Below are 92,545 nucleotides of genomic sequence, written 5' to 3' on the forward strand. Positions count from 1 at the left end.
CCCCCCCCCCCCCCCCCGCCCCTCACCCACACCGCACAACGAAGGTCATCACGGGTTACGTTGGCTCAGGAACCGCAAGGAGCCGACCCGAACGGAGCCCGCGATGCCCTTCGCCCGACTGGCCGCAGCGACCACCCCCACCTGCCACATCGGCTTCGGTCTGGCCGCAGTCGCCCGCCCCGGCTACATCAACCTCGGCCGGGACGCCGACCTCGGTGAGAGCCGCACCGTCGAAGCCCTCCGCGCCCGCACCCACGAACTCCTCGACGCCGCCTACGCCCAGGGCGTCCGCTACTTCGACGCGGCCCGCTCCTACGGCCGCTCCGAGGAGTTCCTCGCCGACTGGCTCCGCACCCGGCCCGGCCTCGACGACGTGGTCGTCGGCAGCAAGTGGGGCTACACCTACACCGCCGACTGGACCATCGATGCCGAGCAGCACGAGGTCAAGGACCACAGCCTCCCGACGTACGAGCGGCAGCGCGCCGAGACCGCCGAGCTGCTCGGCGACCGGCTCGACCTCTATCAGATCCACTCGGTGACCCCGGACAGCCCGGCCCTCACCGACAAGGAACTCCACGCCAGGCTGGCGGAGGCGGCCGCCCAGGGCGTCACCGTCGGCTTCTCCACCAGCGGACCGGCCCAGGCGGACGCCATCCGCACCGCCCTCACCGTGACCGTCGACGGCGAACCCCTCTTCCGTACCGTCCAGTCGACGTACAACGCGCTGGAGACCTCCGCCGCCCCGGCCCTCGCCGAGGCGCACGACGCCGGTCTGACCGTGATCGTCAAGGAGGGCATGGCCAACGGCCGACTGGCGGGTCCACACGCTCCGGACGCGCTCAGGGACGTCGCCGAACGGACGGGCCTCGGCTGCGACGCGGTCGCCCTGGCGGTGGTCCTGCGGCAGCCCTGGGCCGGAGTCGTCCTCTCCGGCGCCGCCACCACCAACCAGCTCGCCTCCAACCTGCACGCGGCGGTCGTCGACCTCGACGACGACCAGCTGGCCCGCCTCGCGGACCTCGCCGAGGACCCGCGGACGTACTGGGAGAAGCGCGGCAGCCTGCCCTGGCACTGAGCGGAACGCGGCAGCCCGCGCCGCACCGAGCGAAGCCCTGTCCCGGCGCCTCAAAGCGCCGGGACAGGGCTACTGTCATGAGACACACATAGCCCGTGTGAGACAGGAATGTCTCACACGGGCTATGGTTGTCTCATGGCCGTCGATCGTGAACACGTGCTGCGCAGCGCAGCCGCCCTGCTGACCCGCAAGTCCACCGCGACCATGGACGAGGTCGCCAAGGCCGCCGGGATCAGCCGGGCCACGCTGCACCGCCACTTCGCCGGACGCGACGCGCTCGTACGGGCGCTGGAGGCGCTCGGCATCCAGGAGTGCGAGGCCGCGCTGGACGCGGCGCGCCCGGACGAGGGACCGGCGCGCGACGCCGTCCGCCGGCTCGTGCGCGAGATCGAACCCGCCGCGGGCCTGCTCGCCTTCCTCTACACCGAGAACCAGCTGTTCGAGGGGGAGGGGCAGCACGAGGGCTGGGCCCGGATCGACGACCGCGTCGCGGCCCTGTTCAAGCGCGGCCAGGCGGCCGGCGAGTTCCGCATCGACCTCACCCCGGCCTGGCTCACCGAGGCGCTCTACGGCCTGCTTGCCTCCGGCGCCTGGGCGGTCTCCGAAGGCCGTGTGGCAGCCAAGGACTTCACCTTCATGATCGTCGAGCTGCTGCTCGGCGGCGCCCTGCGTCATCCCGAACAACCGAGAGAGGAATCATGACCAGCACCCTGCGGCCGGCCCGCACCGTCGAGGCGGAGAAGAGGCCGGGCCGCTGGCTCGCGCTCGCCGTCCTGGTGCTCGCCGTGCTGCTGGTGGCCGTCGACGCGACCGTCCTCGGTCTCGCGACCCCCTACATCAGTGAGGACCTGAAGCCCTCGGGCACCCAGCTCCTGTGGATCGGCGACATCTACTCGTTCGTCATCGCGGGCCTGCTCGTCTCGGCCGGCAGCCTCGGCGACCGCATCGGCCGCAAGAAGCTGCTGCTGATCGGTGCCACGGCGTTCGGCGCGACCTCCGTGCTCAACGCCTACGCGACGACGCCCGAGATGATGATCGTCGCGCGAGCGCTGCTCGGTGTCGCGGGCGCGACCCTGATGCCCGCCACCCTCGCCCTGATCCGCAACCTCTTCCACGACCCGCGCGAGCGCAGCCTCGCCATCGGCGTCTGGGGCGCCACGGCCTCCGCCGGCACGGCCGTCGGACCGGTCGTCGGCGGTTTCCTGCTCGAACACTTCTGGTGGGGTTCGGTCTTCCTCATCAACCTGCCCGTGATGGCCGTCCTGGTCCTCGTCGGCATCAAGCTGCTCCCCGAGTCCCGCCACCCGAACCCGGGCCCGTGGGACATGCCCAGCGTCGGCCTGTCACTGGTCGGCATGATCGGGGTCGTGTACGCGGTGAAGGAGATCGCCACCCACGGCGTCGACGGCGACGCGCTCGCCGCCGGCCTCCTCGGCGTCGCCGGGCTGTTCTTCTTCGTACGCCGTCAGCTCACCCTGCCGCACCCGCTGCTGGACATGCGGCTGTTCCGCAACCGGGGCTTCTCCGGAGCCGTCCTCGCCGACCTGCTGACCATTCTCGGCCTGTCCGGTCTGGTCTTCTTCCTCTCCCAGTTCCTGCAACTGGTCCAGGACCGAGGCCCGTTGGAGGCGGGTCTCGCCGAGCTTCCGGCGGCGATCGGAGCGGTGGTCGCGGGCCTGCTCGCCGGAGCCGCGGCCCGCCGCTTCTCGGTCCGTTCCGTGGTGACGGGGGGTCTCGCGGCCATCGGCCTGGCCCTCGCCCTGCTCACCCTGGTCGACCGCTCCACCGGCTACCCCCTGATCGGCGTCGCCCTGCTGGTCGTCGGCGTCGGCGCCGGCTTCTCCTTCACCGTCACCGCCGACGTCATCCTCTCCAGCGTCCCCAAGGAGCAGGCGGGTTCGGCCTCGGCGGTCTCCGAAACGGCGTACGAGCTCGGCGCGGCCCTCGGCATCGCGGTCCTGGGCTCGATCGTGACAGGGGTCTACCGCGAGTTCACCGCCCCCGCGGGCACCCCGGCCGGGGCCCACGAGTCACTGGGCGGCGCGGTGGAGGCGGCGTCGGCCATGCCGGCCGACAGTGCCCGGGTGATGCTGTCGGCCGCGCGTGAGTCCTTCGTGGAGGGCCTCACGACCGCGGCGGGCGCGGGCGCGGTGGTCCTCCTGGCCACGGCGGCGGCGGCCTGGTTCATGCTGCGCGGGCAGCGCCTGGAGAGTGGCGCCTAGGGACAGACAGCACGGCACCCGCGGCGTAGTACGCGCCGCGGGTGCCGTCCGGCGGGTGCCGCGCCGCGAGGCTACGCCGCCTCTTTCGCCTTGGACGCGTACATGTCCACGTACTCCTGGCCCGACAACCGCATGACCTCGGCCATCACGGAGTCGGTCACCGCCCGCAGCACGTACCGGTCCCGATCCATCCCCTCGTACCGGGAGAACTCCATCGCCTCACCGAACCGCACGGTCACCCGATGCGGCCGCGGCAGCCCCGCGCCTCCCGGCTGGATCTTGTCCGTCCCGATCATCGCGAACGGCACGACCGGCGCCCCGGTCATCAGCGTCAGCCGGGCGATGCCGGTACGGCCCCGGTACAGCCGGCCGTCGGGCGACCGCGTGCCCTCGGGGTAGATGCCGAACACCTTGCCCTCGTCCAGGATCCGCCGGCCGGTCATCAGCGCCGCGACACCGCCCCGGCCGCCGTCGCGGTCGACGGGGATCATGCCGACGCCGGTGAAGAACCAGGCCATCAGACGGCCCTTGATCCCCTTGCCGGTGACGTACTCGTCCTTGCCGATGAAGAAGACCTGCCGGTCGCAGACCAGCGGCAGGATCATCGAGTCGATGAAGGTCAGATGGTTGCCGGCGAGGATCACCGGACCGTCGCCCGGAATGTGCTCCGCACCCTCCACCCGGGGGCGGAACATCAGGCGCATGATCGGTCCGAGCACTGCCTTGATGAGCGCGAAGCGGGACAACGGGCCCTCCCATGTCAAGCGTTCCGGTACAAGTCTGTGCAGGTGAGGACGATACTCCCGGCCCATGGGGCGGCGCACGTCGGGTTCACCGAGTGGATACCAACTGTTGACGCTGTTTTACCTGCGGTGACGCTGTGGTGGCGGGATGTCACCCGGGTGCGGCATGTGACGGACATCGCGTCACCGAACCGACACTCCGTCAAATTCCGCCTCTCGTGCGACACGAGGCGTCTTCCGCGTGTTCGGTCCCAGGTCTCCCGACGGTCACCTCGGGACACCTACGATCGTCCCGCTTTGACAGGTGCAGGGCATCACGGTGGAGGAGCCGGTCATGGGGACGCAGGAGTCGCGGCAGTCGCAGGACGCGAACGACCAGGGACGGGGAACGGGCCGACGGGCGCTGCTCGGTGCCGCGGTGCTCGGCGCGGGCGGAGCGGTCCTCGGACTGCCGGCCGCGGCGAGAGCCGACGAGGCGACGCCGGACGCCAAGGCGGCCGGCCACTCGGGCGGCGGCTACCGGAGCCTTCCGGTGCCGACGATCATCGCGCACCGAGGGGCCAGCGGCTACCGCCCGGAGCACACGCTCGGTTCGTACCAGCTCGCCCTCGACATGGGCGCGCACGTCATCGAGCAGGACCTCGTGCCCACCAAGGACGGCCATCTCGTATGCCGTCACGAGAACGACATCACCGGCACGACCGATGTCGCGGCACACCCCGAGTTCGCCGGCCGGAAGACCACGAAGGTCGTGGACGGCGTCACCTACACCGGCTGGTTCACCGAGGACTTCACCCTCGCCGAGCTGAAGACCCTGCGCGCCAAGGAGCGCATCCCGGGCAACCGCCAGGAGAACACCCTCTACGACGGCCGCTGGGAGATCCCCTCCTTCGAGGAGGTGCTGCGCTGGGCCGAGAAGGAGGGCCGGAAGCGGGGCAGGCGCGTCTGGCTGCACGTCGAGACCAAGCACCCCACCTACTTCCGCAAGCTGGGCCTCGGCCTGGAGGAGCCGCTCGCCAAGCTGCTGCGCAAGTACGACCGGCACCGGAAGAACTCGCCCGTCTTCCTGCAGTCCTTCGAGCCGAGCAGCATCCAGCGGCTGAACCGGCTGGTCGACAGCCCGCTCGTCGTCCTGCTCTCCGGAGCCGCCACCCGGCCCTGGGACTTCGTCGAGGCCGGCGACCCGCGCACCGTCGCCGACCTGGTCAAGCCGGCCGGACTCGCCTGGATCGCCTCGTTCGCGAACGGCGTCGGCCCCACGCTCGACCTGATCATCCCGCGCGACTCGGGCGGCAACCTGACCACGCCGACCACCCTCGTCGCCGACGCGCACGCCGAGGGGCTGATCCTGCACCCCTACACCCTGCGCAACGAGAACACCTTCCTGCCCGCGAACTTCCGCAAGGGCACGGACGCCAACGCCTACGGCGACTCCTTCGGCGCGCTCAAGGTGTACTTCGACACCGGCATCGACGGCATCTTCACCGACAACCCGGACACCGGTCTGCTGGCCCACGCGGACTTCGTCGGCGACTGAGCGAACGACACACGAGTTCGAACGTCAACGGCTGAGGCCCGGGCCCCGATTGGGGTGACGCGCGTCCGCCCCGGCAACCCGTGCCGGGGCGGCGGCGTCCCGGGGCGTATGACACACGACATGCTCGCCACCCTGCGCCCCCTGCTGGTCGCGGAGGTCTCGGCGGAGGCGTATGCGGCCGGGGCCGAGGCGGGAGACCTGGAACAGGCGGTCTGGCTGCGCCTGCTGGAACGGCTCGATGCCGACGGCCCGCCCGAGGACCCCGAGAGCTGGCTGCGCAGCGCCGTCCGCTTCGAGGCCCGACTCAGCCGTCGCGCGGCCCGATTCGAACGCCCCTACGCGGCCGAGCCCGCCGACGAGCACGCGCCTGGTCCCGAGCAGCAGGCGCTCACGGCGGCCCGTCGCCGCGCGCTGTACGCGGCCGTGCGCCGGCTCCCCGGGCGCTGCCCCCGGCTGCTCGCCGCCCTGCTCTCCCCGAAGGACCTCACCTACCGTGAGATCGCGGGCGAGTTGGGTATCTCACAGGGCAGCCTCGGCCCGGAACGTTCCCGATGTCTGGGATGTCTTCGGCGATTGCTGGCGGCGGAGGTTGCGGCACGCGAACCACGGGGATAGGAGTGAGGGACATCGGGTGAGCAGGTGAGCGGGAGGCGTGCACACATGGGCATGAGCGTGACCATCTCGGTGGCGACCGAGCAGGACGCCGAGCAGATCTTCAGGCTGCAGTACCTGTGCTTCCAGAGCGAGGCGGCACTGTACGGCAACTACCGCATCGATCCGCTCGTCCAGAGCCTCGACTCCGTCCGCGCGGAGGTCGCCACGGACTGCGTGTTCGTGGCCAGGCTGGGGGACGAGGTGGTCGGTTCCGTGCGCGGCGCCCTCGACGCCGACGGCACCGCCGCCATCGGCAAACTCTGCGTCCACCCGCGCCTCCAGGGGCACGGCATCGGCGCGAGGCTCCTGCGTGCCGCCGAGTCGGCCCTCGCCGAGGAGCGCGGCGCCACCAGGTTCCGCCTCAGCGCGGGCCACCGCAGCGAGGGCAACCTCCGGCTGTACCGCCGGGTGGGGTACGAGACGGTCGGCACCAGCCAGGGGCAGGACGGGGTCCCGATGGTGGTGCTGGAGAAGCCGGCGGAGGCGTACGCGGCGACGGCGTGAGGGAGCGAGCGTGAGGGTTTGCGCCCCTAACGGGGCGCCCGCGCACCCTTCTGCAGCCAGTACATCGCCGTGACCGGCAGGATCACGGGAATGAACAGATACCCGATCCCGTAGTCCGACCACACCGTCTTGTCCGGGAACGCCGACGGCTCCACCAGCGTCCACGTGCCCACGATCAGCACGCCGGCCAGTTCCACCGCACAGCAGATCCGCGCCGCCCTCCGGGCGAACTCCCCGCCCCGCACCAGCGAGTACGTGATGAACCCGTACACGACACCGGCGAGCGCGGACAGCGAGTAGGCGAGCGGCGCGTGCTCGAACTCCGTCGAGATCTGCACGACGGACCGCGAAACGGCCCCGACCACCATCACGCCGTACAGCCACACCAGCAGCATCCCCGGCCCACTGATGAGCCGCGCCCGCTTCTCCCGCTGCGGCACGTCGTCCGTGGCGGTCACGTCAGCCTCCCCAGATGTCGTAGAGCCGCACCTGCAGCACGGCGAGCACCACACCCCCGGCCGCGACGGTCACGCTGCCCCAGCGGGTGCGCTCCGCCAGCGACATGAATCCGGTGACGGGGACGCAGGCGAACGCCCCGAGAAGGTAGGAGACGAAGATCGTGGTCCCCTGCTCCGGCTTCTCCCCTCGCGCCAGCTGCACGATCCCGACGGCCAACTGGACGAGCGCCAGCACCGACACCACGGCCATGCCGATGAAGTGCCAGTCCTTGGTCGGCTGATCGCGGTACGCGGCCCAGCCGCACCACGCGGCGAGCAGAAGCGCGGCGACGGCGGTCGTCACCGTCAGGGCAACAAGCATGCCGCGACCCTATTACGGCCCAAAACTCCGCCGCGCCCGGCCCCGGGCCGGGGCACCCCCGGGGCGGGCAGCGTGGCCTTGGCCACAGCGCCGGATGACCACATGGTGAACCACCTGGTTCCTCACCTGCGGATATGCGCCTCAAGTCCGTCCGTTATACGGACAGCCCGCTCTCACCTGCTGCATACATCTGATTTACTGATCTCATGACCACGACGAGCTGCCGCACCCTTGCGACCGAGGCGACGATGACGCCCGGTGCTCGTTGTATGTGTCGAATGTGCGCCTTCTAGAAGGCCCCGCGCGCCGCAGCGCGTGACGGACGAAGCCTCCCCGCGCACAAGTTCTCCTCCGGTTCCATCGCCACCGCGAGAACCGTGTCGCGTCCCTGACCGCTTGCACCCGTGTCCGGGCACACCCACGCCCGCGCACTCGACAGTGACGGAAATCCAGTGATCACCACATCGGGCCTGACGAAGATCTATCGGGCCGACCGAGGTCGCGGCCGCGAGGTCACCGCCCTCGACGGCGTCGATCTCCACGTACGCGAGGGCGAGGTGTACGGCGTGATCGGCCAGTCCGGCGCCGGCAAGTCCTCGCTCATCCGCTGCGTCAACCTCCTCGAACGCCCCACCTCCGGAACGGTGACCGTCGCGGGCCGGGACCTGACCGCCCTGGCCGGCCGCGGCCCCCGCGCCGGTCGGCGACTGCGGCAGGCGCGCAGCGGGATCGGCATGGTCTTCCAGCACTTCAACCTGCTCTCCTCCCGCACGGTCCAGGACAACGTCGAGCTGCCCCTCGAGATCCTCGGCAGGTCCGGCCAGGAGCGCTCCCGCAAGGCCCTGGACCTGCTCGACCTCGTGGGCCTCGCCGACAAGGCCAAGGCCTACCCGGCCCAGCTCTCCGGCGGCCAGAAGCAGCGCGTCGGCATCGCCCGCGCACTGGCCGGCGAACCGAAGGTGCTCCTCTCCGACGAGGCCACCAGCGCCCTCGACCCGGAGACCACCCGATCGATCCTGACGCTGCTGCGCGACCTGAACCGGCAACTCGGCCTGACCGTCCTGCTCATCACGCACGAGATGGACGTCGTGAAGAGCGTCTGCGACTCCGCCGCCCTCATGGAGAAGGGGCGCATCGTCGAGTCCGGCACCGTCAGCGAACTGCTCGCCACCCCGGGCTCCGAACTGGCCGCCGCGCTCTTCCCGGTGGGTGGAGAGGCCACCGGGGACGACCGCACGGTCCTCGACGTCACCTTCCAGGGCGAGGCCGCGACCCAGCCGGTCGTCTCGCGGCTGTCCCGCACGTACAACATCGACATCTCGATCCTCGGCGCCGCCATCGACACCGTCGGCGGCCTCCAGATCGGCCGGATGCGCATCGAACTGCCCGGCCGCTACGAGGACAACGTGGTTCCCGTCGGCTTCCTGCGCGAACAGGGCCTGCAGATCGAGGTGGTCGGCCGGGACGTACCGACGCCCGCGCCCACGTCCACGCCGGTGAAGGAAGGTGCCAAGTGACCTGGGCCGATTTCTCGACGAGGCTGCCCCTGCTGGAGCAGGCCTGTTGGGACACCCTCTACATGGTGGGCTGGTCCACGGTCGTCGCCGTCGTCGGCGGACTTCCGCTCGGCATCGTGCTCGTCCTCACGGACCGGGGCGGCCTGCTGCAGAACGTCCTCGCCAACAGGATCGTCGGGCAGATCGTGAACGTCGCCCGCTCCATGCCCTTCATCATCCTGATGGTCGCGCTGATGGGCTTCACCCGCTGGGTCACCGGCTCGACCATCGGCCGTGAGGCCGCCATCGTGCCGCTCGCGGTCGGCGCCGTCCCGTTCTTCGCGCGCCTCGTCGAGACGGCCGTCCGCGAAGTGGACCACGGGCTGGTCGAGGCCGTACAGGCCATGGGCGGCAACACCTGGACCGTCGTCCGCAGCGTCCTCGTCCCCGAGTCCCTGCCGTCGCTGATCTCGTCCACCACGACGACCGTGGTCACCCTCATCGGCTACTCGGCCATGGCCGGCACCGTGGGCGCGGGCGGCCTCGGCGACATCGCCATCCGCTACGGCTACCAGCGCTTCGAGACCGAACTGATGTGGATCACCGTGGCGGTCCTGGCCGTCGCCATCTCCGCCATCCAGTTCGCCGGCGACTACGCGGCCCGCGCCCTGCACCGACGCGGCGGCCGGTCCGGCCCCGCACCCGCACTCCGGCTGCTGAGGGCCAGGTCCGAACCCACCGCGGCCGACGCCACCAAGGCCTGACCCCCTTCTCGGGCATCCACAGATCTCCCGTCCCACCCATGACGGGACCGCTCCACCCAAAAGGAAAGGCACTTTTCGTGCGTAACACCGCCAAGCTCACCACCGCCGTGCTCGCCGCCGGAGCCCTCACCCTCGGGCTCACCGCGTGCGGCGCGGGCGGCGACTCCGCCTCCGACACCAGCGGTCCGCTGGTCGTCGCAGCGAGCCCCACCCCGCACGCCGAGATCCTCGGCTTCGTCAAGGACAACCTGGCGAAGGACGCGGGCCTGGACCTGGAGGTCAAGGAGTTCACCGACTACGTCCTGCCGAACACGGCGACCGAGGACGGCTCCGTGGACGCCAACTACTTCCAGAACCAGCCCTACCTCGACTCCTTCAACAAGGAGCGGGGCACCCACATCGTGCCCGTCGTCACCGTGCACCTGGAGCCGCTCGGCCTCTACTCGAACAAGGTCAAGAGCAAGGACGACCTCAAGAGCGGCGCGACCGTCGCCGTCCCGAACGACACGGTCAACGAGGCGCGTGCCCTCAAGCTCCTCGACTCCGCCGGGATCATCACCCTCAAGGACGGCGTCGGCACCGACGCGACCCCCGCCGACATCACCGAGAACCCGAAGAAGCTCAAGTTCAAGGAGTTGGAGGCCGCCCAGACCCCCCGCTCCCTGGACGACGTCGACGCCGCGGTGATCAACGGGAACTACGCCCTGGAGGCCGACCTCTCGCCCGCCGACGACGCCCTCGCCGTCGAACCCGCCAAGGACAATCCGAACGGCAACTTCCTCGCCGTCAAGGAGGGCGGCGAGGACGACCCGCGCGTCAAGAAGCTCGCCGAGCTCCTCACCTCGGACGAGGTCAGGAAGTTCATCGAGGACGAGTGGAGCAACGGCTCCGTCCTCCCGTCCTTCTGACCGCACGTATACGGCGTATCACCACGCATGGGGTCCGCTCCCTCACGGGGAGTGGACCGTGTGGTGCGATTCAGTGCTTTCATGCTGCATGCTGGGCAGTTCAGCCAGGCCCTCAAAGTTTTCGAAGGTTACGGAGCGGCGCATGACGAGCACCTTTCCCGACATCTCCATCAGCACGGATCGGTTGGTTCTGCGCCCGTTCGACGAGGACGACACCCAGGCGTTCACCGAGATGATGAACGACGAGCAGGTGATGGCCTGGACCGACGTCCCGCAGCCCTTCACCGAACGTGAGGCGCGTACCTGGATCACCGAGTACGCGCCCACCGAACGCACCTCGGGACGCGGCCTCGACCTCGCGGTCACCGAGTTCCTCACCCAGCGGCTGGTCGGCGTCATCCAACTGACCAGGACCGACTGGCACGTGCGGGCCACGGAGCTGTCGTACGTCGTGGCCCCCTGGGCGCGCGGCGAGGGCTACGCCTCCGAAGCCGCCCTCGCGACCGCCCAATGGCTGTTCCGCGAGCAGAAGTTCGAACGCATCGAGCTGCGCACCGCCGCCGACAACACCGCCTCCCAGCAGGTCGCGCAGAAGATCGGCTGTATCAGCGAGGGAGTGCTGCGCAACGCCTGCATAGCGCGGGCCCGCACCGCCGAGGACGGCTGGACCGAGATCCGCACGGACTTCATCGTCTGGAGCCTGCTCCCCGAGGACATCGAGGGCGTCAGCGAGGAACTGGCCGACAGCGGTGGTTTCAGCTCCTACTCGGACTGGAACTGAACAACCCACGGGTACGCGCGAGGCCGCCGCCCGGCCGCCGGGGCCCACCCCGTCACCAGGTACTCTCACGGGACCCCGAGCGGGTAAACCGACGACCTGCGAAGACCCTCTGGAGACTGACGACGATGGCCGACCGGGTCACGGTGATCGGCTGGGACGGCTCCCCCCTGACCGCCGCGGCGCGCTCCGCCCTCGCCGCCGCCACCCTGGTGGCCGGCGCGGCCCACCACCTCGCCCTGCCCGAGGTGCCCCCGGCCGCCGAACGCATCCGCCTCGGCAGTGTCGCCCTCGCCGCCCGCCGCATCGCGGGCCACCGGGGCACCGCCGTGGTCCTCGCCGACGGCGACCCTGGCTTCTTCGGCGTCGTCCGCACCCTCAGGTCCCCCGAGTTCGGCCTGGAGGTCGAGGTCGTCCCCGGCGTCTCCTCCGTGGCCGCCGCCTTCGCCCGCGCGGGCATGCCCTGGGACGACGCCCAGGTGGTCGTCGCCCACCGCCGTACGCTGCGCCGCGCGGTCAACGTGTGCCGCGCCCACACCAAGGTCGCCGTCCTCACCTCACCCGGCGCCGGCCCCGCCGAACTCGGCCTCCTCCTCGAGGGAGTTCACCGCACCTTCGTGATCTGCGAGGAACTCGGCACCGCACGCGAACGCGTCACCGTCGTCACCTCCGACAAGGCCGTCGACCACACCTGGCGCGACCCCAACCTCGTCATCGTCATCGGCGGCCCCGCCACCGCGGCCGAGGGGGGCGGCTGGCTCGCCGGACGCGACCCCTCCACCGGGCCACGCGGCTGGGCGCTGCCCTCCGGTGTCTACGGCGCCGCCATGGGCGAGGGCGAGGGCGAACTGCTGCGCTCCGCCCAACTGGCCCGCCTGGGCCCGCGCGTGGGCGACCTCGTCTGGGACATCGGCTCCGGCAGCGGCGCCTTCGCCACCGAGGCCGCCCGCTGCGGCGCCGCCGTCATCGCCGTCGACCGCGACCCCGAGGCCTGCGGCCGTACGACCCTCGCCGCCCGCCGCTTCGGCGTGCAGCTCCAAGTGGTCCACGGCGCCGCCCCGCACGTCCTGGAGAACCTCTCCGAACCCGATGTCGTCCGCGTCGGCGGCGGGGGCGCGACGGTGGTCTCCGCCGTCGCCGACCGCCGTCCCCAGCGCATCGTCACCCACGCGCTCACCCGCCCCGCCGCGGAACGCATCGGACGCGACCTGACCGAGCACGGCTATGAGGTCCGCTGCGAGTTCGTCCAGTCCGTCGAACTCGATACAAGGGCCTGGACGGAGAGGGAACGGAGCGTCGCGTTCCTGCTCAGCGGGACCCTGTCCGAACGTTCCCAGTGATCCGGTTGTCGTACCGGCGCGGTAGGCTGGCCGATCGTCGTACCGCACTTCGACACCCGGCACTTCGTCGGTCAATGTCCTGAAAGCGCGCCCGTTTTGGGAGCGTGTGTGGTACGGCGGAACGGGGAGGACGCGCAACGTGGCGCAGTCCACAGCGGACCGTCGCGGATCAAGCTGTCGCGACGGGGGAACGACCGCGACAATGGCCATTCAATGGCTTTGTCGACATGCAGGCGGGTCGTCACGTGCCGCTGGGCACGCACGCTCGTTCTCCACATCAGTGGGGCGGTAGGTGCGCCGTTCCCGGGCCAGCTGGCATGGAGGCACTAACCGATGGGCGAGGGGTACGCATGACCGACACCGGCCAGGTCCCGGCCGAGGGACAGCCGGAGAGCGCAGGCATGGTGGAGCAGCCGGGCGTCCCCGCGCCGGGTGCGTACACCTACCTCTCCGAGACCGCCGCCGAGGACGAGGACCTTCTGCTGCCGGGCGCCCAGGGCGCGTGGGGCAACGAGATGCCCCCGCCCGCCCCCGAGCCCGTCGTCCAGGTCGTCCACGAACCGGGCCCGCACGAGATGTCCGGCCGCGACAGCGGCGCGCACGACCTCAGCGCCGTCCGCACTCCCGTCGCCACCCCCGTCCCGCAGCCGCCGGTGGCCCGACGCCCGCTGCACCTGGGCCCGCCGACCCCCGACGCCTCCGCCAGCCCGGTCCGCTCCCTCGCCGACCGGGGCCCGGCGGGCGCCCCCGTACCGCCCGGCGCGGTACGCCACCCCGGTCCGGCCACCACCGGTCCGGAGTACCTCGACGTGCCCCCGCAGCCCGTGTCCCAGTGGGTCGGTGCCCCCGCCCAGGCCGCTCCCGCGCCGGGAGTCGCCGCAGGGGGAGCGGCTGCAGAAACGGTCGCTCCGCAGGAGGCGCAGGTCTCCGTGGTCGTGGCCGAGGCGCCCCTGGCAGCCGAGGGCCAGGAGGAGATCCAGGACCCCGAGGCCCTCCATCAGGCGCAGGACGCCGCCTACGCCCTGGCACAGGAGGCCGCGGTCGCGCAGTTCCGCGCCCCGGAGGCGGTCGGGACGCCGGTCGCGGCGCATGTCCAGCCCCCGGAGGTCGTGGAAGCGCCCGATGTCGTCGAGGAGCGACTTCCTGCGGCCGCCCAGGCGTCGGCCGTCGTCGAGGCCGAGGCCCCGCAGCCGGTCGAGGCGCCTGTCGCCGTCGAGCCCGTCGAGCACGCTCAGATGCCGGAGGCCGCCGAGGCGCCCGTAGCCGATCGGATCCCGGCCCCCGCCGAGACCGCCGCGGAGCCCACGGCGCCGGAGACGGCCGAGCCCGAGACCGTGACCGTGACCGCCGAGGAGGCCGCGCAGGTCCCGCAGCCCGCGACGCCGCAGCCCGAACCGGCCGCGACGACTCCCTCGGCCCAGGCCACTGAAGCCCAGGCCCCCGTGGCTCCTGAAGCCCCGGCCCCTGAGCAGGCCCCGTCTCCCGCCGAGGCCGCGCAGGCACCGGACGCGACGCCCTTCCCCCCGGCCGCCCAGGATGCCGAGCCGATCGAGGCGCAGACCGTCGCCGCGGCGCAGGACGTCCCCCAGGTCGCGCAGGAGGCGGAGACCGTCGCCCCTGTCGAGGACGCCGCACCGGCCCGGCCCGCCGAGGCGGCCCCGCCGACGCAGCCCGAGGCCGCTACCGCCGCACCCGCGCAGGCCGACCCGGCGGTGCCGTCGGCCGCGGCAGAGGGCCCCGAACAGGCCCCCGCCGCTCCCGAGCAGCAGGCGCCGTCCACCGTGGCCGAGGAGCAGGCCGCCACCGACGTACCGGACCCGCAGCCCGCGACCGCCGCCCCGAACGAGGAGCCCACCGCCGCGTCCCCGGCCGAGCAGACCGCCGAGGTCTCCCCGGTCACCGCCCCCGACACCGAGCCCGCGCCAGGCGTCCCGCAGTCGGACACCTCGGCCGCCGAGGAGCCCCGGCCAACGGAAGCGGCAGCGGACGCGGCTGAGGCCCGGACTCCGGAAACCCTCGCGACGGAGACCGCTCAGCCCCGGCCCGAGGCCGTCGCCGAGAGCGTCCAGCCGACGGAGACCGACCAGGCGGGACAGCCGGAACCGCACCCCACGGTCGAGGACCCGCAGGCCACCGAGCCGGACGCATCCGTCGCGGACCCGGTGGATCAGGCGCGGGGCCAGGACCACCACCACCTTCAGGCCTCCGCCCTGGACCAGGTCGTGGCGGCGCAGGCCACCGTGACCACCCCGCAGCCGGAGCCCTCGCAGCCCCTCACCCCCGACGCCGTCGTCGAGCCGGGGACCACGGAGGTGGACGCGACAGTCCAGCCGACCGACGCCGTGAACGCCCCGGAGCCCGCTCCCGCGGACGAGCCGACCGAAGAGGCCCCGCCTGCCGCGGAACAGGCCGAGCCGGCGGCCGACCCGGCGACGGTGGACCCCGCGTCCGTGGACCCGGCGACCGCGGCTCCGACGGCCGCAGAGCCCCCCGCCGCAGACGCCCCGTCGGCCCCGGCCACCCAGGTCGACGCCCCTCAGGGCGCCGTCATCCAGACCCCGGCCCCGACCCAGCTCGAGGCCGACGCCCCGCCCGTCGCGGTGACCTCCTCGGAGCCCACGCCCGCGCCCGAGGCCGACACCGACCAGTCGGCGGGCAGCTTCGTGCCCGCCGACGGCTCCGTGCCGACCGCCGCGCAGCCGGCCCCGACCCCGCCCCAGGGGATGGTGGCCCCGCCGCTCGCCGAGGACGCCGCACCGACGCCCGCCCCCGCCGAGTTCCCGGCGGCCGAGGGACAGACCGACGCGACCGAAGGCCGGACGGAGGCGGAGCGCGCGGGCGAGCCCGTCGCCATGGTCCCCGCCCCCCGGGGCTCCGAGACCGAGACGCTCGTCGTACCGCAGCCGCTCGCGGCGGCCGACACCCACCCGGACGTCGTCCAGAACGCCGAGGACCTCGACACCAGGGCCGCCGACCAGGAGGACGGTGAGCCGGCGGTGCCGGAAACAGACGCAGTGGAATCAGCAGCCGAAGAGAGCACGGCCCCGGTGGACGAAACACCCGAAGACGTGAGGGACGAAGTGCGGCAGCCCACAGGCCCGGCCGCACCCCCCTACGACGACGCCGAGCGCGAGGCCGTCCTGAAGGTCATGCGGGAGCGCCGCGACATCCGCAACGGCTTCCGCGGCGACCCGATCCCGCACGACGTGCTGCTCCGTGTCCTGGAGGCCGCCCACACGGCACCCTCCGTCGGCCACTCGCAGCCCTGGGACTTCGTGGTCATCCGCTCGGCCGACACCCGCCGCACGATGCACGAACTCGCCCAACGCCAGCGCGAGGCGTACGCGAAGTCGCTGCCGAAGGGCCGGGCGAAGCAGTTCAAGGAACTGAAGATCGAGGCGATCCTCGACACCCCGGTCAACATCGTCGTCACCGCCGACCCGACCCGCGGCGGCCGCCACACCCTGGGCCGTCACACCCAGCCGCAGATGGCCCCGTACTCCTCCGCCCTCGCGGTCGAGAACCTGTGGCTCGCGGCCCGCGCCGAGGGCCTCGGCGTCGGCTGGGTCAGCTTCTTCGACGAGCGCGAGATGGTCCGCGCCCTCGGACTGCCCGAACACCTGGAGGTCGTGGCGTACCTGTGCGTGGGCTACGTCGACGAGTTCCCGGAGGAGCCCGAGCTGATGCAGGCGGGCTGGGCCAAGCGCCGCCCCCTGTCCTGGGTCGTCCACGAGGAGACGTACGGCCGCCGCGCCCTGCCCGGCGCCGAGCCGCACGACCTGCTCGCCGAGACCGTCGCCGGGATCCGCCCGCTGGACGCCAAGGCGCTCGGCGAGGCGTGGGAGCGCCAGAAGCGCATGACCAAGCCGGCGGGCGCCCTCGGCATGCTGGAGATCATCTCCGCCCAGCTGTCCGGCCTGTCCCGACAGTGCCCGCCGCCGATCCCGGAGCCCGCGGCCGTCGCGATCTTCGCCGGTGACCACGGTGTCCACGCCCAGGGCGTCACCCCGTGGCCGCAGGAGGTGACGGCCCAGATGGTCGCCAACTTCCTGGGCGGGGGAGCCGTCTGCAACGCCTTCGCCGCCCAGGTGGGCGCCGAGGTCTGCGTCGTCGACGTGGGCGTGGCGAGCGACCTCCCGGCGACCCCGGGACTGCTGCCCCGCAAGGTCCGTGCCGGCACGTCCGACATGACCACCGGGCCCGCGATGACCCGCGAGGAGGCCAAGCAGGCCATCGAGGTCGGCATCGAGACGGCCCGCGACCTGGTCGCGGCCGGCAACAAGGCCCTGCTCACGGGCGAGATGGGCATCGCCAACACCACGGCCTCCGCCGCCCTGATCGCCGTCTTCACCGGCGCCGACCCCGCCGAGGTCACCGGCCGGGGCACCGGCATCAACGACGAGACCCTCGCCCGCAAGACCGAGGTCGTGCGCCGGGCCATCGAACTCCACCAGCCGGACCCCGCCGACCCCATCGGCGTCCTCGCGGCCATCGGCGGCTTCGAGCACGCCGCCATCGTCGGCCTCCTCCTCGGCGGCGCCTCCCTGCGTACGCCGGTGATCCTCGACGGCGTCAGCGCCGGCGCCGCCGCCCTGGTGGCCCGCGCCATCGCCCCCGAGGTCCTCGCCGCGTGCATCGCGGGCCACCGCAGCGCCGAACCGGGCCACGTCGCCGCCCTCCAGAAGCTCGGCCTGCGCCCCTTGGTCGACCTCGACCTCCGCCTCGGCGAGGGCACCGGCGCCCTGCTCGCCCTCCCGGTCGTGCAGAGCGCGGCCAGAGCGATGCACGAGGTGGCGACTTTCGACTCGGCGGGGGTCACCGAGAAGTAGGAGCAGAAGGCAGGTGAGCGGAGGCCGGGCGTCCTTCCGACCCGGCTGAGCTGTGGGCGGTCGTTCGCAGGGCGGGGGAGTGGGCACAGCCCCACCCCCTCCCGCACCCGGCGGCGACGCCCAGCCCATGAGCCTGCTGAGCCGCCCACCCCACCCGCCCCTTAGAATCCGCACATCCGCACATCCGCACATCCGCACGTCAGGGCCCCTCCAAAGCCGCAGTGGCCCGCCTCGCACGCCGCCAGCCCGAGGAGCCGCACCCTCATGGCCGAACACCCCGCCTACCCCGTAGGCCTCCGCCTCGCCGGCCGCCGAGTGGTCGTCATCGGCGGCGGCCAGGTCGCCCAACGTCGTCTGCCCGCCCTCATCGCGGCCGGTGCCGACATCGTCCTCGTCTCGCCGAGCGCCACTCCCTCCGTGGAGGCGATGGTGGACGCGGGCGAGCTGACCTGGGAGAAGCGCCGCTACACGGAGGGCGACCTCGCCGAGGCCTGGTACGTCCTCATCGCCACCGGCGACCCGGAGGCGAACACCCGCGCGTCCGCCGAGGCGGAGCGCCACCGCATCTGGTGCGTACGCTCCGACAGCGCCGAGGAGGCCACCGCCTGGACCCCGGCGACCGGCCACAGTGAGGGCGTCACGGTCGCCGTCCTCACCGCCCGCGCCGAGGGGCGCGACCCCCGCCACACCGCCGCCATCCGCGACGCGGTCGTCGAGGGCCTGCGCGACGGCACCCTCGTCGCCCCTCACCACCGCACCCGCACCCCGGGCGTCTCCCTCGTCGGCGGCGGCCCCGGTGACCCGGACCTCATCACCGTGCGCGGCCGCCGCCTCCTCGCCGAGGCCGATGTGGTCATCGCCGACCGCCTCGGCCCCCGCGACCTCCTCGCCGAACTCCCGCCGCACGTCGAGGTGATCGACGCCGCGAAGATCCCGTACGGCCGCTTCATGGCGCAGGAGGCCATCAACAACGCGCTGATCGAGCACGCCAAGCAGGGCAAGTCGGTCGTCCGCCTCAAGGGCGGTGACCCGTACGTCTTCGGTCGCGGCATGGAGGAGCTCCAGGCCCTGGCCGAGGCCGGCATCCCCTGCACGGTCGTCCCCGGCATCTCCAGCTCGATCTCCGTCCCGAGCGCGGCCGGCATCCCGGTCACCCACCGGGGCGTCGCCCACGAGTTCACCGTCGTCAGCGGCCATGTGGCCCCCGACGACGAGCGGTCCCTGGTGGACTGGCCCGCCCTCGCCCGCCTCACCGGCACCCTCGTGATCCTCATGGGCGTCGACAAGATCGGGCGGATCGCCGAGACCCTGGTGGCGAACGGCAAGTCCCCGGACACCCCGGTCGCCCTAATCCAGGAGGGCACCACGGCCGCCCAGCGCCGGGTCGACGCGACCCTCGCCACCGTCGCCGAGACCGTGCTGACGAGGGAGGTCAAGCCGCCGGCGGTCATCGTCATCGGCGAGGTCGTCAAGGTGGGCCCCGAGCCGGACGCCTGATCACGGCGGTGGCCCCGGGGCGAACGCCCGACCGTGCGGGCGGGCCCGAAGTGAACGTCTGATTCCGGTGCGGCCCGGGGCCCCACACCGTAACCACGGGTAACCCAACCCGTCCCAAGCCGTTGGCACCACACCCAGGACAAGGCAGTATCACCCTGTGGCCGATCTCATCACCGTCGAGGACCCGAACGATCCGCGCCTGCGCGACTACACCGGCCTGACCGACGTGGAGCTGCGCCGCAGGCGCGAACCCGCCGAGGGCCTGTTCATCGCCGAGGGCGAGAAGGTCATCAGACGGGCCAAGGAAGCCGGCTACGAGATGCGCTCGATGCTGCTCTCCGCCAAGTGGGTCGACGTCATGCGCGACGTCATCGACGAACTCCCGGCCCCTGTCTACGCGGTCAGCCCCGAGCTCGCCGAACAGGTCACCGGCTACCACGTGCACCGGGGCGCCCTCGCCTCCATGCAGCGAAAGCCCCTCCCGACGGCCGACCAGCTCCTGGGCGCCGCCCGCCGGGTCGTGATCATGGAGTCGGTCAACGACCACACCAACATCGGCGCGATCTTCCGCTCGGCCGCAGCCCTCGGCATGGACGCGGTCCTGCTCTCCCCGGACTGCGCCGACCCGCTCTACCGCCGCAGCGTCAAGGTCTCCATGGGCGCGGTCTTCTCCGTCCCGTACGCCCGTCTCGACGCCTGGCCCAAGGGCCTCGACGCCGTACGCGACGCCGGCTTCACGCTTCTCGCCCTCACTCCGGACGAGAAGGCGAAGTCCCTCGACGAGGCTGCCCCGCACCGTATGGACCGCGTGGCCCTCATGCTCGGTGCCGAGGGCGACGGCCTCTCCACCAAGGCCCTGATGTCCGCCGACGAATGGGTCCGTATCCCCATGGCCCACGGGGTCGACTCCCTCAACGTGGGCGCGGCGGCGGCCGTCGCCTTCTACGCGGTGGCGACGGGCCGCCCGCAGAACTGACTCGGAGAGGGGCGCGTGGCGAACTGCCCCGCCCCACCAGCGACGCGGGGAACCGCGCGACCGGCCTCTCGGAACCGCGACGAACGACCGAGCCGCAGGCCCGAACCCCGTCCTTCGGGGCCATGGCGCCGTTCGGCGGTCAGTCGCCGTCCGGCTCCGCGAGCAACCGCTCCTGCCGGAGGCCGTCCCCGCCGAGCCCCCGCGACGGCCCCTGGCACCCCTGTGCCGTGGCGATCCCGAGCGCGGCCAGCAACGTCACCACGACGAAGACGACGAGCCGCTGCCGCAACAACCGGGGATTGGCGGGCCGCCGCCCGGTGCCGTTGGTCCGCGGCCCCGGTCGCCCCGCACCACTGCGCGGCGCGGGCCGCTTCCCCGACCCGGAGGTGTTGCGGGACGGCACGGGCCGGCCCCCCGACCGCGATCCGCCACCGGTCCTCGCTCCTCCACCACCCGTACGAGAACCGTTCCGGGGCGGTGGCGTCCCGGGCGCACCCGGCCTTCCCGGCTGGGTGCCACGGGGCTCCGGCTGGCGCAACGTCCGCTGCTCGACGTACTGCTCCGCGAGCCGCCCCGAGGGCCGGTCCGGATCGCCGCGCGGCGCGGGCGGCCGGACATCGGCCAGGCCCTGCGCCTCGCGTGCGGCGATCTCCTTGAGTCGCAGGGACAGTTGCAGAGTGCTGGGCCGCTCGTCCGGGTCCTTCGCCAGACAGGCGCGGACGAGCGGGGCGAGCGCGTCGGGCACCCCGCGCAGCTGCGGCTCCTCGTGCACCACCCGGTAGAGCATGACCTCCGAACTGCCTTGTCCGAAGGGGGAGTCGGAGGTCGCCGCGTAGGCGAGCGTGGCCCCGAGGGAGAAGACGTCCGTGGCCGGTGTGACCGCGGCCCCGCGCACCTGCTCGGGCGCGAGGAACCCGGGCGACCCCACGGCCGTGCCGACATGGGTCAGGGTGGATGCCCCGGTCGCCCAGGCGATGCCGAAGTCGATGATCCGCGGCCCCTTCGGGGACAGCAGGATGTTGGACGGCTTCAGATCCCGGTGCACGACCCCGGCCTCGTGCACGGCCACCAGCCCCTCGGAGAGGGCGGCGCCGACGGCGGCCACGTCGGCGGCCGACATGGGTCCCTCCTCGGCGACCTTGTCGTGCAGCGAGGGCCCCGGTACGTACTGCGTGGCGAACCACGGACGGTCCGCCTCCAGATCGGCGGCGACCAGCCGGGCGGTGCACCCGCCCCGGATCCGCCGCGCCGCGGACACCTCACGCGCGAACCGCGACCGGAACTCCTGGTCCTCCGCCAGATCAGGCCGGATCACCTTGAGCGCGACGCGCTGTCCACGCCGGTCGGAGCCCAGGTAGACGACGCCCATTCCACCCGCGCCGAGCCGTCTGTGGATCCTGAACGAGCCGACGACGCGCGGGTCCTCGCGCCTCAGGCGCATCATCGCCATGTTCATCCCCGCTGCCCGTTCCGTCTGACGAGCCACAGCTTACGTTTCCACGGCCGGGCGTGCGCAGAGGCCGCGCCCTCACGACCCGATCGATTGTCAGTGCCGGGTGGGAAACTTGAAGGGTGGTCAGGGAACAGGAGTTCGGGCCGGTGTTGGGCTGCCTGTGATCCCAACCACCCGCCACAGAAGGGGGATTGAACCCGTGAAGGGTGACCGTGTGGAGATAGTCGTCGACGCCGGGGACACGACGCGCACGTACGAGGTGATCGCGAGCAGGGCGGGCCGCCGGGTGGAGACGGCGGTACGCCGAGGTGTAGTGGAAGTGAGCGAAGTCACCCGCAACGGCTCGGTCGTACGAACGGCCAGGTTCATGGCGAACAGGGTCCTGGCCCTCGTCGAACAACCGGTGCCCCGCGAGGACGGCTCGGAGCGAACGGCGTGACAACACGGCGTGACAACAGGGGGCAGACCGGACGTCCCTTCCGGGAAGACCCCGAGACGTAGGACCCCGTCTCCACCCTGGGGAGTACGTCGCAGGTCACCGCTCATCCTCGGGGAGGCCCGGCAATCGGTACGAGGGCATGACGACCCGGACCCGCCGCACGCCTAGATTTGAGGTCAAGCGGCGGGTGCAGCACTCGTCCCCCGAGGTCAGACACCCGCCGCTGCCAACGGCACAGCGAGACCCGAACCAACAGAGCCAGACCTACGAGAAGTCAGAGGAGGGACCATGGCCCACACGGCACCGCGGACCGCGATCCGCGCACGGGAGCGCAAGATGTTCACCGCCGACCGCCGTCCGGGCCGTCGCCACCCCTTGGTCGCGACCGCGATGGTCCTCCCCCTGGCGGCCCTGCTCGTGTACGCCTTCGGCGGCTGGGAAGCAGTGGTCACACAAGCGTCGTCCGTGGGTGTGATGCTGGGGCGCTGAGCGGCGACTCCAGGCCCGGAAGAGCGGTCCGGGCGGGGACATCCATCCATGAAACCCCGTGGGGACGGGGGTGCGGCGGACGGCAAATAAACGCCCGCGCAGCTGGGGAGCTGCGCGGGCGTTGTCTTGCCCGGCGCAGCCGGCATGGGGGCGCGGGCGGCGCCCGTCACCTCCGAGCCGCGAGACTTCCCACCGAACCCCGCCTCACCAGGGCGTCCCCGAAACGTAGGCTCAGCGCCAGCGCCGCACGACATCCGCAGGGGGACCCATGACCGCCACAGCCGACGCCGACGTACTCCCCGCTCTCCGGGCCAGGGTGCGCAGCGCGGCCCACCCCCACTTGGCCCCCTGCGCCCACCCCGACACGGTCCTCGCGGAACGCGCCGACGGCACGGTCGTCCGCCACGCGGACACCGTCGCGAAGGCCCACGCCCCCGACACGGACCCCACCCACCTGGCCCTCCGTCTGACCGTCGCCGCCGCCCACCCCGACACCCTCCTGGCACCCGTCGACACCGTCCCCACCCCCCTCCACGGCCGCCTGGTCACGTTCTGGCCGTACGGGACTCCGGTGGACCCCGACACCCCGCAGGCCGCCCCGTGGGAGGAGGCGGCCACCCTCCTCGCCCGTCTCCACCGGCAAGCCGCGCCCCCCGGCCTGCCGCCCATGCGCGGCCCGGCCAAGGCCGCCCGGGCCATCGCCCGCCTCGAGGCCGCGGCACCCCACCACCCGGCCACGGCACCGGTGCTCCGCGCCTGGCGCACCCTCCCCGCCTGGGCCAGGTCCGAGGCGCCCATGCCGGACACGACCACCCTCTGCCACGGCGATCTGCACCTCGGCCAACTGGTCCGCCACCCCGCGACCACCGGCCCCTGGCGCCTCATCGACGTCGACGACCTGGGCGTGGGCGTCCCCGCCTGGGACCTCGCCCGCCCGGCCGCCTGGTACGCCTGCGGCCTCCTGCACCCCGACGAGTGGACCCGCTTCCTCACCGCGTACCGGACGGCCTCGGGTCCCGCGGTCCCCGCCGACGGCGATCCCTGGCCCTCACTGGAAGTACCGGCCCGCGCACTCACCGTGCAGACCGCCGCCCTGGCGATCGCGAAGTCCACCGGTGCCGGACGCCCCCTCGACGACGCGCAGCAGTCCGTTGTGGACGCATGTGACCGAATGGGAAGCATCCCGCCTGAGTTGGTGGAGCCTTTCCCGAAGTAGGGTGCAACCGACCGCAGCCGGACAGTGTCTGTCCTGGCGTAACGCGAAGCAGGACCGAACGGCGAGGAGTTGAGCCGAACCATGCACATGCAGTGTCCGAAGTGTCATGCGCCGATGCACACCTACAACCGCAGTGGCGTGCAGATCGAGCAGTGCAGCGGCTGCCGCGGGATCTTCCTCGACTACGGCGAGCTGGAGGCCCTGACCCGCCTGGAGGGCCAGTGGGCCGGCGGCCCGGCCGTGCCTCCGCCGCCGGCCGCCCCGCAGTACCCGGCGGGCGGCGGTCACAACGCCCCGGCCTGGGGCGCCCCACAGGGCGGTCACCATGGTGGGCACCACGGCGGCCACCACGGGGGTCACCACAACCGAGGCTTCGGCCACATGCTCTTCTCCAGCTGAGGCGCGGGGCGCATTCGCGCCCTCCGCTCACCCGCACACGACGAAGCCCCCGGCCGTACGAGATGGCCGGGGGCTCGGTGCGTGTGGACGATACTGGGATTGAACCAGTGACCTCTTCCGTGTCAGGGAAGCGCTCTCCCGCTGAGCTAATCGTCCTCGGGATCACAGCCCGGGGGCCGTGGATCTTGCGTGCGCGATACTGGGATTGAACCAGTGACCTCTTCCGTGTCAGGGAAGCGCTCTCCCGCTGAGCTAATCGCGCGGGGTGAAGCCCTGTGGCTCCGGAAGCCCTCAGGCCTCAGTGGACGATACTGGGATTGAACCAGTGACCTCTTCCGTGTCAGGGAAGCGCTCTCCCGCTGAGCTAATCGTCCTTGGAGGTGGAGACGGGATTTGAACCCGTGTAGACGGCTTTGCAGGCCGTTGCCTCGCCTCTCGGCCACTCCACCAGGAGTGCGGGGGGTCGGGTGGATCCCCCACGTTCCTGCGAGCGGACGACCAGGTTCGAACTGGCGACCTCAACCTTGGCAAGGTTGCGCTCTACCAACTGAGCTACGTCCGCTTGTCGTTTCCGCTCCGCTCACGCGTCCCGGCGACGAGTTGAACTCTAGCGGATTCCGGGGCCAGTACAAAAACGCGTTTGTGCAGCGTGCTGCGGTGCGTCCAGTCCGGGACCCGGCCGGGCCCGGCCGTGGGGCACCCGTCCTAGACTCGACTGCGTGCCCGACCTCCCTCCGCTCGCTCGCTTCGGCAACCTCGTGGCCACCGGTCTCACCGATGTGACCAGCGACGCCGCCGCCCTGGACTCCTCCGGCTTCTGGGCCGTGTGCGCGGACTACGAGGGCGGTCTGGTGTGCGCGCGCTTCCGTGACGTACGTCGCGAAAACGCGCCCGCCCCCGTCCCGGGGGAGTGGCACGGGCCGCGCCTCGACGACTGGACCTCCTCGCTCGACCGCGCCGCGTACACGGCGGGGGTGCGCCGCATCCGTGAGCACATCGCCGCCGGTGAGGTGTACCAGGCGAACCTCTGCCGGGTGCTGTCGGCGCCCGTCGCGCCGGACGCCGACGTGGACGCCCTCACCGCCCTGCTGGCCCGCGGGAACCCGGCCCCATTTGCAGGAACGATTCGCCTTCCGGGGCACGGCGTCGAGATCGCCACCGCCTCCCCCGAGCTCTTCCTGCGCCGCGACGGCAGGGTCGTCGAGTCCGGCCCGATCAAGGGCACCGGAGCCACCGAGGCGGACCTCCTGGAGAAGGACTACGCCGAGAACGTGATGATCGTCGACCTCGTCCGCAACGACATCGGGCAGGTCTGCGCCACCGGCACCGTGACCGTCCCCGACCTCTGCGCCGTGGAGAAGCATCCTGGTCTGGTGCATCTGGTGTCGTTGGTCCGCGGTGAACTGCGCGACCACGCCGGCTGGCCCGAACTGCTCGCCGCCGCCTTCCCGCCCGGCTCCGTCACCGGGGCGCCCAAGTCGAGCGCCCTGCGGATCATCGACACCCTGGAGACCGCCCCGCGCGGCCCGTACTGCGGCGGCGTCGGCTGGGTCGACGCCGACCGGGGCACCGCGGAGCTGGCCGTCGGCATCCGCACCTTCTGGATCGACCGGGCGGCGGGCGAGCTGCGCTTCGGCACCGGTGCGGGCATCACCTGGGGGTCGGACCCCGAGGCGGAGTGGCGCGAGACCGAGCTGAAGGCCGCCCGGCTGCTCGCGGTAGCGTCGGGAACGTACGAGGCGAGTGGGAGGACCCTTACGTGAAGATCTGGCTCGACGGCGGACTGCAGGACATCGACTCCGCCCGTGTCTCCGTCCTCGACCACGGACTGACCGTGGGCGACGGCGTCTTCGAGACCGTGAAGGCGGTCGGGGGCCGGCCGTTCGCGCTGACCCGCCACCTCGACCGGCTCACCCTCTCGGCCCGCGGACTCGGTCTGCCCGAGCCGGACCTGGACGAGGTGCGCCGCGCCTGTTCCGCCGTCCTGGCGGCCGAACCGGTCGCGCTCGGCCGACTGCGCATCACCTACACCGGCGGCCTCTCCCCGCTCGGCTCCGACCGCGGCGACCACGGCCCCACCCTCGTCGTCGCCCTCGGCGAGACCGCACGGCGCGCCGACTCCACCGCCGCGATCACCGTCCCCTGGACCCGCAACGAGCGCGGCGCCCTCACCGGCCTGAAGACCACCTCGTACGCCGAGAACGTCGTCGCTCTCGCCCGCGCCCACGAACAGGGCGCCACCGAGGCGCTGTTCGCCAACACGGTGGGGCAGCTCTGCGAGGGCACCGGCTCCAACGTCTTCGTCGTCCTCGACGGCGAGCTGCACACCCCGCCGGTCGCCTCCGGCTGCCTCGCGGGCATCACCCGCGCCCTCGTCGTCGAGTGGACCGGCGCCCGCGAGACCGACCTGCCGCTGGACGTCCTGGACCGCGCCGACGAGGTCTTCCTGACGTCGAGCCTGCGCGACGTGCAGTCGGTGCACCGTGTGGACGCCCGCGAGCTGTCGGCCACCCCGGGCCCGGTGACGGCCAAGGCGATGCGGGTCTTCGACGAGCGGTCCGGCGACGACCTGGATCCGTGAGCACCGCCGAGGGAGGTCCCGGACGAAAGCTCGGGATATTCGGCTGCCCCGGCGGTCCGGAGCGGGTAGAACACCCCTGATGACCACCACCCTGCGGCCCATCGAGCCGCTTCAGCACGCCGCCGACGGGACGCGCTCGCGTCGCTACCAGGTGTGTGTCAACAGCCGTCCCGTCGGCGGGATACACCTCGGCACGCGCCCCGACCCCGGGTCGACGGCCGCGCGGATCCTGGATCTGCGGATCGACGAACCGGACCGGCGGCGTGGCCGGGCCACGGTGGCGGCGCTCGCCGCCGAGGAGGTGGCCCGCGGCTGGGGCTGTCGGCGGATCGAGGTGTCCGTCCCGGCCGGCGCCGAGCCCGCCCTGCGGCTGACCCAGGCGCTCGGCTACGTCCTGCGCAACCGTGGCATGAGCAAGGCCCTCGGCGACACTCCACCCGAACTGCCCGAGGGCAGCAGGGGCCGGCCCATGACCGAGGCCGAGTACGGGCCGTGGAAGGAGGCCGGTCTGGAGGGCTATGCCCAGGACTGGATCACCCGTGGCATGCCGGAGGCGGAGGCGTACGCGAAGGCCGCCCTGGACTACGAGCGCTGTCTGCCGCAGGGAGTGGCCTCCGCGAACAACCTGTGCAGCGTGCTGGAGCACGACGGCACGAGAGTCGGGACGCTCTGGCTGTGGCTGAGCGAGGACAGGGCCTTCGTGTACGACGTGGAGGCGGACGCCGCCCACCGGGGCAGGGGACACGGCCGTACGCTGATGCTCCTGGCCGAGGCCCAGGCGATGGCGGCCGGGAAGCCCGTCATCGCGCTCAACGTCTTCGCGGGAAACTTCCGGGCCGAGTGCCTCTACGAGTCCCTCGGCTACGAGACGACCGCCTACCACCTCTCCAAGCCGCTGCTCTGACGGCTCCGGAGTGCGTGCCTCTCCGACAGCTCCGGAGCGCGGGGATCACCGGTGGCTGCGGGTGTGCGGCTCCGCGTGCCCGTCGGCGGAGACGCCCGCCGAGGTGGGCGGCCGCCGAGGTGGGCGGCGCCGCCGACGGTCCCGGTGGTCAGGCGCCCTCGGCCAGCAGCCGGTCGGCGATCTCCTCGATGCGCTCGCGCAGCCCCGCCTGACTCTTGCCGCCGTCGAGACGCTCGCCGCCGATGACGTAGGTGGGCGTGCCGGTCACGCCGATCGCCTTGCCCTCGGCCTGGTCGGCGTCGACGATCAGGATGTGCCGGCCGTCGATCAGCGCCGTGTCGAACTCCTCGTCGTCCAGACCGAGTTCACGGGCCGCATCCACCAGGAACGGCTCCCCGGCGCGGCCCAGTTCCTCGACCCGGCCGAGTACGGCCTCGACGTACGGCCACGCCTGTCCCTGCTCCGCGGCCTCCTCGGCGGCCTGCGCGGCGGCGAAGGCGTGCTGGTGCTTCTCCAACGGGAAGTGCCGCAGCCGTACGTCGAGACGGTCGCCGTAGCGGGCTCGCAGCGCTCGGATGTCGTCGAGGGCGCTGCGGCAGTCGGGGCACTGGAGTTCGCACCAGACGTCCAGGACGACGGCGGACGGCACGGGTGAGGAGTCGCTCATGGGATCAGTCTCCCAGTTTCCTGGCCCGTGCCGGGTGTGGGCCGGATCCACCCCGGGGAGGGCACCGACCCCGAGACGACCCGGAGATGTCCCTGAGGTCTCCCCGGACCATGGCATATCGGACGCGTGGCGGTGCAGGATGGAAGGGACGCAACACGAACGCCCGACCGAGCACCGCCTGGAGGACCGGATGATTGCCGAGACAGTGTGTGCCGCCGTCTCAGCGGCAGGCCTGGGCATCGCCGCGCTCACGGCGTATCGGAAGCGTTTCCTGCGGGCGACCCGCATCGCCGCCTACTCGCTCGTCCCGCTCGGTCTGGTGATGACCGGAGTCGTCGAGTGGGTGGCCGACACCGCGTTCAGCCCGACGGCGTGGGCCGGTTTCGGTGTGCTCGGCGCCGCCTGGTTCCTGTTCATGACCACCCGCGCCGTGGAGCGGCGCCGAGGGGTCACCGGCAAGGAGCGCAAGGAGGCCAAGGCCTCCCGGACCGAGGCGATAGCCCCGGCGGCCTCGGCCCCCTCGCTGGGCCAGGGCGCACGGCCGGCGTCCCGCCCGGCGGCGACACCTCGGAAGGCGGGTTCCGGCGCGTCCGGTGCGTCCGGCGCGGACGACTTCAGCGACATCGAGGCGATCCTCAAGAAGCACGGCATCTGACCGCGGCGACCACGGCCTCCGGCCCGTCCGAAGGGACGCGGACTGAAACGACACAGAAGGTCGGCCAGCGGCGCCGAAGTGATCAGGTTCGCTCCGTACATTGTGGATATTGGCGAACTCTCCGTCATTCCGGGTGGGTTGATCGCGCGGAGGGTCTCCGCTGCGTCATCATCGCGGCGAGATGCTGGACACAACACAGAGCGACACCACCGCCCCGCCAGAGGAGCGGCGAGGTTGTCTCTTCGCGCTCTCCCAGCCACCGCTGATGATCTTCCTAGCGGTGATCGGCTGCCTGCTGCTCATGGCGTCACTGCACGACCTGCTGATGCTGTGAGCTGTAAACGGAGCCCCTGACGTCACCCGTCGAGGGCTCCGTCAGCCCCCGTACGCGCACCCGGGCCGCGCCGGCCGGCGGCCCGTTTCAGCCCGCCGCCTCCTTGCGGCGTGCCCGGTAGGCGGCCACGTGCAGGCGGTTTCCGCAGGTGCGGCTGTCGCAGTAGCGGCGCGACCGGTTCCGGGAGAGGTCCACGAAAGCCCGTCTGCAGTCGGGGGCCTCGCAGCGGCGCAGCCGCTCCTGTTCTCCGGCGACCACGAAGAAGGCGAGCGCCATGCCGCAGTCGGCCGAGAGGTGGTCGGCCAGCGACGCGCCCGGCGCGAAGTAGTGCACATGCCAGTCGTACCCGTCGTGATCGGTGAGCCGGGGCGTGGTGCCCGCGGCGGCGATCAGGTCGTTGATCACGGCGGCGGCCGCGGCGGGGTCGGTGGCCGCGAAGACCTCCGCGAATCGGCCGCGGACCCTGCGTACGGCCGCGAGGTCGAGCTCCGACAACACTCCGACCTCGCTGACCTCGTGGTTTCGTACGAAGTCGGCGAGCGCCGCGACAGTCGCGAGCCCGTCGGTCGCCGTGTCGTTCTCCGGCGCGGTGTTCACCAGATCGACCACGGCGTCTAGGGAACACCGGGTGTCGTGGGTGATCAGCACGTTTCGCTCCCTGGCCTGCGAGGGTCGGGCGGGCGCCCGCCGATGCTGGCCGATGGTAATGGCCCGGCGAGGCGGCGGACCGGTGTGGACCGTCCTGGGGCACCCCTGCTGCACCCCTGGTACGAGCGGAACGGGCCAGGGGCCCGATTGGTGCCCGCCCCCGGTTCGTGGGGCCACGACACGGCGACGCCGCCGCGCGGAGGTCCGCGACGACGGCGTCGATGGGTCGGCCTGAAGCCGTATTCGGTTGTCTAGGCCCGAGCCGTCTCCCCGAGTGGACGGCGCCGGGCGGCTCTGTGGCCCTCGCCTCCTAGCTTTCCGCCAGGATGTGCGAGAGCTCCTGATCGAGGTCGAAGTGCCGGTGTTCCGTGCCGGGAGGCACGGCGGCGTCTGTGCGCTTCAGGAAGGACTCCAGGGCCCGCGCCGGAGCTTCGAGGAGGGCTTCGCCCTCCGGGGAGCTCAGGGCGATGCACACGACGCCCTGACCGTGGCTGCGCGACGGCCAGACACGGACGTCACCGGTACCGGTGGGCCGGTGCAGGCCCTCGGCGAGGAGGTCGCGGGCGAACACCCATTCGACCGTTTCCTCTGCTCCGGTGTGGAAGGTGGCGTGCACGGCGTAGGGATCGGCCGTGTCATACCGCAGTCCCGCGGGAACGGGCAGTGAGGACTCGCTCGACACAACGAGGCGCAGGTGCAGCTCGCAGCTGACCGTGGTGTTCATAAGCGCCAAGGCCTTTCGCTCAGTGTGCGCTCGGGGATTCGCACGTCGGCGAAATCGACATGCCACCTACGGTGCCGTTGTAAACCCCTCTGGGAGTTTTGCGTCGCTTTTGGTAGCTCATCCGGCCGAGACCGTCTTCTGTCGGTACGACCATTCCGGTGACCGGTTTCTCTCCGGTAGGGTTTGGCCGTATGGATACGGGGAGTTACGGAACGGGGGAGGTCGCCGTGGCGGCCGACGGAACGAAGAGTGACACCAACGTAGCGAACAGTGAGGCCGATGTGGCCAAGAACGAAGCGCCGCTCGGATCTCGTGCGCCGGAATTCGTCAGGGCGCGGCGGATGCTGCACCTGAGCTGGCAGGTGGCCATCTTCGTCGTCGGTCTGGCCGTCGTGGTCGCGGGTGTGATCATGCTCCCGCTGCCGGGCCCCGGCTGGGTCGTGATCTTCGGCGGTATGGCGATCTGGGCGACGGAATTCGTCTGGGCCCAGCTGGTGCTCCGCTGGACCAAGCGGAAGGTCACCGCGGCCACCCAGCGCGCCCTCGACCCCAAGGTGCGGCGCCGCAACATCATTCTGACGTCGATCGGCCTGGTGATCGTGGCCGGCCTCGTCGGTTTCTACGTCTGGAAGTTCGGCTTCGAGATGCCTTGGAACATCAAGAACCAGTGAGCCTCGACGGGACGGCGCGGGGGATTGCGCGTGTGGTCCGAGGCACCCCCTGACATGGGGTAATGTTCTTCCTGCGTCCGGGCGATTAGCTCAGTGGGAGAGCGCTTCGTTCACACCGAAGAGGTCACTGGTTCGAACCCAGTATCGCCCACCGGATGACGACGACCCGGTCCACGGAAACGTGGGCCGGGTCGTTTTTCGTGGTGGTGGTGCGGGGTGTTCGGTGTGACCGCCCGCATCCTCGGCCCCTGAGGTCGGGGGAGGGGGTCGCGGTCGGCGGTCTGTGGTGACGCGCTGCCGCGACGCCCCGGGGTTCTTCATCAGCTGGCCGGATCCCGTGCTTCTCGCCTCCGTGTGCGGCACTCGTGCGCGGTCGACCCGTCGTGCTCCGGAGGCGGTGCGGGGCGGTTCGGGGGCGGCGGACGGGCTGTGCCCCACTGACTCCTTTCAGTCTCGTCCGTCGGCCGCTCGACGGCCCTCGTGGCGTTCGGCCCGTCGACCGCAACTCGCCGACCTGCGCTTTCAGTTGACCGGCCGTCACCTGCGAGGCCGTCTCACCCGGCGCGGCGCCGACTCCGCTTTCCATCAATTCCTGTCCGAATCATTGACGTCTCCTGAGGCTCTCCGTACCTTGTGCCAGCAAGCGCTTACTTGAAACGATTCATGGCGCGGGACGCAGCGTCGCGGGGAGGCTCAACCATGCAGCAAAACAGGAACGTTGAGAGGCGGACGGTCCTCAAGGCGGCCGGAGCCTCATTGGCCGTCGCGGGACTGGGGGCGACGGCCACCGCCTGTGGCGGTGACAGTGGCGCGGGGGACGGGACGGTGACGATCCGTTACGCCTGGTGGGGCGCGGAGGACCGTGCCGAGCGCATCAAGAAGAGCATCGCGCTTTTCGAGAAGAAGTACCCGAAGATCAAGGTGAAGACGGACTTCCAGCCGTACCTCGACTTCTGGAAGAAGTTCAACACCCAGGCCTCCGGTGGAAATCCTCCGGATGTGTTCCAGAATGCCATCGGTTTCCTGCGGAAATACGATGCCAAGAATGTGCTGCTCGATCTCAGCCCACAGGTCGAGGCCGGCAACCTCTCCCTGGACGGCTTCAGAGCCGGCCTGGAGAAGTTCGGCGAGGTCGACGGAAAGCTGCTCGGGATCCCGGTCGGTTCCAACTCGATGGCCCTGGTGATCGACAAGCCCGTCTACACCAAGTCCGGTGTGAAGCCGGAACAGGGGTGGACCTGGGACGACTTCGACGCGGCGATGAAGAAGATCCGCGACAAGGCGGGGCGCGCCGGCGACAGTGGCATGTACGGCGTGATGTACCTCTACGACCTGTACCTGCGCCAGAACGGCAAGGCGTTCTTCACCGAGGACGGGCTCGGCTTCACCGAGGCGGACCTGAAGGCCTGGTGGTCGAAGGCCGAGAAGGGCATCGAGGAGGGCCTCTACGCCGACCCCAAGAAGGTCGCGCAGATCAAGCCCAAGTCGGCGGTCGCCGCCGAACTCGCCGCCGGTGAGTTCACCTGGGACAACTTCACCGTCCGCTACACCTCCGAGGGCAAGAGCGAATACGGCCTGGCGCCCATCCCGACCACCGACGGCAAGAAGACCGGCCAGTACCTCGGCTCGCTCATGCTCAGCGCGTCCAAGCGCACGCAGCACCCCAAGGAAGTCGCGCAGTTCATCAACTTCATGGTGCACGAGCCCGAGGTCGCCAAGATCATGGGCTACGACCGTGGAGTGCCCGCGACGCAGGCCCAGTACGACGCGTTCCAGCCGACCGACCCGGTCAACAAGGCCATCGCCGAGTACGAGGAGTCCCTCGTCGCGGCGGGCGTCCTGGAGCCCATCACCCCGCACCCGAACGGCGCGGACATCTGTGAGGCCGCCTTCCTGCGCATCGGTGAGGAACTCGGCCTCGGCACGCGCACGGTCGACGACGCCGTCAAGCAGTTCTTCACCGAGTCGAAGACGGCTCTCGGCACCTGATGGGAACCACCGTGACACACGCCCCTGCGACGGAGGGCCTGTCCAAGGACGAGCGCTCCGAGCCGCGGCACGGTCCGGCCGAAGCCCCGAGCCCCGCCACACTCAAGCGGCGGGGCCGCCGGGAGAACCTGGCCGGCTACCTCTTCATGTCGCCGTGGATCGCCGGATTCCTGCTGCTCACAGCGGGTCCGATGATCGCCTCGCTCTACTTCGCCTTCACCGACTACAACCTGTTCGACGCGCCCAAGTGGATCGGCCTGGACAACTTCTCCGAGATGTTCGCCGACCCGCGCTGGCGTCACTCGGTGCGGGTGACGCTGTGGTACGTCGTCGTCGGCACGCCCCTCAAGCTGCTGCTGGCCCTCGGTGTGGCGCTGCTGCTGGCCCAGAAGCGGCGTGGACAGGCCTTCTATCGGGCCGCCTTCTACGCGCCGTCGCTGATCGGGGCCAGCGTCTCCATCGCGATCGTCTGGAAGGCCATCTTCTCCGACGACGCGATCGTCGACCGTACGCAGAAGATCTTCGGCCTCGACGTCGGTGGCTGGACCGGCGATCCGGAAATGATCATCTACAGCCTGGTGGCGCTCACCGTCTGGCAGTTCGGCGCTCCCATGGTGATCTTCCTCGCCGGTCTCAAGCAGGTGCCCCGTGAGCTGTACGAGGCCGCCGAGGTCGACGGTGCCGGCAAGTGGCGGCGGTTCTGGAACATCACCCTGCCGATGATCTCCCCGGTCCTCTTCTTCAACGTCCTGCTGGAGACGATCCACTCGTTCCAGATCTTCAGCTCGGCGTACATCGTCGGCGGCGGTGCCGGAGGCAACGCCTGTGGTCCCGCGGACGGTTCGATGGTCTATACCTGCTATCTCTACGTCCAGGGCTTCGAGAACAGTCGGATGGGTCTGGCCTCCGCCATGGCCTGGCTGCTGCTGGTCGCGGTCGCGCTGGTGACGGCCGTGCTGTTCTGGTCCCAGAAGCGCTGGGTGCACTACGAGGAGGGTGCCTGATGAGCGCACAGGCCACCGAGATCACCCCGGCCCCGGCCCCGTCCGGGCGGGCGGGCGCGCTGCGGCGCGGACTGCCCGGTTCCCTCGCCTGGCACATCGGGTCGCTCGCGATCCTCGCCGTGATCCTCTATCCGGTGATCTGGGTCATCGGCGGCTCGTTCAAGAAGAGCGAGGACATCGTCGGCAGTCTGGACCTGCTGCCGAGCGACCCGATCATCTCCAACTACACCCGGCTCTCCGACGGCATCGCCGACATCCCGATCTCCACCTTCTTCGTCAACTCGCTCACGCTCGCGCTCGGTTCGGTGGTCGGGATCCTGGTGTCCTGCTCGCTGACCGCGTACGCCTTCTCGAAGATCAAGTTCGCGGGCCGCAATCTGCTCTTCACGCTGATGATCGGCACGCTCCTGTTGCCGTACCACGTCCTGCTGATTCCGCAGTACGTGCTGTTCCGCAACATGGACATGATCAACACCTACACCCCGCTGCTCCTGCCGAAGTACCTGGCCACGGAGGCGTTCTTCGTCTTCCTGATGGTGCAGTTCATGCGGAACCTGCCCAAGGAGCTCGACGAGGCGGCCCGCCTCGACGGCTGCGGGCACTTCCGGATCTACTGGTCGATCGTGCTGCCGCTGTGCCGGCCCGCGCTCATCACCAGCGCGATCTTCACCTTCATCAACTCATGGAACGACTTCATGGGGCCGCTGATCTATCTGAACGAGCCCGACAAATACACCGTGTCGCTCGGTCTGAAGATGTTCGTGGACCAGGACGCCGTGGCCAACTACGGCGGCATGATCGCGATGTCGCTGGTGGCCCTGCTGCCGGTGCTCGCCTTCTTCCTCGCCTTCCAGCGCTATCTGATCGACGGTATGGCCACCTCCGGTCTGAAGGGCTGAGGTGAACCGACCATGGCTCTCGCCCGCACCCGCACCCGCACCCGCACCCGTACCCGCGACCGTGCCAAGTCGGCCGCGCCCCGCGAGGAGTCCCCGCTCGCTGAGCGGTTCGCGCTGTTCGCCGAGTGTCTGCTCACCGGGGTGTGGATCGCGCTGGCCTCGCTGCCGCTGGTGACGTACCCCGCCGCCTTCGCCGCGGGCTCCCGGCATCTGCGACGCCGTACGGCTCATGAGGGCGGCGGCTGGCGGGAGTTCGTGGCCGACTTCCGGGCAGCGGTGCGCGGCGGCTGGCTCGTCGGGCTCGCCGGGTGGGCGGCCCTGGCGGCGGTCTGGGTGGATGTCCAGGCCGTACGCGCCGGCATCCCGGGCGGGCCGCTGGTCGGCGCGATCGGCGTCCTCGCCCTGATCGGCGCCGCCGTCGCCGGACTCCGCGGGGCGGCGCTCTGGCGGCCCGGAGCCACCTGGCGGGCCCTGCTGGGCGCGGCCGGTCGGCGGACCGTGCTCGACCCCGCCGGGTCCTTCCTGCTCGTCGGCGGACTGGCCGTGGTGGCCTGCTCCGCCTGGTTCGTCGCGCCGCTGGCGGTCCCGGTGCTCGGGGCCGTCGCCGCGGCGGCCCTCGCCGTGGAGGAGCGGTACCGGCGCCGCCGCTGACCGCAGGGGCGGCGCGCCGCACCCAGGTCGGCGCCCCCTCGGGGGCGCCGCGCCTCCCTCTGTCATGCCCCTGACTACCCGCACGCACGACTTCCCGTTCGGAAAGGAAAGGCCATGTCCCCCATCGACCGCAGGTCCCTTCTCAAGGCGGCCGCCGTCGCAGGAGCCGCAGCGCAGTTCAGCTGGGCGCTAGGGAGTTCGAACGCGCAGGCCGCGCCCAGAGCCGAGGCCGCGGAGGCGGACCCGGTGGTCCTGGACTGGCTGGAGGACGGCGGACTCGGCGCCGCTCCCGGTTCGACCGTGGGTGTGCCGTGGCCGAAGGGCGCCTACGAGAAGGAACAGTCGTTCTCCTTGAGGGACGCGGACGGCAAGGACATCCCGGTCCAGTCCTGGCCGATCGGCTACTGGCCGGACGGCTCCGTGAAGTGGACCGCGCACGCGGTGGGCGCGGGCGCCGGCTCCGGCAAGCTCACCCTCGCCGCCGGCGCGCCGGCCGCGCCGGAGAAGAAGGTCACCGTCGACAAGAGCGGCGGCACCATCGACGTCTCGACCGGCGTCATCACCGCCACGATCGGCAAGTCCGGCTCCACCCTCGTGAAGTCCGTACGGCGCGGCTCCACCGAGATCGCCCACACCGGTCGGCTGGTACTGCTCCGCCAGCCCGAGATCGAGGACGGCGACCAGGGCACCGAGAAGTACGAGCGCTTCGAGAGTGTCATCGACGAGGTCGAGGTCGAGCAGGAGGGCCCGGTCCGCGCGGTCGTCCGCATCGACGGCAAGCACCGCAAGGGAAGCCGCAGTTGGCTGCCCTTCTCCATCCGCCTCTACTTCTACGCGGGCGCCGAGTCGTTCCGCATGGTGCACACCATCACCTTCGACGGCACCCAGGAACCCGGAAAGGCCAGCGGCGACTTCATCCGCGGCATCGGCGTCCGCTTCAAGGTGCCGATGCGCGACGCCGCCTACGACCGCCACATCCGCATCGGCGGCGAGGGCACCGGTCTGCTGCGCGAGGCGGTCAAGGGCATCACCGGACTGCGCCGCGATCCCGGCGCGGCGGTGCGTACCGCCCAGTTCGAGGGCAAGAAGCTGCCCGACCCCTCGACGTGGGACCAGCGGGTCACCACCCGCCTGCAGTACATCCCCGAGTGGGGCGACTACACGCTCTCGCAGCTGTCCGCCGACGGCTTCGGTGTCCGCAAGCGCACCAAGAAGGGCCATGGCTGGATCCCGGCAGGCGGCGGCCGCAGGGCGAGCGGCTTCGGGTACGTCGGCGGCGCCTCCGGCGGGTTCGCCTTCGGCCTGCGCGACTTTTGGGAGAAGTTCCCCGCGCAGCTCGACATCCGCGACGCCCACACCGACACCGCCGAGATCACCCTCTGGCTCTGGTCGCCCGAGGCGCAGCCCATGGACCTGCGCTTCTACCACGACGGCATGGGCCAGGACACCTATCCCGAGCAGCTCGAAGGCCTCAACATCACCTACGAGGACTACGAGCCGGGGTTCGGCACCCCCTACGGCATCGCCCGCACCAGCGAACTGCTCTTCTGGGCCCACGAGTCCACGCCCGGCGCCGAGGACATGGCCAAGCAGGTCGAGGCCGTCCGCACACCCGCGCAGCTCGCCGCCCCGCCCAAGCAGCTCATCAAGGCGGGCGTCTTCGGCAAGCTGTTCTCCGAGCCCGACCGGTCCACCGCCGCCAAGGCGAAGATCGAGGACCACCTCGACTTCCTCTTCACCTACTACAAGGACCAGGTGGAGATGCGCCGGTGGTACGGCTTCTGGGACTACGGCGACATCATGCACAGCTACGACCCCAGCCGTCATCAGTGGTGCTACGACGTCGGCGGCTACGCCTGGGACAACTCCGAGCTCTCGCCCGACCTGTGGCTGTGGTTCGCGTACATGCGCTCCGGGCGCGCCGACATCTTCCGCTTCGCCGAGGCCATGACCCGCCACACCGGCGAGGTCGACGTGTACCACTTGGGGAAGTGGGCGGGCCTCGGCACCCGCCACGGTGTCCAGCACTACGCCGACAGCGCCAAGCAGCAGCGGATCGCCAACACCACCTACCGCCGCTACTACTACTTCCTCACCGCCGACGAACGCGTCGGCGACCTCATGCACGCCAACGTCGACTCCGACGAGACGTTCCTCGTCCTCGATCCCATCCGCAAGATCCGCACCGAGCCCTACACCCCTGACCGCAACGCCCTGTCGATCGGCTTCGGCACCGACTGGTCGGGGCTGGTGTCGGCGTGGCTGACCGAGTGGGAGCGACGCGGCCCCAAGTGGGAGAAGGCCAAGGCCCGCGTGCTGTCGACCATGGAGACCATCGCGGCCCAGCCCAACGGGTTCGTCCAGGGCACCGGGCTGTACGACCTCGACACGGGCAAGTTCGCCGTCGCGGACAAGCCGGTGGTCGGCGTCTCGCACCTGTCGGCGATGTTCGGCCTGGTCGAGATGTGCGCGGAGCTCCTCGACCAGATCGACATGCCCAAGTTCAAGGAGGCGTGGCTCGACTACTGCCGCTACTTCAACGCCACGAGGGCCGAGCAGACCGCCCGTTACGGCTCCCACTTCGGGACCCTGCTGCTCTTCCAGGGCCACTCGCGACAGGACGCGTACGCCGCCGTGCAGTTGAAGGACGACAAGCTCGCGGCCCGTGCGTGGCGGCAGTTCTACAACAGTGCCGACACCTGGGACTACAAGGAGTCGACCGACTGGTCCACCAAGAAGATCGAGGGTCCGACGGCGCTCGTGCCGGGCAGCGAGGCGGCGTGGGTGTCCACCAACGCGACCGCGCTGTACGGCCTGGCGGCCATCCAGAACCTGGCTCTGGTGGGCGACAAGATGCCGTGACGCTCCGCTCGGGGCGCCGCCTCGACGGGGCGCCAGGGAGGTGGGGGCGCCCGGGGTCGGTGGGGGACCGCGCATCGGTCGTGGCTGGTCGCGCGGTTCCCCGAGCCCCTTGCGGGGCGCTCCTCAGGCGTCTCACGTGAGCTTTCCGAGCACCTCCCGCACTCGGCGTGCGTCGCGCAGGCGCTGTTCGTAGGTGGCACCCGCCGCGAGCAGGGCAAGACCGGCGAGTGCGGGAGGTACCCAACGGGGGAGGGCGTCCACGACCTGGGCGATGTAGGGGGCCAGTTCGTGCAGGGCGACCAGGGCGAGGGTGGCGCCGCCGAGGAGCAGCGGGGCCTGGAGGCGGTGGCGGGCGCCCAGCAGGGTGACGGCCAGGGCGGCGACACCCAGCAGCAGGGGACGGAGCCAGTGGGTGTCGCCCCAGGCCGCGAAGAGGCTCGGGACGAGCGTGACGGCGAGTCCCGGGCCGTACGCCGTCCAGGACGAGACCGCCACGTCCCGGCGCCGGCGCAGTCGGCCGACGAGCAGGGCGGGGAGGGTCACCGGCAGGGTGTACGCCTCCGGTGAGCCGACCTCCCAGACCGCCAGCCGCACCCAGGACGCCGTCACGAGGAGCGTGGCGGCCAGATAGCCGAGGTGACGGCGGTCCGGTCGTACCGCTCTGCCCGTGACGATCACACCGCAGAGCGCGAGGGTGAGGGCCAGCAGCGGCGGGTGCACGGCCGAGAGGGCGATGGCCAGGAGGCCGGCCGCGGCGCCGGTCGCCTCGACCGGGATCGTCGTGGGCGAGTCGCCGAGACGTGCCGCGACCAGGGCCGCGATCGCCGGGACGGTCAGGACGAGCAGGGCGGTGTGCTGGGGCTCCCAGCCGGCGGACGCGCCGATCGCGCAGGTCAGGGCCGTGGCATGGACGAACGAGGCGGGCGCGGCGAGGACGCCGAGGTCGGTGCGCCACGCCGCCGCCGCGAACAGGACGGTCGAGGCCGCGAGGGCGATGAGGGTCGCGGGTTCGGTGGCCAGGGAGTGCAGGACCAGGCTCACGGAGGTGACCAGGGCCAGCAGGGTGCCGGTGAGCGGCAGAGGCGACCGGAGGCGGTCGGCCGCCGTGGACGGCTGAGGCCGCTCGGGCGCCGCCGACCGTGCGAGCCCGGCGAGGGCCAGGGTGACCACCACCAGAAGCCCCTGGGTCATCAGCCCGGCCGCGTACGGCAGTTCCAGGACCGCGGGGAGGACCAGGACCGTCGCCCAGGCGAGGACCGAGGCACCCACCAGGGCCGGGGTCCGCCACGGGGCGGTGCGTCCGGTCAGGGCCAGCACTCCGGCGACGGCGGCGAGCACGAGGGGGACGGTCGCCGTGTTCGGGGGCCAGGGAGCGTCGAGCGTCACCGCCGCCCGGGCGTCCGCGGGCGTGCCGGACCAGATCCGCTCCAGCAGGCTGACCGGGCCCAGCAGCACGATCGCCACCACCGGCACCGTGGTGGCCAGCGCGAGGCCTTGGACCACGGCGGAGGCGTGGACGAGACCGCGCCGTACGGGCTCGGGGGCCTGTGCCCGTACGGCTGTCAACAGGGCGAGCCCGCAGAGGAGATGGGCCGGGACCGTCCACATCTCGGGCAGCACCGCGCGGGCGATGCCGCCGAGGCCCGTCACCGCGAGAAGCCCGCCGGTGAGGGCGGCGCCCAGGGCCAGGGCGGGCTTCGGGGCGAGCCAGGCGGTCGTGAGGGCGATCGCCGCCGCGAGGGCGAGGAGCGCCGCCGCACGGGCGGCGGCGCTCGGGCCGGTGGCGGCCCACGAGAGCCACCCGGCCGTCGACACGCCCAAGGCACCCCAGCCGGCCGCGCCGACCACGGCGACGATCCGTACCGGCACGAGGGACACCCGGAGCGCGATCGCGGTGTCGGCCGCCGCTGTCACCAGCAGCAGGGCTGTGACCGTCTCCACGCTCGCGTTCACCGCGAACGACCAAAGGATGAGCGGGAGTTGAGCGGCGCACAGAGCGAGGGGAAGCGGCAGGCCCAGGGCGGAGCGGGGCACCGTCGACCCGGACTCCGCCGCCCCGGTCGGCAGCGCGCCGAGCCCCAGCCCGTACGCAGCCCACACCGTCGCGAGCACGGCCGCCGCGACCGCCGCGTACCCCGTGCCGTCCGCCCCCGTGAAGGCGACCTCGTACAGGGCGTAGGCGTCCAGGACGGTCAGGGCGAGGCCCAGGCCCGCCACCGCCTCGGCCGTCGAACGCAGGCCGCGTCGGAGGAGGAGCGCGGGAGCGCCGAGCGCGGCCACCGTGACCGCGCCGAGCACCAGCGCCCGCCCCGCGATGCCCATGTGCCCCCAGCTGACCAGCGTGAACGCGATCGCCGCGACGGTCAGCAGGACGCCACCGAGGACCAGCAGCACGTTCTGGACGCGCGGTACGGTCGCCTCCGGGCGCCGTACCGGCGGTGCCGCGGGCGTGGGCCCGGGCGCGGCGGCGTACAGGGCGCTGACCAGCCACGCGCGGCGGCTCAGCAGGAAGGTCCGGCGGGCGTCGAGGTGCCGCAGCTCGGCGTCGAGGACCCGCAACTCCTCGGCAGGGGACGGAAAGGACGTCATGCACCGGAGTGTGGTCCGCGTCACGGCGTACCACATGAGCGCTGATACTCAGGCCGTACTCAGATCCCGCACGAACCGGCCCTGTGCGGGCAGAATCCGACCATGGACTGGTGCCACTACCGCTTCCGCAGCCACTGGAACCTGCCCGCTCGCCCCACCGCCGTGTACGACGTGCTCCAGCGCGCCGACGACTACCCGCACTGGTGGCCGCAGGTCCGCGAGGTGACCCGGATCGACGAGACCACCGGCACCGTCCGGATCCGCTCGGTCCTTCCGTACGACCTCGCCTTCACCGCGCGCGAGGTACGGCGCGACCGGGTGGCCGGCGTCCTGGAGATCGAGCTGACCGGTGACCTGGACGGCTGGGCCCGTTGGACGCTCACCGCCGACGGGACCGGCACGCTCGCCCGGTACGACCAGGAGGTCGAGGTCTGCAAGAACCTGATGCGACGGCTCGCCGTACCGGGGCGTCCGGTGTTCCGCGCCAACCACGCGTTGATGATGCGGGCGGGACGGCGAGGGCTCACCGCGTACCTCACGACGGCTGGCCAAGCGGTTTGAACCAGACCCGTCGGGACCTGTATTGTTCAGTCCGTTCCCGGGCGATTAGCTCAGTGGGAGAGCGCTTCGTTCACACCGAAGAGGTCACTGGTTCGAACCCAGTATCGCCCACCCGGAAATACAGCAGTCCCTTCCCCGACGGGGAAGGGACTGCTGTCGTTCATGGACCCGGAGCGCCCGGACCGCCCCGTCGAGCCTGACGCACCGCACCGCACTGCTCAGGCCGCGGCCGGCAGATCCGGACGCAACGGCCAAGCCGGGTCCACCGCCTCCTCCGTGCCGCTGCGGGCGAACCAGGCCTGCAGACCGCGGGCCTGGGCCGCGTGCCAGACGGCCTGCAGCGTGTGCAGTTCGGCGGGGGAGAGGCGGGCGAGCCGGGTCGCGAAGCGGTGGCCCACCGCGCGTACGACGTCCATCGCCGCCTGCGCGTCGGCCGCCGCGTCGTGCGCGCCGTCCAGGGACACCTCGTAGTGCGCGCACAGATCGGTGAGCGTGCGCCGACCTTTGCGGTAGCGGTCCAGATGCTTGTCCAGGACCCGCGGATCGAGGACCCGCAACGGCGTCGTCTCGAACCAGTGGTCCAGCGACGAGGCGCGATGCCGTCGCAACTCGCGGTCCAGCAGGGTCAGATCGAACGGCGCGTTCATCACCACCAGCGGACGGCCGCGCACCGCCTGCTCGGCCAGCGCCCTGGCTATCTCCTCCATCACCGGCGCCGGCCAGCGGCCGTCGCGCTGCAACTGTTCGTCCGTCAGCCCGTGCACCGCCGTCGCCGCGGCGGGCACCGGCACGCCCGGGTTCACCAGCCACCGGGTCACCCGGGGGCGGGTGCCGGGCGCGTCCTGGACGACGACGGCGGCCGACACGATCCGGTCGGTCTCGACGTCCACGCCCGTGGTCTCCGTGTCGAACGCCGCCAAGGGCCCCTCGTACCAACACGTCATGTGTCCACAACTCCTCGTTCACCCACGGCAGCTGACGTCCCGTCTTCTGCCAGTTTGGTGATACCCGGGCTGTTTGCGCCGTACGCCGGACGGAGACAACAGAAGTACGGGTCTGCGCAGTTCAGGGGCCCGGCACGGGGAAACACCTGTAGGGGAAGGCTGTTGGTCATGGCCATTGCGCAGCCCGAGCGGGGCGGGCTGCTGCCCGAGCACGCGGCACCGCTCCGCGGCTCCCTCGCCACCACCGCCTGCATGGAGACCCTGCAGGTGGGATATCTGCACGCGGTGGCGGCCGCCGCCGGCTGCTCGCTGTCCCAGCCCTTTCCGGACAACGGCATCGACTGGCACGTCAGTCACGGCTCGCCCGGTCACACCGTCGACGACGAGGTGACCATCAAGGTGCAGCTCAAGGCCACCTACCAGCTGGCGCCGGACCCCCCGGGCCGCTTCTTCTCCTTCACCCTCGACAACGAGCACCTGGCGAAGCTCGCCCGCACACCCGTCTCGGTGCACAAGATCCTGGTCGTGATGATCGTCCCCAGGTCGCAGGAGCAGTGGCTGCGGGCCGGCCACGACCGCCTCGACCTGCGGCACTGCTGCTACTGGACCAATCTCGCCGGACACCCGATCACCGGTCGGCGCCGCACCACCGTGCGCGTCCCGACCTCGCGCATCTTCGACGACCGTGCGCTCTGCGAGATCATGACGCGGGTCGGAACGGGAGGCAGACCGTGACCCACGGCCCCATCGACGACGGCCCACGACCGCGGACCGCGGGCGCGTCCGCGCGCAGCCCCATCAACCAGCCCGTGGGTCCCGCGCGACCCCACCCCGTCGAACCCACCTGGACTCAGCCGCCCGACCCGGCGCAGGTGGACCCCGCCGTGCTGGGCGTCCTGCTGCGACGGCACGGGTGGCAGCGGCGCGGCGGAGCCACCGGGCGGTACGGGCGCTGGACCCCGCCCGAGCCGGCCGGGCGTGGCATGAGTCTGCTCGTGCCGGAGAACCGGGCCTTCCCCGACAGCGACGACCTGCTCGGCGAAGCGCTCACCGCGCTGTCCCGGAGCGGGTCGCCCGCCGCACGGGACGTGCTGATCGCCCTCACCGTGCCCAGCGACGAGATCCACTGGTGGCGCGACGTCCCCACCGGCCCGCTGGGCACCGCCTCCTGGGTCGTGGAGGACCAACTGCGCTCCGCCGCCCGCCAGATGCTCCTCGCGGCGGCCCTGGCCACCCGCGCACGAGCCGGCTACCACGGCGCCCGGCACCGTCTGCCCGCCGCCGCCTCGCTGGACGGTGTCCTCGTCGGCGCCGCCCCCGGAGGCCGTCGGCTGACCGCCTTCGTCCCCGTCGCCACCGGCCGCCCCTTGGCCTTACGACTCCACCAGGCCCTGTACGCCGCCCGCGAGGCCATCGACTACCAACGCGCCACCGGCGGCATGGACGCCTTCGACGGCGCCGTCGAGGCCGGGGTCAGCCACGAGCTGACCGAGGCCCTCGTCACTCTCGTCCGCGGCACCGAGGGCGCCCGCGTCGCCGTCGACTGGGCGCCCGCCGCCGGGGTCCCCGAGGGCGGTGCGACACCGGCCGACGCCGTCGAGTTCTCCCCGGGCGACCTGCCCGTGCTGCGCGAGGCAGGGGCCCGCTATCTCCGCGCGGAACCCCCGATGCCCGTACGGATCACCGGGGCGGTGGTGCGGATGCGCCGGTCGGCGGCGCGCGGCGAGGGCACGGTACGGCTGCGGGTCATCGCCGGCGCCGAGGTCCCGCACGTCCGCATGACCCTGGACGAGGAGTCGTACCGGATCGCGGGGCAGGCCCATCTCGTCGGTCTGCCGGTCCGGGTGCACGGCCGGCTGGAGAGCCGGGGCGGGTTCCGGCGGCTGACGAACGCCGACGGGATCGCGCCCGTGCAGGTCGACGAGGCCGAACGGGACCGGCTGATGAAGTCGCTCCAGGAGACCGCCGAGATCACGGCCTTCTTCGAGGAGGCGTGCGGAGGGGACTGACCGCGTCCGCCTTAACCGTTTAGCAGAGGGCACCCCCGGCTCGGTACGATTCGGGGACCACCCACGAAAATCCGTAGGTGGTCCCCTTCAGTCAGGAGAGACCGGTGTCCGACGTCCGTGTGATCATCCAACGCGATTCCGAGCGGGAAGAGCGCGTGGTGACGACGGGCACTACGGCCGCCGACCTCTTCGCCGGCGAGCGGACCGTCGTCGCGGCCCGTGTGGCCGGAGAGCTGAAGGACCTCGCGTACGAGGTGCGGGACGGCGAGACCGTCGAGAGCGTGGAGATCTCCTCCGAGGACGGCCTCAACATCCTGCGCCACTCCACCGCGCACGTCATGGCCCAGGCGGTGCAGGAGCTGTTCCCCGAGGCGAAGCTGGGCATCGGGCCGCCCGTCCGGGACGGGTTCTACTACGACTTCGACGTGGAGAAGCCGTTCACGCCCGAGGATCTCAAGGCCATCGAGAAGAAGATGCAGGAGATCCAGAAGCGCGGCCAGCGCTTCTCCCGCCGCGTGGTCACCGACGAGGCGGCCCGCGAGGAACTGGCGAACGAGCCGTACAAGCTGGAGCTGATCGGCCTCAAGGGTTCGGCGTCCTCCGACGACGGAGCGGACGTCGAGGTCGGCGCCGGCGAGCTGACGATCTACGACAACCTGGACGCCAAGACCGGTGACCTCTGCTGGAAGGACCTCTGCCGCGGTCCGCACCTGCCCACCACCCGCAACATCCCCGCGTTCAAGCTGATGCGCAACGCCGCCGCGTACTGGCGCGGCAGCGAGAAGAACCCGATGCTCCAGCGCATCTACGGCACCGCCTGGCCCTCCAAGGAGGAGCTGAAGGCCCACCTCGACTTCCTCGCCGAGGCCGAGAAGCGCGACCACCGCAAGCTGGGCAACGAACTCGACCTGTTCTCCATCCCGGACGAGATCGGCTCCGGCCTCGCCGTGTTCCACCCCAAGGGCGGCATCATCCGCCGGGTCATGGAGGACTACTCGCGCCGCCGGCACGAGGAGGAGGGCTACGAGTTCGTCTACACCCCGCACGCCACGAAGGGGAAGCTCTTCGAGGTCTCGGGCCACCTGGACTGGTACGCCGACGGCATGTACCCGCCCATGCAGCTCGACGAGGGCGTGGACTACTACCTCAAGCCCATGAACTGCCCGATGCACAACCTGATCTTCGACGCGCGCGGCCGCTCCTACCGTGAACTGCCGCTGCGCCTCTTCGAGTTCGGGACGGTGTACCGGTACGAGAAGTCGGGCGTCGTGCACGGTCTGACCCGGGCCCGCGGCTTCACCCAGGACGACGCGCACATCTACTGCACCCGCGAGCAGATGGCGGACGAGCTCGACAAGACGCTCACCTTCGTCCTCAACCTGCTGCGCGACTACGGCCTCACCGACTTCTACCTGGAGCTGTCCACCAAGGACCCGGAGAAGTTCGTCGGCTCGGACGAGGCGTGGGAGGAGGCGACCGAGACACTCCGCCAGGTCGCCGAGAAGCAGGGCCTCCCGCTGGTCCCGGACCCGGGCGGCGCCGCGTTCTACGGCCCGAAGATCTCCGTCCAGGCCAAGGACGCGATCGGCCGTACCTGGCAGATGTCCACGGTCCAGCTCGACTTCAACCTGCCCGAGCGCTTCGACCTGGAGTACACCGGCCCGGACGGGTCCAAGCAGCGTCCGGTCATGATCCACCGCGCCCTGTTCGGCTCGATCGAGCGCTTCTTTGCGGTGCTCCTGGAGCACTACGCGGGCGCCTTCCCGGCGTGGCTGGCGCCCGTCCAGGCGGTCGGCATCCCGATCGGCGACGCGCACGTGGAGTACCTGCAGAGGTTCGCCGCCGAGGCGAAGAAGAAGGGCCTCCGCGTCGACGTCGACGCCTCCTCCGACCGCATGCAGAAGAAGATCCGCAACGCCCAGAAGGCGAAGGTGCCCTTCATGGTCATCGCGGGCGACGAGGACATGGCCGCCGGTGCCGTCTCCTTCCGCTACCGCGACGGCTCGCAGGAGAACGGCATCCCCGTCGAGGAGGCCATCGCGAAGATCGCGCAGGTCGTGGCGGACCGCGTCCAGATCTGAGGCGTACCCGCGCCGAGGTCGAGGTGAGGCCCTCGGGGAGTTCAGCTCTCCGGGGGCCTCTGCTCGTCCTCCCGCGCGAACACCTGGAGCAGCCACGACCCGAACGACCCCGTCACCGTGCCGAGCAGGGCCAGACCGCACGCCATGAGGAAGACGGCGATCGTCCGGCCCATCGGGGTCACGGGGGTGACGTCCCCGTACCCCACCGTGGCGAGCGTCGCGCAGGTCCACCACACCGAGTCCCCGAACGTCACGATCGACGCGTCCGGGGCCGCGTGTTCCTGCTGGTAGACGGCGAGGGCGCCGGTGAAGCCGAGCAGGGTCACGGACAGACCCGCGTAGACGGCCACGCGCGCGTGCAGCGAGAGCCGGGGCCGGTCGTGGCGACGCCGCACGGCGTCGTGGATCTGCACGACGCGCAGGGGGCGCAGCAGCGGCAGCACGAGCACGACGGTGTCCAGCCAGTGGACGCGCACGAACCTCGCGCCCAGCCCGCTGAGCCGCCAGCGCACCGCGTAGTCGAGGACGAAGACCGCCCAGCACAGCATGGTCACCGCGAGGCAGAGGTCCAGCCACCCCTGGGGGAGGTCATGGGCCAGAACCCGTACCGCGTACGAGGCGAGGAAGAGGGCCGACGCCCCGGCGAGCACGCGTCCCGTGCGGCGTTCCCAGCGGAGCGCGCGGCTGTCGTGGTCCATCGCCTCAGCTTGGCCCCGGCCGTTCCGCGCCGGTACCCGGCGACACGCCGCGAACGGGCGAAGCCATATGCTGCACTGCATGACGAGTGAGCCGGAGCAGCAGATCGGAGTGGGGACGCAGGACGCGTTCCAGCGCCTGTGGACGCCCCATCGGATGGCGTACATCCAGGGCGAGAACAAGCCGACCGGCCCCGGCGCCGAAGACGGCTGTCCGTTCTGCTCGATCCCGGCCAAATCGGATGAGGACGGCCTGGTCATCAGGCGCGGGGAGCACGTCTACGCGGTCCTCAACCTCTACCCGTACAACGGCGGCCACCTCATGGTCGTGCCCTACCGGCACGTCGCGGACTACACGGACCTCACCGGGCCGGAGACCACCGAGCTGGCCGAGCTGACCAAGCAGTCCATGACCGCCCTGCGCACCGCCTCCGGCGCGCACGGCTTCAACATCGGCATGAACCAGGGGTCGGTCGCGGGAGCGGGCATCGCGGCCCACCTCCACCAGCACATCGTGCCGCGCTGGGGTGGCGACACCAACTTCATGCCGGTCGTCGGCCACACGAGGATTTTGCCGCAGCTCCTGGCCGACACGAGGAAGATGCTGGCCGACGCCTGGCCGACGGTGTAGCCAACGGGTCGGGTGCTTGTTCGTCCGCGGGCGTGGGGGCTGGTCGCGCAGTTCCCCCGCACCCACCCCTCACGCGTCCCCAGGCAGAGCCAGCGCAGCGATCACGCGTCGTAGAGGTCCGCCTTGCGCGGCGTCGGATCCTGCACCGCCCCGCTGAGGAACCCGGCCCGGGAACCGAACTTCTCGGTGTCCACGCCGTTCTCCTTGAGCACCTTGATCGCGGCGTTGTGCACCACGCGGAGCACCGGTGTGGCGGCGCGCAGCGCGTCGTCGGCCATGAAGCGGTGCCGCCACGGCTGGTCGGCCCAGGCGTGCCGCAGGCCGAACGGCTCGGGCAGGCCCATGGAGCCGCCGAGCCAGTTGAGCAGCGGCGGATACCAGGTCAGAGGGGCGCGCGCGGCGAGCCGTACGACCTCGTCGGCGTCGACGAGGGGGAGCTTGATCTTGCGCGTCTCCCAGAAGCGCAGCGACTTCTGGACTTCCTTCTCCTTGGCCGCGGGACCGGTCGTGAACAGTCCGTGCACCGGACCCAGGGCGTGCCCGGTCACCTCGATGCGGAGCGTCTGGTGCAGCACGGTGACCGTGACCAGCATGGTGATGATCAACTGCCCGTCCCAGAGGGTCCATTGGACGCCCAGGTAGTGGCGGTTGCCGCTGCCGAAGTGCTGCTTGTTGCAGATCTCCTGTATGGCGTGCGTCTTGTACTGGTACGCGTCCACGTCGGTGCTGTCGGGCCGGGCCACGGCGCCCGCGCCCTCGCCGATGGGGCTCACGATCCAGTGCTTGATGGAAGGGGCCGTGAAACCACCGGTGTTGAGGGGGGTGCGCTCCAGCATGCGCAGCTGGTCGTGGATGGCGCGTATGACGTCCCAGCTGCGGAACGGGTGGATCTCCCTGCCGGAGTCGGCCGGTACGAGGTCCTCGGCGAGCTGCCAGCTGCCCCAGCGGGTGCCCATGCCGAGGATGCCCTTGGGGCCGGCGTAGAAGACGAGGTTGGAGCGCTGCTCGGCGCTGAGCCGGGCCAGCTCCTTGCGCAACTGCTCGGCCTTGGTCTCGCCGGGGCTGCCGGGCACGGCCTCGGGGATCTTGGCGCCGATGCCACCGCCCGCCAGCAGGCCGGACCAGCGGTCCCGCAGGTCCTGCGCGGCCCGCTCGCAGATCTGCTTGGCCCAGAACCAGCCGACCACCGGAAGCACCACGCACGCACGCGCGTACCAGGCCCAGAAGCCGTCGAAGGGCATCTTGAGCAGGAAGATCACGGCGAGGGCGCCCACCGCGACCAGCAGGGTGGTGCCGAGCACGCCCGCCCGTTTGTCCTCACGCTTGGCGACCGTCGTACGGATCTGGAAGACCAGCAGCCACAGCAGGAGCCCGGGAAGGAAGAGCAGGCCGCACAGGACCATGATCGCCGACAGCCAGTTGTCGCGCTCCCGGCGGATGTTGTTCGCCGCGAGGCAGTGCTCGACGACGACCTGCGGCTCCATGCCGAAGGACTGGATGAGCGGTTTGCGGCCCGCGCCGACCATCCGGTCCCGCACCGCCAGGGAGAAGGCCTCCCCGAGGTTCGGCCGGAAGATGGTCGCCCACTTGCGGCCGGGTTTGACCGTGGACTTGTGCCAGTCGTTGTTGGCCTTGAGGATCTCCGCGATCTCGTTGTCCCGGTAGGCCGCGGATGCCAGGGCGTACGTCGCCGCGGTCTGGCCCGCGGCGCCCGTCAGTGGCACCTGTGCCCCGGGAGAGAAATCGAATTCGTCCGCCACCGCCGCCCCCATCGCCGCACACTCGCTCCTGCGGCTCTTCCCGACTTCCGTGCTCCGCACACCTGTTGATCAGGTCATAGCCTGATCTGGGCCTGATCGAGCCATACTTGTCGATCAGGTGATCAGCGTATCCGTAGCCGCGGACATCGCGCGGCGCCGGGAACGGACATTCACGGAACCCACCGGTGGACGGCCGTGGCCGTCCACCGTGAGGTCACCGCTGTCCTCTCGTCCGCCGGGTCCCGGACCCCTCCGGTCGGTTCTCCCTGTCAGTTCTCCCTGATCTGTTCCCGGAGCCTGTCGGCGACATGGGACGGCATCGGCTCGTGCCGCGTGTACCGGCGGCCGAAGCGCGCGGTGCCGTGGGAGAGCGACCGCAGATCGACGGCGTACCGGTCGATCTCGATCTCCGGTACCTCGGCCCGGACGAGGGTGCGTCCGCCGCCCGCCTGCTCGGTGCCCACGACCCGGCCGCGCCGGCCGGACAGATCGCTCATCACCGGGCCCACGTACGAGTCGCCGACCAGGACCGACACCTCGGCCACCGGCTCCAGCAGGTGGATCTTCGCGTCGGCGGCGGCCTCGCGCAGCGCCAGCGCGCCCGCCGTCTGGAACGCGGCGTCCGAGGAGTCCACCGAGTGCGCCTTGCCGTCGCGCAGCGTGATCCGTACGTCGATGAGCGGATAACCGGCCGCGACACCCTTCGCGGCCTGCGCCCGTACTCCCTTCTCGACGGACGGGATGAACTGCCGGGGCACCGCGCCGCCGACGACCTTGTCGACGAACTCGATGCCGGACCCGCCGGGCAGCGGCTCCACCTCGATCTCGCAGATCGCGTACTGCCCGTGTCCACCGGACTGCTTCACGTGCCGGCCCCGGCCCGCCGACCTGTCGGCGAACGTCTCCCGCAGGGAGACCCGGTGCGGTACGACGTCGACCTGGACGCCGTAGCGGCTGCGCAGCCGCTCCAGCGCCACGTCGGCGTGCGCCTCGCCCAGGCACCAGAGGACGACCTGGTGCGTGTCCTGGTTCTGTTCGAGCCGCATGGTCGGGTCCTCGGCGACCAGCCGGGCGAGGCCCTGGGAGAGCTTGTCCTCGTCGGCCTTGCTGTGTGCCTGGATGGCGAGCGGCAGCAACGGGTCGGGCATCTCCCACGGCTCCATGAGCAGCGGGTCGTCCTTGGCCGAGAGCGTGTCCCCGGTCTCCGCGCGGCTCAGTTTCGCCACACATGCCAGGTCACCCGCGATGCAGTGCGTGAGTGTCCGCTGCTGCTTGCCGAACGGGGTGGACAGGGCGCCGATCCGCTCGTCGACGTCGTGGTCCTCGTGCCCGCGGTCGGCCAGGCCGTGCCCGGAGACGTGCACCGTCTCGTCGGGGTGCAGCGTCCCGGAGAAGACCCGTACCAGGGATATCCGGCCCACGTAGGGGTCGCTGGCGGTCTTGACGACCTCGGCGACCAGTGGTCCGTCGGGGTCGCAGGCCGACGTGATCTCGCGGGGCCGGCCCTCGGGGGTGGTGACCGTGGGCGTCTCGCGCTCCAGGGGGGTGGGGAAGCCGCCGGTGATCAGTTCGAGGAGCTCGACCGTGCCGATGCCCTGCTTGGCGCCGTCGGCCGCCGGGGCGGCGGCCAGCACCGGGTGGAAGACCCCGCGCGCCACGGCCCGCTCCAGGTCGTCGACGAGCGTCCCGACGTCGATGGCCTCGCCGCCGAGATAGCGGTCCATGAGGGTCTCGTCCTCGCTCTCGGAGATGATCCCCTCGATGAGCCGGTCGCGGGCCTCCTCGATCGCGGGCAGCTGCTCCGGGCCGGGCTCGGACTCCTTGCGCTCGCCGGAGGAGTAGTCGTAGAGCTTCTGCGACAACAGTCCGGTCAGCCCGGTCACGGGCGCGTGCCCGTCCGGGCCCTGGGGGCCGTGCAGCGGCAGATAGAGCGGAAGGACGGCGTCCGGGTCGTCCCCGCCGAACGTCTCCGCACAGATCCGGGTCATCTCCTCGAAGTCCGACCGCGCGGCCTCCAGGTGCGTGATCACGATCGCCCGCGGCATGCCGACCGCCGCGCACTCCTCCCACACCATGCGGGTCGAGCCGTCGACGCCGTCCGAGGCCGAGACGACGAAAAGGGCCGCGTCCGCCGCTCGCAGACCGGCCCTGAGTTCCCCGACGAAGTCGGCGTATCCGGGGGTGTCCAACAGATTGATCTTGTACCCGCCCCATTCGACGGGGACGAGGGAGAGCTGCACCGAGCGTTGCTGCCGGTGTTCGATCTCGTCGTAGTCGGAGACGGTGCCGCCGTCCTCCACGCGGCCCGCCCGGTTCACCGCCCCCGCCGTCAGCGCGAGAGCCTCCACCAGAGTCGTCTTGCCCGAACCGGAGTGGCCGACCAGCACCACATTCCGTACGGACGCGGGGTGGTCGGCCGCCGTAGCCCTGCCGGCGGCTCCGGGATGTGCGTTCGCCTTGTCGCCCATGATCCTGCCTCCCGTGCACGGTGAGGTCACTGTGGGCGCGGACATGCGGATCCGCGTGCGGTGGCGGCTCCGATGACGCCCGCGGTGTCTTCGAGCTTTGCACTCGCGTCACGGTGCGTCCATACGAAGGACGTGATCCCTCCTCGCGACCCGGTCACGCCCGTGGGACACGGCGGGCTGGTGCCCGACGATCGCACACGCGCGCGCGTGGCTACGATGGGCCAGCCGGATGGCCAACAGGGGCCACGCGGCGACACCGACCCTCGGGAAGGCCATGCTGAACAAGTACGCGCGTGCATTCTTCACGCGTGTCCTCACACCGTTCGCCGCGTTTCTGATCCGCCGGGGCGTCAGCCCCGACACGGTCACCCTCATCGGCACCGCCGGAGTGATCGCGGGCGCGCTGGTCTTCTACCCCCGGGGCGAGTTCTTCTGGGGCACGATCGTCATCACGCTGTTCGTGTTCTCGGACCTCGTCGACGGCAACATGGCCCGTCAGATGGGCCGCTCCAGCCGCTGGGGGGCCTTCCTCGACTCCACGCTCGACCGGGTGGCCGACGGCGCGATCTTCGGCGGCTTCGCTCTCTGGTACGCGGGCAAGGGCGACGACCTCGCCCTGTGCGCCGTCTCGATCTTCTGCCTGGCGAGCGGCCAGGTGGTGTCGTACACCAAGGCGCGAGGCGAGTCGATCGGCCTGCCGGTGGCGGTCAACGGGCTGGTGGAGCGTGCCGAGCGCCTGGTGATCTCGCTGGTCGCGGCCGGACTCTCCGGACTGCACGCCTTCGGGGTGCCCGGCATCGACGTCCTGCTGCCCATCGCCCTGTGGATCGTCGCCGTCGGCAGCCTTGTCACGCTGATCCAGCGCGTGGTCACGGTCCGTCGCGAGTCCGCCGAGGCCGAGGCGGAGGCCGCTGCCGCGACCGAGCAGGAGAGCCCGGACACCGCCCACAACAGCGAGGCGACCCCGTGAGCGCTCTGCGGGACCGGCTGACGGACGGGCTGTACGGCCTGGGCTGGAGCACCGTGAAGAAGCTCCCCGAGCCCGTCGCCGTACGCCTCGGCCGGACGATCGCCGACGCCACCTGGAAGCGTCGCGGCCCCCTCGTGCGCCGCCTGGAGGCCAACTACGCGCGCGTGGTGCCCGACGCGGGCCCGGAGCGCCTGGCCGAGCTGTCCCGCGCGGGCATGCGCTCGTACCTGCGCTACTGGATGGAGTCCTTCCGGCTCCCCGCCTGGAGCGAGGAGCGGATCAGGAGCGGCGTCACCGTCGAGGACCTCCACCGCCTCACCGACGGCCTCGCCGCCGGCCGGGGCGTCGTCCTCGCGCTGCCGCACCTGGCCAACTGGGACCTCGCCGGCGCCTGGGTCACCACCGAGCTGAAGACACCGTTCACGACGGTCGCCGAACGCCTCAAGCCCGAGACGCTCTACGACCGCTTCGTCGCCTACCGCGAGGGCCTCGGCATGGAGGTCCTGCCGCACAGCGGCGGATCCACCTTCGGCACGCTGGCGCGGCGGCTGCGCGACGGCGGCCTGGTCTGCCTGGTCGCCGACCGCGACCTGTCCGCGTCGGGCGTCGAGGTCGACTTCTTCGGCGAACCCACCCGGATGCCCGGCGGACCGGCCCTCCTCGCCCAGCACACCGGCGCGCTGCTGCTGCCGGCGACGCTCTGGTTCGACGACTCGCCCGTCATGCGGGGACGCGTCCACGCCCCGATCGAGGTCCCCGGGACAGGCACCCGTGCCGAGAAGACGTCTGTCATGACACAGGCGCTGGCTGACGCCTTCGCCACCGGCATCGCCGACCACCTGGAGGACTGGCACATGCTCCAGCGCCTGTGGCTCGCGGACCTCGACCCCGTGAAGGGTCCCGAGAACCCAACGACACCCGCGCCGAGGCCGGCGACGGAACCCGTGACGGGTGGTTCCGCGACGGGTGCCGCGCGTGCTCCGCGGCCGGACACCGCGACGGACTCCGAGAAGGGACGCCCGTGAAGATCGGGATCGTCTGCCCGTACTCCTGGGACGTGCCCGGGGGAGTCCAGTTCCACATCCGCGACCTGGCCGACCACCTCATCCGCCTGGGCCACGAGGTGTCGGTGCTCGCCCCCGCCGACGACGACACACCGCTGCCGCCGTACGTCGTCTCGGCGGGCCGCGCGGTCCCGGTGCCCTACAACGGCTCGGTGGCCCGCCTGAACTTCGGGTTCCTGTCGGCGGCGAGGGTACGGCGCTGGCTGCACGACGGCACGTTCGACGTGATCCACATCCACGAGCCGGCCTCCCCGTCGCTCGGCCTGTTGGCCTGCTGGGCCGCGCAGGGCCCGATCGTGGCCACCTTCCACACCTCCAACCCGCGCTCCCGGGCGATGATCGCGGCCTACCCGATCCTCCAGCCCGCGCTGGAGAAGATCAGCGCGCGGATCGCGGTGAGCGAGTACGCCCGCCGCACCCTGGTCGAACACCTGGGCGGCGACGCGGTCGTCATCCCGAACGGCGTCGACGTCGACTTCTTCGCCCGCGCCAAGCCCAACCCCGACTGGCAGGGCGACACGCTCGGCTTCGTCGGCCGCATCGACGAACCCCGCAAGGGCCTGCCGGTCCTGATGAGGGCACTCCCGAAGATCCTCGCCGAGCGCCCCCGGACCCGGCTGCTGGTCGCCGGGCGCGGGGACGAGGAGGAGGCGGTCGAGACCCTGCCCGAGGAACTGCGCTCCCGCGTCGAGTTCCTCGGCATGGTCAGCGACGAGGACAAGGCCCGCTTCCTGCGCAGCGTCGACGTCTACGTCGCCCCCAACACCGGCGGCGAGAGCTTCGGCATCATCCTCGTCGAGGCCATGTCCGCCGGCGCCCCGGTCCTCGCCTCCGACCTCGACGCCTTCGCCCAGGTCCTCGACCAGGGCACCGCGGGCGAGCTCTTCGCCAACGAGGACGCCGACGCCCTCGCGACCGCCGCCGTGCGCCTCCTCGGCGACCCGGACCGCCGTGCCGAACTCCGCGAACGGGGCAGCGCCCACGTCCGCCGGTTCGACTGGTCCACCGTCGGCGCCGACATCCTCGGTGTCTACGAGACCGTCACGGAGGGCGCCGCGTCGGTCGCGGCGGACGAACGGGTCGGACTGCGGGCGCGGTTGGGACTGGCCCGGGAATGACTCCGGCGGGTGCGGGGGCCGGACGCGCGCTTCCCCCGCCCCGCGCGGAGCGCTGAACTCGGCCGTGGCGGTGGTGGGCACCGGTAGTAGCCTTGCCGCCCGTGACTTCCACACTCATCTGGATCGCGGTCGTCCTGTTCGCGATCGGCCTGTACCTGAGCTGGACCGCGGGACGCCTCGACCGGCTGCACGCGCGCATCGACGCCGCCCGTGCCGCGCTCGACGCGCAGCTGCTGCGCCGCGCGTCGGTCGCCCAGGAACTGGCCACGTCCGGGGTGCTGGACCCGGCTGCCTCGATCGTCCTCTACGAGGCGGCGCACGCGGCCCGGCAGGCCGAGGAGGAGCAGCGCGAGGTCGCCGAGAGCGAGCTGAGCCAGGCACTACGGGCCGTGTTCGCGGACGCGCAGCAGGTGGAGGTGGTGCGCGAGGCGCCGGGGGGTGAGGACGCGGCGAACGAACTGGCCCAGGCGGTTCGTCGGGTGCCGATGGCGCGACGCTTCCACAACGACGCGGTGCGGGCGGCGCGCGCGCTGCGTCGGCATCGCACGGTTCGATGGTTCCGGCTCGCCGGGCACGCGCCGTTCCCGATGGCCTTCGAGATGGACGACGAGCCGCCGGCTGCCTTGGCCGACCGGGCCACGGCCTGACTTCTGGGCGCCTTATGGCTCGGGGGTGCCGCTTCGGTCGGCAGGTGCGGGCCCGGTGGGGCTTCTCGCGCAGTTCCCCGCGCCCTGAAGCCCAGGCCCTGCCTTGCAGGGGCGCGGGGAACTGCGCGACCAGCCCCCACGCACCCGCACCCGCCGACGAAACCGGCACCCCACAAAACGATCCACCGCCTCCCCATTGGCCCTTGCCGTGGCCTGCTCCCCTCGCGTTTCCTCGGTGATTGCAGAAACCCCCTTCCCCGAGCGAGGTCAAACCCGTGTCCAGCACGCTCTCCAACTCCGCCGCCCAGACCCCCGAGACCGGCACCGCCCGCGTGAAGCGCGGCATGGCCGAGCAGCTCAAGGGTGGCGTGATCATGGACGTCGTCACCCCGGAGCAGGCCAAGATCGCCGAGGACGCGGGCGCGGTCGCCGTCATGGCCCTGGAGCGGGTCCCCGCCGACATCCGCAAGGACGGCGGCGTGGCCCGGATGTCCGACCCCGACATGATCGAGGGCATCATCGAGGCCGTCTCCATCCCGGTCATGGCCAAGTCCCGCATCGGCCACTTCGTCGAGGCCCAGGTCCTGCAGTCCCTCGGCGTCGACTACATCGACGAGTCCGAGGTCCTCACCCCGGCCGACGAGGTCAACCACTCCGACAAGTGGGCCTTCACCACCCCCTTCGTCTGCGGCGCCACCAACCTCGGCGAGGCCCTGCGCCGCATCGCCGAGGGCGCGGCGATGATCCGCTCCAAGGGCGAGGCCGGCACCGGAAACGTCGTCGAGGCCGTCCGCCACCTGCGCCAGATCAAGAACGAGATCGCCAAGCTGCGCGGCTTCGACAACAACGAGCTGTACGCCGCCGCCAAGGAGCTGCGCGCCCCGTACGAGCTGGTCAAGGAGGTCTCCGAGCTGGGCAAGCTCCCGGTGGTGCTGTTCTCCGCCGGTGGTGTGGCCACCCCGGCCGACGCCGCGCTGATGCGCCAGCTCGGGGCCGAGGGCGTCTTCGTGGGCTCCGGCATCTTCAAGTCCGGCGACCCGGCCAAGCGCGCCGCCGCCATCGTGAAGGCGACCACCTTCTACGACGACCCGAAGATCATCGCGGACGCCTCCCGCAACCTGGGCGAAGCCATGGTCGGCATCAACTGCGACACCCTCCCCGAGGCCGAGCGCTACGCGAACCGGGGCTGGTAAGCACCCATGAGCGACACCCCCGTCATAGGCGTCCTGGCACTCCAGGGCGACGTACGGGAGCACCTCGTCGCCCTGGCCGCGGCCGACGCCGTGGCCAGGCCGGTGCGGCGCCCCGAGGAACTCGCCGAGGTGGACGGCCTCGTCATCCCCGGCGGCGAGTCCACCACCATCTCCAAGCTCGCCGTCCTCTTCGGCGTGATGGAGCCCCTCCGCGCGCGCGTGCGCGACGGCATGCCCGTGTACGGCACCTGCGCCGGCCTGATCATGCTCGCCGACAAGATCCTCGACCCGCGCTCGGGCCAGGAGACCATCGGCGGCATCGACATGATCGTGCGCCGCAACGCCTTCGGGCGCCAGAACGAGTCCTTCGAAGCGACGGTCGACGTGGTGGGCGTCGAGGGCGATCCCGTGGAGGGCGTCTTCATCCGCGCCCCCTGGGTGGAGTCCGTGGGCGCGGAGACGGAGGTGCTGGCCGAGCACGACGGCCACATCGTCGCCGTACGCCAGGGCAACGCCCTCGCCACGTCCTTCCACCCGGAACTGACCGGCGACCACCGGCTGCACGCCCTCTTTGTCGACATGGTGCGCGCGAACCGGGCGGCGGAGTCCTTGTAGGATCTCTGGGGTTCGTACGGAGTTGGGTAACGCGAAGGAGACAGGCAGATGTCCGGCCACTCTAAATGGGCTACGACGAAGCACAAGAAGGCCGTGATCGACGCCAAGCGCGGCAAGCTCTTCGCGAAGCTGATCAAGAACATCGAGGTCGCCGCGCGGATGGGCGGCGTCGACCTCGAAGGCAACCCCACGCTCTACGACGCCGTGCAGAAGGCGAAGAAGCAGTCGGTTCCCAACAAGAACATCGACTCCGCGATCAAGCGTGGCGGCGGCCTGGAGGCCGGCGGCGCCGACTACGAGACGATCATGTACGAGGGCTACGGTCCCAACGGTGTCGCGGTGCTCATCGAGTGCCTCACCGACAACCGCAACCGCGCCGCCTCGGACGTCCGTGTCGCCATGACCCGCAACGGTGGCTCGATGGCCGACCCGGGCTCCGTCTCGTACCTCTTCAACCGCAAGGGTGTCGTGATCGTCCCCAAGGGCGAGCTGTCCGAGGACGACGTCCTGGAGGTCGTGCTCGACGCCGGCGCCGAGGAGGTCAATGACCTGGGCGAGTCCTTCGAGGTGCTCAGCGAGGCCACCGACCTGGTCGCGGTCCGCTCCTCCCTCCAGGAGGCCGGCATCGACTACGACTCCGCCGAGGCCAACTTCGTCCCGACCATGCAGGTCGAGCTGGACGAGGAGGGCGCCAAGAAGATCTTCAAGCTGATCGACGCCCTGGAGGACAGCGACGACGTCCAGAACGTCTTCGCCAACTTCGACGTCAGCGACGACGTGATGGCCAAGGTCGACGCGTAGCGCCGCCGGGAGCCGAGCGGGCTTCCCGGCCGACGGGCTTCAACGGGCCGACGGGACGACCCCGTCGGCCCGTCGCGTTGTCGGCCGTTGTCAGCGGCACCCGATAGCCTGCGGAAATCAGGAGATCGATGGGAGGGGCGCGTGCGCGTACTGGGGGTGGACCCGGGACTGACCCGTTGTGGTGTCGGGGTCGTGGAGGGCGTCGCCGGACGACCCCTCACCATGCTCGGCGTCGGTGTCGTCCGTACGCCCGCGGACGCGGAGTTGGGGCACCGCCTCGTCGCGATCGAGCAGGGCATCGAGCGGTGGCTCGACGAACACCGTCCCGAAGTCGTCGCCGTGGAACGGGTGTTCAGCCAGCACAACGTCCGGACGGTCATGGGCACCGCCCAGGCCAGCGCCGTGGCCATGCTGTGCGCCGCACGCCGCGGCATTCCCGTCGCCCTGCACACGCCCAGCGAGGTCAAGGCCGCCGTCACCGGCAGCGGCCGCGCCGACAAGGCCCAGGTCGGCGCCATGGTCACCCGTCTCCTCCGGCTCGACGCACCACCGAAACCGGCGGACGCCGCCGACGCCCTCGCCCTCGCCATCTGCCACATCTGGCGGGCCCCCGCCCAGAACCGCCTCCAGCAGGCCGTGGCCCTGCACGCATCGAAAGGCCGTACGTCATGATCGCCTTCGTCAGCGGCCCGGTCGCCGCCCTCGCCCCGGACTCCGCGGTGGTCGAGGTGGGCGGGATCGGCATCGCGGTCCAGTGCACGCCCAACACGTTGTCCGGACTCCGCATGGGGCAGCCGGCCAAGCTCGCCACCTCCCTGGTGGTCCGCGAGGACTCGCTCACGCTGTACGGCTTCGTCGACGACGACGAGCGCCAGGTCTTCGAACTGCTGCAGACCGCGAGCGGCGTGGGCCCGCGCCTGGCGCAGGCGATGCTCGCCGTGCACGCCCCGGACGCCCTGCGCCGAGCGGTGGCCACCGGTGACGAGAAGGCGCTGATCGCCGTCCCCGGCATCGGCAAGAAGGGTGCCCAGAAGCTGTTGTTGGAGCTGAAGGACCGCCTGGGCGAGCCGGTGGGCGCCCCCGCGATCGGCGCCCCGGTCACCCAGGGCTGGCGCGACCAGTTGCACGCCGCCCTGATCGGCCTCGGGTACGCCACCCGCGAGGCCGACGAAGCCGTGTCGGCCGTGACCCCCCAGGCCGAGGCCACCGAAGGCACGCCCCAGGTGGGCCAGTTGCTGAAGGCGGCCCTCCAGACCCTCAACAGAGCCCGCTGACCGCTCTGTCGAGGATCGTGCGCCACCCGCACGCCCCCCGGCCACCCCTCCGCTCCATCCGACCGCGAACCGCGAGGCACACGCAATGAACTGGGACGACACGACCGACGACACCGCCCCCGAGCGCCTGGTGGGCTCCGTCGCCGACCGTGAGGACCAGGCCGTCGAGGCCGCCCTGCGCCCCAAGGACCTCGACGAGTTCATCGGCCAGGAGAAGGTCCGCGAGCAGCTCGACCTGGTCCTGCGCGCGGCACGCGCGCGCGGGGCCACCGCCGACCATGTCCTGCTCTCCGGTGCCCCGGGCCTCGGCAAGACCACGCTCTCGATGATCATCGCGGCCGAGATGGGCGCCCCCATCCGGATCACCTCCGGCCCCGCCATCCAGCACGCCGGCGACCTCGCCGCGATCCTCTCCTCCCTCCAGGAGGGCGAGGTCCTCTTCCTCGACGAGATCCACCGCATGTCCCGGCCCGCCGAAGAAATGCTGTACATGGCGATGGAGGACTTCCGCGTCGACGTGATCGTCGGCAAGGGCCCCGGCGCCACCGCGATCCCCCTCGAACTGCCGCCCTTCACCCTGGTCGGCGCCACCACGCGCGCGGGACTGCTGCCCCCGCCGCTGCGCGACCGCTTCGGCTTCACCGCGCACATGGAGTTCTACGAGCCCGCCGAACTGGAGCGCGTCATCCACCGCTCGGCGAACCTGCTCGACGTCGAGATCGACACGGACGGCGCCGCCGAGATCGCGGGCCGCTCCCGCGGCACCCCCCGTATCGCCAACCGCCTGCTGCGCCGGGTACGGGACTACGCGCAGGTCAAGGCGGACGGCTTCATCACGCGCGACATCGCCGGGGCCGCCCTCGCCGTGTACGAGGTGGACGCCCGCGGCCTCGACCGCCTCGACCGGGGCGTCCTCGAAGCCCTGCTCAAGCTCTTCGGCGGCGGACCCGTCGGCCTGTCCACCCTCGCCGTCGCCGTGGGGGAGGAGCGCGAGACCGTCGAGGAGGTCGCCGAACCCTTCCTCGTCCGCGAGGGACTGCTCGCCCGGACCCCCCGCGGCCGGGTCGCGACTCCCGCCGCCTGGGCCCACCTCGGACTCACCCCGCCACGCGGTACGACCGGCGGAAACGGACAACAGAACCTGTTCGGGGCGTGACCGTCTCGTGACGGCGCGGTACTCGCCCGGCATGGAACCCCGGTGACATGCTGTGCGTTGTTCCATCACGGTGGACTCGCTTAGACTCCGCCGATGCCGCCCTTGTCGGCAGCACACATACCCCCAACCATCAGGCCGCTCGCCATCGCGGTCGTGTGAAGGAAGTTCCGACCCGTGAGTCTCGTGACCCTCCTCCCGTTCATCGTGCTCATCGGGGCCATGATCCTGATGACCCGATCGGCCAAGAAGAAGCAGCAGCAGGCCGTCGACATGCGGAACCAGATGCAGCCCGGTTCCGGCGTCCGCACGATCGGGGGCATGTACGCGACCGTCAAGGAGGTCAGCGAGGACACCGTCCTCCTCGACGCCGGGCCGGGCGTCGAGCTGCTGTTCGCCAAGAACTCCATCGGTGCCGTCCTCAGCGACGAGGAGTACAACCGCATCGTCCACGGCATCGAGCACGACCTGAAGTCCGACGTCGTCCCGGACGACGCCTCCTCCCTCACCGAGACCGACGAGCCCTCCGACGACGCTTCCGCCGCTTCCGACGACAAGCCCATCGACCTCGGCAAGAAGGACGCGTCCGACGACGCGGCCGACGAGACCGCCGTGGCGAAGGCCGACGAGGCCAAGGCCGACGAAGCAGAGCCGAAGAAGACCGACGGCGAGTCCGACGCGAAGTAGTCACGTCCCGGGAGTGCGAGCGAGAACCGCCCGCGCCCCGGGCACGTGCCGTTTTCGCCGGATTCCCGACACAAGTCATGGCCGTCCCCGCGCTGACCCCGCGCACGACGGCCCGAGAGGGAGTACGAGAAGGTGGCAGCACCGAAGAAGGGCCGGAGCGCGAGCGCCCAGAGCAAGCCTGGGCGCGCGCTGGCCCTCATCCTGATCGCCCTTGTGGCGCTCACCGGGGGAATGTTCGCCTCCGGACACACCACTCCGCGTCTCGGTATCGACCTCGCCGGTGGTACGAGCATCACACTGACGGCGATCAACGAGCCCGGCCAGCCCAACGCGATCAACAAGACCAACATGGACACCGCGGTCGAGATCATGAACCGCCGTGTCAACGGTCTGGGCGTGTCCGAGGCGGAGGTCCAGACCCAGGGCAATGAGAACATCATTGTCAACATCCCCAAGGGCACGGATTCCGAAGAGGCCCGGGACCAGGTCGGCACCACCGCGAAGCTGTACTTCCGCCCCGTCCTCCAGAGCCAGGTCGGCTCCGGTGCGACGGAGAACCCCACCGCCTCGCCGAGCACCAGCCCCAGCGGCAGCGGCTCGCCGAGCCCGTCGAGCTCCGACGGCAAGGACGAGGCCACCGAGCCCGGGGCCGGTGACTCCGCCGGCCCGTCGTCCACCCCTTCGTCCTCCGCCACGTCGCAGGGCCGTGCGCTCACCGACGCGCTGAAGGCCGACCCCACGCCGTCGGGCAGCGGCTCGGCGTCCGCCAAGGCCTCCGACGACGCCTCCCCGTCCGCGAGCCCGAGCGCCGACGCGGCGACCCAGGCCCTCCAGGCCAAGTTCGCCGCCCTCGACTGCAACGACCCGAAGCAGCGCGCCGAGGCCGGCAAGGGCAAGACCACCGACGTCGTCGTGGCCTGCGGCCAGGACAACGGCAGCTGGAGCAAGTTCGTCCTCGGCCCGGTCGGGGTCGACGGCACCGAGGTCGAGAAGGCCCAGGCGCTGCTCGACACGCAGAGCGGCACCGGCTGGCAGGTCGTCATGGACTTCGACTCCAAGGGCGCCGACAAGTTCGCCGACATCACCGGCCAGCTGGCGACGCAGACCTCCCCGCAGAACGAGTTCGCGATCGTCCTCGACGACGAGGTCGTCTCCCACCCCTACGTGCAGGCGGCGGTCACCGGCGGCAAGGCCGAGATCTCCGGCAGCTTCACGCAGGAGGAGGCCCAGAACCTCGCCAACATGCTGTCCTACGGCGCGCTCCCGCTGACCTTCAAGGAGTCCAGCGTCACCACCGTCAGCCCCGCGCTCGGCGGTGAGCAGCTGCAAGCCGGTCTGATCGCCGGTGCGATCGGTCTGGCCCTGGTCGTGATCTACCTGGTCGTCTACTACCGCGGCCTGTCGCTCATCGCCATCGCCTCGCTGCTGGTCTCGGCGGTCCTGACCTACGTGATCATGGCGCTGCTCGGCCCGACCATCAACTTCGCGCTGAACCTCCCGGCGGTCTGCGGTGCGATCGTCGCGATCGGTATCACCGCGGACTCGTTCATCGTGTACTTCGAACGCGTCCGGGACGAGATCCGCGAGGGCCGCACGCTGCGTCCCGCCGTCGAGCGGGCCTGGCCCCGTGCCCGGCGCACCATCCTGGTCTCCGACTTCGTCTCGTTCCTCTCCGCCGCGGTGCTCTTCATCGTGACCGTCGGCAAGGTCCAGGGCTTCGCGTTCACGCTGGGTCTGACGACCGTGCTCGACGTCGTGGTCGTCTTCTTCTTCACGAAGCCGCTCCTGACCCTGCTGGCCCGCACCAAGTTCTTCGGCAACGGCCACAGCTGGTCCGGTCTCGACCCGAAGCGACTGGGTGCCCGGCCGCCGCTGCGCCGCACCCGCCGTCCCGTCGTCCCCGCCGACCCGAAGGAGGCCTGAGATGTCGAAGCTCGGTGACCTCGGAGCCCGACTCCACCGCGGCGAGGTCGGTTACGACTTCGTCGGCAATCGCAAGATCTGGTACGGCGTCTCGATCCTGATCACCATCACGGCCATCGTCGGCCTGGCGGTGCGCGGTCTGAGCATGGGCATCGAGTTCCAGGGCGGTGCCGTCTTCACCACCGGGAAGACGAGCGTCTCGGTCAGCCAGGCGGAGACCTACGCGGAGGAGGCCTCCGGCCACGACGCGATCGTCCAGGAGCTCGGCAACGACTCACTGCGCATCCAGATCTCCGGTGTGGACACGGCCAAGTCCGACGAGATCAAGCAGGAACTCGCCAAGGACCTGAAGGTCGACGCCGACTCGATCAACGCGGACCTGGTCGGCCCCAGTTGGGGTGACCAGATCGCCAACAAGGCCTGGCAGGGCCTGGCCATCTTCCTGGTGCTCGTGGTGATCTATCTGGCGATCGCCTTCGAGTGGCGCATGGCCATCGCCGCGTTCGTCGCCCTGATCCACGACATCACCATCACGATCGGCATCTACGCCCTCGTCGGCTTCGAGGTGACGCCGGGCACGGTGATCGGTCTGCTGACCATCCTCGGTTACTCGCTCTACGACACGGTCGTCGTCTTCGACAGCCTCAAGGAGCAGACGAAGGACATCACCAAGCAGAACCGCTGGACGTACGCCGAGATCGCCAACCGCTCGATCAACAGCACCCTGGTGCGGTCGATCAACACCACGGTGGTGGCGCTGCTCCCGGTCGCCGGCCTCCTCTTCATCGGTGGCGGTGTCCTCGGCGCGGGCATGCTCAACGACATCTCGCTGTCGCTGTTCGTCGGCCTCGCGGCCGGTGCCTACTCCTCGATCTTCATCGCCACGCCGCTCGTCGCCGACCTCAAGGAGCGCGAGCCGCAGCTGAAGGCCCTCAAGAAGCGCGTCCTCGCCAAGCGGGCCCAGGCCGAGCACGACTCGGAGACGGCGGGCGACGGTCCGTACGACGACGACGAGCCGGCGGACGCCACCCCCGCGGTGGTCGGCCCGCGTGCCCAGTCCGGGAGCCGCAGCCGGGGCCGGGGCGGGAAGCGGCGATGACCGACATCAAGGAGCTGCTGCTCAGCCGTATCCGTGATGTCGCGGACTACCCGGAGCCGGGGGTGATGTTCAAGGACATCACCCCGCTGCTGGCCGACCCGGCGGCGTTCACCGCGCTGACCGACGCGCTGGCCGAGCTGACGGTCCGGCACGGCGCCACGAAGATCGTCGGTCTGGAGGCCCGGGGCTTCATCCTGGGCGCCCCGGCCGCCGTCCGCGCGGGCGTCGGCTTCATCCCCGTACGCAAGGCGGGCAAGCTCCCCGGAGCCACGCTCGGCCAGGCCTACGACCTGGAGTACGGCTCCGCCGAGATCGAGGTGCACGCCGAGGACCTGAGCGCGGGCGACCGCGTCATGGTCATCGACGACGTCCTCGCCACCGGTGGCACCGCCGAGGCTTCGCTCCAGCTGATCCGCCGCGCGGGCGCCCAGGTCGCCGGCGTCGCGGTCCTGATGGAGCTGTCGTTCCTCCCGGGCCGCCGGCGCCTGGAGACCGCGTTGGCGGGGGCCCCGCTGGAGGCCCTGATCACCGTCTGACGCACGGCGCACCACCACACGGCGGGCGCCCCGGGATTCTTTCCGGGGCGCCCGCCGCCGTCGTGCGCCCCTACAGCCGCCCCGTCGGCCGCGCACCACCGGCCCCCGCCCCGAAGGGGGAGCCGCCTGAGCAGCCCGTACGACCCGCGCCGTACCGACCCACCACGCTCCCAGGCCTCGCCGCACACCCCTGCGGCGGCCCCGAGGAATCCGTCGCGCGCCCCCTGTGTTTCCTGGGTAGACCGCCCTCACTGTGGCCTGAAGGCGATCCTGGGGCGCGGGATCGCTACCATGGGTGCTCCGGAGCCTGACCGGGGGACCCGGATCGCGCACGAGGAGCCCTCTTGGCAGACGAGGCCCAGCACCTGACAGCCGCCAAGCCCGAGCCCGCCTCGGGCCCCGCGGCCAAGCCCGCGCAGAACGCGACGAAGGCGAACCCCGAGAACACCGCCGCGTCCGCACAGGGCTCCGTCGAGCACGCCCAGTCCGCGCCCGCCGACAAGACCGACGGCCCGTCGCGCCCCAAGCCCGCCCCGCCCGAGCGCCCCGCGCCCGCGCCCGCTCCGGCGCCCCCGGCCCGCCCCGCGAGCACGGGGCAGCCCGCCCGCTCCGGCTCCTCCAACCGCGTACGGGCCCGTCTCGCCCGCCTCGGCGTGCAGCGCTCCAACCCGTACAACCCGGTCCTGGAGCCGCTGCTGCGGATCGTGCGCGGCAACGACCCGAAGATCGAGACGTCGACGCTCCGCCAGATCGAGAAGGCCTACCAGGTCGCCGAGCGCTGGCACCGGGGCCAGAAGCGCAAGAGCGGCGACCCGTACATCACGCACCCGCTCGCCGTCACCACCATCCTCGCCGAGCTGGGTATGGATCCGGCCACCTTGATGGCCGGTCTGCTGCACGACACGGTCGAGGACACCGAGTACGGCCTGGACCAGCTCCGCCGCGACTTCGGTGACTCCGTCGCCCTCCTCGTCGACGGCGTCACCAAGCTCGACAAGGTCAAGTTCGGCGAGGCCGCCCAGGCCGAGACCGTGCGCAAGATGGTCGTCGCCATGGCCAAGGACCCCCGCGTCCTGGTCATCAAGCTCGCCGACCGCCTGCACAACATGCGCACCATGCGCTACCTCAAGCGCGAGAAGCAGGAGAAGAAGGCGCGCGAGACCCTGGAGATCTACGCGCCGCTCGCCCATCGCCTGGGCATGAACACCATCAAGTGGGAGCTGGAGGACCTCGCCTTCGCGATCCTCTACCCCAAGATGTACGACGAGATCGTCCGCCTCGTCGCCGAGCGGGCCCCCAAGCGCGACGAGTACCTCGCCATAGTGACCGACGAGGTCCAGCAGGACCTGCGCGCCGCCCGCATCAAGGCCACCGTCACCGGCCGCCCGAAGCACTACTACAGCGTCTACCAGAAGATGATCGTCCGCGGTCGCGACTTCGCGGAGATCTACGACCTGGTCGGCATCCGCGTCCTGGTGGACACCGTCCGCGACTGCTACGCGGCCCTGGGCACCGTCCACGCCCGCTGGAACCCGGTTCCGGGGCGGTTCAAGGACTACATCGCGATGCCCAAGTTCAACATGTACCAGTCGCTGCACACGACCGTCATCGGCCCCAACGGCAAGCCCGTCGAACTCCAGATCCGTACGTTCGACATGCACCGCCGCGCCGAGTACGGCATCGCCGCGCACTGGAAGTACAAGCAGGAGGCCGTCGCCGGTGCCTCCAAGGTGCGCTCGGACCAGCCGCGGACCACCGGCAAGGACGACCACCTCAACGACATGGCCTGGCTGCGCCAGCTCCTCGACTGGCAGAAGGAGACCGAGGACCCCGGAGAGTTCCTGGAGTCCCTGCGCTTCGACCTCTCCCGCAACGAGGTCTTCGTCTTCACCCCCAAGGGCGACGTCATCGCGCTGCCGGCCAGCGCGACCCCCGTCGACTTCGCGTACGCGGTCCACACCGAGGTCGGCCACCGCACCATAGGCGCCCGGGTGAACGGCCGCCTGGTCCCGCTCGAATCCACCCTCGACAACGGCGACCTCGTGGAGGTCTTCACCTCCAAGGCGGCCGGCGCGGGCCCCTCCCGCGACTGGCTCGGCTTCGTGAAGTCGCCGCGCGCCCGCAACAAGATCCGCGCCTGGTTCTCCAAGGAGCGCCGCGACGAGGCCATCGAGCAGGGCAAGGACGCCATCGTCCGCGCGATGCGCAAGCAGAACCTGCCGATCCAGCGCATCCTCACGGGCGACTCGCTCGTCACCCTGGCGCACGAGATGCGCTACCCGGACATCTCCGCCCTCTACGCGGCCATAGGCGAAGGCCATGTCTCCGCGCAGAGCGTGGTCCAGAAGCTCGTCCAGGCCCTCGGCGGCGAGGAGGCCGCCACCGAGGAGATCGACGAGTCCGTACCGCCCACCCGCGGCCGGAGCCGCAAGCGGCGCGGCAGCAACGACCCCGGTGTCGTGGTCAAGGGCGTCGATGACGTGTGGGTCAAGCTCGCCCGCTGCTGCACGCCCGTCCCCGGCGACCCCATCATCGGCTTCGTCACCCGGGGCAGTGGCGTATCGGTTCACCGCAGCGACTGCGTCAACGTCGAGTCGCTCTCCCGTGAACCCGAGCGCATCCTCGACGTCGAGTGGGCGCCGACGCAGTCCTCGGTCTTCCTCGTCGCCATACAGGTGGAGGCCCTGGACCGCAGCCGTCTGCTGTCGGACGTCACCCGCGTCCTGTCCGACCAGCACGTCAACATCCTGTCGGCGGCCGTCCAGACCTCCCGCGACCGCGTCGCCACCTCCCGCTTCACCTTCGAGATGGGCGACCCCAAGCACCTGGGCCACGTCCTGAAGGCCGTACGGGGAGTGGAGGGCGTCTACGACGTGTACCGCGTGACGTCGGCGCGGAGGCCGTAGGCACCACGCACGAAGAGGGGCGCCCGTACGGTTCGTACGAGCGCCCCTCTTCGTGCGTGCACGGCCGGCGTCAGCCGCCGAACTCCTGAAGGCCCTTCAGCGCCTGGTCCAGCAGCGCCTGGCGACCGTCGAGCTCACGCTGGAGCTTGTCGGCCTTGGCGTTGTTGCCCTGGGCACGGGCGGCCTCGATCTGGGTCTTCAGCTTGTCGACGGCGGCCTGGAGCTGACCCGTGAGGCCGGCCGCACGAGCACGGGCCTCCGGGTTGGTGCGGCGCCACTCCGCTTCCTCGGCCTCCTGGATGGCGCGCTCGACCGCGTGCATCCGGCCCTCGACCTTCGGACGGGCGTCACGCGGCACGTGGCCGATGGCCTCCCACCGCTCGTTGACCGAGCGGAACGCGGCACGGGCCGCCTTCAGGTCCGTCACCGGCAGGATCTTCTCCGCCTCCCCGGCCAGCTCCTCCTTGAGCTTGAGGTTCTCCGACTGCTCCGCGTCCCGCTCGGCGAACACCGAGCTGCGGGCGGCGAAGAAGACGTCCTGGGCGCCGCGGAAGCGGTTCCACAGATCGTCCTCGTGCTCGCGCTGGGCGCGGCCGGCGGCCTTCCAGTCGGCCATCAGCTCGCGGTAGCGCGCGGCCGTCGGACCCCAGTCCGTCGAGTTCGACAGCGCCTCGGCCTCCGCGACCAGCTTCTCCTTGGTCTTGCGGGCGTCCTCGCGCTGCGCGTCGAGCTGCGCGAAGTGGGCCTTGCGACGCTTGGAGAACGCCGAGCGGGCGTGCGAGAAACGGTGCCAGAGCTCGTCGTCGGACTTCCGGTCCAGCCGCGGCAGACCCTTCCAGGTGTCCACCAGCGCCCGCAGCCGTTCACCGGCGGACCGCCACTGGTCGGACTGGGCCAGCTCCTCCGCCTCGGCGACCAGGGCCTCCTTGGCGTGCCGCGCCTCGTCCGACTGCTTGGCCCGCTGCTGCTTGCGCTCCTCGCGCCGTGCCTCGACGGTCTCGACGAGCTTGTCCAGGCGCACCTTCAGCGCTTCCAGGTCACCGACCGCGTGGTGCGCGTCCACCTGCTCACGAATGTGGTCGATCGCGGCCTGGGCGTCCTTCGCGGACAGGTCGGTGGTCTTGACGCGCTTCTCGAGGAGGCCGATCTCGACAACCAGGCCCTCGTACTTGCGCTCGAAGTAGGCCAGCGCCTCCTCAGGGGAGCCGGCCTGCCAGGAACCGACGACCTGCTCGCCGTCGGCCGTACGCACGTACACGGTCCCCGTCTCGTCGACGCGGCCCCACGGGTCGCTGCTCACAGCGCCTCCTCCACATGATGCCTGCGGGGAACCTGAAGCTCCCCCGGGCATCGTCCACAGTTTCGTCACGGCCAACATAGGCGACCGGCGGGTTGCCTGTCCGCATCCCGCGCGACCGAAATTTCGCTGTTGGCGGTCAGGACTTCTTGACAGTCGCCTTGTTGATCACCACGGTCGCATTGGGCGTCCCATCACCCATCCCCGTGTTCTCGCCGGCGTCGGCGATCTTCTTCAGAACCTTCATCCCGGCCTCGGAGACCGTGCCGAACGGCGTGTAGTTGGCCGGCAGCGGGCTGTCCTGGAAGACGAGGAAGAACTGGCTGCCGCCGCTGTTCTTGCCCTCGCCCGTCTGCGCGTTGAACTGGTTCGCCATCGCGACCGTGCCCGCCGGGTACGTGTCGCCCTTCAGGCGCGAGTCCTTCAGGTTCTCGTCCGGGATCGTGTAGCCGGGACCGCCCATGCCGGTGCCCTTCGGGTCACCGCACTGCAGGACGTAGATGCCCTGCGTGGTCAGCCGGTGGCACTTCGTGTGGTCCAGGTAGCCCTTGTTGACCAGGAAGTTGAACGAGTTGACGGTGTGCGGGGCCTTCGCCGCGTCCATCGTTATGGGGATGGCACCACAGGTCGTCCGCAGATCCATCGTGTACTTCGCGGTCTTGTCGATGGTGATCGCGGGTTCCTTCTTGAAGGTGAGTTCCTTCACCTTGCCCTCGGCCGCCTTCTCGCACGGGTCCGGCGCCTTGCTGGGCGAGGCGCTCGGGCTCACCTCCGCGCTCGCGTTGTCCTTCTTGTCGTCGCCCTTGAGGACGTCGGTCGTGTAGAGCGCCACACTGCCCACCAGGATCACACCGAGCACCGAAGCGATCACAGCGTTGCGGACTCGTGCCTTGCGCCGCGCGGACGTGCGCCGCTGCTGCTGCCGCAAGAACTTCTCCCGGGCGAGCTGACGCCGCCGCTGATCCTGGCTGACCACGGGGTTCTCTCCTCATGCGTCTCGTACGTCGACGGGTGCGTCGCGCGTCCGTTGAGTGGACTGAATGCGTGTGACCCGTACCGTATATGGGTTCGCTGAGGAAACGGCAGCGCCGGTAGGCTCTGATCCACAGCAACCCACCCTCGTACGACACAAGAAGGACGATCGTGCTCATTGCCGGGTTCCCCGCCGGGGCCTGGGGGACCAACTGTTACCTGGTCGCCCCCGCCGCCGGTGAGGAGTGCGTGATCATCGACCCGGGCCACCAGGCCACCCAGGGAGTCGAGGAGACGCTGAAGAAGCATCGGCTCAAGCCCGTCGCCGTCGTCCTCACCCACGGCCACATCGACCACGTGGCCTCGGTCGTCCCCGTGTGCGGCGCGCACGACGTACCGGCGTGGATCCACCCCGAGGACCGCTACATGATGAGCGACCCGGAGAAGGCGCTCGGCCGGACCATCGGCATGCCGCTCATGGGCGAGCTGACCGTGGGGGAGCCGGGCGACGTCAAGGAGCTCACCGACGGCGCGAAGCTGGAGCTGGCCGGTCTGGAGCTGTCCGTCGCGCACGCGCCCGGCCATACCAAGGGGTCGGTGACCTTCCGGATGCCCGAGAACACGGAGATCCCCTCCGTGTTCTTCTCCGGGGATCTGCTCTTCGCCGGCTCCATCGGACGCACCGACCTGCCCGGCGGTGACATGGCCGAGATGCTCGACTCGCTGGCCCGCGTGTGCCTGCCGCTCGACGACTCGACCGTGGTGCTGTCCGGCCACGGCCCCCAGACGACCATCGGCCAGGAGCGCGCCACCAACCCGTATCTGCGGCAGGTGGCCGCCGGCGGCCAGGGAGCGGGTCCGACGACCCCTCCCCGACGAGGAATGTGACGAGAGACCTTCCGTGAGCACCTTTCAGGCCCCCAAGGGCACGTACGACCTGCTGCCCCCGGACAGTGCCAGGTACCTGGCCGTCCGCGAGGCCATCGCCGCGCCGCTGCGCAACTCCGGCTACGGCTACATCGAGACCCCCGGCTTCGAGAGCGTCGAACTGTTCGCGCGCGGTGTGGGTGAGTCCACCGACATCGTGACCAAGGAGATGTACGCCTTCGAGACCAAGGGCGGCGACAGGCTCGCCCTGCGTCCCGAGGGCACCGCGTCCGTCCTGCGCGCCGCGCTGGAGGCCAACCTCCACAAGGTGGGCAACCTCCCGGTCAAGCTCTGGTACTCCGGCTCGTACTACCGCTACGAGCGCCCCCAGAAGGGCCGTTACCGCCACTTCTCCCAGGTGGGCGCCGAGGCCATCGGTGCCGAGGACCCGGCCCTGGACGCCGAGTTGATCATCCTGGCCGACCAGGCGTACCGCTCGCTGGGCCTGCGGAACTTCCGCATCCTGCTCAACAGCCTCGGAGACAAGGAGTGCCGTCCCGTCTACCGGGCCGCCCTGCAGGACTTCCTGCGCGGCCTCGACCTGGACGAGGACACGCTCCGCCGCGCGGAGATCAACCCGCTGCGGGTCCTCGACGACAAGCGCGAGTCGGTCCAGAAGCAGCTCGGGGACGCCCCGCTGCTGCGCGACCACCTCTGCGACGCCTGCAAGGCGTACCACGAGGAGGTGCGCGAGCTGATCACGGGAGCGGGCGTCGCCTTCGAGGACGACCTCAAGCTGGTGCGCGGCCTGGACTACTACACGCGTACGACCTTCGAGTTCGTCCACGACGGTCTGGGTTCGCAGTCCGCGGTGGGCGGCGGTGGCCGCTACGACGGTCTCTCCGAGATGATCGGCGGCCCCGCGCTGCCCTCGGTCGGCTGGGCGCTCGGCGTCGACCGCACGGTCCTCGCCCTGGAGGCGGAGGGCATCGAGCTCGAACTGCCCGCAGCCACCAGCGTGTTCGCCGTCCCGCTCGGCGACGAGGCCCGCCGGCTGCTGTTCACCAAGGTCACCGAACTGCGCAAGGTGGGCATCGCGGCCGACTTCGCCTACGGCGGCAAGGGCCTGAAGGGCGCGATGAAGAACGCCAACCGCAGCGGCGCGCGCTACACGGTCGTCGCCGGCGAACGCGACCTCGCCGAGGGCGTCGTCCAGCTCAAGGACATGGAGTCCGGGGAACAGGTCGCCGTCGGCGTGAACGAGATCGTGGCCGAGCTGGAGGCCCGGCTGGGCTGAGTTCGAACCGTTGTCGCCCTCGTCGCCCTTTACGGGTGGCGGGGGCGACTTTTACGTCCAGCGAACGGTGCGCGCGCGAGGGTGTACGGCACAATGACCGTGCCCCAGCGGCCCCTTCGACGCTATGGAATCGACGGAATCGACGTGATGAGCAAGACGACAGTCAGGGACGTCTCGACCACCGGCCCGGACCCCACCGAGGCCCCGCGCACGGTGGGCGGGAGCCGGGCCTTCGCGATCCTGCTGCTGATCACCGGCGCGGCCGGGCTGCTCGCCTCCTGGGTCATCACGCTCGACAAGTTCAAGCTGCTCGAAGACCCCAACTTCACGCCGGGGTGCAGCCTCAACCCGGTGGTCTCCTGCGGCAACATCATGAAGAGCGACCAGGCCTCCGTCTTCGGGTTCCCCAACCCGATGCTCGGCCTCGTCGCCTACGGCATCGTCATCTGCGTCGGCGTGAGCCTGCTCGCCCGTACCACCTACCCGCGCTGGTACTGGCTGACCTTCAACGCGGGCACCGCCTTCGGCGTCGGCTTCGTGACCTGGCTGCAGTACCAGTCGCTGTACAACATCAACTCGCTCTGCCTGTGGTGCTGCCTCGCCTGGGTCGCCACGATCGTGATGTTCTGGTACGTGACGTCCTCCAACATCCGCAACGGCTTCCTGCCCGCCCCCGGCTGGCTGAAGGGCTTCTTCGGCGAGTTCACCTGGGTGCTGCCCGTGATGCACATCGGCATCATCGGCATGCTGATCCTGACCCGCTGGTGGGACTTCTGGACCAGCTGACCGTCCTCGGGCCCGACCGCGGCCCCGGCCGGAGTGTCAGTGGCGTGACATAGGGTTTTCGTGTGGAGCCCGATCTGTTCACCGCCGCAGCCGAAGAACGCCAGGAGAAGGACCCGGCCGCCAGCCCCCTGGCCGTACGGATGCGTCCGCGCACCCTGGACGAGGTCGTGGGCCAGCAGCATCTGCTGAAGCCCGGTTCACCCCTGCGCAGACTGGTCGGCGAGTCCGGCGGCGGCCCGGCCGGTCCCTCCTCGGTGATCCTCTGGGGCCCGCCCGGCACCGGTAAGACGACCCTGGCGTACGTCGTCTCCAAGGCCACCAACAAGCGCTTCGTGGAGCTCTCCGCGATCACCGCCGGGGTCAAGGAGGTCCGCGCGGTCATCGACGGCGCCCGCCGGGCCACCGGCGGCTTCGGCAAGGAGACCGTCCTCTTCCTCGACGAGATCCACCGCTTCAGCAAGGCCCAGCAGGACTCCCTCCTCCCGGCCGTCGAGAACCGCTGGGTCACGCTGATCGCGGCGACCACGGAGAACCCGTACTTCTCGGTGATCTCCCCGCTGCTGTCCCGCTCCCTGCTCCTCACCCTCGAACCGCTCACCGACGACGACCTCCGCGGCCTGCTGAAGCGCGCGCTGACCGACGAGCGCGGCCTCAAGGGCTCGGTCACCCTCCCCGGGGACACCGAGGCGCACCTCCTGCGGATCGCCGGCGGCGACGCCCGCCGCGCCCTGACCGCCCTGGAGGCCGCGGCAGGGGCCGCCCTCGACAAGGGGGAGGGCGAGATCGGTCTCCAGACCCTGGAGGAGACCGTCGACCGCGCCGCCGTGAAGTACGACCGCGACGGCGACCAGCACTACGACGTGGCCAGCGCCCTGATCAAGTCCATCCGCGGTTCGGACGTGGACGCCGCGCTGCACTACCTGGCGCGGATGATCGAGGCCGGTGAGGACCCCCGGTTCATCGCCCGCCGCCTGATGATCTCCGCCAGCGAGGACATCGGCCTGGCCGATCCGAACGCCCTGCCCATCGCGGTCGCCGCCGCCCAGGCCGTCGCCATGATCGGCTTCCCCGAGGCGGCGCTCACCCTCAGCCACGCCACCATCGCCCTCGCCCTGGCCCCGAAGTCGAACGCCGCGACGACGGCCATCGGCGCCGCCATGGAGGACGTGCGCAAGGGACTGGCCGGCCCCGTGCCGGCGCACCTGCGGGACGGGCACTACAAGGGCGCGGCCAAGCTCGGGCACGCCCAGGGATACGTCTATCCGCACGACCTGCCCGAGGGCATCGCCGCCCAGCAGTACGCGCCGGACGCAATCAAGGAGCGGGAGTACTACACCCCCACCCGGCACGGCGCCGAGGCCCGGTACGCCGACGCGGTGGAGTGGACCAGGAAGAACCTCGGTCGGAAGCAGCCCTGAACCCCCTGTAGACTCCTCCACAGTGCTGCGTCCCGTGTCCGGCTCCGGTCGGCGCCTCAGGCGGGACATCCAGCCGGATCTTCATGATCCAGGAGCGTCGCGCACCGTCGTAGGTGTCGCGGGCAGCCCACCACCACTCGGAATCCCGGGACAGGTCGGTGGGCCGTTCGTGTGCTGCACGTATGTGCCCAGACCAGGGGAGCGGCTACCCGACATGTCCCTCGCGGACCTGACGGGATTCCCCGGCTGCGGATGCGACCTCCCGTAACCCTGAGGCAGCCGAATTGAAGGAAAAGGAAAAGAAGTGGCGAACCAGTCCCGCCCCAAGGTCAAGAAGTCGCGTGCCCTCGGCATCGCGCTGACCCCGAAGGCCGTCAAGTACTTCGAGGCCCGCCCCTACCCGCCGGGTGAGCACGGCCGCGGCCGCAAGCAGAACTCGGACTACAAGGTCCGTCTGCTCGAGAAGCAGCGTCTGCGCGCGCAGTACGACGTGTCCGAGCGTCAGCTCGTCCGCGCCTACGAGCGTGCCTCCAAGGTCCAGGGCAAGACCGGTGAGGCCCTGATCATCGAGCTCGAGCGCCGTCTCGACGCGCTGGTCCTGCGTTCGGGCATCGCCCGCACGATCTACCAGGCCCGCCAGATGGTCGTCCACGGCCACATCGAGGTCAACGGCCACAAGGTCGACAAGCCGTCCTTCCGCGTCAAGCCGGACGACGTCGTCATGGTCCGTGAGCGCAGCCGTCAGAAGCCGCTGTTCGAGGTCGCCCGCGAGGGTGGCTTCGCCGCCGACGGTGAGACCCCGCGCTACCTCCAGGTGAACCTCAAGGCCCTGGCCTTCCGCCTGGACCGCGACCCGAACCGCAAGGAGATCCCGGTCATCTGCGACGAGCAGCTCGTCGTCGAGTACTACGCCCGTTGATCCTCTTTCGACGGACGTAGTACATACGGACCGAGCGACAGCCCGTCGTCCCCTCGCCCTTCCCGGCGGGCGGGACGGCGGGCTCTCGCCTTGCTACGGCGAGTTGGCACGGCGAGTTGCCGCGGCGAGATCGCGGCAGGCCGGCGGCGGTCACCGCGCTGCGTATTAATGCGGTTCTGAGCGATCGCCGCGGCGCGATAGGCTCGGGACACGACTTTTCGACGTTCAGGCATGTTCCAGGGAGCGGGTGCAGACAGTGTCCGGTGGAGAGGTGGCCGGGATCCTGGTGGCCGTCTTCTGGGCGATCCTGGTCTCCTTCCTCGCCGTCGCGCTGGCGAGGCTGGCCCAGACGCTCAAGGCGACCACCAAGCTCGTCGCGGACGTGACCGAACAGGCCGTCCCCCTCCTCGCCGACGCGTCCACCGCCGTCCGCTCCGCGCAGACCCAGATCGAGCGTGTCGACGCCATCGCGGCCGACGTCCAGGAGGTCACGTCGAACGCCTCGGCGCTCTCCACGACCGTCGCGTCCACCTTCGGCGGCCCCCTCGTGAAGGTCGCCGCCTTCGGCTACGGCGTACGCCGGGCCATGGGCGGCCGCCGGGAGGGCGAGCCCGCCAAGGAACAGCGTCGTACCGTGATCGTGGGACGCACCGTTCCGGGCACGCGACGGAGCAGGCGTGACACCCGTGGAAAGAAGGACTGACCGAGCGATGTTCCGCCGTACGTTCTGGTTCACCACAGGGGTCGCCGCCGGAGTGTGGGCCACCACCAAGGTCAACCGCAAACTGAAGCAGCTCACGCCCGAGCACCTCGCCACCCAGGCCGCTCACAAGGCGGTCGAGGCGGGCCACAGGATCAAGGACCGGGCCGTCGGTTTCGCGCTCGACGTCCGCGACAACATGGCCCAGCGGGAGGCGGAGTTGGGTGAGGCCCTCGGTATCGAGGCCAACCCCGACACCTACCCGGAGCTTCCGGCCCCGAGGCGCGTCGTCGCCATCGAGAACCGCAACACCCCGAAGGACAGCAGGAATTCGAGGTACGTCGACAACTCGTCGTACCCGTACAACCGGAATGAGGACCACTGATGGAGTCGGCCGAGATTCGTCGCCGCTGGTTGAGCTTCTTCGAGGAGCGCGGTCACACCGTTGTCCCTTCGGCGTCGCTCATCGCGGACGACCCGACTCTGCTCCTGGTCAACGCGGGCATGGTCCCCTTCAAGCCGTACTTCCTCGGTGAGGTCAAGCCCTCCTTCGCCCGCGCCACCAGCGTGCAGAAGTGTGTGCGCACGCCGGACATCGAAGAGGTCGGCAAGACCACCCGGCACGGCACGTTCTTCCAGATGTGCGGCAACTTCTCCTTCGGCGACTACTTCAAGGAAGGCGCCATCAAGCACGCCTGGGAGCTGCTCACCAGCCCCCAGGACAAGGGTGGTTACGGCCTGGAGCCGGAGAAGCTCTGGATCACCGTCTACAAGGACGACGACGAGGCCGAGCGCATCTGGCACGAGCAGATCGGCGTGCCCAAAGAGCGCATCCAGCGCCTCGGCATGAAGGACAACTACTGGTCCATGGGCGTCCCCGGCCCGTGCGGCCCGTGTTCCGAGATCAACTACGACCGCGGCCCGGAGTTCGGTGTCGAGGGCGGCCCGGCCGTCAACGACGAGCGGTACGTGGAGATCTGGAACCTGGTCTTCATGCAGTACGAGCGCGGCGAGGGCACCTCCAAGGAGGACTTCGAGATCCTCGGCGAGCTGCCCAGCAAGAACATCGACACCGGCCTCGGCCTGGAGCGCCTCGCCATGATTCTGCAGGGCGTGCAGAACATGTACGAGATCGACACCTCCATGGCGGTCATCGACAAGGCCACCGAGCTGACCGGCGTCCGCTACGGCGACGCCCACGCGTCCGACGTCTCCCTGCGCGTGGTCACCGACCACATCCGCACCGCCGTGATGCTCATCGGCGACGGCGTCACCCCCGGCAACGAGGGCCGTGGCTACGTCCTGCGCCGCATCATGCGCCGCGCCATCCGCAACATGCGCCTCCTCGGCGCCACCGGCCCGGTCGTCAAGGACCTCATCGACGTCGTCATCGGCATGATGGGCCGGCAGTATCCGGAGCTGATCACCGACCGCGAGCGCATCGAGAAGGTCGCCCTCGCCGAGGAGAACGCCTTCCTCAAGACGCTGAAGGCCGGCACCAACATCCTCGACACCGCCGTGACGGAGACCAAGGCCTCCGGCGGCCAGGTCCTCGCCGGCGACAAGGCGTTCCTGCTCCACGACACCTGGGGCTTCCCCATCGACCTCACCCTGGAGATGGCCGCCGAACAGGGCCTCTCCGTGGACGAGGACGGCTTCCGCCGCCTGATGAAGGAGCAGCGGGACCGCGCCAAGGCCGACGCCCGCGCCAAGAAGACCGGCCACGCCGACCTCGGCGCGTACCGCGAGATCGCCGACACCGCCGGCGAGACCGAGTTCATCGGCTACTCGGACACCGAGGGCGAGTCCACGGTCGTCGGCATCCTCGTCGACGGTCTCTCCTCGCCCGCCGCCACCGAGGGCGACGAGGTCGAGATCGTCCTCGACCGCACCCCGTTCTACGCCGAGGGCGGCGGCCAGATCGGTGACACCGGCCGGATCAAGGTCGACTCCGGTGCCGTCATCGAGATCCGCGACTGCCAGAAGCCGGTCCCGGGCGTGTACGTCCACAAGGGCGTCGTCCAGGTCGGCGAGGTGACCGTCGGCGCCAAGGCCCAGGCCTCGATCGACGGACGCCGCCGTACGGCCATCGCCCGCGCCCACTCGGCCACCCACCTCACCCACCAGGCCCTGCGCGACGCCCTCGGCCCCACGGCCGCCCAGGCCGGTTCCGAGAACCAGCCCGGCCGCTTCCGCTTCGACTTCGGCTCCCCGTCCGCCGTACCGACGGCCGTGATGACCGATGTCGAGCAGAAGATCAACGAGGTGCTCGCCCGTGACCTGGACGTGCACGCCGAGATCCTGAGCCTCGACGAGGCCAAGAAGCAGGGTGCCATCGCCGAGTTCGGCGAGAAGTACGGCGAGCGCGTCCGCGTCGTCACCATCGGCGACTTCTCCAAGGAGCTGTGCGGCGGCACGCACGTCCACAACACCTCGCAGCTCGGCCTGGTGAAGCTGCTCGGCGAGTCCTCGATCGGCTCCGGTGTGCGTCGTATCGAGGCGCTGGTCGGTGTCGACGCCTACAACTTCCTCGCCCGTGAGCACACGGTCGTCGCCCAGCTCCAGGAGCTGATCAAGGGCCGTCCGGAGGAGCTTCCGGAGAAGGTCTCGGCCATGCTCGGCAAGTTGAAGGACGCCGAGAAGGAGATCGAGAAGTTCCGCGCCGAGAAGGTGCTGCAGGCTGCCGCCGGTCTCGCCGGGTCCGCCAAGGACGTCTCCGGCGTCGCTCTCGTGACCGGACAGGTCCCGGACGGCACCACCGCCGACGACCTTCGCAAGCTCGTCCTCGACGTGCGCGGACGCATCCAGGGCGGCCGGGCCGTCGTGGTCGCGCTCTTCACCGTCGTGAACGGCAAGCCGCTGACGGTCATCGCCACCAACGAGGCCGCCCGCGAGCGCGGTCTGAAGGCCGGCGACCTGGTCCGCACGGCCGCCAAGACGCTCGGTGGCGGCGGTGGCGGCAAGCCGGACGTCGCCCAGGGCGGCGGCCAGAACGCGGCCGCCGTCGGCGAGGCCGTGGACGCGGTCGAGCGCCTGGTCGCCGAGACGGCCAAGTGAGCACCACGGATCACAGGAGCGAAGGCGACGGTCCGGCCATGCGCCGTGGCCGTCGCCTCGCGATCGACGTCGGGGACGCTCGTATCGGGGTCGCCTCCTGCGATCCCGACGGGATCCTCGCCACCCCGGTCGAGACGGTTCCCGGACGTGATGTCCCGGCAGCTCAGCGGCGATTGAGGCAACTGGTCGACGAATACGTACCCATTGAGGTAATCGTCGGGCTGCCACGCTCCCTCAAAGGCGGAGAGGGCCCGGCCGCAGTGAAGGTACGGGGTTTCGCCCAGGAGTTGGCCCGCATGATCGCGCCCGTTCCGGTCAGACTCATCGACGAGAGGATGACCACAGTGACGGCCGGTCAAGGACTGCGTGCCTCGGGTGTGAAATCCAAAAAGGGCAGGTCGGTCATCGACCAGGCAGCGGCCGTGATCATCCTGCAACAGGCGCTGGAATCCGAACGGGCGTCAGGTAAAGCTCCGGGCGAGGGCGTCGAAGTGGTCATCTGATCGCGATACGGTAACGTTCCGCGCGATGTGGTGGCCTTCGAACAGCCACCGCACAAAAAGAGGCGGGGACGACAGCCGAGCCACAGGCCCCGCGTGACCGCCGCCTCGCGGCTCTAGGGGATCGATGACTGAGTATGGCCGGGGCCCAGGCTCCGAACCGTGGCATCCGGACGACCCGTTGTACGGGGACGGCGGATGGGACGGACAGCAGGCCCAGGGAGGCCAGCAGTCCGCCTACGGCGGCCAGCCGCAGCAGCACTACCCGGAGCAGCAGCAGTACCAGCAGCCTTACGGCCACGACCACGGCAACGGCGGCTGGGGCAACGGACATCAGGACGCCTACGCCCAGCAGCAGTACCAGCAGGAGTACGGCGATCCGGGGCAGCAGTACCCCGGCCAGCAGCAGCCCCAGCACCACCAGCAGTACCCCGGCCCCGGCCAACAGCAGTACGACCAGGTCAACGGGGGCTGGAACGACGGAACACACCAGCACCCGCAGGGCACTTACGCCGGCGACCCGAACGACCCCTACGGGGGACAGCAGCAGGCGATGGGCTACGGGGGCGGTGGCCAGCAGGACTTCTACGGCACGCCCGACGCGTATCCGCCGCCGGAGCCGCCCGCCCGCCGTCGCGCGGAGACCCCGCCCGCCCCGGCTCCGGAACCCGAGGCTGAGAAGCCGCAGGCCGCCGAGCGGACCGACTGGGACCCCGGGCCGGACCAGGGCGAGCACGCGTTCTTCGCGGGTGGTGGCGATGACGACGACGATGACGACGAGGCGGAGGGCCGCGGCGGCCGCGGTGACCGTAAGGGCCGGGGCGGCAAGTCCGGAAAATCGGGCAAGGGCGGCAAAAAGCGTCGCAGCGGTTGCGCCTGCCTGGTGGTCGTCATGGTCTTCGGCGGCGGATTCGCCGGTGTGAGCTATTTCGGCTACCAGTTCTTCCAGAGTCGTTTCGGTGAGGCTCCCGACTACTCGGGCAACGGTACGAACGACACCGTCACGATCACGGTCGCCAAGGGCGAATTCGGGTCGGCCATCGGGCAGAAGCTGAAGACGGCCGGGGTCGTCAAGAGTGTGGACGCTTTCACGGCCGCGCTGGCGCAGCATCCGGAGTCCGATCAGATTCAGGCGGGTGTTTACCTTCTCAAGAAGGAGATGTCCGCTGAAAGCGCTATCGCCCTGATGCTGGATCCGAAGAGCCAGAACAACTTCACGGTCACCGAAGGTGAGCGGAACAACTCGGTCTACGTGAAGATCGACACAGAGTTGGGTCTCAAGAAGGGCACCACCGCGGACGTCGCCGAGAAGAAATGGGAATCCCTCGGCCTCCCCGAGTGGGCGAACGACAACGACGACATCAAGGATCCGCTGGAAGGATTCCTCTACCCCTCCACCTATCCGGTCGCCAAGGGCATGAAGCCCGAGGCCGTCCTGAAGGAAATGGTCGACCTCGCGAAGGCGAAGTACGAGGCATTCGACCTGGAGGGCGCGGCCAAGGGGCTGAAGCTGGAAAACCCGCTTCAGGTACTCACCGTCGCGAGCCTCGTACAGGCCGAGGGGAACAACAAGAAGGACTACAAGAAGATCGCGCGGGTCGTCTACAACCGGCTCGAACCCAACAATGCGGAGACGGCCGGTCTGCTCGACTTCGACTCGACGGTCAATTACCTGCGCGGCGAATCCAAGTTGGCTACCGGCTCGGTCGACTCGCTGCGACAGATCGATGACCCGTACAACACGTACAAGGTGTATGGACTGCCGCCCGGGCCGATCGGCAATCCCGGCGACGAGGCGATCGAGGGTGCCCTCAAGCCGACCAAGGGCGACTGGTACTACTTCGTCTCACTGAAGGACAAGACAGTGTTCGCTGTGACCAACGAAGAGCACAACCGTAATCGCGCGCAGTACCTGAAGGAACAGAACGGATAGATGAGCCGCACCGCCAGCAAGAACCGCGCCGCCGTGCTCGGTTCGCCCATCGCCCACTCGCTCTCCCCGGTGCTGCACCGGGCCGCGTACGCGGAACTCGGTCTCACCGACTGGTCGTACGACCGTTTCGAGGTCGACGAGCAGGCGCTGCCCGCGTTCGTCGAGGATCTCGGGCCGGAGTGGGCGGGGCTTTCGCTGACGATGCCGCTGAAGCGGGCGGTCATCCCGCTGCTGGACGAGATCAGCGAGACGGCGACCTCCGTCGAAACGGTCAACACGCTGGTGTTCACCGAGGACGGACGTCGCGTCGGCGACAACACCGACATCCCCGGGATGGTCGCCGCCCTGCGCGAGCGCGGAATCGAGCAGGTGGAGTCGGCGGCCATCCTCGGTGCGGGCGCCACGGCCTCCTCCGCGCTCGCCGCGCTCGCCCGGATCTGCACCGGCGAAGTGGTGGCGTACGTCCGCAGCGAGGCGCGGGCCGCCGAGATGCGGCAGTGGGGCGAGCGGCTCGACGTCGAGGTGCGTACGGCGGACTGGGCGGAGGCCGAGCGAGCGCTGAGCGCTCCACTGGTCATTGCCACGACTCCGGCCGGGGCGACGGATGCGCTCTCCGGGGCTGTGCCGGAGCGGCCGACGACGCTGTTCGACGTGCTGTACCACCCGTGGCCGACGGAACTCGCCGCGCGCTGGTCGGCGTACGGCGGAGCCGTCGTCAGCGGGCTCGATCTGCTCGTCCACCAGGCGGTGCTCCAGGTCGAGCAGATGACCGGGTGCAAGACGGCGCCCGTGGCGGCGATGCGGACGGCGGGGGAGCGGGCGCTGGCCGAGCGCGGCTGAGGGGGTCGGGCGTCCCGCGTGTGCCGATCCTGTGAAGCCCTTGTACCGAGGGGTAACCAGCGGCGATCATCACCGGGCGGCCCGGCGACGCAGGCGGGGCGTCGAACGGAGCCCTCATGTCACGTCACTCCCGGCGCAGGTTTCTCACGTATCTGGTGGCCGCGCCCACGCTCGCGGTCGCGACCAGGATCGGCCTGGACGTCTACGAGCCCGCTGGCGCGGAGGCGGCGATCCCCACACTGCCCGCGCCGGCGGATCTGGTGGACCTCGGCGATCTGCTGATCCTGGCCGGGGCACCGACGGCGCACATGCTGGTGCTGAGCGTCGACGAGGAGGGTGTGGCCCACTTCCGGCTGCCGCGCGAGGAGGTCGGGCAGGGGCTCACCACCGCCGTGGCGATGCTGGTGGCGGAGGAGCTGGACACCCCGCTCGACCGGGTCAGGATCCAACTGGACGACGCACGGCCGGAGTTGGTGTTCAACCAGCTCACCGGCAGCTCCAACTCCATCCGCTCCCTCTACGATCCGGTGAGGCACACGGCAGCCGCCGCGCGCGCCCGCCTGGTTGGCGCCGCCGCGAAGCGATGGGGGCTGCCAGCAGATGAGTTGACGGTGCGTCAGAGTGTCGTCGTCGCGCCGGACGGGCGTACCGCCTCCTACGGCTCGCTGTCGGCGGCCGCGGCCTCCCTCGACCTCGGCTCCCTCGCCGTCACGCCGAAGAAGGAGTCGGAGCACACCCTCCTCGGCACCCCCACCTCACGCATCGACGCCCGTGCCCTGGTCACCGGCCGACAGGTCTACACGCTCGACCTCGACGTGCCCGGTGCCAAGCCGTGCATGGTGCGCAGGCCGCCGACGATCAACGGCACGGTCAAGGCGGTGAACAACGAGGCCGCCGTACGGGCCATGCCCGGTGTGCTGGACGTCGTCACGATCGACACGGGCGTCGCCGTCGTCGCGGAAACGTTCGGGCAGGCCCTCGACGGCAAGGAGGCGCTGGACGTCACCTGGGGCCCGGGAAGCGTCGACACGCTCTCCGACGCAGGTATCCGGGCGAAGCTGAAGGCGGCCACGCCCTCGCTGGACGTCCTCGGGCTGCTGGTGAAGAAGGTGGAGGGGGAGTTCGACTTCGCGTTCGCCAGTCACGCTCCGCTGGAGACCAACGCGGCCGTCGCCGACGTACGGGCGGACCGGGCCGAGATCTGGTCCGGGCTCAAGTCGCCGATCGCCGCCCAGGCCGCCATCGCCAGGGCCGTCGGGCTTCCCGTGTCCAAGGTCGACGTGCATGTGGTGCAGTCGGGCGGGTCGTTCGGACGGCGCCTCTTCTTCGACGCGGCGCTGGAGGCCGCCGTCGTGTCGAAGAAGAGCGGGCGGCCCGTACGGCTGATGTGGTCCCGCATCGACGACATGCGGCACGGGCGGATGCGGCCCGCCACCCACCACCGGATCCGGGCCGTCTACGCGGCCGGGCAGGTGCTCACCTTCCAGCACCAGGTGGCCGCCGTGGAGACCGACTTCCGGCACGGGCTCGGCGACGCGATCACCGCCGCCGCGGCGAGCCTGCCCTCCGGCATCGGGAACGCGACCTTCGCCCAGACCCTGTTCCTGACCACGGTCAAGTCCCCGTACAACTTCGGCGTCACCACCCAGACGCTCACCGAGGTGCCGCTCAGGATGCACACCGGGTCGTGGCGCTCGGTGTACTCGGCCAACACCCGCGGCGCCGAGGAGATCATCGTCGACGAGCTGGCGGCGAAGCTGGGCAAGGACCCCGTGGCCTTCCGGCGCGAGTTCCTCAAGACCGCGCGGCAGCGGGCCGTGCTCGACAAGGTCGCCACGGAGGGGAACTGGGGGCGCAGCCTGCCGGACGGCTGGGCCCAGGGCGTCGCCTTCCACGACGAGTACAAGGCCTGCACGGCCTGCCTGGTCGAGATCGACGCGAGCGATCCGAAGAAGCCCCGGGTGACGAAGGCGGTCATCGCCGCCGACGTGGGCCGCGTGATCAATCCGCGCGGCCTGGAGGCCCAGCTGCTCGGCGGGCTCACGGACGCCATCTCCACCACCCTGCGGGCCGGGCTCCACATCGACGAGGGGCTGCCGCTGGAAGGCAGCTACTCCCAGTTCCACTACGCCCGTCAGAAGGACTCCCCGAAGGACGTCAGGATCTTCGTCGTCGAGGGGGCCGACGAACCCGGCGGCGCGGGCGAACTCGGCGTCCCGGCGGCCGTCGGCGCCGTCGCCAACGCCTACGCGCGGGCCACCGGCACCAGGCCGCGCAGCTTCCCCGTCAACTTCGACGTGGACTTCACGCCCTTTCCCCGCTGAGCCGGCCGCAGAATCCAGGAGCACATCGATGCCCTCCCACACCTTCACCGTCAACGGTGAGACCGTCACCGTCGAGGCCCCCGACGACCTGCCCCTGCTGTGGGCGCTGCGCGACCTGCTCGGCGTGCGCGGCCCCAAGTACGGCTGCGGCATCGACGTCTGCAAGGCCTGCACCAGCCATCTCGACGGCGAGGCCGTCCGGCCCTGTGTGGTGCCGGTCGCCGAGGCGGCGGGCCGCGAGGTCACCACCATCGAGGGCCTGGCCGACGGGGACGAGCTGCATCCCGTCCAGGAGGCCTGGCTGGAGCAGGACGTGGCGCAGTGCGGCTACTGCCAGCCCGGACAGATCATGGCCGCCGTCGCCCTGCTCAAGCGGACCAGCGACCCCACCGACGCCGACATCGACGAGATCGCCAACGTCTGCCGCTGCGGCACGTACTTCCGCATCCGCGAGGCGATCAAGAGCGCGGCGGCGAAGATGGGGTGACGCGGCGCGGTGCTCCGCCCCGCGCGCCCGGCCCGTCCGTCTGCTGGACCTGTGACCGGCTCCCGCCCCGGACGTGGGAGGATCGGAGATGGCGGGCCGGGGCCGCGCACCCGGTAGCCGTCGCCGTACGCGAGGACGCGCGTACACGCAGGCAGGACGCAGTACCGGGCGCGAGCACTGAGGAGCACCGTTGAGCAGGTTGCGCTGGCTGACCGCGGGGGAGTCCCACGGTCCCGCACTTGTCGCGACGCTGGAGGGCCTTCCCGCCGGCGTGCCGATCACCACGGAGATGGTGGCGGACCACCTGGCCCGGCGGCGCCTGGGCTATGGACGCGGTGCCCGGATGAAGTTCGAGCGCGACGAGGTCACCTTCCTCGGCGGTGTGCGGCACGGCCTCACCATGGGCTCGCCGGTGGCGATCATGGTCGGGAACACCGAGTGGCCGAAGTGGGAACAGGTCATGTCGGCCGACCCGGTCGACCCCGAGATCCTGGCCGGACTCGCCCGCAACGCGCCGCTGACCCGCCCCCGGCCCGGTCACGCCGACCTGGCCGGCATGCAGAAGTACGGCTTCGACGAGGCCCGCCCCGTGCTGGAGCGGGCCTCCGCCCGGGAGACCGCCGCCCGGGTCGCCCTCGGCGCGGTGGCCCGGTCGTACCTGAAGGAGACGGCCGGCATCGAGATCGTCAGCCACGTGGTCGAGCTGGCCGCCGCGAAGGCCCCGCAGGGTGTCTACCCCACCCCGGCCGATGTGGAGAAGCTGGACGCGGACCCGGTGCGCTGCCTGGACGCCGACGCGTCGAAGGCGATGGTCGCGGAGATCGACCAGGCCCACAAGGACGGCGACACCCTCGGCGGCGTCGTCGAGATCCTGGCGTACGGCGTGCCCGTGGGTCTCGGCTCCCACGTCCACTGGGACCGCAAGCTGGACGCCCGCCTCGCCGGAGCGCTGATGGGCATCCAGGCCATCAAGGGCGTGGAGATCGGCGACGGCTTCGAGCTGGCCCGGGTGCCCGGCTCCAAGGCGCACGACGAGATCGTGAACACCCCCGAGGGCATCCGCCGGGTCTCCGGCCGCTCCGGCGGCACCGAGGGCGGTCTCACCACCGGTGAGCTGCTGCGGGTCCGCGCGGCGATGAAGCCGATCGCGACCGTGCCGCGCGCCCTGCAGACCGTCGACGTGACCACGGGCGAGGCCGCGCAGGCCCACCACCAGCGCTCCGACGTCTCCGCCGTGCCGGCGGCCGGCATCGTCGCCGAGGCGATGGTGGCCCTGGTGCTGGCCGACGCGGTGGCCGAGAAGTTCGGCGGCGACAGCGTCACCGAGACGGCCCGCAACGTCCGCTCCTACCTCGACCACCTCGCGATCCGGTGAGCCCGGTGCCTCTGGTCGTCCTCGTCGGCCCCATGGGTGTCGGCAAGTCCACCGTCGGACAACTGCTCGCCGAGCGGCTCGGTGTCGCCTACCGCGACACCGACGACGACATCGTGGCCGAGCAGGGCCGCGAGATCGCGGAGATCTTCGTCGACGAGGGCGAGCCCGCCTTCCGCGCCATCGAGAAGAGGGCCGTGCACACGGCTCTCGCCGCTCACGACGGGGTCCTCGCCCTCGGGGGCGGCGCGATCCTCGACGCCGACACACGGGCTCTGCTCGCGGGACAGCGGGTCGTGTATCTGTCGATGGACGTCGAGGAGGCCGTCAAGCGCACCGGCCTCAACGCCGCCCGCCCCCTGCTGGCCGTCAACCCGCGCAAGCAGTGGCGGGAGTTGATGGAGGCCCGGCGCAGCCTCTACGAAGAGGTCGCCACTGCCGTCGTCGCCACCGACGGCCGCACGCCCGAGGAAGTCACCCGAGCGGCCCTGGACGCACTGGAGTTGAAGGAAGCATGAGCGAGACAGTGACCCGTATCCAGGTCGGCGGTACGGCGGGCACCGAACCGTACGAGGTCCTGGTGGGGCGTCAACTCCTCGGCGAACTGGGTGGGTTGGTCGGCAACCGGGCCAAGCGCGTCGCGGTGATCCATCCCGAGGCGCTGGAGGGCACCGGGGAGGCGCTGCGCGCGGATCTGGCGGAGCAGGGCTTCGAGGCGGTCGCGATCCAGGTGCCGAACGCGGAGGAGGCCAAGACCGCCGAGGTTGCCGCGTACTGCTGGAAGGCGCTCGGCCAGTCCGGCTTCACCCGCACCGATGTCATCGTCGGGGTCGGCGGCGGCGCCACCACCGACCTGGCCGGCTTCGTGGCCGCGACCTGGCTGCGCGGTGTCCGCTGGATCGCCATCCCCACCACCGTCCTGGCGATGGTGGACGCGGCCGTCGGCGGCAAGACCGGCATCAACACGGCCGAGGGCAAGAACCTGGTGGGCTCGTTCCACCCGCCGGCCGGGGTGCTGTGCGACCTGGCCGCCCTGGACTCGCTGCCGGTCAACGACTACGTCTCCGGGCTCGCAGAGATCATCAAGGCGGGCTTCATCGCCGACCCGGTGATCCTGGACCTCATCGAGGCCGACCCGCAGGCCGCCCGCACCCCGGCAGGGCCGCACACCTCCGAGCTGATCGAGCGGTCGATCCGGGTCAAGGCCGAGGTCGTCTCCGGCGACCTGAAGGAGTCCGGACGGCGCGAGATCCTCAACTACGGGCACACCCTGGCCCACGCGATCGAGAAGAACGAGCGCTACCAGTGGCGGCACGGCGCGGCCGTGTCCGTCGGGATGCACTTCGCGGCCGAACTGGGCCGTCTGGCGGGCCGGTTGGACGACGCCACCGCGGACCGTCACCGCTCGGTCCTCGAAGCCGTCGGCCTGCCGCTGCACTACCGCTACGACCAGTGGCCCCGGCTGCTGGAGACGATGAAGGTCGACAAGAAGTCCCGGGGCGACCTGTTGCGCTTCATCGTCCTCGACGGTCTGGCCAAGCCCACCGTCCTGGAGGGGCCCGACCCGGCGATCCTGCTCGCCGCCTACGGCGAAGTGGGCCAGTAACGCCCACTCGGGTACCACTTGCCCCATTCGCCTTGTGGCCGTGGCCACTTGGGCACTTCGGGCTGCCCCCGGCCGTTCACCAATCGGCGGCCGGGGACGGTACCGTTCGGTAAGGGCGGGGTCGCGAGACCCCGCTCGCCAGTGTCCATGTGACTGTACGAGACGGAGTGGCACCGGATGCAGCACGCAGTGGGAGCTCCGCTGCCGCCGCCCCATCAGCCGGGGCAGGACCCGGCGGCCCCGTGGTCGCCGACCGCGAACCACCAGGGACACCCGGCACCCCCGCACCCGGGAGCGCCGGGCGCGAACCCGCCGGGGCACCCCGGTGCGGGCCACCCGGTGCCCCCGGGCACGCATCCGGGCCCCGTACCACCGCCCCCGCCCGCACCGGCGGCCCCGCCCACGCCTGCCGCGCCGCCCGTCTCGGCGCCCCCGCCCGCCCCTCCCGGCTCGGTGCCTCCGCCGGTGCCGGGCTTCGCCGGCGGCCCCGGGCACCCGCACCCCTCCGCCCCGCAGCAGACCGGGCTGCCGAGGGACACCACCGGCCACGTGCAACTGCCCCCGGGCGGGCCCGTGACCATGCCGCCGCCCGCCACCGGTGCCCCCGACGTCACGACCACCACGCTCGCCGTCCTGCTCATCGGGCCCGCCGGGGCGGGCAAGACCAGCGTCGCCAAGTACTGGGCGGACCACCGCCGGGTGCCCACCGCGCACATCAGCCTGGACGACGTACGCGAGTGGGTGCGTTCGGGCTTCGCGGACCCGCAGTCCGGGTGGAACGACAACTCCGAGGCGCAGTATCGTCTCGCCCGCCGCACCTGCGGCTTCTCCGCCAGGAACTTCCTGGCCAACGGCATCTCCTGCATCCTCGACGACGCCGTCTTCCCCGACCGCCCTGTCGTCGGCCTCGGCGGCTGGAAGCGGCACGTAGGTCCCGGCCTGCTGCCCGTGGTCCTCCTGCCGGGCCTGGAGATTGTCCTCGAACGCAACGCGGAGCGCTCGGGCAACCGCCGTCTCACCGACGAAGAGGTCGCCCGCATCCACGGCCGGATGGCAGGCTGGTACGGCTCGGGCCTCCCGATCATCGACAACTCCCAGCTGGATGTCCCGGCCACGGCGAGGGTCTTGGACGAGGTCCTGGCACGGTCGATCGCGAGCCCCCCGAAGTGGTAGACGAGCGGCGGCGACGGTTCTGGTGAGCCCGCTGAGCTGAGCCGGTCCCCGAAGGGGCGCGGGGCACCGCGCGAGGAGCCCCCACCGGCTCGCGGGTGGCATACGACCCCCTGCCGCACCCCCCGTACCCCGCACGGTGCCCCCGGTCGGCCCCGCTCGACCGGCGGCCACCGGGCGAAACTCATACGCTCGGCACATGTCTGAGGTCTACGCGGCCCGTCGAGCCCGGCTGAGAGAACGCTGCCAGGCCGGCGGCAGTGCCACCGCACTCGTCACGCGCCCGGCCAACATCCGGTACCTGGCGGGCGCGGCACCCGAGGGAGCCGTCCTCCTGCTGGGCCGGGGCGAGGACATCCTCGTCTGCGGGGCGCCCCCGAGAGGCGAGATCGGCGAGGGCCGGCCCGACGAGGCCGTACGCGTCCAGGTGCTGCCGAGCCCCGGTGGCGACCCGGCGGTCGCCGCCGCCGATCTGGCCACGGAGCTCGGCGTCGACTCGCTCGCCGTGGAGGAACACCACCTCACCGTGGGCCGCCACCGAGCGATCCGCTCGGTCGCGCCCCGGCTGCGGCTGGCTGACCTCGGCGCCGCGGTCGAGCAGCTCAGAGTGGTCAAGGACGAGGAGGAGATCTCCTGCCTGCGGATCGGCGCGGAGATCGCCGACCAGGCCCTGGGCGAACTCCTCGAATCGATCCTCGTCGGCCGTACCGAGCGCCATCTCGCCCTCGAACTGGAGCGCCGCCTCGTCGACCACGGCGCGGACGGCCCCGCGTTCGCGACCTCCGTCGCCACCGGCCCGAACTCCGGCCGTCCGCGTCACGTCCCCACCGACCGCCGGGTCGAGGAGGGCGACTTCCTCTCCGTCTGCCTCGGCGCGACCTATCGCGGCTACCGCTGCGAGATCGGCCGTACGTTCGTGATCGGCACCTCGCCCGCCGACTGGCAGATCGAGCTGTACGACCTGGTCTTCGCAGCCCAGCGGGCCGGAAGGGAGTCACTGGTACCCGGTGCGGCCTACCGCGCCGTGGACCGCGCGGCCCGCCAGGTCCTGGACTCCGCGGGGCACGGTGAGGGCCTCCCGGTGCTGATGGGGCACGGGGTCGGACTCGAAATCGACGAGGACCCGCAGTTCGCCCCCGCGGCCATGGGTAAACTGGACGCTTGCGTGCCGGTCACCGTCGAACCGGGGGTCCACCTCCCGGGCCGGGGCGGAGTCCGGATCGATGACACGCTCGTCGTACGCCCCGAGGCGGACGGCGGACCCGAGCTACTCACCATCACGACCAAGGAGCTGCTCGCGCTCTAGCTCATCGGCTGGACGCGTGGCCCGGGGTCGTCCACGTCAGTCCAGGAGATTCCGCAACCGTGGCTTCCACGAACGACCTCAAGAACGGCCTGGTGCTCAAGCTCGAAGGCGGCCAGCTCTGGTCCGTCGTCGAGTTCCAGCACGTCAAGCCCGGCAAGGGCCCGGCCTTCGTGCGCACCAAGCTCAAGAACGTGCTCTCCGGCAAGGTCGTCGACAAGACGTTCAACGCCGGCGTCAAGGTCGAGACGGCCACTGTCGACAAGCGCGACATGCAGTTCTCCTACATGGACGGCGAGTACTTCGTCTTCATGGACATGGAGACCTACGACCAGCTCATGGTCGACCGCAAGGCCGTCGGCGACGCCGCCAACTTCCTGATCGAGGGCTTCACCGCCACCGTCGCGCAGCACGAGGGCGAGGTGCTCTTCGTCGAGCTGCCGGCCGCCGTCGAGCTCGTCATCCAGGAGACCGAGCCGGGCGTCCAGGGCGACCGCTCCACCGGTGGCACCAAGCCCGCCACCCTGGAGACCGGCCACCAGATCCAGGTGCCGCTCTTCATCACCACCGGCGAGAAGATCAAGGTCGACACCCGTACGAGCGACTACCTCGGCCGGGTGAACAGCTAACCGTGGCTGCCCGTAACACGGCCCGTAAGCGCGCCTTCCAGATCCTCTTCGAGGGCGACCAGCGCGGGGTCGACGTCGTGACCGTCCTCGCGGACTGGATCAGGCACGCCCACAACGACAATCGTCAGCCACCGGTCAGCGAGTACACCATGGAGCTGGTCGAGGGGTACGCCGAGCGCGCCAAGCGGATCGACGAGTTGATCGCGCAGTACTCGGTGGGGTGGACGCTCGACCGGATGCCGGTGGTGGACCGCAACATCCTGCGGCTCGGCGCGTACGAGCTGATCTGGGTCGACGCCACTCCGGACGCGGTGGTGCTGGACGAGATGGTGCAGCTGGCGAAGGAGTTCTCCACGGACGACTCGCCGTCGTTCGTGAACGGACTGCTCGGTCGGTTCAAGGACCTCAAGCCCTCGCTCCGCCGGGAAGCCGAGTAGCGGACGGCCGGGCGGGAAGCGCCCCCCGGGGGTACTGTGCGCAGCCGGCCGCGGGTGGCCCGTGGCTGGTCGCGCAGTTCCCCGCGCCCCTTTCGGGGCGCTGTCCCGCTCCTCTGCGACCATGCGCCGTACGACAAGCTGAAAAAACCGCCGGGGTGACCCGAACCCATGGGTTCGGGT

83 protein-coding genes and 7 tRNA genes are annotated in these 92,545 nt (G+C 70.9%); 71 read left to right on the forward strand and 19 right to left on the reverse strand.

Annotation, left to right across the window (positions count from 1 at the left end):
- The first annotated feature begins 103 nt into the window (after nucleotides 1–103).
- The 3 genes from RM704_RS36965 (at nucleotide 104) to RM704_RS36975 (ending at nucleotide 3,297) form a co-directional block, all read left to right on the forward strand.
- On the forward strand, nucleotides 104–1,075 hold the full coding sequence (locus tag RM704_RS36965; RefSeq protein ID WP_033532639.1) for an aldo/keto reductase: 972 nt from the start codon (nucleotides 104–106) through the stop codon (nucleotides 1,073–1,075).
- Nucleotides 1,076–1,210: 135 nt separating this feature from the next.
- Nucleotides 1,211–1,777, forward strand: a complete 567-nt coding sequence (locus RM704_RS36970; RefSeq protein WP_033532638.1) for a TetR/AcrR family transcriptional regulator — start codon at nucleotides 1,211–1,213, stop codon at nucleotides 1,775–1,777.
- Nucleotides 1,774–3,297, forward strand: a complete 1,524-nt coding sequence (locus RM704_RS36975) for an MFS transporter (protein WP_033532637.1) — start codon at nucleotides 1,774–1,776, stop codon at nucleotides 3,295–3,297. Before RM704_RS36970 ends, RM704_RS36975 begins: the two co-directional genes overlap by 4 nt.
- Nucleotides 3,298–3,368: 71 nt before the next feature.
- On the opposite strand, the gene RM704_RS36980 is transcribed toward RM704_RS36975, so the two are convergent.
- On the reverse strand, nucleotides 3,369–4,043 hold the full coding sequence (locus RM704_RS36980) for a lysophospholipid acyltransferase family protein (protein ID WP_033532636.1): 675 nt from the start codon (nucleotides 4,041–4,043) through the stop codon (nucleotides 3,369–3,371).
- Between the two features lie 331 nt (nucleotides 4,044–4,374).
- Here RM704_RS36980 and RM704_RS36985 point away from each other — a divergent pair, with 331 nt between their 5' ends.
- The 3 genes from RM704_RS36985 (at nucleotide 4,375) to RM704_RS36995 (ending at nucleotide 6,735) form a co-directional block, all read left to right on the forward strand.
- Nucleotides 4,375–5,577 (forward strand): glycerophosphodiester phosphodiesterase, encoded by a 1,203-nt coding sequence (locus RM704_RS36985; RefSeq protein ID WP_192829885.1) that lies wholly within the window; start codon nucleotides 4,375–4,377, stop codon nucleotides 5,575–5,577.
- A 108-nt stretch (nucleotides 5,578–5,685) separates the two neighbouring features.
- A complete protein-coding gene (locus RM704_RS36990; protein ID WP_033532634.1) occupies nucleotides 5,686–6,192 on the forward strand; it encodes an RNA polymerase sigma factor in 507 nt (168 codons plus the stop codon).
- 45 nt (nucleotides 6,193–6,237) lie between these two features.
- Nucleotides 6,238–6,735, forward strand: coding sequence for a GNAT family N-acetyltransferase (locus RM704_RS36995; protein WP_033532633.1), 498 nt, complete (start codon nucleotides 6,238–6,240; stop codon nucleotides 6,733–6,735).
- A 26-nt stretch (nucleotides 6,736–6,761) separates the two neighbouring features.
- Here RM704_RS36995 and RM704_RS37000 read toward each other — a convergent pair whose 3' ends face one another.
- Together RM704_RS37000 and RM704_RS37005 are read right to left on the reverse strand one after the other, a co-directional pair.
- Entirely contained in the window at nucleotides 6,762–7,193 is a 432-nt protein-coding gene (locus RM704_RS37000; RefSeq protein ID WP_033532632.1) for a hypothetical protein, read from the reverse strand.
- A gap of 1 nt (nucleotide 7,194) precedes the next feature.
- Nucleotides 7,195–7,554 carry a hypothetical protein gene (locus RM704_RS37005; RefSeq protein WP_033532631.1) on the reverse strand — a complete coding sequence of 120 codons (360 nt, stop codon included), beginning with the start codon at nucleotides 7,552–7,554 and terminating at the stop codon, nucleotides 7,195–7,197.
- 452 nt (nucleotides 7,555–8,006) lie between these two features.
- On the opposite strand from RM704_RS37005, the gene RM704_RS37010 reads away from it, so the two are divergent.
- The 8 genes from RM704_RS37010 (at nucleotide 8,007) to RM704_RS37045 (ending at nucleotide 20,142) form a co-directional block, all read left to right on the forward strand.
- The gene (locus RM704_RS37010; RefSeq protein WP_033532630.1) at nucleotides 8,007–9,071 is read left to right on the forward strand and encodes a methionine ABC transporter ATP-binding protein; all 1,065 of its coding nucleotides are present in this window, start codon (nucleotides 8,007–8,009) and stop codon (nucleotides 9,069–9,071) included.
- 62 nt (nucleotides 9,072–9,133) lie between these two features.
- A complete protein-coding gene (locus RM704_RS37015) occupies nucleotides 9,134–9,814 on the forward strand; it encodes a methionine ABC transporter permease (protein WP_438828976.1) in 681 nt (226 codons plus the stop codon).
- A 77-nt stretch (nucleotides 9,815–9,891) separates the two neighbouring features.
- Nucleotides 9,892–10,722, forward strand: coding sequence for a MetQ/NlpA family ABC transporter substrate-binding protein (locus RM704_RS37020; protein WP_033532628.1), 831 nt, complete (start codon nucleotides 9,892–9,894; stop codon nucleotides 10,720–10,722).
- Between the two features lie 142 nt (nucleotides 10,723–10,864).
- Complete coding sequence (locus RM704_RS37025; RefSeq protein ID WP_033532627.1) at nucleotides 10,865–11,503, forward strand: GNAT family N-acetyltransferase; 639 nt, start codon at nucleotides 10,865–10,867, stop codon at nucleotides 11,501–11,503.
- 125 nt (nucleotides 11,504–11,628) lie between these two features.
- Entirely contained in the window at nucleotides 11,629–12,840 is a 1,212-nt protein-coding gene (gene cbiE / locus RM704_RS37030; RefSeq protein WP_033532626.1) for a precorrin-6y C5,15-methyltransferase (decarboxylating) subunit CbiE, read from the forward strand.
- A 350-nt stretch (nucleotides 12,841–13,190) separates the two neighbouring features.
- Nucleotides 13,191–17,669 (forward strand): nicotinate-nucleotide--dimethylbenzimidazole phosphoribosyltransferase, encoded by a 4,479-nt coding sequence (gene cobT / locus RM704_RS37035; protein WP_033532625.1) that lies wholly within the window; start codon nucleotides 13,191–13,193, stop codon nucleotides 17,667–17,669.
- 264 nt (nucleotides 17,670–17,933) lie between these two features.
- Entirely contained in the window at nucleotides 17,934–19,166 is a 1,233-nt protein-coding gene (gene cobA / locus RM704_RS37040; RefSeq protein ID WP_033532624.1) for a uroporphyrinogen-III C-methyltransferase, read from the forward strand.
- 157 nt (nucleotides 19,167–19,323) lie between these two features.
- Nucleotides 19,324–20,142: a TrmH family RNA methyltransferase gene (locus RM704_RS37045; protein ID WP_033532623.1), complete on the forward strand. Its 819-nt coding sequence runs from the start codon at nucleotides 19,324–19,326 to the stop codon at nucleotides 20,140–20,142.
- A 139-nt stretch (nucleotides 20,143–20,281) separates the two neighbouring features.
- Here RM704_RS37045 and RM704_RS37050 read toward each other — a convergent pair whose 3' ends face one another.
- Nucleotides 20,282–21,598 (reverse strand): serine/threonine-protein kinase, encoded by a 1,317-nt coding sequence (locus tag RM704_RS37050; RefSeq protein ID WP_033532622.1) that lies wholly within the window; start codon nucleotides 21,596–21,598, stop codon nucleotides 20,282–20,284.
- Between the two features lie 196 nt (nucleotides 21,599–21,794).
- Between RM704_RS37050 and RM704_RS37055 the strand changes: the two genes are divergently transcribed.
- The 4 genes from RM704_RS37055 to RM704_RS37070 all read left to right on the forward strand — a co-directional run bounded on the left by RM704_RS37055 (nucleotide 21,795) and on the right by RM704_RS37070 (nucleotide 24,138).
- The gene (locus tag RM704_RS37055) at nucleotides 21,795–22,034 is read left to right on the forward strand and encodes a DUF8836 family protein (RefSeq protein ID WP_033532621.1); all 240 of its coding nucleotides are present in this window, start codon (nucleotides 21,795–21,797) and stop codon (nucleotides 22,032–22,034) included.
- A 288-nt stretch (nucleotides 22,035–22,322) separates the two neighbouring features.
- Nucleotides 22,323–22,523 (forward strand): hypothetical protein, encoded by a 201-nt coding sequence (locus RM704_RS37060; RefSeq protein ID WP_033532620.1) that lies wholly within the window; start codon nucleotides 22,323–22,325, stop codon nucleotides 22,521–22,523.
- A 268-nt stretch (nucleotides 22,524–22,791) separates the two neighbouring features.
- The gene (locus RM704_RS37065) at nucleotides 22,792–23,739 is read left to right on the forward strand and encodes a phosphotransferase family protein (protein ID WP_033532619.1); all 948 of its coding nucleotides are present in this window, start codon (nucleotides 22,792–22,794) and stop codon (nucleotides 23,737–23,739) included.
- Between the two features lie 87 nt (nucleotides 23,740–23,826).
- The gene (locus RM704_RS37070; protein WP_033532657.1) at nucleotides 23,827–24,138 is read left to right on the forward strand and encodes a TFIIB-type zinc ribbon-containing protein; all 312 of its coding nucleotides are present in this window, start codon (nucleotides 23,827–23,829) and stop codon (nucleotides 24,136–24,138) included.
- Between the two features lie 84 nt (nucleotides 24,139–24,222).
- Here the strand turns inward: RM704_RS37070 and RM704_RS37075 are convergent.
- The 5 genes from RM704_RS37075 to RM704_RS37095 all read right to left on the reverse strand — a co-directional run bounded on the left by RM704_RS37075 (nucleotide 24,223) and on the right by RM704_RS37095 (nucleotide 24,700).
- Nucleotides 24,223–24,294, reverse strand: a tRNA-Val gene (locus tag RM704_RS37075).
- Between the two features lie 34 nt (nucleotides 24,295–24,328).
- Nucleotides 24,329–24,400 (reverse strand) — tRNA-Val (locus RM704_RS37080).
- A 40-nt stretch (nucleotides 24,401–24,440) separates the two neighbouring features.
- Nucleotides 24,441–24,512, reverse strand: a tRNA-Val gene (locus RM704_RS37085).
- A gap of 1 nt (nucleotide 24,513) precedes the next feature.
- A tRNA-Cys gene (locus RM704_RS37090) sits at nucleotides 24,514–24,587 on the reverse strand.
- Nucleotides 24,588–24,627: 40 nt separating this feature from the next.
- Nucleotides 24,628–24,700 (reverse strand) — tRNA-Gly (locus RM704_RS37095).
- Nucleotides 24,701–24,857: 157 nt separating this feature from the next.
- Between RM704_RS37095 and RM704_RS37100 the strand changes: the two genes are divergently transcribed.
- The 3 genes from RM704_RS37100 to RM704_RS37110 all read left to right on the forward strand — a co-directional run bounded on the left by RM704_RS37100 (nucleotide 24,858) and on the right by RM704_RS37110 (nucleotide 27,623).
- Nucleotides 24,858–25,901 (forward strand): chorismate-binding protein, encoded by a 1,044-nt coding sequence (locus RM704_RS37100; RefSeq protein WP_033532618.1) that lies wholly within the window; start codon nucleotides 24,858–24,860, stop codon nucleotides 25,899–25,901.
- Nucleotides 25,898–26,719, forward strand: a complete 822-nt coding sequence (locus tag RM704_RS37105) for an aminotransferase class IV (RefSeq protein WP_033532617.1) — start codon at nucleotides 25,898–25,900, stop codon at nucleotides 26,717–26,719. The genes RM704_RS37100 and RM704_RS37105 overlap by 4 nt, the downstream gene beginning before the upstream one ends.
- Nucleotides 26,720–26,798: 79 nt before the next feature.
- Entirely contained in the window at nucleotides 26,799–27,623 is an 825-nt protein-coding gene (locus RM704_RS37110; RefSeq protein WP_033532616.1) for a GNAT family N-acetyltransferase, read from the forward strand.
- A gap of 148 nt (nucleotides 27,624–27,771) precedes the next feature.
- Here RM704_RS37110 and RM704_RS37115 read toward each other — a convergent pair whose 3' ends face one another.
- Nucleotides 27,772–28,290, reverse strand: a complete 519-nt coding sequence (locus RM704_RS37115) for a DsbA family protein (RefSeq protein ID WP_033532615.1) — start codon at nucleotides 28,288–28,290, stop codon at nucleotides 27,772–27,774.
- A 190-nt stretch (nucleotides 28,291–28,480) separates the two neighbouring features.
- Here RM704_RS37115 and RM704_RS37120 point away from each other — a divergent pair, with 190 nt between their 5' ends.
- Both RM704_RS37120 and RM704_RS37125 read left to right on the forward strand, forming a co-directional pair.
- The gene (locus RM704_RS37120; RefSeq protein WP_033532656.1) at nucleotides 28,481–28,945 is read left to right on the forward strand and encodes a hypothetical protein; all 465 of its coding nucleotides are present in this window, start codon (nucleotides 28,481–28,483) and stop codon (nucleotides 28,943–28,945) included.
- Between the two features lie 181 nt (nucleotides 28,946–29,126).
- The gene (locus RM704_RS37125; RefSeq protein WP_172639080.1) at nucleotides 29,127–29,279 is read left to right on the forward strand and encodes a hypothetical protein; all 153 of its coding nucleotides are present in this window, start codon (nucleotides 29,127–29,129) and stop codon (nucleotides 29,277–29,279) included.
- Nucleotides 29,280–29,366: 87 nt separating this feature from the next.
- Here RM704_RS37125 and RM704_RS37130 read toward each other — a convergent pair whose 3' ends face one another.
- Nucleotides 29,367–29,927 (reverse strand): CGNR zinc finger domain-containing protein, encoded by a 561-nt coding sequence (locus RM704_RS37130; protein ID WP_033532614.1) that lies wholly within the window; start codon nucleotides 29,925–29,927, stop codon nucleotides 29,367–29,369.
- A 310-nt stretch (nucleotides 29,928–30,237) separates the two neighbouring features.
- A complete protein-coding gene (locus RM704_RS37135) occupies nucleotides 30,238–30,651 on the reverse strand; it encodes an SsgA family sporulation/cell division regulator (RefSeq protein ID WP_004002642.1) in 414 nt (137 codons plus the stop codon).
- Between the two features lie 191 nt (nucleotides 30,652–30,842).
- On the opposite strand from RM704_RS37135, the gene RM704_RS37140 reads away from it, so the two are divergent.
- The 7 genes from RM704_RS37140 to RM704_RS37170 all read left to right on the forward strand — a co-directional run bounded on the left by RM704_RS37140 (nucleotide 30,843) and on the right by RM704_RS37170 (nucleotide 38,727).
- Nucleotides 30,843–31,322, forward strand: coding sequence for a TIGR02611 family protein (locus RM704_RS37140; protein ID WP_033532613.1), 480 nt, complete (start codon nucleotides 30,843–30,845; stop codon nucleotides 31,320–31,322).
- Between the two features lie 79 nt (nucleotides 31,323–31,401).
- A tRNA-Val gene (locus RM704_RS37145) sits at nucleotides 31,402–31,473 on the forward strand.
- Nucleotides 31,474–32,021: 548 nt separating this feature from the next.
- Entirely contained in the window at nucleotides 32,022–33,311 is a 1,290-nt protein-coding gene (locus RM704_RS37150) for an ABC transporter substrate-binding protein (RefSeq protein WP_033532612.1), read from the forward strand.
- The gene (locus RM704_RS37155) at nucleotides 33,311–34,315 is read left to right on the forward strand and encodes a carbohydrate ABC transporter permease (RefSeq protein WP_033532611.1); all 1,005 of its coding nucleotides are present in this window, start codon (nucleotides 33,311–33,313) and stop codon (nucleotides 34,313–34,315) included. The genes RM704_RS37150 and RM704_RS37155 overlap by 1 nt, the downstream gene beginning before the upstream one ends.
- The gene (locus tag RM704_RS37160; RefSeq protein WP_033532610.1) at nucleotides 34,315–35,214 is read left to right on the forward strand and encodes a carbohydrate ABC transporter permease; all 900 of its coding nucleotides are present in this window, start codon (nucleotides 34,315–34,317) and stop codon (nucleotides 35,212–35,214) included. Before RM704_RS37155 ends, RM704_RS37160 begins: the two co-directional genes overlap by 1 nt.
- Nucleotides 35,215–35,226: 12 nt before the next feature.
- Nucleotides 35,227–35,865, forward strand: coding sequence for a hypothetical protein (locus RM704_RS37165; RefSeq protein WP_033532609.1), 639 nt, complete (start codon nucleotides 35,227–35,229; stop codon nucleotides 35,863–35,865).
- A 114-nt stretch (nucleotides 35,866–35,979) separates the two neighbouring features.
- Nucleotides 35,980–38,727, forward strand: a complete 2,748-nt coding sequence (locus RM704_RS37170) for an exo-rhamnogalacturonan lyase family protein (protein WP_033532608.1) — start codon at nucleotides 35,980–35,982, stop codon at nucleotides 38,725–38,727.
- 132 nt (nucleotides 38,728–38,859) lie between these two features.
- Here RM704_RS37170 and RM704_RS37175 read toward each other — a convergent pair whose 3' ends face one another.
- Nucleotides 38,860–41,316: an SCO7613 C-terminal domain-containing membrane protein gene (locus tag RM704_RS37175; protein ID WP_033532655.1), complete on the reverse strand. Its 2,457-nt coding sequence runs from the start codon at nucleotides 41,314–41,316 to the stop codon at nucleotides 38,860–38,862.
- 102 nt (nucleotides 41,317–41,418) lie between these two features.
- Between RM704_RS37175 and RM704_RS37180 the strand changes: the two genes are divergently transcribed.
- On the forward strand, nucleotides 41,419–41,877 hold the full coding sequence (locus RM704_RS37180; protein WP_033532607.1) for an SRPBCC family protein: 459 nt from the start codon (nucleotides 41,419–41,421) through the stop codon (nucleotides 41,875–41,877).
- A gap of 39 nt (nucleotides 41,878–41,916) precedes the next feature.
- Nucleotides 41,917–41,988, forward strand: a tRNA-Val gene (locus tag RM704_RS37185).
- A gap of 107 nt (nucleotides 41,989–42,095) precedes the next feature.
- On the opposite strand, the gene RM704_RS37190 is transcribed toward RM704_RS37185, so the two are convergent.
- A complete protein-coding gene (locus RM704_RS37190) occupies nucleotides 42,096–42,821 on the reverse strand; it encodes a 3'-5' exonuclease (protein WP_033532606.1) in 726 nt (241 codons plus the stop codon).
- A gap of 168 nt (nucleotides 42,822–42,989) precedes the next feature.
- Here RM704_RS37190 and RM704_RS37195 point away from each other — a divergent pair, with 168 nt between their 5' ends.
- The 3 genes from RM704_RS37195 to thrS all read left to right on the forward strand — a co-directional run bounded on the left by RM704_RS37195 (nucleotide 42,990) and on the right by thrS (nucleotide 46,911).
- Nucleotides 42,990–43,556: a DUF4365 domain-containing protein gene (locus tag RM704_RS37195; protein WP_033532605.1), complete on the forward strand. Its 567-nt coding sequence runs from the start codon at nucleotides 42,990–42,992 to the stop codon at nucleotides 43,554–43,556.
- Nucleotides 43,553–44,830 carry a hypothetical protein gene (locus RM704_RS37200; RefSeq protein ID WP_438828975.1) on the forward strand — a complete coding sequence of 426 codons (1,278 nt, stop codon included), beginning with the start codon at nucleotides 43,553–43,555 and terminating at the stop codon, nucleotides 44,828–44,830. Before RM704_RS37195 ends, RM704_RS37200 begins: the two co-directional genes overlap by 4 nt.
- A gap of 104 nt (nucleotides 44,831–44,934) precedes the next feature.
- Nucleotides 44,935–46,911 carry a threonine--tRNA ligase gene (thrS, locus tag RM704_RS37205; RefSeq protein ID WP_033532604.1) on the forward strand — a complete coding sequence of 659 codons (1,977 nt, stop codon included), beginning with the start codon at nucleotides 44,935–44,937 and terminating at the stop codon, nucleotides 46,909–46,911.
- A gap of 41 nt (nucleotides 46,912–46,952) precedes the next feature.
- Here thrS and RM704_RS37210 read toward each other — a convergent pair whose 3' ends face one another.
- A complete protein-coding gene (locus RM704_RS37210; protein ID WP_033532603.1) occupies nucleotides 46,953–47,609 on the reverse strand; it encodes a potassium channel family protein in 657 nt (218 codons plus the stop codon).
- Between the two features lie 67 nt (nucleotides 47,610–47,676).
- Here RM704_RS37210 and RM704_RS37215 point away from each other — a divergent pair, with 67 nt between their 5' ends.
- Nucleotides 47,677–48,237: an HIT family protein gene (locus tag RM704_RS37215; RefSeq protein ID WP_033532602.1), complete on the forward strand. Its 561-nt coding sequence runs from the start codon at nucleotides 47,677–47,679 to the stop codon at nucleotides 48,235–48,237.
- Nucleotides 48,238–48,338: 101 nt separating this feature from the next.
- Here RM704_RS37215 and RM704_RS37220 read toward each other — a convergent pair whose 3' ends face one another.
- Both RM704_RS37220 and RM704_RS37225 read right to left on the reverse strand, forming a co-directional pair.
- A complete protein-coding gene (locus RM704_RS37220; protein WP_033532601.1) occupies nucleotides 48,339–50,009 on the reverse strand; it encodes an AbeC-like domain-containing protein in 1,671 nt (556 codons plus the stop codon).
- Between the two features lie 257 nt (nucleotides 50,010–50,266).
- Nucleotides 50,267–52,465, reverse strand: a complete 2,199-nt coding sequence (locus RM704_RS37225; RefSeq protein WP_033532600.1) for an elongation factor G-like protein EF-G2 — start codon at nucleotides 52,463–52,465, stop codon at nucleotides 50,267–50,269.
- 229 nt (nucleotides 52,466–52,694) lie between these two features.
- Between RM704_RS37225 and pgsA the strand changes: the two genes are divergently transcribed.
- The 15 genes from pgsA to RM704_RS37300 all read left to right on the forward strand — a co-directional run bounded on the left by pgsA (nucleotide 52,695) and on the right by RM704_RS37300 (nucleotide 68,451).
- Nucleotides 52,695–53,435, forward strand: a complete 741-nt coding sequence (gene pgsA / locus RM704_RS37230) for a phosphatidylinositol phosphate synthase (RefSeq protein WP_078937580.1) — start codon at nucleotides 52,695–52,697, stop codon at nucleotides 53,433–53,435.
- Nucleotides 53,432–54,460 carry a phosphatidylinositol mannoside acyltransferase gene (locus tag RM704_RS37235; protein WP_052146616.1) on the forward strand — a complete coding sequence of 343 codons (1,029 nt, stop codon included), beginning with the start codon at nucleotides 53,432–53,434 and terminating at the stop codon, nucleotides 54,458–54,460. The genes pgsA and RM704_RS37235 overlap by 4 nt, the downstream gene beginning before the upstream one ends.
- A complete protein-coding gene (locus RM704_RS37240) occupies nucleotides 54,457–55,617 on the forward strand; it encodes a glycosyltransferase family 4 protein (protein ID WP_033532598.1) in 1,161 nt (386 codons plus the stop codon). The genes RM704_RS37235 and RM704_RS37240 overlap by 4 nt, the downstream gene beginning before the upstream one ends.
- Nucleotides 55,618–55,718: 101 nt before the next feature.
- Nucleotides 55,719–56,264, forward strand: coding sequence for a LemA family protein (locus RM704_RS37245; protein ID WP_033532597.1), 546 nt, complete (start codon nucleotides 55,719–55,721; stop codon nucleotides 56,262–56,264).
- Nucleotides 56,265–56,539: 275 nt separating this feature from the next.
- Nucleotides 56,540–57,457 (forward strand): pyridoxal 5'-phosphate synthase lyase subunit PdxS, encoded by a 918-nt coding sequence (gene pdxS, locus RM704_RS37250; protein ID WP_033532596.1) that lies wholly within the window; start codon nucleotides 56,540–56,542, stop codon nucleotides 57,455–57,457.
- Nucleotides 57,458–57,463: 6 nt separating this feature from the next.
- A complete protein-coding gene (gene pdxT / locus RM704_RS37255) occupies nucleotides 57,464–58,072 on the forward strand; it encodes a pyridoxal 5'-phosphate synthase glutaminase subunit PdxT (RefSeq protein WP_033532595.1) in 609 nt (202 codons plus the stop codon).
- Nucleotides 58,073–58,120: 48 nt separating this feature from the next.
- A complete protein-coding gene (locus RM704_RS37260) occupies nucleotides 58,121–58,873 on the forward strand; it encodes a YebC/PmpR family DNA-binding transcriptional regulator (protein WP_033532594.1) in 753 nt (250 codons plus the stop codon).
- A gap of 141 nt (nucleotides 58,874–59,014) precedes the next feature.
- A complete protein-coding gene (gene ruvC / locus RM704_RS37265) occupies nucleotides 59,015–59,545 on the forward strand; it encodes a crossover junction endodeoxyribonuclease RuvC (protein WP_033532593.1) in 531 nt (176 codons plus the stop codon).
- The gene (gene ruvA / locus RM704_RS37270; protein WP_033532592.1) at nucleotides 59,542–60,147 is read left to right on the forward strand and encodes a Holliday junction branch migration protein RuvA; all 606 of its coding nucleotides are present in this window, start codon (nucleotides 59,542–59,544) and stop codon (nucleotides 60,145–60,147) included. Before ruvC ends, ruvA begins: the two co-directional genes overlap by 4 nt.
- 85 nt (nucleotides 60,148–60,232) lie before the next feature.
- Entirely contained in the window at nucleotides 60,233–61,303 is a 1,071-nt protein-coding gene (ruvB, locus tag RM704_RS37275) for a Holliday junction branch migration DNA helicase RuvB (protein ID WP_033532591.1), read from the forward strand.
- Nucleotides 61,304–61,477: 174 nt separating this feature from the next.
- The gene (gene yajC, locus RM704_RS37280) at nucleotides 61,478–61,987 is read left to right on the forward strand and encodes a preprotein translocase subunit YajC (RefSeq protein ID WP_033532590.1); all 510 of its coding nucleotides are present in this window, start codon (nucleotides 61,478–61,480) and stop codon (nucleotides 61,985–61,987) included.
- 132 nt (nucleotides 61,988–62,119) lie between these two features.
- Nucleotides 62,120–63,910, forward strand: a complete 1,791-nt coding sequence (gene secD / locus RM704_RS37285) for a protein translocase subunit SecD (protein WP_033532589.1) — start codon at nucleotides 62,120–62,122, stop codon at nucleotides 63,908–63,910.
- Nucleotide 63,911: 1 nt separating this feature from the next.
- Nucleotides 63,912–65,009: a protein translocase subunit SecF gene (secF, locus tag RM704_RS37290; RefSeq protein ID WP_033532588.1), complete on the forward strand. Its 1,098-nt coding sequence runs from the start codon at nucleotides 63,912–63,914 to the stop codon at nucleotides 65,007–65,009.
- Nucleotides 65,006–65,545: an adenine phosphoribosyltransferase gene (locus RM704_RS37295; RefSeq protein ID WP_033532587.1), complete on the forward strand. Its 540-nt coding sequence runs from the start codon at nucleotides 65,006–65,008 to the stop codon at nucleotides 65,543–65,545. Before secF ends, RM704_RS37295 begins: the two co-directional genes overlap by 4 nt.
- A 344-nt stretch (nucleotides 65,546–65,889) precedes the next feature.
- On the forward strand, nucleotides 65,890–68,451 hold the full coding sequence (locus RM704_RS37300; RefSeq protein WP_311592321.1) for a RelA/SpoT family protein: 2,562 nt from the start codon (nucleotides 65,890–65,892) through the stop codon (nucleotides 68,449–68,451).
- Between the two features lie 70 nt (nucleotides 68,452–68,521).
- Here RM704_RS37300 and RM704_RS37305 read toward each other — a convergent pair whose 3' ends face one another.
- The gene (locus RM704_RS37305) at nucleotides 68,522–69,751 is read right to left on the reverse strand and encodes a DUF349 domain-containing protein (RefSeq protein ID WP_033532586.1); all 1,230 of its coding nucleotides are present in this window, start codon (nucleotides 69,749–69,751) and stop codon (nucleotides 68,522–68,524) included.
- A gap of 136 nt (nucleotides 69,752–69,887) precedes the next feature.
- Nucleotides 69,888–70,724 carry a peptidylprolyl isomerase gene (locus RM704_RS37310; protein ID WP_033532585.1) on the reverse strand — a complete coding sequence of 279 codons (837 nt, stop codon included), beginning with the start codon at nucleotides 70,722–70,724 and terminating at the stop codon, nucleotides 69,888–69,890.
- 167 nt (nucleotides 70,725–70,891) lie between these two features.
- On the opposite strand from RM704_RS37310, the gene RM704_RS37315 reads away from it, so the two are divergent.
- The 20 genes from RM704_RS37315 (at nucleotide 70,892) to nusB (ending at nucleotide 92,365) form a co-directional block, all read left to right on the forward strand.
- Nucleotides 70,892–71,608, forward strand: a complete 717-nt coding sequence (locus tag RM704_RS37315) for an MBL fold metallo-hydrolase (protein ID WP_033532584.1) — start codon at nucleotides 70,892–70,894, stop codon at nucleotides 71,606–71,608.
- Between the two features lie 13 nt (nucleotides 71,609–71,621).
- On the forward strand, nucleotides 71,622–72,884 hold the full coding sequence (gene hisS / locus RM704_RS37320; RefSeq protein ID WP_033532583.1) for a histidine--tRNA ligase: 1,263 nt from the start codon (nucleotides 71,622–71,624) through the stop codon (nucleotides 72,882–72,884).
- A 147-nt stretch (nucleotides 72,885–73,031) separates the two neighbouring features.
- Nucleotides 73,032–73,670, forward strand: a complete 639-nt coding sequence (locus RM704_RS37325) for a vitamin K epoxide reductase family protein (protein ID WP_033532582.1) — start codon at nucleotides 73,032–73,034, stop codon at nucleotides 73,668–73,670.
- A 62-nt stretch (nucleotides 73,671–73,732) separates the two neighbouring features.
- Nucleotides 73,733–75,088, forward strand: coding sequence for a replication-associated recombination protein A (locus tag RM704_RS37330; protein ID WP_033532581.1), 1,356 nt, complete (start codon nucleotides 73,733–73,735; stop codon nucleotides 75,086–75,088).
- Between the two features lie 304 nt (nucleotides 75,089–75,392).
- Nucleotides 75,393–76,007, forward strand: a complete 615-nt coding sequence (gene rpsD / locus RM704_RS37335) for a 30S ribosomal protein S4 (RefSeq protein ID WP_033532580.1) — start codon at nucleotides 75,393–75,395, stop codon at nucleotides 76,005–76,007.
- A 256-nt stretch (nucleotides 76,008–76,263) separates the two neighbouring features.
- The gene (locus RM704_RS37340; RefSeq protein ID WP_033532579.1) at nucleotides 76,264–76,710 is read left to right on the forward strand and encodes a DUF948 domain-containing protein; all 447 of its coding nucleotides are present in this window, start codon (nucleotides 76,264–76,266) and stop codon (nucleotides 76,708–76,710) included.
- 7 nt (nucleotides 76,711–76,717) lie between these two features.
- A complete protein-coding gene (locus RM704_RS37345; protein WP_033532578.1) occupies nucleotides 76,718–77,092 on the forward strand; it encodes a hypothetical protein in 375 nt (124 codons plus the stop codon).
- The gene (gene alaS, locus RM704_RS37350) at nucleotides 77,092–79,764 is read left to right on the forward strand and encodes an alanine--tRNA ligase (RefSeq protein ID WP_033532577.1); all 2,673 of its coding nucleotides are present in this window, start codon (nucleotides 77,092–77,094) and stop codon (nucleotides 79,762–79,764) included. The genes RM704_RS37345 and alaS overlap by 1 nt, the downstream gene beginning before the upstream one ends.
- Nucleotides 79,765–79,802: 38 nt before the next feature.
- Nucleotides 79,803–80,267 (forward strand): Holliday junction resolvase RuvX, encoded by a 465-nt coding sequence (gene ruvX / locus RM704_RS37355; RefSeq protein WP_033532576.1) that lies wholly within the window; start codon nucleotides 79,803–79,805, stop codon nucleotides 80,265–80,267.
- Nucleotides 80,268–80,391: 124 nt separating this feature from the next.
- Nucleotides 80,392–82,197 carry an endolytic transglycosylase MltG gene (mltG, locus tag RM704_RS37360; RefSeq protein ID WP_052146615.1) on the forward strand — a complete coding sequence of 602 codons (1,806 nt, stop codon included), beginning with the start codon at nucleotides 80,392–80,394 and terminating at the stop codon, nucleotides 82,195–82,197.
- A complete protein-coding gene (locus RM704_RS37365) occupies nucleotides 82,198–83,037 on the forward strand; it encodes a shikimate dehydrogenase (RefSeq protein WP_033532574.1) in 840 nt (279 codons plus the stop codon).
- Between the two features lie 116 nt (nucleotides 83,038–83,153).
- On the forward strand, nucleotides 83,154–85,361 hold the full coding sequence (locus RM704_RS37370) for a xanthine dehydrogenase family protein molybdopterin-binding subunit (protein ID WP_033532573.1): 2,208 nt from the start codon (nucleotides 83,154–83,156) through the stop codon (nucleotides 85,359–85,361).
- Nucleotides 85,362–85,389: 28 nt separating this feature from the next.
- On the forward strand, nucleotides 85,390–85,848 hold the full coding sequence (locus tag RM704_RS37375; RefSeq protein WP_033532572.1) for a (2Fe-2S)-binding protein: 459 nt from the start codon (nucleotides 85,390–85,392) through the stop codon (nucleotides 85,846–85,848).
- Between the two features lie 190 nt (nucleotides 85,849–86,038).
- The gene (gene aroC, locus RM704_RS37380; protein WP_033532571.1) at nucleotides 86,039–87,223 is read left to right on the forward strand and encodes a chorismate synthase; all 1,185 of its coding nucleotides are present in this window, start codon (nucleotides 86,039–86,041) and stop codon (nucleotides 87,221–87,223) included.
- A gap of 32 nt (nucleotides 87,224–87,255) precedes the next feature.
- Complete coding sequence (locus RM704_RS37385; RefSeq protein WP_107072479.1) at nucleotides 87,256–87,738, forward strand: shikimate kinase; 483 nt, start codon at nucleotides 87,256–87,258, stop codon at nucleotides 87,736–87,738.
- Nucleotides 87,735–88,826 carry a 3-dehydroquinate synthase gene (aroB, locus tag RM704_RS37390; protein WP_033532569.1) on the forward strand — a complete coding sequence of 364 codons (1,092 nt, stop codon included), beginning with the start codon at nucleotides 87,735–87,737 and terminating at the stop codon, nucleotides 88,824–88,826. The genes RM704_RS37385 and aroB overlap by 4 nt, the downstream gene beginning before the upstream one ends.
- Nucleotides 88,827–89,003: 177 nt before the next feature.
- Nucleotides 89,004–89,999, forward strand: a complete 996-nt coding sequence (locus RM704_RS37395) for an AAA family ATPase (protein ID WP_033532568.1) — start codon at nucleotides 89,004–89,006, stop codon at nucleotides 89,997–89,999.
- 196 nt (nucleotides 90,000–90,195) lie between these two features.
- Nucleotides 90,196–91,302, forward strand: coding sequence for an aminopeptidase P family protein (locus tag RM704_RS37400; RefSeq protein ID WP_033532567.1), 1,107 nt, complete (start codon nucleotides 90,196–90,198; stop codon nucleotides 91,300–91,302).
- Nucleotides 91,303–91,361: 59 nt separating this feature from the next.
- On the forward strand, nucleotides 91,362–91,928 hold the full coding sequence (efp, locus tag RM704_RS37405) for an elongation factor P (RefSeq protein ID WP_033532566.1): 567 nt from the start codon (nucleotides 91,362–91,364) through the stop codon (nucleotides 91,926–91,928).
- A gap of 2 nt (nucleotides 91,929–91,930) precedes the next feature.
- Nucleotides 91,931–92,365, forward strand: coding sequence for a transcription antitermination factor NusB (gene nusB / locus RM704_RS37410; protein WP_033532565.1), 435 nt, complete (start codon nucleotides 91,931–91,933; stop codon nucleotides 92,363–92,365).
- Nucleotides 92,366–92,545 lie beyond the last annotated feature (180 nt).

Origin of the sequence: Streptomyces gottesmaniae (genome assembly GCF_031845845.1) — a bacterium.
Classification (GTDB): Bacteria; Actinomycetota; Actinomycetes; order Streptomycetales; family Streptomycetaceae; genus Streptomyces; species Streptomyces akebiae.

Coding starts and splice junctions, on each gene's coding strand:
- RM704_RS36965 (WP_033532639.1), top strand. CDS start 104: ATGCCCTTCGCCCGACTGGCCGCAGCGACCACCCCCACCTGCCACATC.
- RM704_RS36970 (WP_033532638.1), top strand. CDS start 1,211: ATGGCCGTCGATCGTGAACACGTGCTGCGCAGCGCAGCCGCCCTGCTG.
- RM704_RS36975 (WP_033532637.1), top strand. CDS start 1,774: ATGACCAGCACCCTGCGGCCGGCCCGCACCGTCGAGGCGGAGAAGAGG.
- RM704_RS36985 (WP_192829885.1), top strand. CDS start 4,375: ATGGGGACGCAGGAGTCGCGGCAGTCGCAGGACGCGAACGACCAGGGA.
- RM704_RS36990 (WP_033532634.1), top strand. CDS start 5,686: ATGACACACGACATGCTCGCCACCCTGCGCCCCCTGCTGGTCGCGGAG.
- RM704_RS36995 (WP_033532633.1), top strand. CDS start 6,238: ATGGGCATGAGCGTGACCATCTCGGTGGCGACCGAGCAGGACGCCGAG.
- RM704_RS37005 (WP_033532631.1), bottom strand. CDS start 7,554: ATGCTTGTTGCCCTGACGGTGACGACCGCCGTCGCCGCGCTTCTGCTC.
- RM704_RS37015 (WP_438828976.1), top strand. CDS start 9,134: ATGGTGGGCTGGTCCACGGTCGTCGCCGTCGTCGGCGGACTTCCGCTC.
- RM704_RS37025 (WP_033532627.1), top strand. CDS start 10,865: ATGACGAGCACCTTTCCCGACATCTCCATCAGCACGGATCGGTTGGTT.
- cbiE (WP_033532626.1), top strand. CDS start 11,629: ATGGCCGACCGGGTCACGGTGATCGGCTGGGACGGCTCCCCCCTGACC.
- cobT (WP_033532625.1), top strand. CDS start 13,191: ATGACCGACACCGGCCAGGTCCCGGCCGAGGGACAGCCGGAGAGCGCA.
- cobA (WP_033532624.1), top strand. CDS start 17,934: ATGGCCGAACACCCCGCCTACCCCGTAGGCCTCCGCCTCGCCGGCCGC.
- RM704_RS37050 (WP_033532622.1), bottom strand. CDS start 21,598: ATGAACATGGCGATGATGCGCCTGAGGCGCGAGGACCCGCGCGTCGTC.
- RM704_RS37060 (WP_033532620.1), top strand. CDS start 22,323: ATGGCCCACACGGCACCGCGGACCGCGATCCGCGCACGGGAGCGCAAG.
- RM704_RS37065 (WP_033532619.1), top strand. CDS start 22,792: ATGACCGCCACAGCCGACGCCGACGTACTCCCCGCTCTCCGGGCCAGG.
- RM704_RS37070 (WP_033532657.1), top strand. CDS start 23,827: ATGCAGTGTCCGAAGTGTCATGCGCCGATGCACACCTACAACCGCAGT.
- RM704_RS37110 (WP_033532616.1), top strand. CDS start 26,799: ATGACCACCACCCTGCGGCCCATCGAGCCGCTTCAGCACGCCGCCGAC.
- RM704_RS37115 (WP_033532615.1), bottom strand. CDS start 28,290: ATGAGCGACTCCTCACCCGTGCCGTCCGCCGTCGTCCTGGACGTCTGG.
- RM704_RS37120 (WP_033532656.1), top strand. CDS start 28,481: ATGATTGCCGAGACAGTGTGTGCCGCCGTCTCAGCGGCAGGCCTGGGC.
- RM704_RS37125 (WP_172639080.1), top strand. CDS start 29,127: ATGCTGGACACAACACAGAGCGACACCACCGCCCCGCCAGAGGAGCGG.
- RM704_RS37135 (WP_004002642.1), bottom strand. CDS start 30,651: ATGAACACCACGGTCAGCTGCGAGCTGCACCTGCGCCTCGTTGTGTCG.
- RM704_RS37140 (WP_033532613.1), top strand. CDS start 30,843: ATGGATACGGGGAGTTACGGAACGGGGGAGGTCGCCGTGGCGGCCGAC.
- RM704_RS37150 (WP_033532612.1), top strand. CDS start 32,022: ATGCAGCAAAACAGGAACGTTGAGAGGCGGACGGTCCTCAAGGCGGCC.
- RM704_RS37155 (WP_033532611.1), top strand. CDS start 33,311: ATGGGAACCACCGTGACACACGCCCCTGCGACGGAGGGCCTGTCCAAG.
- RM704_RS37160 (WP_033532610.1), top strand. CDS start 34,315: ATGAGCGCACAGGCCACCGAGATCACCCCGGCCCCGGCCCCGTCCGGG.
- RM704_RS37165 (WP_033532609.1), top strand. CDS start 35,227: ATGGCTCTCGCCCGCACCCGCACCCGCACCCGCACCCGTACCCGCGAC.
- RM704_RS37170 (WP_033532608.1), top strand. CDS start 35,980: ATGTCCCCCATCGACCGCAGGTCCCTTCTCAAGGCGGCCGCCGTCGCA.
- RM704_RS37175 (WP_033532655.1), bottom strand. CDS start 41,316: ATGACGTCCTTTCCGTCCCCTGCCGAGGAGTTGCGGGTCCTCGACGCC.
- RM704_RS37180 (WP_033532607.1), top strand. CDS start 41,419: ATGGACTGGTGCCACTACCGCTTCCGCAGCCACTGGAACCTGCCCGCT.
- RM704_RS37190 (WP_033532606.1), bottom strand. CDS start 42,821: ATGACGTGTTGGTACGAGGGGCCCTTGGCGGCGTTCGACACGGAGACC.
- RM704_RS37195 (WP_033532605.1), top strand. CDS start 42,990: ATGGCCATTGCGCAGCCCGAGCGGGGCGGGCTGCTGCCCGAGCACGCG.
- RM704_RS37210 (WP_033532603.1), bottom strand. CDS start 47,609: ATGGACCACGACAGCCGCGCGCTCCGCTGGGAACGCCGCACGGGACGC.
- RM704_RS37215 (WP_033532602.1), top strand. CDS start 47,677: ATGCTGCACTGCATGACGAGTGAGCCGGAGCAGCAGATCGGAGTGGGG.
- RM704_RS37220 (WP_033532601.1), bottom strand. CDS start 50,009: ATGGGGGCGGCGGTGGCGGACGAATTCGATTTCTCTCCCGGGGCACAG.
- RM704_RS37225 (WP_033532600.1), bottom strand. CDS start 52,465: ATGGGCGACAAGGCGAACGCACATCCCGGAGCCGCCGGCAGGGCTACG.
- pgsA (WP_078937580.1), top strand. CDS start 52,695: ATGGCCAACAGGGGCCACGCGGCGACACCGACCCTCGGGAAGGCCATG.
- pdxT (WP_033532595.1), top strand. CDS start 57,464: ATGAGCGACACCCCCGTCATAGGCGTCCTGGCACTCCAGGGCGACGTA.
- RM704_RS37260 (WP_033532594.1), top strand. CDS start 58,121: ATGTCCGGCCACTCTAAATGGGCTACGACGAAGCACAAGAAGGCCGTG.
- ruvA (WP_033532592.1), top strand. CDS start 59,542: ATGATCGCCTTCGTCAGCGGCCCGGTCGCCGCCCTCGCCCCGGACTCC.
- ruvB (WP_033532591.1), top strand. CDS start 60,233: ATGAACTGGGACGACACGACCGACGACACCGCCCCCGAGCGCCTGGTG.
- secF (WP_033532588.1), top strand. CDS start 63,912: ATGTCGAAGCTCGGTGACCTCGGAGCCCGACTCCACCGCGGCGAGGTC.
- RM704_RS37295 (WP_033532587.1), top strand. CDS start 65,006: ATGACCGACATCAAGGAGCTGCTGCTCAGCCGTATCCGTGATGTCGCG.
- RM704_RS37325 (WP_033532582.1), top strand. CDS start 73,032: ATGAGCAAGACGACAGTCAGGGACGTCTCGACCACCGGCCCGGACCCC.
- RM704_RS37345 (WP_033532578.1), top strand. CDS start 76,718: ATGTTCCGCCGTACGTTCTGGTTCACCACAGGGGTCGCCGCCGGAGTG.
- alaS (WP_033532577.1), top strand. CDS start 77,092: ATGGAGTCGGCCGAGATTCGTCGCCGCTGGTTGAGCTTCTTCGAGGAG.
- ruvX (WP_033532576.1), top strand. CDS start 79,803: ATGCGCCGTGGCCGTCGCCTCGCGATCGACGTCGGGGACGCTCGTATC.
- mltG (WP_052146615.1), top strand. CDS start 80,392: ATGACTGAGTATGGCCGGGGCCCAGGCTCCGAACCGTGGCATCCGGAC.
- RM704_RS37365 (WP_033532574.1), top strand. CDS start 82,198: ATGAGCCGCACCGCCAGCAAGAACCGCGCCGCCGTGCTCGGTTCGCCC.
- RM704_RS37370 (WP_033532573.1), top strand. CDS start 83,154: ATGTCACGTCACTCCCGGCGCAGGTTTCTCACGTATCTGGTGGCCGCG.
- RM704_RS37375 (WP_033532572.1), top strand. CDS start 85,390: ATGCCCTCCCACACCTTCACCGTCAACGGTGAGACCGTCACCGTCGAG.
- RM704_RS37385 (WP_107072479.1), top strand. CDS start 87,256: ATGGGTGTCGGCAAGTCCACCGTCGGACAACTGCTCGCCGAGCGGCTC.
- aroB (WP_033532569.1), top strand. CDS start 87,735: ATGAGCGAGACAGTGACCCGTATCCAGGTCGGCGGTACGGCGGGCACC.
- RM704_RS37395 (WP_033532568.1), top strand. CDS start 89,004: ATGCAGCACGCAGTGGGAGCTCCGCTGCCGCCGCCCCATCAGCCGGGG.
- RM704_RS37400 (WP_033532567.1), top strand. CDS start 90,196: ATGTCTGAGGTCTACGCGGCCCGTCGAGCCCGGCTGAGAGAACGCTGC.